The sequence below is a fragment of the Rouxiella sp. Mn2063 genome, from assembly GCF_049319665.1.
In the GTDB taxonomy this organism is placed as follows: domain Bacteria; phylum Pseudomonadota; class Gammaproteobacteria; order Enterobacterales; family Enterobacteriaceae; genus JBMOUD01.
The window spans coordinates 1-115,343 of the sequence record NZ_JBMOUD010000004.1 but is presented as its reverse complement, the minus strand read 5'-3'; the positions used below and the strand labels follow the sequence as shown (position 1 = coordinate 115,343).

The window sequence follows — 115,343 nt, the reverse complement described above, 5'->3', positions numbered from 1 at the left end:
CTAACACCTGAAGCTAGCGCGTCTACCAATTCCGCCACCATCGCATTGTGCTGTGCAATATAAATCTCGTGATTGTTTGGTGCGAAGAGAGGGACTTGAACCCTCACGTCCGTAAGGACACTAACACCTGAAGCTAGCGCGTCTACCAATTCCGCCACCTTCGCATTCCATGACTTATTCGTGAACATTTTATGTTACGACTAAGACAACCACGGAGCCGAATTCTAGAGGTTTTAACCCTAGCGTCAATACTTATTTAGGCTATTGCTGGCGTTTGGCGTAAAAAGCAGCAGATTTCTTTCATTTAGGGGCTTAGCGAGGAAAAAACGATATTGATGAGCTTGGATGCAGTTGACCTTGGATGTCGTTGACCTTGGATATTGTCGTGCGGTGACAACATTGTGCCAATCTTTGGCACAATGTTGTCATTAATTACAGGAGAACATCGCCGCGCTTGATGTCTCCCTGAGTGAAGCCGAAATCGCGGCGATAGAAGCGCTTTATCCTCCGGAGCCGCAGCTTTGGAACACTATCAGCCCGAGATGATAACGCTGTTAGATACCTAATTAGCGTTTCTTCTTAGGATCACGTGGTGGACGGCCACGAGTCGCCTGATAGACCTTAAAGCGTCCATTCTGTGCCAGCACTTCGTGGCTGCCGAAAGCGGCATCCAGCAACGTTGCGTAAGGCAGGAAAGCGTTAGCCACGATACGCAATTGCCCACCGATATTTAGATGGTTAACCGCACCGCGGATCAGCATTTCTGCGGCGTGCAAGCTGGTTTGCAGCCCTTCGTGGAACGGCGGGTTGGAGATAATCAGGTCAAAGCGGCCTTTAATGTCGGAATAGACGTTACTGGCAATCACTTCCCCTTGCAGGCCGTTGGCTTCCAGCGTTGCACGGCTGGCTTCCAGTGCCGCAGCACTGACATCACTCAGCGTGACCTTCATTTTCGGCGAATAGGTGGCCAGTACCGAAGCCAACACGCCGGAACCGCAGGCGATATCCAGCACTTTGCCTTTAATCGGCTCTTCAAAGGTATTGATCAACAGCAGACTGCCGCTATCCAATCCGTCTTGGCTGAATACGCCCGGCAGGGTTTTGATGGTCACCTCTTCCACCATGTAATCTTGCCACCAGCCTTCTGGGTCAAACTCTGGCTGTTTCTCTAAGCGCCCGTGATATAAACCACAGCGGCGGGCGCTATCGACTTTGCTCAGTTCGCACAGGCCTTCGAGGATAGTTTCCGCGCTGCGTACGCCGCTGCGGTTTTCTCCGATTACGAAAACATCGATGCCGACTGGCAACTGCGACAGCAGATTAAACAGCTGGAATTTGGCTTCCTGTTTGCTCTTCGGCCAGTAATAAATCAGCAGATCGCTTGGCGAGATAAACTCGGCATCAGCCAACAGGCTGAACTGCACGTTCTCTTGCAGAGATTTGTCCAGCATCTGCCAATGGTGATATTGGTTGGTGTGAACCCGTACTTCTTCAGCATCAAAGTCGGTTGGCAGGTCATCTTGCAGGTCGCCGGCAAACAGCACGCGACGGCCGGTAAATTCGTCAGTATGGCGCAGTAATACTTCGCTGGCCGGGGTTAATGCAGACATCAGTTTCTGGCTCCTCAGGAATATGACTCGGGATTATAGAGGTTTATTGGCGCGCGTTCGATGTGTTTGCTAGCATAGCGCCGCATAAGGGGTCGATAACAGGCAGGAAAAGAGATGGCAACAAGGCGTGACTGGCTGTTACAGCAATTGGGAATTACCCAGTGGACGCTGCGCAGACCGACGGTTTTACTGGGGGAAGTGGCGGTAAGTCTGCCGGAAGATACCCGGTTATTGATCGTTGCCGATGTGCCGCCGTTGGCTGACGATCCTTTGATTAATGATGTGATTCGCAGCCTCGACCTTGCCACGCAACAGGTCATGTACCTGACGCCGGAACAAGTCACTATGTTGCCAGCCGATCTGCGCTGCAACACCTGGCGATTGGGCATCAGCGAACCTTTGGCGCTCGCGGGTTCTCAGTTATCCAGCCCGGCTTTAGCCGAGCTTTATCAAGACGCCAGCGCCAAACGGGCGCTATGGCAGCAGATTTGTGAAAATGAACAACATTTCTACCCTGAATCCCGCCGATCTGGCTCGCGCGTTTGAAATAGAACAAGCCAGTCACGCTTTCCCGTGGACGGAAAAGACTCTCGCCAGCAATCAAGGCGACCGCTATTTAAATCTTAAGCTGGAACATCAAGGGAAGATGGCAGGATTTGCCATTGTGCAAATCGTCCTTGATGAAGCCACGTTATTTAATATCGCGGTTGATCCGGCGTTTCAGCGCAAAGGATTAGGCCGCGAGCTGCTGCAATCGATTATCGAACAGCTAGCACCGCGTAATGTCTTTACGCTGTGGCTGGAAGTTCGTGCTTCCAATCGCGGCGCTATTGCGTTGTACGACAGTTTTGGCTTTAACGAAGTCTCTATCCGCCGCAATTACTATCCCGCCGCGCAAGGCCGCGAAGATGCCATTATTATGGCGCTGCCGCTGGGTTGATAGGAATTCATTCGTGCAAAAGAAAAGGGCATAAAGCGAACTTTATGCCCTGTTACGTAATGCGTTAAACGCGGTCAATCAAACGTATTTAATGATGGCCGTGGCTGCGATGTCTGGTTACAAAGCCCAGCAGTAAAGTCATCACGAACACCACCAGATAAAGGCCATTCGCGGTGCTTAGAGCCGCGTGTGCGCCAGATTTTGCCACGATTGGTCCAGTGACCACGAAGGTCAACATAGTACCGACAGTGCCGCAAGTCAGAATAAAGTTGACCAGTTTTGGCGAAGAGACTTTAGTCTGCAGCGAGCCCAGTGTGATGATAGTGGTATAAATCGCGCTAGAGACGAAGCCCAAGCCCAGAATGAAGTAAGTCAGGTGCGCTGGATTGTCAGTAGAGACAAACAGGTACATAGCCACGGTCGCCAAACCTGCCAATACAGTCACGATGCGTTGCAGGTCGAAGAAGCGCAGCACGAAGCTGAATACCCACATACCGACCATATAAGAGGTCCAGAAATCGCTGACCAGCTTACCGGCCTGATTGATATCCATGTTAAAGGTCTTGGTAACGTATTCTGGAACCCACTGAATAAAGCCCAACTGACCAAGGATATAGCAGCCTGCAGCGATGGACAGGAACAGCACGCCAACGCCCCATTTTTCTTTTGCGACGGGTTCGCCTTTGGCAGCGTTTTTCTTACCCAGGGCAGGGAAGTCGCTGAACAACGTTAGGACAAAGATCGCCACATACAGCAGGCCGATACAGGCATAAACCCAGTACCAACCGATCTGACGGGCTAGCAATATCCCGGCGATAATTGGGAAAATCATCCCCGCCATGCTGAAGAAAGAGTCGGTAAACAGCAAACGTGAACCGCGCTGACGTCCTTCGTACAGGTGAGTAATCAGGAAGGTACCGATAGACATAGTAATACCGCTGACAATCCCCAGAATGAACATACACAGGGAGAATACGGTAATGCTGTGGCTAGTCATCAAGCCTGCTACGGCTAATACCATCAAAATAAAGCCGAAAATCAGCTGACGTTTTAACGGTACGATTTCCATCAGCCAAGCGTTTAAGAAAATCGCCAGCAAAATACCGGTATTCAGAAAGGTAAAGGTATTACTCATGCTGGAAATAGGCAGATCGAAATATTTTGCGATATCGCCCATTACCATCCCGGTGACGATCACCAGAGCGCCGGTTAAAGCGTAAGAGAAAAAGCTGATCCAAGTGAGCATCAAGCGATTGCTGTTATTCATTCAGGAGTTGCCTTGTTGAATAGTGTGGATTGTGGCCCGCGTAGTTGAAAAGTCGTGTAGCCATAAACAGGCGCGGAAATGTTTCTAGCGCGATGCTGTGTTACACAATAATAAAAGGCGGATACTATCATAGGCTCCAGCCAGTTTTGTGATTCGGCGCATATTTCTAATGCAAAATGTAAAGCTATGCAAAATTTTTGTGTGAGAAACTTCAAGGAAATGATGTAAAGCAAGCGTTTTCGTTGCAGCGATAAGTGATGAACCGCCAAATCTCTCTTTTCTCTGTGTGTCGAACGGTCGCTATCTTCAACTCATTGTCGACGTACTGGTACTAAAGAAGCGAAATGAAGAAAGCGTAAAAAAGAATAAAAAAAGTGCTTGCGAAAGTGAATAAACTCGGATAGCTTTAATCCCAAGCTGGGTAATTAATACCTAAGCCAAAAAAACCTCGGCATCCGCCGAGGTTTTTTCGTTTCTAAGGCCGCCAATTTGGTGGCCTTTTGTGTTTTTGGATCCTGCTCGCTATGCGGCCTGATCATCACGCCGTTATTTTCTAGCGGCTCATCGTATCAACATCTAACTGACCACTCCTATTTATTCGACAACGACGTTCATTCGAGCGCCGTTCCCTGAGTGCGTTCGTTCATCGTCATCTATTCAAACACTTCACCTTTAAACGGGAGGTAAAACTGTGGGTAACGATACCACTACAGCAGGCTGGCTGACGCCAACGAGCGTACCGCCGGACAATGATCAAACGCTCGAAAAAAAGCTCACACAATGGATTCAAGGCGTATCCGGGCTGGAAGAGGGAAAGGTGGTACCACGATGGTCTGCCACTGCGCCATCACCATTTCCTGCGAATACCAACGGGTGCGCATTCGAGGTGGTTTCTATTAACGATGAAGGCTATCCGGCCTTCGAAAACCAAACCGATGACTCTGCAGAAATGTGGCGTTATCAGCAAATTGAGTGCATGACGTCTTTCTTCGGACCAGACAGCCAAAGCATTGGCTCACAGTTTCGTGATGGGCTGAATATCTCTCAAAACAACGCTGAACTTAACCGACTCTCTCTGAGTTTAGGTGAATTTACAGCACTGATTTCGGCCGTTGAACTGGGTGACGACCCTGCAATACGCCGTTATGACATGACCATTTATTTGCGTCGCAAGCTGATCCGCACTTACGGGGTCAAATCCATTCTTTCTGCATCAGTTTCCTATTTTGGAGAGTAAAACTATGTCACAGGGCTTACCTGTTTCTAATGTCGTGAAGGTTGATGTCATCATGTCACCTAAAGCGGCCACTGGGCGCAATTTTGGCGCGTTACTTATTCTGGGTTCATCTGCGGTTATTCCATTGACTGAGCGCATTCGCCTCTATAGTTCAGCGGCAGATATTGGTACCGATTTTGGTATCGCCAGTGAAGAGTATAAAGCCGCAAGCGTCTTCTTCTCACAATCACCTGCGCCATCACAGGTCTACGTTGGCCGCTGGGCGAAAACCCTGGCCAGTGGCGAAGAAGGCAAAGTGGAAACGCTGCTTGAGGCGGTTAATGCGGTATTGCAATACAACAGCTGGTACGGATTGGGCATTGCCGATTCTGAAACGGTATCCGATGCCGATGTACTTATCGTTGCTGCTGCTATTGAGGCGGCAAGTTCTAGCCGTATTCTGGCCGTTACCACGCAAGAGCCAGAAACGCTGCTCGCATCTTCAAGCACCGATCTGGCTGCAAAACTGAAAGCGGGCAAATTTAGCCGTGCTTTTGTGCAATATTCATCGTCTAGCAAATACGCGGCGCTGTCGGCCTTTGGTCGTGCTTTCACCGTTAACTTCAACGGTAATAACACCACCATTACCCTGAAATTCAAACAAGAACCGACTATCACCTACGAAGCGCTGAATACCGCGCAGGCGCAGGCACTAGAAGGTAAAAATGCCAACGTATTCGTTTATTACGCCAACGATACCGCCATTCTTGAGCAAGGTGTGATGGCGAACGGTGACTTCTTCGACGAACGTCACGGCCTGGATTGGTTGCAAAACTATGTGCAGACCAACCTGTTCAATCTGCTTTATACCAGCACCAGCAAGATCCCTCAGACCGAAGCCGGTATTACTCGTTTGCTGACTAATGTTGAGCAATCGCTGGATCAAGCCGTCAGCAACGGTTTAGTCGCGCCGGGTATCTGGGGTGGCACAGCGCTTGGTCAAATCAATACAGGTGACACCTTGACCAAAGGTTATTACGTCTATGCTGCGCTTTTGGCCAGCCAGGCGCAGGCCGATCGTGAAGCTCGTAAAGCACCATTAATTCAGGTTGCCTGCAAACTTGCAGGCGCAGTTCATTACGCAGACGTTCAAATCAACGTTGTTCGCTAAGGTATAAATCATGGGAAATTCTTACTCGTTTTTAGATGTTACGGCTTCAATGATCGGCCCAACTGGCGTGATTGATTTGGGTGCGGGTTCAGCTAATGGCAGCGAAGGTATCACTGTCAGTTTTGCAGGCGCCAAAAACACCATGACTGTCGGCATTGATGGCGAAGGTATGCACAGCCTGAGCACCAATAAATCTGGCACGATCTCCATCAGTTTGCTGAAAACCTCCCCGGTGAACAAAAAGTTATCGCTGGCGTATAACGCGCAAAGCCATTCATCAACGCTATGGGGTAACAACGTGATTGTTATCCGCAACAGCACCTCTGGTGATGTGGTGACGGCTCGTGGTGTTGCATTCCAGAAAGTGCCTGACTTTGCGAATGCGGCCGCTGCTGGCGACGTTGTTTGGACTTTTGACTGCCTGAAACTTGACTCGACGTTGGGAGAGTTCTAATTCATGGAATTTGACATCAAGGGCAATACCTACCGTATTGCCAAATTGAATGTCTTCGACCAGTTCAAAGTTGCCCGTAAATTACTCCCGGTCTTGGCCGGGATGTTAACTGACTTTCAGTCGTTACGTAGTTTGGTCGGTCAGGCAGAGCCTTTTGCCATTATGGAAAAGGTTTTACCCAAGATTGCCCATTCACTGGCAGAACTGAGCGATGACGACGCCAATGCCGTGCTCTTCCCTTGCCTGGCAGTGGCTTCTCGCCAGCATGGGAAAGCCTGGGTGCCGGTATTTCAAAGCGGAGAGCTGGCTTTCGACGATGTGGATATGCTGGGCATGCTGCAAATCGTCGGCCGAGTAGTAGGCGATTCGCTTGGAAATTTTTTGCAAGAACTCCCCGGAGCCGAGACGCCAGCCCAGCCAGCTGCCTGACGCTCGATGTAATGCCGAACGGTGAGGACTATCTGATGTATCCGGTTGATGCCGGGTACATTCCCTATTCGGCGTTGAAGGACGGCTCAGTCGATTTGGCTGATATCGCCCTAATGAATGATTACCTCTATTTAAAAGCGGATAACCAAGCTCGCATAGAGAAGTGGAGAGCTGACAATGAAAGCTGAAATGATGCATGCAGCAATAAGCAAAGAATCTCCCGTTAGCTCTGGATTTCAGCTCAATGAGGATGATGTTCAAAAGATTGAAGGAGCGGTAACGGGAGGCTCTCAAGGCTTGATGAAAATCATGCCCCAGGTTGAGAACGCCGTAAAATTACTCAAGCTTTTTACCAACCAAATGTTCTCAGGTTTTCAGACGTTTTATCGTTTGCCGACACAGGCGAGCGATATTGAATCTGTTGATGATGGGGTTTTGTTACAGACGACAACCCGCCCGCAGGAATCCAGCGTCCAAACTCATGATTCCTCCGGCCATCGTCGTGGTATGGCGAGTCTCTTTACTAATGTTGGCCAGCAGATAGGCGCTCTTCTAGAGCAGCAACCGCAAGCATTGGCACAACAATTAGGAATGGATAGCAACACTGTGAACGAGCCGCCGAGATCAGAATCAAATCGGGCAGTTGATACTATTAATACATTTAGTCCGCCAATTCTCGACAGTACAACACTACCTGCTTCGCATGGTCAGCAGTCGGTTAAAAAAGGCGTGATGCCAAGTCTGGCTAGTGTAATGCAAAACGACAGCGTGAAAATGATCGCGGATTCCCTTGATTACGTGAAGGGTAAATATGGTGGGGGTTTTGTCGATACCATGCGCAAGCTGGTGAAGAATCCTTTCTTGAAACCCCAGCAGGTTATTGCAGGTTCAAACGCTAATGAAGATGGCGATCCAAGGCTGCCAACGGCCGATTTACTCGCCAGCTACAGCGCTGGAACGGCTGAGGTCTCACCGCTGAAGGACGTTATTGCACCCGCTAAACAAAGTATCGCTGCTATCCCTGTCGCAAAGAGTACTCAACGGCTTGATTCCCTCGCTCAAAAGCTGTTGGTGAATTTACAACCTGGCGTCAATAGCCTAAGTCAACTGGTTAATCAGTGGCCTATTGGTGATAGCACTCAGACAATGGAACATGTTGGTGCGATTTCTAAAAGTTTGCAGATAGAACCCAACGCCATTCTTAATTTGAGTAATCCAGGTGCAGTTGCGGGATTAATGGGGGAATTAACGCTGCCAGATACTCGCCGTTATTCTTATGTGCGGGACGCGTCGCTCACCTCAGCCCAACCGGCTGCTGCAACTCATAATCTGAATCAGACCACCACGATTAATGTTTACGGTGCCGCCGAACCGCAGGTTACAGCGAATGAAATTGAGGCCCGACAAACCAATATTCACTCGCGTTTGTCCCAACAATTAGCAGGAGGACCGCGTTAATGGACATACTTTCTGCTTTCATCACCCAGAAGCTAAGTACCAGAAGACAGATAGGGATGATGATTCCTGATGTGGTGACCTCTGAAATACACACAGACACGCTCACGATTACCGATCACCCGGTTGAAAATCTTTCTGTCGCGGGTGGTGTGTATTCGAATATTGCCGATCACGCGTATAAAAACCCGGCGCAAGTCGTCATGAAAATTGGTTTTGCCAGCGGTGGCTCATTGGTCGATTTTTTTGATACGTCATCTTTTATTGAGCCTCTTGGCTTAAGCCCAAAAGAAGCCTATCGGAAACTGATTGAGTTGCAAAATAGCCGCATTCCTTTTGATGTGACGACGGGCAAGCGCCAGTACAGCAATATGTTGATTAGCAGTATTACGGCCACCACGGATACAACGTCAGAAAATGTGCTGAATTGCGATGTGACCTTGCGCGAAGTGATTTTCTCCAAGACACGCAGAATTGATGTGGCTGAAAAATCAGAGATGCAGAGCGGTGTGAGCACCTCTGCTGTGAATGCCGCAGGAACGAAATCTCTCAAGCCACTTAGTCGCTGATATTAGGAATGACTATGAAAATACAGGAAATCCCATTAACACCGGATAATCAGCAGTTCAGTATTGCTCTTGGCAGCCAGAACCTGGGCATCCGTGTTATCTGGCGTGATGATGCTGGTTGGATTTTGGACCTTCTCGATAGCAGCGAGCGTGAGTTGATTAGCGGGATCCCGATGGTGTGTGGTGTCGACCTGCTGGCGCAATATTCATTTCTCGGTATTGAGGGGCAGCTCATTGTAAAAAATGATGATGACGATAATGAGTATCCGACGAAAGAGAACCTTGGTATTCGCAGCCATCTTTATTTTGTGCAGAGTTAACGTCGGAGGTAACGATGACGACTAATTGGATGCGTCGATTTGAGCTTTATTTGACTGATAATCAGGGGCGAGGCATTGCGCTCTCAGATTTCAAAGTTGTTTTTAATATTAACTGGTTTAACGATAAGCTTTCTCGTGTCGCGACCGTCACTATTTATAATCTATCAGTGGAAACCAATAATCGGATAATGGGCAAGGAGTTTGCCAATATCAAAATTCTTGCCGGGTATTCCGGGTTGGCACCACAGCCAGGCAGTAATAGTGGGGTTATCAGGGATGTTGAGTTATCACAGGATATTCCGGTCGATGAAGAAAATTTCGGTGTTATTTATAACGGCGAAATACGTTATACCGCAACGGGAAGGCCAAATGGTAACAACCCGCAAGAAAATATGACCACTCGTTATATTACTATCCAAGCGGTTGATGGGCATAAAGCATTATTATTTAGCACAGTACATAAGACCCTTGCAGCGGGTTATAAACCAGAAGACTTATATTCGCTTGCTTTAGATAATTATCAACCGTTCGGGATTACTCATGGCATAGCACCAAAGATGCCATTAATTAAATTTCCACGCGGCAGGGCAATATATTGCAAAACGGATAAGCTGATGGATAACATCGCTCAGCGTTTGGCGGCAAGCTGGCAAATTGTTGATAACAAAATAACGATGGTGCCTGATGATTGCTATGTCTATCAAGCTATTGAGCTAAACAGCCAGACAGGGCTTATTGGTTCACCACAGCAAACATTAGGCGCCGGTATTAATGTACGCTGTCTGATTAATCCTAATATTCGTGTTAATGGACTGATCGAAATAAACCAGGCTGCCATTACGCGTGCTCTATATGAGAAAGATCACAGTCAGGATGTTAAAAATCTAGAAGGCCCGATTGTCGATGAGTTTGAAGACGGCAATTGGGTACCGCAGGATAAAATCGGAGATAAAGCAGAGGAAGAGAGAAAGAAAAAAGAGAAAGATAAAAAGAAAAAAGATCAGCCGCCTCCGATCGTGTATCCCGCCAGTATTGCGGCTGATGGTGTCTATGTCGTGCAATCCATTACTTATAACGGTGATACGCGCGGAACCAACTGGTATATGGATTTGATGTGCATAGCGAGTGGTTCGGCAAAATTATTAGACTCAATGCAAACGAATCAAAAACTCGTCGATGCAATAGATAAGCGTGACGGCACGCTCTGACAGCTTGATCTGATGATCTTAATCACCCGCTAATGCGGGTTTTTTTATGGAGTTTTTATGCCAATTCCTCTTTCTTCTCAGATAGGTGATGTGTCGCAGTCGATAGAGGCTGCGGTGAATAATCTGTCTTCGGTCATGAGAGTGGCGATGCCGGGGATTATTGACTCTTTTAATCCCGTTGCGGTGACTTGCTCTGTGCGTCCAGCCATCAAAGGCGTGATGAGCGATAAAGATGGCCAGTCGCAATCGACCGAATTGCCATTATTAGTTGACGTGCCGGTGGTTTTTCCTCGCGGTGGCGGCTGTACGCTCACTTTTCCGGTACAACCTGGCGATGAGTGTTTGCTGGTCTTTGCCGACCGTTGCATTGATTTCTGGTGGCAAAGTAGCGGGGTGCAGGAGCCGGTTGACCCGCGTCAACATGATTTATCGGATGCCTTCGCTATTCTTGGCCCGCAGTCGCAGCCTAAGAAAGTCGGCAATATCAGCACCCACTCGACCCAGTTGCGCACTGATGATGGTGCCGCATTTATTGAACTCACGCCGGCTAGCCATGCAGTAAATGTAGTGACCTCTGGCGATTTGAGTGCACAGGCATCGGGCAGTGTCACCATTACTTCACCCACTATTACTCTAAATGGCAGCGTAACCATTAACGGTACCACGGCAATATCTGGCCCGGTAACGGTTACCCAAGACGTGACTGCCGGAGGTAAGAGCCTGATCAATCATGTTCACGGTGGCGTAATGGGTGGGCCGGGGACGACAGGAAAACCATTATGAGATATCGACGCGAAGATGACGGGGGCGATTACACCTTTGGGCAGGGTGATAATACCTTTCTGATTAACTCTCCAGAAGCGGTAGCCCAAGCGATAAAAACCCGCTTTGAACTGTGGCGAGGCCAGTGGTTTCTCGATATGACCACCGGGGTACCTTGGATTCAATCGGTACTGGGTAAACAGCATCCAGATACTTATAACTTATTTATTCGTCAGTACATCCTCAAAACCCAGGGGGTGAATTCTATCCTCTCTTTTGACAGCAACATTAACAGTGCCACCCGGCGCGTGACGTTCACGGCGACCATTGACACTGTCTACGGAACTACGACCTTCACAAGCGAGGCATAATGCTCAATCTTGATACGCTAGGGCTGTCCGCCGCCGTGACAGCCTCCGGGATCCGTGCGCCCGATTATCAGACAATACTGGCCGGACTCACGGAATATTTTCAGCAAATTTATGGTTCTGATGCTTATCTCGAACCAGACAGCAAAGACGGTCAAATGCTGGCGCTTTATGCGCTGGGGATCCACGATGCCAATAATATGGCCATCCAGGTATATAACTCATTTTCACCGGCCACCGGTATAGGTAATGGCCTGTCCAGCAATGTGAAAATTAACGGCATCTCTCGCACGGCGGCCAATAATTCGACGGTCGATTTACGCATTACTGGTGCTATTGGTACCACCATTACTAATGGCTCAGTACGCGATGCTAATAATATGGTTTGGCGTCTGCCTGACAGCGTCACTATTGGTACTGATGGTAACGTTATGGCAACCGCAACCTGCACAACATCGGGGGCTGTTGCGGCACTTCCTGATAGCATTACGCAAATTAATACGCCGACGATGGGGTGGGTCAAGGTTACCAATCCAAGTAACGCGACGGTTGGTGCGGCAGTCGAAAGTGATACCGAGCTACGTTTGCGTCAGGCGCAGAGCGTTGCTTTGGCCTCTGTCACGCCTTTCGATGCGCTTGATGGCGCTATTGCCAATATTGCTGGTGTTACTCGCCATAAACTCTATGAAAACGATACGGGTTCTGTCGACATTAATGGCCTGCCAGCGCATTCGATTACTGCCATTATCGACGGCGGTGACGTTAATGAAATTGTTGGTGTTATCGAACGTAAGAAAGGACAGGGCGTAGCGACCAACGGCAGCACGATGGTGGTGGTCGATGATAAATACGGTAATCCGCATCCTATCCGCTTCTCTCGACCTATTAGTGTGCCTATTTATATCAGTCTGGAGCTTAGGGCTTTCAACGGATACACCACGCAAATTGGCGCAGAAATACGCCAAGCAGTAGCTGATTACATTAATAACCTGGGTATTGGACAAGCGGTGCTACTCAGCCGTGTTTATTCCCCAGCGAATATCGGGGTTGTCAGCGGCGGGGACAGCAAATATTACGATATTCATTCGTTACAGATTGGTTTGTCGGCTGCGACCGTCACCACGGCCAATATTAATCTGACTTACGATCAACTTGCTACCTGTGACGTAAGCAATATCGCGATAACGGTGACGTGATGAGTAAATATACCGACTTAATCACCAACTACCACGTTAGCAAACCTAAATTCCTGGCTCATGTCGACCTTGTAACCCGTTCCTTGACTGATACTTCAGCCTCGCTTCTTGGCCTGATCGACAATTTTGATATCGATCGGGCGGAAGGCGTGCAGCTGGATATTCTCGGTAAATGGATTGGCCGCACCCGTGTAGTGAGTGAGCCCATTTCAGGCATCTATTTTTCTTACGATGCTGACGGGTTGGGATTTGATCAAGGTGTTTGGCAAGGCCCGTTTGACCCTGATGCGGGATTTACCAACCTAAGCGATGAAGTTTATCGCGTGGTGCTCAAAGCCAAAATTGCGATTAACCGCTGGAATGGGCAAAACGAAAGTCTTCCAGACATCTTAGAGCATGCATTAGCAGGCTCGGGGCTGACGATGCAGATTGTCGACAACCAAGATATGACGGTTTCTCTGTGGGTCTTTGCACCAAACGGCATGGAAAGCGTGTCTCTCGAACTTTTGGCAGCCATTCGCCAGGGATATTTAACGGTAAAAGCCGCTGGGGTGTACTCCGGTGAGATTTTAACGCCATCAGCAGGAAGCCATTTCTTTGGCTTTGATATTGAAAACGACTATATAGCCGGTTTTGACAACGGCGCATGGGGAGTAAATCTATAATGGCAGTGAATAATTTTAAACCCTTTGGCGTTGGCAAAGCGGCTAACGTCAGCACGCAAGCCGATTACGAAGCCTTGCCTGCGCTGGACTCTGGTTTCAGTGCGGGTAAAGCTTCGTCGGCACAAATCAACAAGGCACTGCGCCAAGGCACGGTAATGTCATCAGTGCTGGCACAATTTATCGCGAATTTAAGCGGTAAAGATGTGCTAGATGACGGCAATACTCAGGCTGTTCTAAACAACCTGATTGCTGCCTTAAAAGCCAACGGATCGAAGGATTTTTTGCAAGCGGCAAACAGCCTGGCAGAGATTAAAGCCGCTGGCCCCGATGCTGTTGCAAATGCTCTCGCAAACCTTAGTTTGGGGGAGGCAGCGAAACGAGGGGTAGGGACGGGAGTTGGACAGCTCCCAGACATGGGGATGTTTTCATTGAGTGCAGGGAATAATGGATTTCAGAAGTTACCCTCAGGTCTTATTGTCCAGTGGGCAACGGGAGGAAGTGATGCAAATGGAGTAATGACGCTCACATTACCTATGTCATTCCCTACAGCGGTTGTTGGTGGAATTGCTAACGAGGCATATCCGTCAGGATGGGGGCCCAATAATACGACAGTCTGGTCATTTGATCTTTCACGATCAAATCAATCGGTAGGTGTTGCTCTGGTTAGAAATGTAGATGGCTCACGTGGACCAATTGCAGCTTCAGGAGTTAGTGGGCGTATTTTAGTGTGGGGGTATTAATAATGAATAATATATACTTCAGCAAGTCAACATTCGGTTTTTATAAAAGTGATCTTTATACTAATAAATTGCCAATAGACTCCGTAGAGATTACAGATGAAATATGGCAGTCAATGTTGCAAGGTCAATCACTAGGAAAAATAATCAGTGCAGATGAAAGTGGTCATCCCGTGCTTAAAGACCCGCCATTGCCTACACAGGAATCTGTGATTTTTCAAACTACAATTAAAAAATCCAACCTAATATCTGAAGCTGCAATAGCTATGATGCCATTACAAGATGCAGTTGATCTTGATGTGGCTACTGATGATGAGTTGGCGAAATTAAAGCTTTGGAAAGAATATCGGGTAGCCCTTAATCGTTTGGATATAACCCAGGCCCCCGATATTACCTGGCCTGTATCACCAGATATTTAACTGTTTGGTAATTCAGGCCAATTGATATTATCTGGCGCGCTAACATCAACAACCTTAAGTGCTTTAATATAAGCCAGCCAAGCTATCAGGCTGGCTTTATCCTCATCGTTGATGATCCCCAGTTGTAACTCTGTTTGCCATAGACTAATTGTTGCCTGAGCATCTTGCAGAAGATGAGATCTTTGCTTTTCAGCAATGGTTACATTCGCTACGAGTTGCGCATTTACATCAGTAATCCATTGGTTTCCATCCCATTTATCATAGGGAGTTTTGGGGGCTATTGTCGTTGTGCCACTTGGGTATTCACCTAGCTCGTTTAAGACCATTTCAACACGAGTTGATGTACTATATACTTTCTCATCTCGGTGATCAGCAATATACTCCCATTTATCTCCGTTTCTAATAATAGCAAATCCATCTTTATTTTCCGGTGCAGGTTCAATATAACTATTATTGGGTATTCCTTGCCCTTCCGCACAAAATTCATCATAATTTCCAATATATTCAAAATCCTTAACAACATAACATTTCACATATCCACTTTCAGTAGCAAAGCCATGTTCATTCAATGTGATGTATTTTTCACTTGGCATTATGCAGCCCTCAAAATGTAATTAAATGAAATATTTCTCGGGCGATTCTCATTTGCCGTTGGAACCATGTTTGATGCCGAGAAATCTATATTTCTATACCATAATTTCCCGGAGGTACTGGTTGTCCATTTACAGTCATCAAGTCCACGGTTGCTAAATACACCGCTAGTTGCACCACTCATATTGTCCATTACAAATGCAACATTATATATTGAGCCATTAAGATTTCTAATTGCATCACCTTGTGCTGAGTACAACACCCTTCCTGAGTCCACTCCACGACCATTATCCCATCCACGAATAAACTCCCCTCTTAAATCAGGGAGAATGCCGGATGGATATACTAGCGCCAATTTAGGGTATTGGGCCTTATCGAATATCGCCCCATTACAGTTAAACCATCCGGATGGAGGTGTGGCTAGTGGGTATGGCACAGGAACACCAACCGGTAATACTGAGCCATCCCCCAAACCAAGGTTTAAAAGACTCATTAATTCCTTCCCCCTTCTCTTAAGTGGCACACTTGCGCTTTTTACTTAAGGGGAAAAAGTGTGTTAATTGGCTATGTTCGTGTGTCAACAAATGACCAAAATACCGATTTGCAGCGACAAGCACTGATCTGTGCAGGATGTGAGCAGATTTTTGACGATAAAATAAGCGGGAAGTCGACTGAGCGACCGGGTTTAAAGCGAGCTATTAAGCATCTTAAAAAAGGGGATTCTTTGGTGGTTTGGAAATTAGATCGCCTTGGCCGCAGCGTTCGCCATCTGATTACTTTGGTTGAAGAGCTTAAATCTAAAGGCGTTCATTTTCGTAGCCTCACGGACAGTATCGATACGGGGACGGCAATGGGGCGCTTTTTCTTTCATATCATGAGTGCGCTGGCAGAGATGGAACGTGAGTTGATTGTCGAACGTACTTTGGCTGGTCTTGCAGCGGCAAGAGCAGAAGGGCGCATCGGTGGCCGCAAGCGAATAATGACCGAGGAAATAGTGGCTCGAGCCCGGCGAATGTTTATCAATGGCGCCACATTGCAGCAGGTCTCTTTGGTGCTCGAGGTCTCGCCAAAAACGATATATAAGTACATTCCGGGCTCTGAGCAGCAAATACTCAAGCTTTCGCAACCACAGAGCCAACCCCTTTCCCAATAATTCCCGCCCTCAAGTGTACTAAATACAGCTTATCTTCTGAGAAGATGAGCTGAAATTGCCCTTTACGTATCATATCGACCAGCTCAATTCCTGCCAGAATAGCTGGTGCCAGCTGGAGCGATTTGAATCCCGTCACCCATTTTTTCCGGAGATTGATGCTCAGGCAACATCACAAAAAATTAGCGTGTTACCTGACACCATATTAATACGACAGAGTCTCCTCGCTCGTCGTTCCAGTGGAGCGAAATCAGATAATTCGGTTGTTTCAGGTGGGATCGGTATCGAGAAATACGTACAGTGCCGCTATCTTTCCATCGCGAACTATGATGACATCCCAACCGGTGTAATCAGGTGACTCACCGCGTGGACCAGAGCCCCAAGCCAGGCGACCGGCATTGTGGAGCGCCTGAGGCTTACTGTGTGGGGTGTACACGAAGTGCGGATGCATAGCGCGAAGATCTCCGGCAAATTTATCCAGTGCGTCGTACCCGACAAGTACGCCTGGGGGGACATAGATCATACAATCCTCGGTATAAAGCTCCTTTATTGCTTCACGGCGGCGTGAGGCATCGCCTTCACCAAAAACTTCCTGAAGATTGCGAAGCAGCAGTTCATTGATGCGATCACTCATTATTTTTTCCTTAGTGATTAACTATTTAGCTGATTCTGGGACCTGAGCATCTCTCGCATCCAGTGCCTGCAGGAGGCCGCTGGATGTGAGAGATGAAGTATTATTTTATTGAGTAATCGCCAGCGTCTTGTTGATGGCTGTAACGACTGCGGGCCGTGCCGAGACATCTTCGTACCAGCGAATGACAGATGGGTACTTGGCCAGAGAGATGCCGATTGCCTGATGACGCCATATCCACCCGAAATGGGCGATATCGGCGATACTATACGTCTCGCCCGCCGCATAAGGATGCTGCTCAAGGTTGTGCTCGAGCACGCCCAGTACTCGCTCCACTTCCGATAGAGCACGCGCTTGTGCTTCCGGTTGTGGTGGCGACTGCAGATTGACCAAGAAAGCCTGCAAAAATGCCGGACTCAGGCCCGATGCGTGGAAAAAGAGCTGTTCGAATACTTTAGCGCGGTGAAGTCCATCTTTTGCAAGCAGTTGTCCGGTTTTCTCTGCGAGGTAAACCAGGATGGCGGCGGACTCGCTGAGCACTATATCCTCGCCGCCTGTCTCGGTGGAACGGTCAGTAAGAACAGGCACTTTGGCGTTGGGATTCAAGGCACGGAAGGCTTCGCTCTTCTGTTCTCCCTGGCGCAAATTGACGGGAATAAGCTGATACTCCAGTCCCAACTCCTCCAGCACAATGGAGGCCTTTAGGCTATTGGGTGTGGTGAATGCAAATAATTCAAGCATGGTCTTATCCTCTTTTATTTAATTGACAAACCAGCTGCACAGCCCATTCGTCAGACGTGGGCCAGCCCATCCATCGATGAGGAACTCCGTACTGCGATGCAGGCTGTGTCGGAGCAAGTTCGGTTAGACAAATCTATTGCCGTACGTTATTTTTCGAAATAGAAATTAATGAAAACTATCGTTGCAGGAATGCTATGTCCAAGCTGCCAGATTTCGAAGGGCTCGCGATGTTCGGGAAGGTCGCGGAAGAAGGTTCATTTGCATCGGCGGCAACAGCCATGGGGGTCTCTGTGGCGACGGTCTCGCGGGCTGTTACCCGCCTTGAAGAGCGGTTGGGAGGCCGATTATTCAACCGGACCTCCCGACGACTTGCGCTCACGGACTATGGCCGTTCGCTCGCCGATAGAGCGGCAAAAATTTACGCGGAAGCCGAGGATGCAGAGAATTTCGCACGTGAGACATCGAGTCGACCACGTGGGCTCGTAAAACTCGCCGTGCCGCTCTCATTTGGTGCGCGCTGGGTCGCTCCGCTGCTGCCCGAGTTCTTTCTGGCTTATCCTGACATTTCCATCGATCTACATTCCGTGGACGCGCAGGCTGACTTGATTGGCGAAGGCTTTGATGCTGCTCTGCGCATCGCGGTCATGGAAGATTCGTCACTCGCCGCGCGTCTCATTGCACCCGTGCGTCGGTTCGTGGTGGCGTCCCCTGACTATCTGTCCCGCTTCGGACGCCCCCAGCACCCGAGCGAGCTGGGGGGGCACCAGTGCCTGAGTTACATCAACAGGAATAGACGTGACGTCTGGCGCTTTACTCACATAAACAGCGCAGAGGAATGCACTGTCGTGCCCGCTGGTGGGCTGCGGGCAACGAGCGTGGAGGCATTGTTACCCACTGTACTTGCCGGACAGGCCATCACGGAGATCCCCGAGTTCATTGCGGCACAGTATTTACGCGAGAAGCAGCTTGAGTCGCTATTTATCGATTGGCGCTTGCCCGAAGGGGGGCTTTATTTCGTCACCCCTACGACTCGTGCGCGACCTGCGAAGGTTAGCGCCTTGGCCGATTTCTTTACCTCAAGACTCGCTGCCGCGCAGTGGAGAGTCGAGGCGGGCCTGGATGATAATCCGCCAAATCAGCGAAAATGATGAAGTTTGCGGCGTAGAAAAGTGGACGCATTCGAACCGCACTTGTAGCCGTTATAAATTCTTTGCTGTTGGCCGGGGCAGAGAGGTGCCCGTTTCAAACGTAAATACAGCTTATCTTCTGAGAAGATGAGCTGACTTGCACTCTTTCTCCCTCGATCGATAGCACCTCATCGCGTAGCAATGTAGAATCCACACCCTAAAACCCAAATTTATTGTTGTATCCCCGTCATACTTCGAGTTGCAGGGGTGTTGGCTGCTTTCACTCCCCTAATCGCTTAGTCATCTAAGCTCTCAGGGACTCGTTCAATTGCCGCCTGCCTGTAACTCGAAGTATCTTGGGTATATACAGTGTTGTAATTGTACATAGCAGAGAAGAATCTAATGAGTAACCTTAGCTTTGCCGCAGAGGTCGCGTCTCGCCGCACTTTCGCAATCATCTCGCACCCCGATGCGGGTAAAACCACCATCACTGAAAAAGTGTTGTTATTCGGACAGGCGATTCAGACTGCCGGTACGGTAAAAGGCCGTGGCTCGAGCCATCATGCTAAATCCGACTGGATGGAGATGGAGAAACAACGTGGTATCTCCATTACTACCTCGGTGATGCAGTTCCCTTATAAAGAGTGCCTGGTTAACCTGCTCGACACGCCGGGACACGAAGACTTCTCCGAAGATACTTATCGTACTCTGACGGCGGTTGACTGCTGTCTGATGGTGATTGACGCCGCCAAAGGCGTTGAGGATCGTACCCGTAAGCTGATGGAAGTTACCCGTCTGCGTGATACGCCGATCCTAACCTTCATGAACAAACTTGACCGTGATATCCGTGATCCGATGGAAGTGATGGACGAAGTGGAGCGTGAGCTGCAAATCGCCTGTTCACCTATCACTTGGCCGATTGGTTGCGGCAAGCTGTTTAAAGGCGTTTATCACCTCTATAAAGATGAAACTTATCTTTATCAGAGTGGTAAAGGCAGCACCATTCAGGAAGTGCGTATCGTTAAAGGTCTGGATAACCCAGATTTAGACGCGGCCATTGGTGAAGACTTAGCCGAGCAGTTGCGCGGTGAGCTGGAGCTGGTTAAAGGCGCGGCCCATGAGTTTGAGCATGAAGCTTTCCTTAGCGGTGATATGACGCCGGTATTCTTTGGTACCGCGTTGGGTAACTTCGGCGTTGATCATATGCTGGACGGTTTGGTTGAGTGGGCTCCTGCTCCAATGCCGCGTGCTACCGATGTCCGGGAAGTTACGGCTCAAGATGACAAATTCACCGGTTTTGTGTTCAAGATCCAGGCCAATATGGACCCGAAACACCGTGACCGCGTTGCTTTTATGCGTGTAGTCTCTGGCAAGTATGAAAAAGGCATGAAATTGCGTCAGGTGCGAACCAATAAAGATGTGGTGATATCTGATGCTTTGACCTTTATGGCCGGTGACCGTTCGCACGTCGAAGAGGCCTACCCGGGCGATATTATTGGTCTGCATAACCACGGTACTATTCAGATCGGCGATACCTTTACTCAAGGCGAGATGATGAAGTTCACCGGCATTCCTAACTTTGCCCCTGAATTGTTCCGTCGTATTCGTCTGCGGGACCCATTAAAGCAGAAGCAATTGCTTAAAGGGTTGGTGCAGCTATCAGAAGAGGGCGCGGTACAGGTGTTCCGTCCGATTGCCAATAACGACCTGATTGTGGGTGCCGTGGGTGTACTGCAGTTTGAAGTGGTGGTTGCCCGTCTGAAAACTGAATACAACGTCGAAGCGATTTACGAGTCAGTTAACGTATCAACTGCGCGTTGGGTTGAGTGCAAAGACGTGAAGAAGTTTGAAGAATTCAAGCGCAAAGCCGAGATGAACCTAGCGCTGGACGGTGGTGACAATATGACTTACATCGCACCGACTATGGTTAACCTTAACCTGACCCAGGAACGTTATCCAGAAGTCCAGTTCCGTAAAACTCGCGAACATTAATCAGTACTTGCTGAGTCATTACAGAGTAAAAGGCGACGAGAATGTCGCCTTTTTTACGGCTTTACCCCACGCTTCAATAATTTCACACCTAAACTAACCCCGTCTTTTTTGATGATTTATCGTACAAAAGTGACGCGTTATGCTCAGACTAGTCTGCATTACTGGCGTAAATGGCCAATCCCCCTACCGTTTTATACATAGTTGGCTATAGTTAATTTGTGCGTGGTTAACTAGTTTAATCAACTACCACCATAATATAAGGCGGAGTATTGTGCTGTAATTGTTATTCGCTGTCGCCATGTTTGATTGCTGGTGTTTTTTATTATCACAGTAAACACTTTCGAAAAAAGTTAAGTCGCCACGATGATGTGGTGTAAAGAGCTCAAACATCTTTGAGCTGTAAACTGTTAAGGAAGAGATCGATGAAAAAGTCTAATTTTGCCTATTCAATGATGGCTATCGTCCTGGGTACCGCCGTAATGAGTACCAGTGCATTGGCTGCTGACACAACGAGTAGTGCTGGCGCAAAAATCGATAGCTCCATCAAAAAAGTCGACAACTATATGGGCGACAGCGCCATCACTGCCAAGGTGAAAAGTGCTTTGATCGATGATAAAGCGATCAAAAGCACCGATATCTCTGTCAAAACCGAGCATGGAAAGGTGACGTTGAGCGGTTTTGTGAGTTCACAGGCTGAAGCTGAGCGTGCTGTAGCCGCTGCTAATAAAGTTGAAGGCGTGAAATCTGTTAGCGACAAACTGCATACCAAAGATGCGAAAGAACAATCGGTGAAAAGTTACGCTGGTGATACCGCAACTACCGCATCGGTGAAGGCCAAATTACTGGCAGAAGATGGTGTGTCATCCGGTGGTGTGAAAGTCGAAACCAATGATGGTGTCGTCCAGCTGTCCGGCAGTGTGAAAAACCAAGCTGAGTCTGAGCGAGCTGAAAGCGTTGCTAAAGCCGTCGATGGTGTAAAAAGTGTCAAGAACGACCTGAAAATAGAGCCATAATTCTCACGTCGTTATCAGTGGCCCGCTTGCGGGCCATTAACAACCTTCTTAATGCTTGAGTTTCTGAAAATCCCATGACGTTCAAAGCATATCACTACTTATTTTGCTAAAAACTTGCCTATTTTCATGATCTCGTATTTTTCCAGCTATCTTTAAACTAGCGTAGATTTGCAATGGTCTACGCCGTATTTAAAACCTGTTCAGTTGCATTGGACAAGTGAGCCACTGAGTCGTTGAGCTCTTAATCTGAGTTCTTAATTTTTAAATAAGGTAAGGAGAAGCATATGTTTCGTTGGGGCATTATATTTCTAGTTATCGCGCTCATCGCCGCAGCACTTGGTTTTGGTGGTTTGGCAGGAACGGCAGCGGGCGCAGCAAAAATCGTCTTCGTTGTGGGTATTATCTTGTTCCTGGTCAGTTTGTTCACCGGGCGCAGAAATCGTTAGTGTAAAACAAATAACATCTGTTCTGCGGCTCCTAAAGGCAAATCGTAAACACTACTGCTAATTATCGTTGTATTGGTAATACCTCAAGATAAGTATTAAGCAGTTAGTGCGAATAGTTAACAGGGTGTAACGATTTAGGCTTTAGGAGTCTGCCAGATGCTCAAAAGAGGGAGTATGCTCGGGACTCAAGCCAACTCATTGAGGAATCCGTGTTGGGATCTCGCATACCTGTTACCCTCGGTAATATTGAACCTTTAGCTTACAAACCTTATCTACCGCAAAAAATTGCCTTGGTATGTGAAGGGGGCGGTCAGCGGGGCATTTTTACCGCGGGCGTTCTGGATGAATTTCAACGAGCCGGTTTTAACCCCTTCGATTTATTGATTGGCACCTCTGCGGGTGCGCAAAACCTTTCTGCTTATGTTTGTGGCCAGCCAGGCTATGCTCGTCGGGTTATCACGCGTTATACCACCAGTGCCGAGTTTTTTAACCCACTGCGTTTCGTGCGTGGAGGACACCTTATCGATCTTGATTGGCTAGTCGATGTCACTTCAAAAAACATGCCGTTAGCCATGGAACGCGCTGAAAAACTGTTAATCGATGGCCGTGAGTTTTTGATGTGTGCCTGTCGCAGTGATGACTATACGCCGAGCTATTTTTCTCCCACCAAAGAGAGCTGGTTACCGATTATTAAAGCATCCAGCGCCATTCCTGGTTTCTACCGTATGGGCGTTGATTTAGAAGGTGTTAGCTATCAAGACGGTGGGATTAGCGATGCGATACCGGTAGAGGAAGCTTATCGTCGCGGCGCAGATACAATTGTGGTGATCCGCACTGTACCATCGGCGATGGTATATACGCCGCAATGGATAAAACGTATGGAGCAATGGTTGAGTGAAAGCAGCCTGCAGCAGCTAGTACATATGGTGCAGCACCATGAAAGTAGCTATCACCGCATCCAGCAATTTATCGAAAATCCCCCGGATAATTTACGTATTTTTGAGATCTTCCCACCTAAACCCTTAGCGAGCAGCGCACTGGGTAGCCGTTTGCCCGCATTAAATCAGGATTATCATCTGGGCCGCCGCTGCGCGCGCTATTTCTTATCTGCTGCATCGCATTGGCTGCTGCCGCGAGAAAAAGATCGTGCGATGAAGCCATTGATACCGCGTAAAACCAAAATGCATATCGTCCCAGAGGTAAGCACGCCGGTGACAAGCGAGACTGAAACCGCTGCGTCTTCCACTATCATTGTGCCGTTAAAGCCGAACGCCAAGCCGCTACCTGAGGTTTTGACCGATAGCGCCTCATTAGCTAAGTTATTGGTAGAGGATAAGCTGTTGCCAATAGCGAGCGCGCTAGTCACGCAAGTCAAACGCCGCGTACATGCAAAATCTGCGGTAGTGCCAGGGGGTGAGCCAGCTTCTCGTGACAATGTTATTCTCGATAATTCAGCCTCTGCTTCTGACAATGCCAAGTATAATCTCGATAATTCGAAGCCCAATAAAGAAGCCCAATAAGGGAGAGCCATGTCGAGCCCGACGTTTATCGATACGCACTGTCATTTTGATTTTCCGCCTTTTAGTGGGGCAGAAGCAGCAAGTTTGGCTTTAGCAGAGCAAGCGGGGATTAGGCAGATTATTGTCCCTGCGGTAACTGCAGATCGCTTTGCCAGAATTGTACAACTTGCCCAAAACTATCCGCCGATTTTTGCCGCGCTGGGGCTACATCCTTTATATATTGCCCAGCACCAGGAAGCAGACCTTGCCGTGTTAGATAGTCATCTGCAACAGCGTGATAGCAAGCTTGTCGCCGTTGGTGAAATTGGCTTAGATCTTTATATGGATACGCCGATGTTCGAGCGGCAACAGTGGTTGCTAACAGAGCAGTTGCGCTTAGCCAAACAATATACGCTGCCGGTAATTTTGCACTCGCGGCGTAGCCACGATCAATTAGCGGCAATGTTACGTAAAGCGCAATTACCAGCAACGGGCGTTGTGCATGGATTTGCCGGCAGTTTGTCGCAAGCTGAGGCTTTTGTACGTTTAGGCTATGCGATTGGCGTTGGTGGCACCATCACCTATGAAAGAGCGCAGAAGACCCGGCGAGTGATGGCTGAGTTACCCCTTACTTCTTTATTATTAGAAACCGATGCGCCAGATATGCCCTTGCAAGGTTATCAAGGTCAACCTAACCGCCCAGAACGTGCTATTGAGGTATTTAGGGTCTTGTGTGAGTTGCGATCTGAATCGCCTGAGCAGATTGCCAAAGCGCTTTATGACAATACTCAAAGGGTATTTGGCCCGCAGCCTCTTATCAACTAAGCTTGCGGAGAAATGTTATTTAAATAACATTTTACGTTGAAGCAGACCTCTAAATTGCAAGTAATTCGCTTTAATAGGCATGATATCTACATGTAATGTTACTATAATAACATTATGCCATTTGGCATCGTCTCTGTGCCAAAGCCTCATCACTATTTTTGCTAGTTTTGGTATAGATTTTAATCTAGGTCAGATTCTGAGCATTGAGCTTTTAAGTGTGATCTATCGCACATTTAAATTGATATCGTTGCAATGGGCTCTTAAATTTTGTGAAATACTGCACGTATAAACCCATGCTAACGTGTTCAAATAGTCACGACAGGTTAGCGACAGCTAATCAGGTGCGGTGAGAAGGATCTCAGTGGCCAGTCGAAGATGTTGTATCTTCTCTGCGTTCTTCAAGGAACCAAGTCCGCTCGCCAACTTTGTCTGGATATGTGTTCGCCATTAGGCGCTACATCCATACATGACTTTATGCTCGGTTCTGGCCGGTCGTCAGAATTGATAATTGTTGGAGAGTTTTATGACCGATTTAACCGCCGCAGCGCAACGTGCGCTAAACCTGATGGATTTAACTACGCTTAATGATGATGACACCGATGCCAAAGTCATTGCGTTGTGTCATCAGGCAAAAAGCCCGGCTGGTAACACCGCAGCTATCTGTATTTATCCTCGTTTTATTCCTGTTGCACGTAAAGCACTGCGTGAGCAGGGAACGCCAGATATCCGTATCGCCACCGTCACTAACTTCCCACACGGCAATGACGATATCGACATTGCGTTGGCTGAAACCCAGGCTGCCATTGCTTATGGCGCAGATGAAGTCGACGTCGTTTTCCCTTATCGCGCGCTGATTGCTGGCAACGAAAATATCGGTTTTGAACTGGTTAAGCAGTGCAAGCAAGCTTGTGCTGCCGCTAACGTATTGTTGAAAGTGATCATCGAAACCGGTGAGCTCAAACAAGACGCGCTGATCCGCAAAGCCTCTGAAATTGCCATTAATGCTGGCGCTGACTTTATCAAAACCTCAACGGGTAAAGTGCCGGAGAATGCCACGTTGCATAGCGCAGAGCTGATGATGACGGTCATTAAAGAGATGGGCGTTGGTAAAACGGTTGGTTTCAAACCCGCCGGTGGTGTGAAAACCGCAGAAGATGCCGCTCAATATTTGGCGTTAGCCGACCGTCTGTTAGGCCGCGAGTGGGCCGATGCCCGCCACTTCCGCTTTGGCGCTTCCAGCCTGTTAGCCAGCTTGCTGACGACGCTGGGCCATGCAGGTCAGAAATCTGGCAGCAGCTACTAATCAGCTAATTGATATTTTGCCAGTGCGGTTGCGCGCTGGCTGAACCGGTATTGATTTTGTTCGCTGACGGCATTGGGAGGCAACATTGGCTTCGATACAAAAAGGTTTCTTGGCCCAGGAAATTATCCGTAAAAAACGCGATGGGCAGGTATTAAGCGAAGAAGAGATCCGCTTTTTCATCAATGGCATCCGTGATAGCCAGGTTTCAGAAGGCCAAATCGCGGCGCTAGCCATGACTATCTACTTTAATGATATGACCATGTCTGAACGGGTCGCGCTAACGATGGCGATGCGAGACTCTGGTACCGTGCTGAATTGGCAAAGTCTGAACCTTAATGGTCCGTTAGTCGATAAACATTCAACTGGCGGCGTTGGTGATGTCACTTCATTAATGCTCGGGCCGATGGTTGCAGCCTGTGGTGGCTATGTGCCGATGATTTCTGGCCGGGGGTTGGGGCATACCGGAGGGACGCTGGATAAACTTGAGGCTATTCCTGGGTTTGATATTTTCCCTGACGATAGCCGCTTCCGGCAGATTATTCAGGATGTGGGTGTCGCGATTATTGGTCAAACAACATCGCTGGCACCGGCAGACAAACGCTTTTACGCGACGCGGGATATCACCGCCACTGTGGATTCTATCCCGTTGATCACCGCCTCGATCCTGGCAAAAAAACTGGCCGAAGGGCTAGATGCGTTGGTTATGGACGTTAAAGTGGGTTCAGGTGCGTTTATGCCTACCTACGAACAGTCGGAAAATCTGGCGCAGGCCATTGTTGACGTGGCGAATGGTGCAGGATGCAAAACGACGGCGCTGCTCAGCGATATGAATCAGGTATTGGCATCGAGCGCGGGGAATGCGGTTGAAGTGCGCGAAGCGGTGCAGTTCCTCACCGGTGAATATCGTAACCCACGGCTGTTTGAAGTGACGATGGCGCTGTGTGTGGAGATGTTGTTGTCCGGTAGTTTGGCTACCGATGATGCTGATGCGCGGTGTAAACTACAGGCCGTGTTGGATAACGGCAAAGCAGCAGAGATCTTTGGACGCATGATCGCGGCGCAAAAAGGGCCGGCTGATTTCATCGAACGTTATGATAGTTATTTGCCGAAAGCGACCTTGTCTCAAGTAGTTTATGCTGAGAATGCTGGCATTGTTAGCGCGATGGATACTCGTGCACTGGGTATGAGCGTCGTTTCTCTTGGCGGCGGACGCCGGCGTGCAACCGATGCCATTGATTACAGCGTTGGGTTGACAAATGTTGTACAACTCGGCCAACGCCTTGATATACGCCAACCGTTGGCGATGATTCATGCTAATAGTGAAGAAGCCTGGCAGCAAGCCGCCGCAGCGGTTCGAGCGTCGATTATCGTTAGTGATAAAGCGCCAGAAACGACGCCAGTTATTTATCGCCGTATTAGTTAATGATACCAGTCATACTTCAAGTTGCCGTGCCGTTGGCTGCCCTTGAAGTTTATTGACTATATAAATTTGGTTAGGTGCGGCTGGAGCCGCATTGGACATTCACCAGAGACGGTAGGCAGCGCCACTGTTTCTAACATGTGACAACATGTAGGAGAGCATAATGAAACGTACATTTATCATGGTATTGGACTCATTTGGTATTGGTGCGAGTGAGGATGCTGAACGCTTTGGCGACGTTGGTTCAGACACGCTTGGTCATATCGCCGCTGCCTGCGCTCGTGGTGAAGCTAATGTTGGCCGTCAAGGCCCGCTGCATCTACCTAATCTGACCGCGCTGGGCTTGGCGAAAGCGGCGGAAGAATCTACCGGTAAACTTCCTGAGGGAATGGATGGTAATGCAGAAATCATCGGCGCTTATGCGTTTGCCAGTGAAATCTCGTCAGGTAAAGATACCCCGTCTGGCCACTGGGAAATCGCTGGTGTGCCGGTATTGTTCGATTGGGGCTACTTCTCTGATCTGACCAACAGCTTCCCGCAAGAGTTGCTGGATAAACTGGTGCAACGCGCCAATCTGCCGGGCTACCTTGGTAACTGCCATTCGTCTGGTACCGTTGTTCTCGACGAGTTGGGCGAAGAGCATATGAAAACCGGCAAGCCGATTTTCTATACCTCTGCTGACTCGGTATTCCAGATTGCCTGTCACGAAGAAACCTTTGGGCTTGAGCGTCTGTATGAGCTGTGTGAAATCGCACGTGAAGAGTTGACCGAAGGCGGTTATAACATTGGCCGCGTGATTGCTCGTCCATTCATTGGTGATAAAGCCGGGAATTTCGAACGAACCGGTAATCGTCACGACTTAGCAGTCGAACCACCGGCACCAACCATCTTGAAAAAGCTGGTTGATGAGAAGGGCGGTAACGTTGTTTCTGTTGGTAAAATTGCTGACATCTACGCACAGGTTGGCATCACTAAAAAAGTGAAAGCGACCGGCCTGGATGCGCTATTTGATGCCACCGTTAAAGAGATGAAAGCCGCGGGTGATAACACTATCGTCTTCACCAACTTTGTTGATTTCGATTCCTCTTACGGCCACCGCCGTGACGTTCCTGGTTATGGTGCGGCGCTGGAGCTGTTTGACCGCCGTCTGCCAGAGCTGATGGAACTGGTGAAAGGTGACGATATCCTGATCCTCACCGCTGACCACGGCTGTGATCCTTCCTGGCGTGGTACCGATCACACTCGTGAAAACGTGCCAGTGCTGATTTATGGCCCAAAAGTGCAGCCGGGTTCACGCGGACATCGTAAAACCTTCGCAGATATCGGCCAGACTGTAGCTAACTATTTTGATTTATCGCCGATGGATTATGGTAAATCGATCCTGTAGTCTGCGCGGCTTGCAGATTACTTAGCTTTATATTTATAAATCATCGTATTTATAAATCGTTGTATTTATAACCTATTTGTTTAGACCTAGGGTGTTTTAGAACGCAGGAAATGTCCCTGTATTTTGAGAGACTCTAGGCCTATAAAGACATTGTTCAATAAGGAATTTTATTATGGCTACTCCACATATTGGCGCGGAAATGGGCGCTTTTGCCGACGTCGTACTGATGCCAGGCGATCCACTGCGTGCTAAATATATTGCAGAAACCTTCCTTGAAGATGCCGTACTGGTGAACGAAGTTCGCGGAATGCTGGGTTATACCGGGACTTACAAAGGCCGCAGAATTTCTGTGATGGGCCACGGTATGGGTATCCCATCCTGTTCTATCTACACCAAAGAGTTGATCACTGAATTCGGCGTGAAGAAAATCATTCGCGTGGGTTCTTGCGGTGCAGTCAGTCCTGATGTGAAACTGCGTGAGGTCGTCATTGGTATGGGGGCTTGCACCGATTCCAAAGTTAACCGCCTGCGTTTTAAAGATCACGATTACGCGGCTATTGCGGATTTCAACATGGTGCGTAATGCGGTTGATGCAGCAGCGGCGCAGGGTATCCCAACTCGCGTAGGTAACATTTTCTCGGCAGACCTGTTCTACACCCCAGATCCAACCATGTTCGACGTAATGGAAAAGTACGGCATCCTGGGCGTGGAAATGGAAGCGGCTGGTATCTACGGTGTAGCAGCAGAATTCGGTGCTAAAGCGCTGGCAATCTGTACTGTATCGGACCATATCCGTACTCACGAACAAACCACAGCAGAAGAGCGTCAAACCTCTTTCAACGACATGATCATTATCGCGTTGGAATCTGTACTGCTGGGCGATAAAGAATAATTTCTCGCACGACGGCAAGATACACAAAAACGGGTGCCTGTTGGCACCCGTTTTCTATTCAGTCGTCGCCTGAGCGAATCATAAAAATCACTCGTCTTGCTTAGGTTTTTCGCTTTGCGTCAGGCTGCGGTGTGCGGCCTGTACCGCATCGATCTGCTCTTCTTCTTGCGTTGACGGTGCGGCAGGTTTAGGCTCGATTCGGTCTTCGGCGATAGCAATCACCAGCGGTTCGTTCGGGTCGTTGTGCGCGGGTAAATCATCATCCTCTTCTCTCTCTTTTAGACGCGTGCTGGCAGTAAGCAGAAACGGTGATTGTTCCCAGCGGCTGCGGCGGCCTTGCAGCAATATCCGCGATAAAATAATGCCAATTGCTAGCGCCAATAACATCATCAGGCGTAACAAGTTGGTGGTGTTATCTACCTGTTTTGCCTCTGTTGCGAGGACGTGAGTATCGAGCGTCATACGCAAAAAGCCGCTCGGACCATCTTTATCACCAATAGGTTGCACGATTTGATGGTTGAAATAACTGCCAGCACGTTTGCCATCGAGGGCCAGGCGATCGCGCACCGGCACTTTTTCACCGGCGTGAGCGATAAGCGAACCGTCCAACTGATAAACGCTGGCATCAAGAATACGGCTGTGATCGGTCAGTTGGTTGAGAATTATGGTGATCTGAGCGATATCCGCGCCGTCATTCTTGCTGTCCATCATCGGCGCTAACGTAAAAGCGACCTGACGTGCCAGCGTTTGAGTTAATTGTTCCACCTGCCGAGATCGCGCTAACTGATGTCCTAAGCTAAAATAGGACGCGCCTTGCATTAATAAAACTAATAATGCCAGACATATCAATACGATAGCTGTACGGTGCAGGCGAAATTTCAGTTTGGCCTCTGCCATTCTGTTTCCTTAAGATTTTCGACGACTTTAATGTTGCCAGAAGCGTTGGCGATAAGGTAGCTTGATGCGTCGTTTTATCTCGACGTCTTTGCTTTCCTTTAGCCCTAATTTATCCAGTGGAGTTATCATGCCAAACCGTCTGACCTATTGCGATCTTCCTGCGGAGATTCACCAATGGCCGGGACTTCCCCTTTCATTAAGCGGTGATGAAGTCATGCCGCTGGATTACCGAGCTGGCCATACCGGTTGGTTGCTTTACGGTAAGACGCTGGACAAAAAAAGCATCACCGTTTTTCAGGTTGAGCTCGGTCGTGCGCTGGTGATTGTTAATGCGTGGCAGGTTGAAGACTACCAGGTTGTTCACCTTGCAGGGCCATTAACAGAAGACATTATCGCCTTGGCTGACCGCTTTACGCTAGATGTCACCAAGCTCGATAGAGTGCCACAAATGCGTGCGCCAGGTCTGTTGGTTATGGATATGGATTCTACGGCAATCGAGATCGAGTGTATCGATGAAATTGCTAAACTGGCTGGCGTGGGTGAGCAAGTTGCCGAAGTCACTGAACGTGCGATGCGCGGTGAACTAGACTTTGCCGACAGCCTGCGTCAACGTGTCGGTACTTTAAAAGATGCGGATGCCAGTATTTTGCAGCAGGTGCGAGATACGCTGCCGCTGATGCCAGGATTAACCCGTATGGTTGAGCGCTTGCAAGAGCTGGGCTGGCATGTCGCTATCGCTTCGGGCGGCTTCACTTATTACGCTGATTATCTGCGTGACAAGCTGCAGTTGGTTGAGGTAGCGGCCAATGAGCTGGAAATTATCGACGGTAAGCTAACGGGCAACGTGCTTGGACCGATTGTTGATGCACAATATAAAGCCGATACACTGTTAAGATTGGCTGAAAGTTTGGGCATTACCAAAGAACAAACGATGGCGATTGGCGATGGTGCCAACGACTTGAAAATGATGGCAGTGGCCGGAATGGGTATTGCTTATCACGCTAAGCCGAAAGTTTATGCTCAGGCTCAGGTATGTATTCGCCATGCTGATTTGATTGGCGTGCTTTGTATCTTGAGCGGTAGTCAGGCTTAATCATATCCTTCAAATAATTAGGGTATACAGTGTTGAATATTAACTAAGAGGTTCGTTGTGGCAAAAGCAGCAAAACGCGCATTTGTATGTAATGAATGTGGGGCGGATTACCCGCGCTGGCAGGGGCAATGTAGCGCCTGTCAGGCTTGGAACACCATTACTGAAATCCGTTTAGCCGCCTCGCCAACCGTGGCGCGCAATGAACGTCTTAGCGGATACGCCGGTGATGCGGGCGTCAGCCGCGTGCAGAAACTCTCTGATATTAGCCTTGATGCATTACCGCGTTTTAGCACCGGGTTTCAGGAGTTTGACCGCGTATTGGGCGGTGGCGTCGTTCCTGGTAGTGCGATCTTGATCGGGGGCAACCCGGGAGCGGGTAAAAGTACGCTGTTGCTGCAAATTTTATGCAAGCTTGGCGAAAGTATGAAAACGCTGTACGTCACGGGTGAAGAATCTCTTCAGCAGGTGGCGATGCGCGCTCATCGTTTGGGATTACCGACCGCCAACATGAATATGTTGTCAGAAACCAGCATCGAGCAGATTTGTCAGATTGCCGATCAAGAGCAACCTAAGCTGATGGTGATCGACTCTATTCAAGTGATGCATATGGCCGATATCCAATCTTCACCGGGTACTGTGGCACAGGTGCGTGAAACCGCGGCTTATCTGACGCGGTTTGCTAAAACGCGTGGTGTTGCCATCGTGATGGTGGGCCATGTCACCAAAGATGGATCTCTGGCTGGGCCAAAAGTATTGGAACACTGTATCGACTGCTCGGTACTACTTGATGGCGATGCCGATTCCCGTTTTCGTACCATTCGCAGTCATAAAAATCGTTTTGGTGCGGTCAATGAGCTGGGCGTTTTTGCTATGACCGAGCAGGGATTGCGTGAAGTTAGTAACCCTTCGGCTATTTTCCTCAGCCGTGGTGATGAAATTACTTCAGGCAGTTCAGTGATGGTGCTGTGGGAAGGGACTCGTCCGCTGTTAGTCGAGATCCAGGCGTTGGTCGATCACTCAATGATGGGCAATCCGCGTCGCGTCGCTGTGGGTTTGGAACAAAACCGCTTAGCGATTTTACTCGCTGTGTTACACCGCCATGGCGGGTTGCAAATGGCTGACCAAGATGTTTTCGTTAATGTGGTCGGTGGTGTCAAAGTCACCGAAACCAGCGCAGACTTAGCGTTGCTATTAGCTTTAGTTTCTAGTCTGCGCGACCGACCGTTACCTCAGGATTTGGTGGTCTTCGGTGAGGTTGGCCTGGCGGGGGAAATTCGTCCGGTGCCGAGCGGGCAAGAGCGTATTGCTGAAGCGGGTAAACACGGCTTTAAACGCGCTATCGTGCCTCATGCCAATGTGCCTAAAAAGCTGCCGGCCGGGATGCAAGTTTTTGGGGTGAAGAAACTCTCTGATGCGTTGGCGATCCTCGACGATCTGTAAGATAGGATAGACATTTCCTGCGTGAACTTTTTACGCAAAATACGCGTTTTACGCTAAAAAGATTTTTAAAGCTGTGTTACTTTCGTTTAGTACACTAAACGAGAGGGTCAGGTATGCCACAGTTTGACTATTTAAAAACGGCGATAAAAAAGCAGGGATGTACCTTACAGCAGGTTGCTGATGCCAGTGGCATGACCAAGGGCTATCTTAGCCAGTTGCTAAATGCCAAGATTAAAAGCCCCAGCGCACAGAAGCTGGAAGCATTGCATCGTTTCCTCGATTTAGAATTTCCACGTCAAAAGAAAAACATTGGCGTGATATTCGGAAAGTTTTATCCACTGCACACCGGACATATTTATCTGATCCAGCGCGCCTGTAGCCAGGTGGATGAACTGCACATTATCCTTGGCTATGACGAGCCACGCGATCGTGAGCTGTTTGAAAACAGCTCCATGTCACAACAACCTACGCTCAGCGACCGTTTGCGCTGGCTGCTACAAACCTTCAAGTATCAAAAAAATATCCACATCCATGCTTTCAATGAAGAAGGGATGGAGCCTTATCCGCACGGCTGGGACGTGTGGAGTAAAGGCATTACTGATTTTATGAATCAAAAGGATATTTACCCTAATACCATTTATTCCGGCGAAGAGGCCGATGCGCCGCAATATCGTCGTCATTTAGGTATTGAAACCGTCTTGATTGACCCGCACCGCTCATTTATGAACATCAGTGGTAAGCTCATTCGTCAGGATCCGTTCCGTTATTGGGAATATATCCCGACCGAGGTGAAGCCATTCTTCGTGCGAACGGTGGCGATCCTCGGGGGGGAATCGAGTGGCAAGTCAACGCTGGTCAACAAGTTGGCGAACATCTTCAACACCACCAGTGCGTGGGAATACGGCCGTGATTACGTTTTCTCTCACCTCGGCGGCGATGAAATGGCGCTACAGTATTCCGATTACGATAAAATCGCGCTGGGTCAGGCTCAATATATTGATTTTGCAGTAAAATATGCCAATAAAGTGGCCTTCATCGATACCGATTTTTTAACCACCCAGGCATTTTGCAAAAAGTACGAAGGACGTGAGCATCCCTTTGTACAGGCGCTGGTGGATGAATACCGTTTCGATTTAGTGATCCTGTTAGAGAACAACACGCCTTGGGTCGCCGACGGTCTGCGTAGTCTGGGCAGTACCAGCGATCGCAGTTCGTTCCAGCATCTGTTGATCGAGATGCTCAACCAAAACAATGTTGATTTTGTACACGTGACATCTGCAGATTACGATCAGCGATTCCTCGACTGTGTCGAGTTAGTACAGAAGATGTTGGGCATGATCGTGCCCGAAGCGATTTCTTCTAGCCAGAATGGCTAAAGCGGGGGCCGCGCTTTAAGGCGGCTTTTTAAAGCCAGGATCGGGCTTTAAGGCGATTTTTAAAGCCAGGATCAGGCTTTAAGGTGATTTTTAAAGCCAGGATCAGGCTTTAAGGCGATTTTAAAAACCGCTAAAAATGAAATGGTGTAAATTTCGGTTCTTCAAATGTGGTGTTTAATTTTGCTCCATTGACCGAACCGACCGAAGGGGAAAAGTGGGCTTTCCCCTTCGGGATCCCCAGCCCTTTCAATACATTAACATCCGATCCAGTGGAGGCCATGTTTCAGCAGCCTCTGTGATAGCGCAAATTTCATCCCATCCGGGATGCCCAACTGCGGGATTCGAGCCAATGATAAAGCTATTGTCTCTCACCTCTTGCTGGTGAAATTTTGAGTGCGCTTAGCGGCTTTTAAAGCAACGGCTAAGGCAGTTTATCTTTTGAATTTAAAAAGGTTGGTGGCGCACTCAAAATTTCACTGACGAGTGATGGAGAGACAGCGAAGCAGGCTCGAATCCGAGGAAGGGATGGCGGAGCCATGAAATTTGCGCCTATCGCAGTGGCATCTGAAACATAGCTGCCACTAGATGCCGAGTTGAAGTAGCAAAAAGCGCGGGAAGCCAGAAGGGGCGGCGCTTACCGCTCCTTCGGTCGGTTTAGGCTGCGGAGTTATATTGAGAACCGCAGCTGATAAACCGAAATATTCACCGATTCTGGTCTTAAGAAATCTTGGTCAAGCTTGAATAAGTTTGAGGCGCTTTATAAAGCCGCCTAAAAGCTCGGCCTAGCTTTTATTCAACACACTAATAGTGACATTAACCACATCATCTTTGATGCGTTCACGATGGGCATTCATGTGCTCAATTTTCAGATGTGCTTCTAAGTGAGCGACACTTTCCCATTCTTCGAGCATAAAGATCGAGTCAGGGGCATCTTTACGCCAGGAAAGTTGGTCTTGCACGTCGGTGTAAGGTTCGTAGCGGTGGCAGCCGTCTTCTGCCAGTACGCTTGGCAGTAGTTGATGAATGCGTTCTAGAACGGCATCGCGGCGGCCGGGTTTAACGGTAATTTCAGCAATAACGGTGATCATAGAATCCTCTGCTTTAGATGGAAGTGCTACTTATAACGGATTAGCCCCAGCCTAGCGGATAATGAGATTGAGTTCACGAGTCGCGAAGGGGGCAATACCCGATTTAGCACTCTATGAACCCATCTTAATAAGTGATTAAACTTCTGCTTTACTGAAGACTTGATCCAAATGTGTGCGGTAGCGAGCGAAATCACTTTCTATATTTGGCTGTTTAATGACGTCGTTGCACATAAAGGTTGGCAGTGCGTCCATTCCTAAGAACTGGTTAGCTTTATGGAAAGGCAGATAAACGCCGTCAACGCCAACGCCGTGGAAGAATTGATCTTTATCTTCAAAGGCTTCAACCGGCGCATTCCAAGTGACGGACAGCATGTAATGTGTCCCTTGGATCAAACCACCAGAGCCGTATTTTTTGGAGGCGTCAGAGCGGCTGCGGCCATCGCTAGCATAAAGACGGCCATGACCTTCGGTGAAGATTTCATCGATGTATTTTTTCAGGATCCACGGCACATCCATCCACCAACCTGGCATTTGATAGATCACCGTATCAGCCCACAGATAACTTTGGATCTCGGTTTCGATGTCATAACCCTGATCGACATGGGTGACACGCACTTGGTGCCCGGCAGCGCGCAAATGCTCGTCGGCAAGCAAAGCCAGACTGGTATTTAACTCACCTTTTGAGTGCGCGAAGACTTTTCCCGCATTAACAATCAGTATGTTGCTCATATTTTTTTGCCTCGTTGATTAGCCATTGCCTGAGATTTTACCGATATGGCTGATGGACAAAAATGAGGCTGAGAGCACAAGACTATTGCTGCCAGAGCAATAAAGTCGTTGCTACAATAAAGTGCGGCTATTTGTTGGACTATGATGGGGGAAAGTACAGCATCTGTGACAGTTCTGCGTCAGATGATGTATTATCGCGGACATCAAAAGCTTCTCGGATAGCAAAACATTCGTGAGCATCAAGACATTCGCGTGCAGCAAGGCTATTTTCCGTATCAATGCCACCGCGGGTATCAAGTGTCGCGCTAGCGTTAACACCTGCGCGAACATCAAACTTTTGTTTGGCTGTGTCTTTCCGGCAAACAGAAGAAGCACATTATTTTCCAGAACGATAACGTACGGCTCTGAGGATAAAAATTAATGAGTGAAGTAACTCATGACGGTACAGAGCGTTTAGCACTGCACACGTTTACCGAGAACGCCTATCTGAACTATTCCATGTACGTCATCATGGACCGGGCGTTACCGTATATTGGTGATGGCCTAAAGCCGGTGCAGCGCCGCATTGTGTATGCGATGTCTGAACTGGGGCTGAACAATAGCGCCAAATTCAAGAAATCAGCACGTACCGTGGGTGACGTGTTGGGTAAATATCATCCTCATGGTGATAGCGCCTGTTATGAAGCGATGGTGCTCATGGCGCAGCCTTTCTCTTATCGCTATCCGTTGGTCGACGGGCAGGGTAACTGGGGGGCTCCGGATGATCCGAAATCCTTCGCGGCGATGCGTTATACCGAATCGCGGCTGTCAAAATATGCCGAAGTGCTGTTACGTGAGCTAGCACAAGGTACGGTAGATTGGGTACCAAACTTTGACGGCACCATGCAGGAGCCGAAAATGCTGCCTGCGCGCCTGCCGAACATTTTGCTTAATGGTACGACGGGGATCGCCGTGGGTATGGCGACGGATATTCCGCCGCACAACATTCGCGAAGTGGCCAACGCGGCCATCGCACTGTTGGAAAAGCCAGGCTCGACGCTAGAAGACTTGCTTGAGTATGTGCAAGGGCCAGATTTCCCAACTGAAGCGGAAATCATCACGCCAAATAACGAAATTCGTAAAATCTACGAATCGGGCAAAGGCTCGGTGCGTATGCGTGCGCTGTGGAAAAAAGAAGACGGTGAAGCGGTGATCACCGCGCTGCCGCACCAGGTGTCTGGTGCCAAGGTATTAGAGCAGATTGCCAGCCAGATGCGCGCTAAAAAGCTGCCGATGATCGAAGACTTGCGTGATGAGTCTGACCATGAAAACCCGACGCGTCTGGTGATCGTGCCGCGCTCTAACCGGATCGACTTAGATCAGGTGATGAATCACCTGTTTGCCACCACCGATCTGGAACGTAGTTACCGTATCAATATGAACATGATCGGTCTGGATAACCGCCCGCAGGTTAAAGGGCTGGTGGAGATCTTGACCGAATGGTTGGACTATCGTCGCGAGACTGTGCGCCGTCGTCTAAACTTCCGTTTGGACAAAGTGCTCAAGCGTCTACATATCCTTGAAGGTTTGTTAATTGCCTTCCTGAGTATCGACGAAGTGATCCACATTATCCGTAGCGAAGATGAGCCAAAACCAGTGCTGATGGCGCGCTTTGGGTTAACAGATACGCAGGCTGAAGCAATCCTCGAGTTGAAATTACGCCATTTGGCCAAACTCGAAGAGATGAAGATCCGCGGTGAGCAAGACGAGTTGGCGAAAGAGCGCGACCAATTACAGGCGCTGTTAGGTTCCGAGCGTAAACTCAGCACCTTGATTCGCAAAGAAATTCAGGCTGATGCAGAGGCTTATGGTGACGATCGTCGTTCTCCAATTGTAGAGCGCAGCGAAGCGAAGGCCATGAGTGAACATGACTTCATCCCTTCTGAGCCGGTCACTATCGTGCTCTCAGAAATGGGCTGGGTGCGTAGCGCCAAAGGTCATGATATTGACCCTGCCGGATTAAGCTATAAAGCCGGTGACAGCTTCCGTAGCGCCGCGCGCGGCAAGAGCAACCAGCCGGTAGTATTTATCGATTCTACCGGACGAAGCTACGCGCTAGACCCGACCTCGTTGCCTTCGGCGCGTGGTCAGGGCGAACCATTAACCGGTAAATTGACGCCGCCGCCTGGTGCCACTATTCAGCAAGTGTTGATGGCACCGGATGAGCAGAAACTATTGATGGCTTCCGATGCCGGTTACGGCTTCGTTTGTACCTTCAACGACTTGGTGGCACGAAATCGTGCGGGCAAGGCAATGATCACCTTGCCAGAAAATGCCAGCGCGTTAGCGCCAATCGCGCTATACGCCGAGGACGAGCTGCTGCTGTCTATCACTGCGGCAGGACGGATGCTGTTGTTCCCTGTGACCGATTTGCCACAGTTGTCGAAAGGCAAGGGCAACAAGATTATCTCTATTGCTGCGGCACAAATTGCATCGGGCGAAGATCGGTTGGCATGGCTGTTGGTGTTATCACCGCAATCATCAATCACATTGCACGTGGGCAAACGTAAGTTGACACTGCGACCGGAAGATCTGCAAAAATTCCGGGCTGAGCGTGGGCGTAAAGGCACTTCTTTGCCGCGTGGATTACAACGTATTGACCGGGTTGAAGTCGAGGGGCCGGCGCGCGGCCCAGCGGATGAAAGCGAGGTCTGATCCCGCGTATTATTTGAGAGCTAATCGGGTGGTGCGCCGTTCTGATTAGCTCGTCTGCCTTAAGTTTGTGGCTTAGTGCAAAGATTTTAAATTTGTATCAATAAATCCTGTTTTGACTAATAAAAACCATTGTGTAGCGCTGTCTGAGGCCCGAGAATAGCCCAGCAGTAAAGGAAAGAGACAGAACGAGGCGATAACGACCCGTCTGTATGCTTAAGAGGATGTTATGTTACTTATTTTGCGGTCTATTTACGTCATTTTGTTCTCGATTCTGGTCAGTGTTTTCGGTTGTATTTACTGCTTGTTCAGCCCAAGAAATCCTAAACATGTGGCAACGTTTGGCCACTTATTTGGTAGGTTAGCGCCTATTTTTGGCCTGAAAGTTGAGAAGCGTATTCCTGCGGAAGCGCAAAATTACGGTAATTGCATTTATATCGCTAACCACCAGAATAATTACGATATGGTGACGGTATCGAATGCTGTCATGCCAAGAACGGTGACCGTCGGTAAGAAAAGCTTGGTGTGGATCCCTTTCTTTGGCCAGCTTTATTGGCTGACCGGTAACTTGTTAATCGACCGTAATAACCGTGCAAAAGCGCATGGCACTATTGCTCAGGTCGTCGATCAGTTTAAGAAAAAAGATATTTCAATTTGGATGTTCCCAGAAGGTACGCGCAGCCGTGGCCGTGGTTTGATGCCGTTCAAAACCGGTGCGTTCCATGCTGCGATCGCCGCAGGCGTTCCGATTGTGCCAATTTGTGTATCGAATACCAACGGCAAGGTTGACCTGAACCGCCTGTCTAACGGATTGGTGATTGTTGAGATGTTGCCGCCGATAGATGCCTCAAAATATAGCAAAGATCGTCTGCGTGAATTGACCGAGCACTGCCACCAGTTGATGAAAGATAAAATCATTGAACTGGATGCTGAAGTTGCCAGTCGAGAAGCCGCGATGAAGTCTGCTAAATAACCAGACAGACTATGAATATTTCCGGTTGGGGTGGCCATGCTTTCTCTGACCGGAGAGCAATGATCTGTTTTCTGGTAACGATTACATTGTTCTTACTTTAGCCCAACGCCAATGATGGTAATGGGCGACTATCACCGCTTTGATCTTGTTTTCATGGAGATAATATGTCACTCAGTCGTCGCACATTTTTACAGGCATCCGGTCTGGCTATGGCCGCAGGCGCGTTGCCGCTGAGTGCACAGGCGCGCGGTGCGCAACCCACATTGCCCGTTCCTCCTTTGATTGAATCTCGGCGCGGTCAGCCACTTTTTCTGACCATGCAGCCCGCGCACTGGGCTTTTGCCGGTGGTGATTTTGTTGGTAATCGACCGGCCCCAGTTTGGGGCTTCAATGGGATGTATCTTGGCCCAACGGTGCGAGTTCATAGCGGTGATGACGTTAAACTGATTTATAGCAATCGGCTTTCTGAGTCGGTTTCTGTGACCGTCAGTGGACTACAGGTACCTGGTACGCTGGCAGGCGGTGCGCCACGTATGATCTCACCGGGCGTTGACTGGTCGCCGGTATTGCCGATTCGCCAGGCTGCTGCGACTTGTTGGTATCATGCCAATACTCCTAATCATATGGCTCCACATGTGTATAACGGATTGGCTGGCATGTGGCTGGTTGAAGACAGCGTCAGTAAGAGCTTGCCACTGCCTAACCATTACGGAGTGGATGATTTTCCAATCATTATCCAAGATAAGCGCTTGGATGGTTTTGGCGTGCCGCAATATGACACGCCATCCAGCGGCGGTTTCTTTGGCGATACTATGCTGGTTAATGGCGTACAGAGTCCGTTTGTACAGGTTTCTCGTGGCTGGGTACGTCTGCGTTTACTCAATGCTTCCAACGCACGCCGCTATGAACTGACGCTATCTGATAGTCGGGCATTCCACGTTGTCGCTTCAGATCTTGGCTTCTTGCCTTCACCTGTGACGGTACAGCGCTTGTCGCTGGCACCGGGCGAGAGACGGGAAGTTTTAATTGATATGTCTCAGGGCGACGAGGTTTCTATCTCTGCCGGTGAAGCGGCCAGTATCATGGATCGCTTACGTGGCTTATTTGAGCCTTCAAGCATCTTGGTTTCCACGTTGGTATTGACCTTGAAACCAACCGGATTGCTGCCATTGGTCACCGATAATCTGCCGATGCGCCTGTTAGCCGATCAAATTCTGACTGGCGATGTGGTGCGCACTCGCGATTTCCGTCTGGGTGATAGCCAGCCGGGAATTAATGGTGTGGTATGGAGCGCATCGCGTAACGACGTTCAGGCAATGCAAGGGACGTGGGAGCGTTGGACGATTCATGCCGACCTGCCACAGTCTTTCTATGTCCAGGGTGTCAGCTTCTTGGTGAAAAGCGTCAACGGCGCAGCGCCGTTGATTGAAGACGCTGGTTTCAAAGATACGGTGTGGGTAGATGGCGATGTCGAACTGCTGGTTTACTTCAATCAGCCTTCCTTCGAGCATTTCCCGTTTATTTATTGTAGCCAAACATTAGAGATGGCTGACCGTGGCTCAATGGGGCAAATGGTGGTTCAACCAGCCTCGGTTGCGCAATATTAACCATGAACTACATGCCGTTGATTACAGCGACGCTCCCTCGATAGTGAAGAAACTTTGCCCCCGCAGTCACGGGGGCATTGGCTTACAGATTCAATCCTTTTTCTGGATCTGGTCCTAAACGCTTACCTATATCCAACTTGGCAATGTCCGCCAGTTCTTCGCGTTGTAATTTAAAATCAAATACCTCGAAATTCTCTTTAATACGTTTTGGTGTCACGGATTTTGGGATCACGATCAAACCGCTATCTAAGTGCCAGCGAATCACAATTTGTGCCGCCGTTTTGCCATATTTTTCGGCGAGTTTAATGATAGTGGGTTGGTCGAATACACCTTCACCGCCTTGGGCTAATGGGCTCCACGATTCGGTAGCAATGTGATGTGTTGCATCCCAAGCGTGTAATTGTCGCTGTTGGAGCAGAGGGTGAAGTTCAACCTGATTCACCACCGGGAAGACTCCCGTCTCATCTTTAAGCTGTTGCAGGTGAGGAATATGGAAATTGCACACGCCAACGCTTTTCGCCAATCCTTGTTCTTTTAGCTTGAGCAACTGCTTCCAGGCTTCAACAAAGTTACCTTGTTGTGGCTCTGGCCAGTGGATGAGGTAGAGATCAACATAATCAAGTTGCAGCTTCTTAAGGCTGGTTTCTAGCGCTTTCTGTGCGTACAACTGATCGGTATTCCACAATTTTGTCGTGATAAACAGCTCTTCACGCGCAACGCTGGTTTCCGCTAACGCTTTACCAACACCATCTTCGTTTTTATAGATGGCGGCAGTATCGATATGACGATAGCCAAGATCTAGCGCAGTACCGACGGCACGTGTCGCTTCATCATCACTTACTTGCCAAACACCAAGGCCAAGCTGTGGCATGAGGTTACCATCGGACAGTTTAATAACGGATTGATTTGCCATTTTTTTCTCCAATGTTGGTAAGGGGGAGCATATTCAGGGCTCAGTGCTCCAAGTTTAGTTAAGAAAATAGTCTGTGACTAAGCTCGCTAATTATTTTTACGTTAACTATTTGTTTCGCGGGATATTGATGATGCACTGATAGTTGCAAAGAGGTGAAGCCTTAATAAAGCCTAGTCGTAAATGTTGATACTGTCGCTTTTTTTGCTAAAGAGTGGAATGTACTTTATCGGCTTATTAATGAAGAAATAATGCGAATTTTAGCTATAACCTTGCCTGTTTCTATAAGTTTGTATAGGAACAGGTATCATTATGACACAATGATTTTTACGTTTTTATGAGTATAGAAGAGACAGTATGGGAAAGGTGGAAGCACTCTGTGCACAGATGACGGCGCGAGTGGCGCAGCTAAGCGGTGATAAGTTGCATAGTAAAACGGCGCTACCTCAGGTACGGCTCGCTTATACTAATCATTATCATGAACGTCAGCCGGTGATCTATAACCCGAGCATCGTGATCTTATTTCAAGGTCGTAAAGTTGGCTATCTGGGTAGTAAGACCTTCTCTTATGATCCTGCCAATTATCTGATGCTCACCGTTCCCTTACCTTTTGAGTGTGAAACTTTCGCCAGTGAGCAAGAGCCCGTGGCGGGGATCTCAATTAGTATTGATACCATCATGCTACAAGATCTGTTGATGGACATGGGGGATGAAGGGTTTGTTCGTCAGCCCGATCACTCATCTGGCGTCACTTCTGGGTCTCTTGATGAGGATATTCTCTGTGCTGCCCAGAGGCTGCTTGATGTTATTGATAAGCCACTGCATGTCCGAATATTAGGGCCGAAGATCATTCGTGAGATCCTATTCTTAATTTTGGTTAGTGAAAACGGCGGGGCATTGCAAGCGTTGGTCAATCGCCATACGCATTTTGCTCAGATAGCCAAGTCTTTGCGGCGCATCGAAAATCACTATGCCGAAAGCCTCAGTGTTGAGCAATTAGCAAGCGATGCCAATATGAGCGTCTCAGCTTTTCACCATAATTTTAAAGCAGTAACCAGCATTTCACCGCTGCAATACTTGAAGAACTATCGTTTACACAAAGCGCGTATGCTGATGATTTATGAAGGCCACAATGCCAGCTCATCCGCACTGCAAGTTGGCTACGAAAGCGCCTCACAATTTAGCCGCGAATTTAAACGCTACTTCGGTGTCACACCAACAGATGATATCGCCAGGATGAGAGACGGAAATCTTTCTGGGATTCTTGAATCAAATCTTGAGTAAACTGGATCGAGTTTGGGGCGATTTCCTGACACCGGAAGGGGCAAGCCTGACCGGGCTTCAAAGGATTTCACCCTTCCGGTGCAAGGAAAGCGCACCAAGCTCGGTCAAGCTTGCCCTGTTTTTATGCTCGCCCGCACTTTTTTCGCAAAAACATAAAGATCGCGCCGGCAACCCCTGCGGTCAGCAGCAACACTGGCAAAATGATCAAACCGGCCATAACCTGATCTTCGTGGCGTTTTACGATCGGGATGTGGCTTAATGCAATGCCCAGCCCCATCATTAAGCCGATCCACAATATAGCGCTTAGCCAGTTAAAGAACTGAAAACGCATATTGCCCAGACCGGCTAACCCTGCGAATACGGGTAACACGGTACGCACAAACGCCAGAAAACGGCCGATAATTAACGCCATTAAACCGTGGCGGTTAAACAAGTGATCTGCACGCTGGTGGTATTGCTCGGGGAGATGTTCCAGCCAGCCTTTTACTAATTTGGTATGCCCAAGCCATCGACCTTGCAGGTAGCTCAGCCAGCAGCCTAAGCTGGCGGCGATGACCAAAATAATAAAGGTCGGAAGCAGGTTCATCACCCCTTTGGCAACCAATGCGCCAGTGAGCAGCAGTAAGCTGTCACCCGGTAGAAATGCGGCGGGTAATAAGCCATTTTCTAAAAATAGCGTGGCGAACAGTACCGCGTAAATTACCCATAATAAATTTGGATCGGCGAGAGCGTTAAAATCATGCTGCCAAAGCGCATGAAGAATTTGATTCAGTACTTCCATTGTCTATCCTGCGTTACGTACTTTGCCGTAAAATCATTATCTCGCCATAGTAAATCTCACGCTTGATCCTTACGTTGATCTCAATGCAGTCAACATTGAATAAAGCGTGTTAAAGCGACAGAGTGACAATATCAATGCCTATACCCGCCATATTTGAAGTGGCTTCTGTGTTAGCTGCGCTTACTTACCGCCTTGAGGCAACTTCAATTATTTGGGGTATAGATATTATGCGGATTAACCGCCTGAGATCCTATCTGTGACAATAGGATCTGCGTGGTATCTCGCAATCATTTACCGAGCGCACGTCGTTTATTTTACGCAATACGTGCAAAGGCTGCTTCTAAATCAGCGATCAAATCGTCACAGTCTTCGAGTCCAATGTGTAATCTAACCAAAGTTCCTGTGAAATCAATGGTTTCAGCCGGGCGAATAGCCTGAAGTTCTTCCGGTTGGTTAGCAAGCACCAACGACTCAAACCCACCCCATGAATACGCCATACTGAAATGTTCAAAATGGTCGAGGTATTGAGCCAACTGTTCACGGCTTAAGCGTTGTTTCAGGACAAAAGAAAAGAGCCCACAGCTACCGCTAAAATCGCGTTTAAAGAATTCATGGCCTTTGCTTCCAGGCAGCGCCGGATGGTTGACGACGGCCACTTCAGGTCGTTCTGCGAGCCATTTGGCCACGCGGATACCGTTAATTTCATGCTGTTTTAAGCGTACGGCTAAGGTACGCAGGCCGCGGCTGGCAACATAAGCAGTATCGGCATCGACCATTTGTCCCATCAGGTATGAATGCTCGCGTAATTGCTCCCAGCAGCGTTCATTCGCGACCGCAGTACCAATCATCGCATCAGAGTGACCGATAATATATTTAGTCGCGGCTTGAATAGAAATATCGATATCAAAATCCAGCGCCTTAAACAAAATACCCGCCGCCCAAGTGTTATCGATCATGATAACAACCTCAGGTGATATTGCGCGTACCGCTTTAACGATGGCCGGGATATCCGGGACTTCCATAGTGATTGAGCCTGGAGACTCGAGGAAGACAACTTTGGTTTCTGGGCGCATTAGCGAGGCAATATCTGCACCGATTGAAGCGGGGTAGTAGGTGGTACTTACGCCCAGTTTCACCAGCACTTTTTCACAGAAATCCTGTGTAGGTTCATAGCTAGAGCCGGCAACTAAAATATGATCGCCAGAAGAGACGAAAGAGAGGATAGCATTACTGACCGCTGCCGCTCCGCAGGGATAAAGTACGCATCCTGCACCGCCTTCAAGTTCAACCATCGCCTTTTGAAAGGAGAAGTGTGTCAGCGTGCCGCGGCGGCCATAAAATAATTCACCTTTCGCACGATTAATGGTGGCGTGTTTCTTGGCAGCAACGCTTTCAAATGTTAGTGATGAAGCACGTTGGATCACCGAGTTAACCGAACCCAATGTATATTTTTTATCTCTACCGGCGCTCACCAGTACAGTTTCAATCTTCTTGGATGACATAAACCCTTTTACCTTTATTTATCTGCGTAAAGCGCACCATTGTTTAACCTTACTATGCCAAGGCTAAACTTGCATGATGAAGGTCTGGCGGCATTATTTATTTTCACTCACGTTAACATGCGGTTGATATGAGCGGCAGGGGTTGCCTACGTACTTGAGAATTTTTCAGTATTACAGTGTTTTCGTTTAAGAAACTCCGCAGCCTTGGCAAATACTGCTGGTACATCAAGGCACTTAGCTTATCGTGGCGGATAATGTAAATAATAATGAGAACCACTATCAATTCGGATGCTATCTTTGCTATTATTTGCCGCTATTAATATTTTAATTTCCTGATTATGGCTGGAGGCGATGCGTGGAAACGGATCGCAAAAAGATGAAAAAAACAGTGTCATTGTTAGCCGACGTCACTCCGACGATGCGCAATCGTCAATCTGCTGCTGTTCGTCTCGGCGGTAAGTTGGCTTCATTTGTACTGGTCGCGGGATTAAGCACCAGCGTATGGGCTGCGCCTTCTTCTCCAGCAGCCAATGCTCTAACAACGCCAACTGCTGCTACTGCATCGGCCCCTGCATCTACTGAGAATGTAGCATCTGCCGCTAATCAATCTGAGCCAGTAAGCGCATTACCGCAATCAACCGAGGCAAGCAGCGCACTGCCTGTCATCCCTAAAGACCTGTCCGTGCTTGGCATGTACCACAATGCCGATGTTGTCGTAAAAACGGTAATGATTGGTCTGCTATTGGCATCGGTAGTGACGTGGGCGATGCTGTTTAGTAAAGGTTCCGAGGTCTTTGCCGCCAGACGCCGTCTGCGCCGTGAACTAAGCGCTTTAGCACCGGTACGAACGCTCAATGAAGCGGCCGAACAAATTGATAGTTTTAGCGCGGGTAGCATTAGTGCACAAATGGTACGTGATGCGCAAAACGAGCTTGAGCTCTCCGCTGGTTCAACGGACAACAATGGCATTAAAGAACGTACCAGTTTCCGTCTTGAGCGCCGTGTCAGTGCGGCGGGGCGCTATATGGGACGTGGCAACGGCATTCTGGCGACTATCGGGGCAATTTCTCCGTTCGTTGGTCTGTTCGGTACCGTGTGGGGCATCATGAATAGCTTTATCGGCATTGCGCAAACTCAAACCACTAACCTGGCCGTTGTGGCACCGGGTATCGCCGAAGCGCTGCTGGCTACTGCTGTTGGTTTGGTTGCAGCAATTCCAGCGGTTGTTATCTACAACATCTTTGCGCGTACCATTACTTCTTATCGTCACCAAGTGGGAGATGTGGCTGCACAAATCTTACTGTTACAGGGGCGCGATCTCGACCTGGCTTCCAGCGATGCTGACTCTGCGCCGCGTGCTCAGGCCGGTCATCAGCTGCGCGTAGGGTAATATCATGGCAATACGTTTGAATGATGATGTCGATGAAAGCGGCGAAATGCATGATATTAACGTCACGCCTTTTATCGACGTTATGCTGGTATTGCTGATTATCTTTATGGTGGCCGCGCCGTTGGCAACCGTTGATGTGCGCGTTAATCTTCCGGCCTCAACCGCCAAGTCGCAACCGCGCCCGGATAAACCTCTCTATATATCAGTGAAAGCCGATAAGCAGCTGTTCTTAGGCAATGATCCAGTGAACAGTGGCAATCTGTCCGCCATGCTTGATGAGCATACTCATGGTAATAAAGATACGGTGATATTCTTCCGCGCGGATAAAACCGTGGATTACGAAACGTTGATGAATGTGATGGATTCGCTGCGTAAAGCGGGTTATCTGAAAGTAGGATTAGTCGGTTCTGAGCAGACTGGCGCTGCGGCTCAATAGTCCTACTCCCATCGTGATGAAGAACAAACCCGGCAAATATCGCCGGGTTTTTTTATGTCCGAAACGAGGTATCGGTAAGACGGGAGTTAACGTAAACTATGGCTTATCACTGTTTTGCGTTAAAACAGGCTTTTTTGAATGAATATGGGCGGTAAAGATCGATGAACGGCGTAATCACAACTTGGTTTGAAGATAAAGGTTTTGGCTTTATCAAAGATGAGAACGGTGATAACCGTTATTTCCACGTGATTAAAGTCGCTAACCCGGAGCTTATTAAAAAAGATGCCGTGGTGACCTTTGAACCTACCACCAATAACAAAGGGCTGTCTGCCTTCGCGGTAAAAGTCGTACCAGAGAGCAAGCATATTCATATTGCAGGTGAGCGTATTAAAATCACCAGCATTAAGTCCTTCTTAGCTTTTAGTGAAGAAGTTCCTGCTGATAGCAAAATTGATAAAGAGAATGCGGTTTTATCCGTTGGTCTGTTGATGAATCGTATTCGTCCGAAGGAAGAAAGCGCTCAGGCTAAAACGCGCACTCTCAAAAAACTGCTGATCACCACCTTCCAAAACAGCACCTATACCTTCTCAGAAGATGAAATCGATATCGACGAGACGATAAAAATCCTCAAAGCGTTGTAATGTCTTTAGTACCGGTGTCCAAGCATGGACACCGGTATCACCATTTCCCCATCAATACGTCACTGTTACAACCACGGTATCCGAGTAAGTCCCTGATGGAACGTTAGGCTGATTAGGGTTTACCGTCGCGGTGTAGTTGATATTTTGTGACAAGCCAGTACCGATAGACGGGTAATTCGCTGTTGGTGTCCATACGGTGGTATCTGCTTTTAATATCTGATATTGCAGACTATTCGTCGTGCCATTGACGGTCGATAGCATTTGCCTATATTGACCGGTGATTGGGTTATTACTGGTGAGATTAATGCTGTAAGTTGCGCCTAATGTGCAGCGAACGCTGAGTGAGTTGCCCGTCACGGGGGCGAAACCGGAAGGGAAGGCTGCGGTACCGAATTGAACATCAGGCGCATTATCGATAAAGCAGTAATTGCTCACTATCATTGTCACATTGATAAAGGTCGAACTAGTGCCATCGTCATAGACGCATAATCCTAAAACACCCAACGCGCAAAGGTGCCAGGCCCAGTTGATATTAATGGTATCGGTATAGACTCCAGCTTTGACATTCGCACCAGGTATGGTTTGCAAATAGAGTGGCAGCGTGCCGTTACTGGTGAACAGGCCAAGCAGTCCAAGAAGCGTAGTACTACTCCAGACAGTGGATGAGCCGACATTTACTGATTCGCCGCAGGCGCTATCTTTGCAAATCAAGTAAGGAATCGTCTGGTTGTTAGCCGCATTGAATAGCTCTGCTGTCGTACCATTGGCATTGGTCGTTGAAGCAATTGTCGCGGTGACGGTATTCGTACTGAGTAGGGTTAAGAGTCCCCCGGTACAGGCAAATCCGCTGGTTGCGGTGACTTTTTGGGGCACGGTTGCCACGTTAAAAGAGGTAACTGTGCCCAAATTACCCGCACCAGATGTACTGGTACAGGCGGCTAACGCATTATTGATGCCAGCGAATAACAGCAACAAAGTTGTGCACCATCGCAGCAAGCTCCGGTAGCTGAGCAGTGACTTGTCGTCGATCATTTCTTCTCTCCTGATGTGCTGCCTGGTCGGCAAACCAGCGGGCCAACTTGTTCGATGCTGTGGTAATTAACATTTAGATCAAAGCTGATGCGGCACTGCGATTTATCCGCTTGGCTGATACTTAAGGTGTTATGTGACTGCAGATTAGTGAAGAACACTAAACCACCGTAGCCCACGACTGAGGTTTGTAGAGTGTTTTGCTCAGTGACGAGCGTGCCGACTGGCAGAGGCTGCCCCGTGCTGTCATGCAGCGTGATATTAGCCGAAAGCACTCTTTTGACTGGGAAATGTACAATTGCCCCAGTGCCCTGACGTACAGAGATACGTTGAGAGACTTGATCTGCCATCACATCGGCTGGCAGAGGCAGGGTGTCAATCTCAACTTTTGCCGGGTAATAGGAGCTGACGTTCGGGAGTAACAGATGGCCTTTTTTATCAGTTTTGCCGATCTTCTGATTCTCATACAGCACAGAAACACCCGCGTAATTGTCTGTATCCACGACCATAAAGGCGTCATTGATCTTATCGGCCAGGAAGAAATCATTGGCAATAAAGACCACAGAACCACTCAGCTCTGCCCAATTAGCGTATTCACCGGTTTTTCCATAAACACCACCCTGTAATGTGGCATAACGTGTTTTCCAGGTCGCGCTGGCTCGTTGGTATGGATCCTTACCGCCGGTGTAAGCGATATCCCATCCTAAACCACCATCGCTCGGCGTCGATTTATTGGCGCCGATCTGTTCTTGGTAATTGCCCGCATTATCACGCTGTACCCCGGCATTAATGCTGCTGCCAAAATCGAGCGGAATAATGAATTGCAATTGCGCGCTATAACCTCGGTCGCCGACAGTTTTATTGAGCGACAAGAACATACTGCTCTGACCCCACAGCCCACGGCTATAAGACAAATTGACCAGCCGAGTATGAGTTTCGTCTGAGGCCTCAATGTCATAGTAGCCAACACCCAAGGTTCCGCCGGACTTACCAAAAGGCGAGGTGCTGAAAGTCACCTGATCTGACTGGCGGCTCAGTGAGGTATTGCTCGTATAAGAGGTTAAATCTTGATAGCCGGGTGTGCGGCTTGACCGTAATGCTGACAAGCCGAACCATTGACCATAATAAGAATAACCCAGCGTATATTGCGTACCATTTTTTTTGTCAGAAGTATTACTCAGCGCAGATGCTGATGTGTTGGTAATGATCGTACCGTCAGGCAAAATATTTTGTACAAAAGGGATGTCATTAGCCACGGAGCTTTGTGGTGCACGATCGGCTCTACTTTGACTTCCTGACAAACTCAGCGTACCCCAGGTACCTACGGCAACATCGGCGCCCACACCGGCTAATTGCATGCCAGTAACGGCTTCTGCGTGCGTTGAAAGGGTAAGAGAGTTATTGACGCCATAGCGAAAAATACCGCTAAAGGCCGCATCCGAATAGTCGCTGCTGCTGCTGCCGTAGTTTTTACGCACGGCCCCCATCGACGCATCAAAATCACTTAATCCCTTGCGCAATAAGGTGTTGGAAACATAAAAGGGAATACTGGTAGAAACCTGGCGGCCTAATGCATCGGTAGTAACGACGGTCGCCTCACCCGCTCCGTTGATATAAGGCACGTTAGTCAGAGTAAAAGGCCCTGAATTCAGGTTATTACTGCTGGCTTTATTACCATTAAGGAAAAGATCTACCGTGCTAGGTACGGCCGCGGTGCCGCTGTATTCCAGCAGGGGATAAGTGATCAAATCCGGACGAACGGCGAAGTTTCGACTGATGCGTAATCCTCCCATGCGGGCAGAATTACTCCAGGTCAGAGAGTTACTAACAAAGTCACCTATTTGATAACTAATGAGATTCCTTTCATCGCTGTAGCGATAATAGGTATCGTATCGAACGTAACCTTTCTGTACGCCGCTATTATCATTATTGCCGGAGGTATAACGCCAGGTTCCTGTGTTAGACAAAATTCCCGCATCACTAAATAGACGCTGCTCCATCCATGTCGTCACCGATGTTGCACCATGATAAGGATCAGAATAGTAGGAGTCATAGTTAAACAGTAACCCGGTACTGCTTCGCGCCTGGGTATAATCCAGCGAATTATTATCATGTATATTTTGTTTAGGCAGCCAGTCGTCAGGGACTTGCAACAACAACTGTTGCGCGGCTGAGTCATACTTTACCGTCACATTTGGTAGCGCATTGACATTAACCAGCCCGTCTTGCTGTCCGTTCAGATGAACATGATTTTTAGCTAAGATCCCGGCTTCAACAAAATAAGCATTATTGCGAAACTGTACCTGTACGACCTGATTATTGTTCTGGCCGTTAACCACTAAAATTAGATAATAAGTGGCATCGCTAATTACCGGGGCCGCACGCGGCGCATCGGGTAATGAAGAATATTCCTGTGCCTGTGCTGAAAACGTATAAAGGCTGCTGGCACAGAGTAATGACAAACTTCCTGAACTGACAATTCGGTTCAGTGTAAAGCGGCTTATTGGCATAGTAGCGGCTCCGATTTTTATTATTCGCCGCGTGGGATGACAATCGGAGTAGTGTTATCTGCTATCTGCGCATTTAACTGGCCGCCGGGTATGACGCCAGCCGGGACTTGCCAACGCATAACCTGCCCTGGTAGCACATAGCCCATAAAGCCGGGGTTCATAATCTTCACCCCTTTTTTGGCATCATTGATGGCTGACCAAAACACGTTGCTTAGACGAGCGTGGACAATGCCGGTATTACGTATTTGCAGATACATTTTTCCATTAAGAGTTTGGCTACTCCATTGCAAAACGGGCTTGGTCGCTGTCGCGCTATCGCGTTTGACGTCCGCACGTTCATTGGTCCACAGACCTTCGCCATCAACAAACAGCGGCAGCAAATAACGCATCTGCAATTGCAACCCGCCAGAGGCAACCGTTGGGTTTTGAGTGGGAGGATTTATTGGCGAAGGGATCTCATCAATAATAATTCGGTAAGATTTCTCGGTTTTTGGTGCCACTTGGCCATTGCGAATTAAGCGGATTAACTGACGTTGGCCCGGCAGGACAGTGGCAAATGGAGGACTGGCAACCACATCCGTTTGGTCAGCGTAACCGTCGTTAAAATTCTCTTGTTTCCAGCTCAGGACTCGCACTTGCAAAGAAACAGGTGCAGCACCACGGTTTTCTAACCACAGCGCTGAGCTGTTCTGATCTGATTCAATAATTTGATAAACCGGCCATACCAATACTGAACTGGCGGCCTGAACGTGAGCTGTGCAAAATAGCAATCCGACAAAGATAAAACGGAAAAGAGAGCGATTCAGGGTTTTTAACATAATTTATATCCCTATTATTCAATAAGTTAACGTAACAGTGACGATGTCGGTGTAAGTTCCCGCTGTTGGTAAAGTCGTCGCTGAAAATAGACGTGCATAAACTGGATAGGTTTGTGTCGTTGTCGGAAAATTGCTGATTGTTTTGGCCTGTAGGCCAGTTCCCCAAACCTGTGTTCGCCCTGCATCTTGATAAAGCTGATAAGCCAAGGTCCCAGTATTGGTACTGTTGGCCATATAACGCTGCGTAGCATTTCCGCCGTGGGTGCCATAATCCATAGCAATAGCAACTGTGATCCCCGGCGTGCAGGTGATGACAACTGACCCCGCACCTGTGGTACTAGCAACATCGAGATTGCTAGGGATAGAAGACATTGACCCAAAATTAATGGTACCCAAGTCGCTGATGGGGCTATTTAAGGAGCTGCCAAAAGCGCATCCTTTGCTGATGGTTGCTGTCACTGCAAAGGATTTTGTTGCGGTATCGCCTTGTGCCGCGTTGATATAAAACAGTGTTGCCAGCAGTAGCCAGCAAGCGCATTTTTTTGCAGGGGGGGTATTTATGTTTGTGACTAGTTGGAATCTCTTCATACCGTCTCCATTACCAACTGACGGTAACATTGACCGTATCCGCGTAAGTCCCGGCGGCCGGTGTAGTTTGTACAGGCACAATGCCAAAGACGGTATGCCACTGATCGGCTCCGTTGCCAATATCGCTGATGCCGGTGATGTTATCCCACACTGTGGCGCCTGAAGCGGTGGTATAGAGGTTGTAGAGCACGGTCGAGGTATTATTGGCTGTGTTGACTAATGTCCGGTTAGCGACGTTACCGCTGCTGCCACCGTCCATCACAATTTTGTAGCCCACGCCATTAATACAATTGACGCGAATTGAACCTGCGGCTTGCGCACTGGTGACCTTGATAGCCGTACTGAGGCTGGCGTAATTGCCAAAATTCAATACGCCAAAGCTGGTTGTGCCATTTGAGGTCGTTCCCATTGAACAGGCGGGTAATAAGGTAGCAGAAACACCCAATGTGGCAGCATGGCTTACAGGAATCACACCCTGTAATACGAGCACCACGCATGCGGGTAACAACATTGATACCTTAATACTCATTGCTATCCCTTTAATGGAAATACCCACTGTTGTGCCAAGTTCAGATCAACGTCACTTATCGGCGTGACTTAGCGTAAAGCTCATGTAGATAAGTCTATTTGCCTGCACTCAGGCTTTGCTTAGGTATAAGTCGTTAATTCAGAGCCATTTATGGCTCTGAATTAATCATTTACTACCAGGAAAGAGTGGCGACTACGGTATCGACATAAGTACCGGAGGCAGGCGTTTTGTTAGCCTGTTCTGTTGGGTTGATATAACCGTAAATAGGAATATTTTGCGTCGTAGTGCCAGTCGTAATGGTCGGCAATGCCTGTGCGGTATTGATCAGATACTCTTTAGTATGTGCTGCATCAGAGTAGAGACGATAAGGAATAGGCGTTGCCCCTGCGGCTACTGAGGTCAGCGTACGTTGCGGAGTCGCTCCTGTTGATGGAGTCAGACCACCGTTCAGGGCGATAGATGGCGTTAATCCTGTTGAGCAGGTCACCGTCACATTACTACCGCCTGTGGTGCTTTGCACTGTACCGTTAATTGGGCTATTCAAATCCGAATAGCTACCAAAGTTCAACGTCCCCCACACTGGGTTGCCAGCAACAGCACCATTGGTCACGGTACAACCGCTACCAATAGTTAATGTCAAAGCGAGCGTACCGGTAAGGGCACCTGCTGCTTGTGAACTTACCGGAATGAGGGATGATGCAACCAACAAACCGAGTAGTGAATATTTTTTAATGTCCATGATGACTCCCCAAATGAGCTATGCGGCTGTGCACGCATGCAAAAAAAAGTTTTGCACGTGGAAATTCTCTGGTGGTGAATATCGCTATAAAATCAATCAATTTTACTGCTGCGCCATACTGGAAAGACTTCCCATTTTTATCTATGGGATCGCTCGTTGGCTCTTTAATTTTTAGCCTTATCACCATGAATTAACCATGGCGCGGCAATATGAATGAAGAATAGTTTAATTAATTTAACTTAATCGGTACGTTTAGGGTTTTTCCTAAAAAAGATATTAAATATTGTTTTTGGCTATAAAGTAGGTTTTTAATTTTAAATTTGTTTTTGTTTTTAGATTAAAAAATCTAGGCGAGGCGGTAAATTACTTATTTTGCTAATCAATTAAGACATATAAAGAGTAATGATATTAGTTTATTTGGTTAATATTTACCCATAAGTTAAGGCCGGACGATGTTATAAGTTCCGGCTATTTTTTGTGCGGTACGATAAATGCGGTCAAATTTTTTTTGCTGGCTAGTTTCGGCAGAATTACCCTGTTGTGATATGGCGCGAAAGATCGCTAATGTGGATATCAGGGGGATCATACGCCTGCTGATAAAGGGCCAAATCCATCGGCTAACGCACCGCTAATAAAATTTAGTGGCAGGAGTGCTCTGCCAGGAAAACTGCGGTAATGGTCGGCAGCTTGTTGGAAGGGACATAGCTATTTCTGTATTCATAATGATTCTCTAATCGGAAATATGATTTTTAGAATGATAAAATGTCTGTAATTTCACGAAAGTAAGCTTTAAGTCCGATGATTAAAGACAATATGTCCTCAATGGGGTCGCAATGGATAATCTGAACGGTATGTTGGCGTTTGTGCGTGCAGCTGAGAGCAAAAGTTTTGCCGCGGCAGGTGTTCGCCTCTGCGTTTCTGCTTCTGCGGTAGGGAAAAGTGTTGCCAGGTTAGAAGCACGCCTCAACGTCCGACTGTTTAACCGCAGCACCAGACGTATCAGCCTGACCGATGAAGGCCAGTTGTTTTTTGAGCGCTGCCAGCAGATTGTTAATCAGGTCGAAGAGGCGGAACTGGAGATGTCGCGTGCGGTCGGGCAGCCGCGTGGCAGGCTGCGGGTGAGTTTACCGGCGATAGGTTATCGTATGTTACTGCCGTATTTGCCGGAGTTTCGCCAACGTTATCCGCATATAGACCTGGACCTGGATTTCAGCGATCGCATGGTGGATTTGATTGACGAAGGGGTGGATGTGGCGATCCGCAGCGGAGAATTAACCAATTCACAGATGATGTCACGTCGCCTCGGGCCGTTCCGTTTCGTGATTGTTGGCAGCCCGGCCTATTTTGCCCAACGTTCCCTACCACTTAAGCCACAAGATTTATACCAGCATGATTGCTTGGGTTATCGCTTTCCCAACGGCGGGCAATTACAACGCTGGGAGATGTTGGGTGACACGCCTTTGGATTTGTCTTATTCCGTCAGCAGTAATAATTTGGAATCACTACTTCAAGCGGCACTACAGGGGTTAGGTTTAATTTATGCGCCTGAGTTTTTAGCTCGGGAGTATTTAGCATCGGGAGCATTGGTATCAGTTCTTGCCGAGCAGCTAGACTTCGTTGGTAAATTTTCTTTAGTCTGGCCTAGTAGTCGCCATCTATTGCCTAAAATCCGCGTGTTCATTGATTTTCTCAGCGAGAAACAGATTTTAGGCAGTGATTAGCCAGTAACAATTAATTCGATATTATTCTTGTTCAATTCATCCCTGGCCGCAGCCGGCAGGTGTGCATCGCTAATGACGCTATCAAAGACATTCAGCGGTAGCGCCATAAAGGTCGCAATTTTGCCATATTTAGAGCTATCGCTAAGTAAGACCCGCTTACTGCTCACTTCACAAATAGCCCGTTTGACTATGACTTTATCTTCATCCGGTGTAGATAAACCGCGTGGCCCCCAGCAGGATGCTGATACAAAGGCGATATCAATCGATAAGTTGCGCAGAGCTTGCGCGGCGGCTTCACCGACACATGAACGGTTTTCGCGACAAAGTGTGCCGCCGGTGTGGATCATGCGGCACTGGCTAGAATCAATGAGCATGTTGGCGATCACAAAATCGTTGGTCACAATCAGCAAATCATCCCGTGTACTTAGCTGCTGCGCCAGCGCCAGCGTAGTAGTACCCGCATCAAGATAAATACAGCTATTGCGCGGAATATGTAGTGCGGCGGTTTGACCGATCGCCGGCTTTTCCGCACGGTACATGGTGCTTTTATCAAAATGGGAGGGTTCAATGGATAACCGGTCGGGAGAACGTATGCCGCCCGATACTGCCAGCACGCTGCCTAACTCCTCCAGCTTTTGCACATCGCGGCGGATAGTCATATGCGACACCCCCAGCCTGTCAGTTAGCTCATTAATGCTAACCACGCCACGTTCAGCGACCAGCGCCAATATTTGTTGATGACGTTCTACCGGGATCAAGGTGTCTCCTTGGCAACAAAAATAGAATGATAATTAATGTGATTATAGGCCAGTTAGCCCGCTAAATTTCTCATATTTTAACGGCTTTTTTCGACAACCGTGTTCGATGTCATGACATCGGGATGATAAATAATAGGCAGTGAAGTTGTTTAATTCAATGAATATACAGTGGGTTAGAACAATGGGCTGCTGTTCTTCTGTGAAAAATTGTTATGTCGAATGCCGCTCTGTTTGTTAATAAATGTGATATTAATCACCATGGGAGGGATGGCTACGCGCTATTATTCACATGGGAAAACAAATAATCACTAAATTTAACAATCAATGTGACGTGGAGTGTCTATGTCTCAATCATCAACAATATCTGTATGTATTATTGGTTTGGGGTCGATGGGCATGGGCGCTGCGTTGTCCTGCATTAACGCTGGATTATCTACTTATGGCGTAGATTTGAACCCAGCGGCGCTTACCTCATTACGTCAAGCGGGTGCTATCGATGCCCAATCTGATGCATCGGCCTTTGCGGCTAAATTGGACGCTGTTTTACTGCTGGTGGTCAATGCCATGCAGGTGAAGCAGATTCTTTTTGGCGAGCGGGGATTGGCTGCGCAATTGCCCGCTGGAACGGCGGTGATGGTCTCCTCGACAATTTCGGCGCAGGACGCCCAGTCTATTGCTCAGCAGTTAGAACATTATCAACTCATTATGCTAGATGCCCCGGTGTCTGGTGGGGCAGTGAAGGCGGCGGCGGGTGAGATGACGGTGATGGCTTCCGGTAGTACCTTGGCGTTTGAGAAACTTAAACCAGTGTTAGATGCTATCGCCTCCCAGGTTTATTGCATTGGCGAGACGATTGGCCTGGGTTCGACGGTGAAAATTATCCACCAACTGCTGGCCGGTGTGCATATTGCTGCGGGAGCTGAAGCAATGGCAATGGCGGCCCGCGCGGGTATTCCTTTGGATACCATGTATGACGTGGTTACCCATGCGGCGGGAAACTCTTGGATGTTTGAGAACCGCATGCGCCATGTCATTGATGGCGATTACTCGCCAAAATCGACGGTCGATATCTTTGTCAAAGATCTGGGCCTGGTTAGCGATACCGCAAAATCCCTTAACTTCCCATTACCGCTGGCCTCTACGGCATTAACTATGTTTACTTCGGCCAGTAATGCCGGTTTGGGTGAGCAAGATGATAGCGCTGTGATCAAGATTTTTAGTGGTATTGCTTTACCCGAAAAACAGGAGAGTCACTGATGCAATTGGGCGTAATCGCAGATGATTTCACCGGAGCGACGGATATTGCCAGTTTCCTGGTCGAAAATGGCATGGCAACCGTGCAGCTAAACGGCGTGCCGACAGGGCAATTTATCTCCTCTGCGGATGCGGTGGTGATCAGCTTGAAATCCCGCTCCTGCCCGGCGGCTCAGGCGGTAGCCGATTCATTGGCGGCGCTAGAGTGGCTGCGTGGCCAAGGATGCCAGCAGTTTTATTTTAAATACTGCTCTACTTTTGATAGCAAGGCCAAAGGCAATATTGGTCCGGTGACTGACGCGTTGTTGGCCGCCTTAGGCGAATCACAAACTGTCATCTCTCCTGCGCTGCCAGTAAATGGCCGCACGGTCTATCAGGGCCACTTATTTGTGATGGAACAACTACTGAGTGAGTCGGGGATGCGTCATCATCCCGTGACGCCAATGCTGGAGAGTAATTTGCTGCGCCTGATGGATGCGCAGGCCAAAGGCCGCAGTGGGTTGGTGCCTTTCAGCGTGATAGAGCAGGGAAAAGAGGCGGTCAAACAGCGTTTAGCAGAGCTACAAGCGCAGGGCGTGAACTATGCGGTGCTTGATACTCTCAATGAACAGCATTTACTGACTCAAGGTGCGGCGCTGGCCGATATGAAGCTGCTTACCGGTGGCTCTGGCTTGGCGATTGGCGTGGCGCGTCAGTGGGCTAAGCGTAGCAATAAAGATATCACGCAACAAAAGCAACGAGCCCAGGCCGCAGGCTATCCACAAGGTGCAGGCTGCGTCGTGTTGTCCGGCTCTTGCTCGGTGATGACTAATCGACAGGTTACACGCTATCGCCAGCAGACAGCGGCGATAGCTATTGATGTCGAACGCTGTCTGAGTGAACCCGATGCGTATGCTCAGTCTTTGTCTCTGTGGGTTGAACAGCAACAGCATCGGCGATTAGCACCTATGATCTATGCCACCTCGGAGCCGGAACAACTAGAGGTTATTCAGCGCCAATGGGGGGCTGAGCGCAGTAGTTCGGCGGTTGAGCAGGTGTTTGCCGCTTTGGTGCGCCTTCTTTATGCACAAGGCTATCGCCGCTTTATTGTTGCCGGTGGCGAAACCTCTGGCGTAGTAGCTCAAACGCTGGGAGTTGGGGCGTTTTATATTGGCCCGGTTATTTCTCCTGGTGTGCCTTGGGTTAAATCGACTGATGGCGCATTTTCGCTGGCGCTAAAATCAGGAAACTTTGGTGATGAAAACTTCTTTTCCCGTGCGCAGGAGGAATTTCCCGTATGAGTGAGCAACCAACAATATTCTCTGCTGCCGATGAAATGCCGGCCCGTGAAGAGATGGTTAAATTGGGGGCTTCTTTTTTCCAGCGCGGTTATGCCACGGGTTCAGCCGGTAATCTGTCGCTATTACTTGCTGACGGTACGCTGTTGGCCACACCGACCGGTTCTTGCTTGGGCACGTTAGATCCGTTGCGCTTATCAAAAGTGAGTCTCGATGGTGAATGGTTATCAGGCGATCAACCTTCAAAAGAGGTGAGTTTTCATCGGGCTATTTATCTCAATAATCCTCAGTGTAAAGCGGTTGTGCATCTGCACTGCCTCTATCTGACGGCGCTCTCTTGTCTGCAAGGGCTGGATACCAGTAATGCTATCAAGCCCTTTACACCTTATGTTGTTATGCGTGTTGGTGATGTGCCGGTGGTACCTTATTATCGCCCAGGAGATGCCCGCTTAGGTGAGGATTTGGCTAAATTAGCGCCGCATTATCGGGCATTTTTATTAGCGAATCATGGGCCGGTAGTCACTGGAAAAACGCTGCGCGAAGCGGCGGAGAATACGGAAGAGCTAGAAGAAACGGCTAAATTGATTTTCACGCTGGGTAACCGGCCGATACGTTATCTCACCGCCGATGAAATTGCTGAATTAAGAACTTAATAGGAACTGATCATGCCTAGATTTGCTGCCAACTTATCAATGATGTTCACTGAGTTGCCTTTTTTAGAGCGTTTTGACGCGGCGGCCAAAGCCGGGTTTGAGGCGGTAGAATATCTGTTTCCTTATGACTATCCGGCCAAGTTATTAGCCGACAAGCTGCGAGAAAATGGCTTACAACAAGTGTTATTCAATACACCGCCAGGGGATGCTGCGGCTGGCGAATGGGGGCTGTGCGCGTTGCCGGGGCGAGAAGTGGATGCGCGTCGCGATATTGATTTGGCGTTGGAATATGCGCTAGCGCTGAAATGTCCTTCAGTGCATATCATGGCGGGGAATGTACCAACAGGCGGTGATAAACGCTTATATCAACAAACGTTTATTAATAATCTCCGTTACGCTTCCGAACGTTTTGCACCACATAACATTAAGATATTAATTGAAGCATTGAACTCGACCTTGAAGCCCAATTATTTATTCTCCAGCCAGTATCAGACGCTAGAGATTGTGAAGGAAATTAATCGAGATAATGTCTTTACCCAATTCGATTTTTATCATGCGCAACTCATGGATGGCAATCTGAGTTACTTAATTCGCCACTATGCGGGGTGTTATGCCCATATCCAGATTGCCTCCGTTCCCGATCGCCACGAGCCAGATGAAGGAGAGCTTAACTACCCTTATCTGTTTGAGCTATTAGATAGCGTGGGCTATCACGGCTGGATAGGATGCGAATACAACCCACGAGGCGACACCCTTGCCGGGTTAGGTTGGTTTGACGCTTATAAGAAGTGATACCCGACTGCTGGCAATACCAGTTATTAGGGCGTTAACTTGTTGACCAGAAAGTAGTTGACCCAGTTCTTGCTAGTTGTTGACCTTGCTCTTGACCTTCAACAGCGCATCTTATCGGCCAAGCGAACGAATGAGGCTAGGGTAAATCGTCCAGGGACGGACGATTTAGGTTGAGCCGGGCAGGGACGCCCGTCTCAGCCGACCCGTGAGGCCGAAGCAGTAAGCGCGGGCAGTCGCGCAGCGACCCGATAAGCTAAGCGCAGGCGTTGGGTGCAGGGGCTTTCGCCGAAAAGCCCTTGCCGGTCGCGTTCGGCGACGCTGATATATTCCACCTAAGTAATAAGCGGCCGAACTTACGCGAATATCATATAAATGGGTGTTAAAAAGCCCCAGCGTCGCTTCTGACGCCAACTAACGATGATACGCCTGCCCAAAGTGCCGCTCTAACCGGCTTTGAATCATTTCTAAAATGATCGACATAATCCAGTAGATAGCCGCGGCCGAGGCCAGCATCTCCATATAGCGGTAGGTGCTGCGACCATAAGATTGTGCCAGGAAGTTTAGTTCCCATAATCCCATCAGCGAGACTAAGGAAGAGTCTTTCAGCATTGAGATAAACATCGAACCTGCCGGTGGAATGATAATGCGCATTGCCTGCGGAGCCGTGATGTTGATAGCAATATCCCAGGAGGATAATCCCAGCGCTAAAGCGGCTTCTTTCTGACCGCGTGGCACGGATAAGACGCCGCTGCGGATAGTTTCAGCCAGATAGGCACCGTAATTGAGTGATAGTGCAATAATTCCTGAACTGAGCGCGCCGAGCACAATACCAACCTGCGGGAGCGCCAGATAGATAATCAGCACTTGCACTAATAGCGGCGTACCGCGGAACAAAGAGGCATAAAAGGTCGCGCAACCAAAGGCCAGCGCATTGCTCGACATCCGGCCCAGTGCTGTAATCAGTCCCAGTAGCATACAGAAGAACATCGAACAGGCGGTGATCAATAGTGTTAGCGCCGCGCCTTGTACAAAGCCGTCAGGAGACAGATGCAGGCCGAGTAAATACGGCAGTTTTTTCTCAATCAGCGACCAGTCTAATCCCATATTGGCAAACATCGCCAATAATAGACTGAGTAAAACGAGCCAAGTGATTACTGTTTTGATTTTAAACGCACGTGCTGAGGATTGGCCCCCAGCTTTGCTGGGTGCGCTGTGCTGCATGTCAGGTGGTACCGCCATTACTGATCCTCGCGGGTAATATCTTCCCCGAGCCAGTGCTGGGATATTTTGGCCAGTGTGCCATCGTCACGCAGTGCTTTAATCGTATCGGCGATTTTTTTATCCCATTCTGCATCGCCCTTATCTGTTGCGACCCAGTTAGGTTCTGAGAATAACTCGGTTGCAATTTTAAGATTCGGCATACGTTTGATACGCGCCTGCGCCGTGGCTAAATCCGAAATCACCGCATCCAGACGAACGCCGGGACCAAGGGCTAAATTCTGGAAAGCGATTTCTTCATCGCTTGGGATCGCTTGTACATGATCAAAGGGGAATTGCAGGGGCTTGTGACCTGGAATGCTTAGCGTTTTCTGCAGATAAAGTTCATAGCTCGAACCGATACCGATGCCGACTTTCTTATCGCTTAAGTCTGCGGCAGATTTTATATGCGTTTCTTTATTATTGACGACCAGTACCGCTGGGGAACTGTAATAAGGGACTGGGAAGTCCAGCACTTTCGCGCGCTCAGCATTTGGGGTCATTGAACAGATACAGGTATCCCAACGTCCGCGCCAGTTACCGCCAACAATGGTTTCCCAACTTGGTGCGGCTAACTCGAGTTTTACCCCTAAGCGTTGTGCGACGGCTTTTGCGACATCAACGTCAAAACCGGCCAATTGATTGTTGTCATCCAGAAAACCAAAGGGTGGATAGCTATCCATGATGATATTACGCATTACACCGGTTTTGGTCACACGATCCAGCGTCGCGCCAGCCTGAGTAAACCCGGAGAAAAATGTAGCGCTCAGGAGCGTTAAACTCAGCAATAAAGTACGCATCAGTCGGGCTTTCCTTGGTTAGTCTTATCGGTCGGAAATAGGGGATTGTCGAAACAGATGACAAGAATAATATAGTGGATGTATAGAAGTCTAATTATCTATAACCGCCAGTTAACGATGTTGACTGCTAATCAGTCGCCAAAAGATTATTGAATGTGTGGAGATAAAATTTCGCATTTGTTGATGATAAGAATAGAAAAACACCGTAAATGCCTGCTTATATGGGACTTCCATCAAATATCTGTGATTGACGACATACTGGGATTTTTCTAGATTGTACGCTGGCCCAAACTGGAACAGCGCAGCCGCGCGTTTTTGTCCGCCAAAACCAAATAATGACAGGGTAGCTAAAACACCTTCCTAGCGCGGGAGTCGTATGTCTGCGTCCGGTGTTTTACAAATACTTATAACAAGCATTGCTTGCTGACAGCACCATCAAGAGAGTAGACATGTTAGAAAGATTGTTTCAACTAAAAGCTCACCGGACCAACGTCCGAACGGAGATCATCGCCGGGATAACCACCTTCCTGGCGATGGCTTATATTTTGTTCGTTAACCCTTCTATCCTCGGCGCAACCGGTATGGATAAAGGTGCAGTATTTGTTGCTACCTGCCTGGCCGCCGCTATTGGCTCGGTACTGATGGGATTGATTGCTAATTATCCTATCGCCTTGGCTCCTGGAATGGGCCTGAACGCTTTCTTCACTTATACCGTTGTCCTGCATATGGGGTATTCATGGCAGGTGGCATTAGGTGCCGTCTTTATCTCTGCAATTTTGTTCTTTGCGTTGTCGATTTTTAAAATTCGCGAATGGATTATTCGTAGTATTCCATTGCCGCTGCGTTCGGCAATTGCTGCGGGTATCGGGTTATTCTTGGCGCTGATTGCGCTAGAGAGCTCAGGCATCGTTGTCGCTAACCAAGCAACATTGGTTGGTCTGGGCGACCTGACCAAACCAGGACCGCTGTTTGCTATGCTGGGCTTCATCCTGATTGTGGTGTTGGAAGCACGTCGAGTACCGGGCGCCGTATTGATTGGTATTCTTGCTGTGACCGTTTTAGCAATCGTTTTCGGATACACCCCATTTGGCGGCGTAGTTTCTATGCCACCTTCTTTGGCACCGACCTTCCTGCAACTTGATATTAAAGGCGCATTGAACGTTGGCATGATAAGCGTGGTCTTTGCCTTCTTGTTCGTTGATGTGTTTGATAACTCTGGCACCTTGATTGGCGTGACCAAGCGTGCGGGCCTGAGTGATGAAGAGGGCAATATCCCAAAAATGGGCCGTGCTTTGTTGGCAGACAGCGCCGCGGCTCTGTTTGGTTCACTGCTTGGTACCTCAACAACCACCAGCTATGTTGAATCAGCCGCTGGCGTGAGTGCCGGTGGACGTACCGGTTTAACTGCGATTGTGGTTGGTGCGTTGTTCTTGCTGAGCCTGTTCTTTGCACCATTAGCGGGTAGCGTACCGGCTTTTGCTACCGCACCTGCGTTGCTGTTTGTTGCAGTATTAATGGCATCTGGCTTGGCTGAAATTGACTGGAAAGACATTACTGTAGCTGCGCCGGTTACCGTGACGGCGTTGGCAATGCCATTGACCTATTCCATTGCTAACGGCATCGCTTTTGGCTTTATTACCTGGACGCTGGTTAAGTTGTTGAGCGGCCGTGGTCGTGAGTTAAACGCGGCGTTGATCGTGCTATCAACTCTGTTTGTTATCAAACTGGGTTGGTTAAGCGCTTAAGTTGTTTAGCATCCTCCGCTGTTGCTGGCGGGGGATGCTTCCCCCCTCTTATTTCTCACAACGCTGTTGCCGCTGTTGCATAATGCGATGCAAATTATCTTCCAGCCAGTCTGCCAATCCCTCAACCTGTTGCTGAACCTCAACGCCTAACGGCGTCAGATTATATTCAACGTGCGGCGGTACCACCGGATAAGAGATGCGGTCAATAAAACCATCTTCTTCCAACGCTTGTAAGGTTTGGGCCAGCATTTTTTCGCTGACACCACCAATCTTCCTTCTCAACTCGCTAAAGCGCAGCGTCTGATTACTCAATGCTATGAGCACGAGCACTCCCCAGCGGCTGGTGACGTGGCGCAAGATTTCGCGTGACGGACAGTCTTTGCTCATCAACTCACCGCGTCTGACCTGCTCGGAGAAAGGTAAGTCAGAAGGGGAGATATTATTGTCGATTATTTTCATACTTACCTTTTTGTACGTACTTACTTTTAGTTAGTTTAATGCATATCATCATTTCACGACAGCATTTGGCTGTACTTTTTAACTCACCATTAACTGATTCTGACCTTTGGAGAACGATGATGATTGCGATTACCGGTGCGACCGGCCAACTGGGCCGTCTTGTGATTGAACAACTGCTGAAAAGTGTTCCAGCCAGCCAGATTATCGCCGTGGTGCGTAGCCCTGAAAAAGCCAAAAACCTGGCTGAACTGGGCGTTGAAATCCGCCGTGGTGATTATTCGCAACCAGATACCTTACCCGCGGCTTTTGCCGGTGTGGAAAAGCTGTTGTTGATCTCTTCTAGCGAGATTGGTCAACGTATCGCACAGCATAGCGCAGCGATTGCTGCTGCTAAGGCTGCTAACGTTAAGTTGCTGGCTTATACCAGCCTGTTACATGCGGATAGCTCACCGCTGGGGCTGGCGGTTGAACATGTTGCTACTGAAAATGCGCTGCGTGATTCTGGTTTGCCAGTGGTTGTTTTACGTAACGGTTGGTATACCGAAAATTATGCGGCGAGCATTGCTCCCGCTTTAGCGCATAACGCCTTTATTGGCTCAGTTGGTGAAGGACGTATCTCTTCTGCCGCTCGTGTTGATTACGCCGCTGCCGCCGCCGCTGTACTGCAATTGGATAACCAGGCGGGCAAGGTATACGAACTGGCAGGCGATGACTCCTACTCGTTAGCCGAGTTTTCCGCAGAAATCGCCCGTCAATCTGGCAAGAAAGTAGATTATGTCAACTTGCCACAGGCGGAGTTTGCTAAAGCGCTGGTTGGCGCTGGTTTGCCGGAAGGTTTCGCACAGCTGTTGGCGGATTCTGATGCTGGCGCAGAGAAGGGCGGGTTGTTCGACGATAGCCACCAGCTACGTCAGCTTATTGGCCATGCGACCACACCATACGCCGAGGTGATTAAGGCGAGCTTAAACTTACTCTAACTTTGGTAGTAAAGGGGCGCAGAAATCAGCGCCCCTTTTAAGCACCTGACCTTAAATATTCTCCAGATTAAGCCCTTTGGTCTTAGGTCCGTAAATGCCGATCACTAACATCACAATCAACATGCTGGCGACGATAAAGGCGATCACACCTTGGGTACCGGCATATTGCAAAATCAGGCCGATCAAAATGCTGCTAAACACCGTCGATAGCCGACTGAATGAATAACAGAACCCGACAGCTCGCGCGCGGATACGCGTTGGGAACACTTCGGTCTGGTATGCGTGATAGCTATAAGTCAGCCAAGCGTTGGAGTAAGTGATAAGAAAACCGCAGGCTACTAACATCACCGGGCTGGTCTGGAAGGCAAACAGAGTGCCGAATACCACCGTCATTAAAGACGATAAGACAATCTGCCATTTGTTTTCTATTTTATCGGCGTAGCGGCTGCAAATCAGCGAACCTAACGGATAGGCCAGCGTGATGAAGAACGCATATAACAGGCTGTGCGTCACCGTGGTGCCTTTCCCGGAAAGCAGCGCCGGTAGCCAGTTGCCGAAACCAAAAAAGCCAATCGATTGGAAGAAGTTCATCACCACCAACATCAGTGTCCGTTTACGGTACTGCGCTGACCAAATTTCTTTAAAGGTCCCTTTTTGTGGCAACGATGCCGTACCGCTATCGGCCATATCAGCCACATAGGCAACCTGAGTGGTGATGCCGCAACGTCTCTCCATCTCGCTGACCACCTGATGTGCCTGTTCATGGCGCCCTTGCTGCGCCAGCCAACGCGCTGACTCTGGCAAATTCTTACGAATAAACCAGATTATCAACGAGCTCACGGCACCAATAATCACCACATAGCGCCAGCCGGTCAGCCCCAAAATAGTTTTTGGCACCAGCCACCACGACATCAACGCCACGGCGGGCACCGATAAAAACTGGATGAAGAAAGCGAAGGCAAAGGCTTTACTGCGCAGATGGCTTGGCACCCATTCGGTGAGATAGGTATCAATCGTGACCAGTTCGATACCAAGCCCAACGCCGACCAGGAAGCGGCAGAAAATAATCCATTCAGCCTGATTCTGAAACGCCATTAACATGGAAAAACAGCCGTACCAAGCCAGCGCGAACATAAACGTCATGCGGCGGCCAAAGCGGTCGGCATTGGGAGCCAGCAAGCTGGCACCGAAGAATAGACCTAAAAAGGTGGCAGAGGCGAAAGCGGCCTGATCGGAAACGCCAAATACTCCGGCACTACCGATGTGGAAGATGTTCTCAGCAATAAGCCCTGAGCTGATATAACCCGTTTGGAAAAGGTCATAGAGCTCAAAAAATCCGCCTAAAGACAAGAGCGTAATGAAACGCCATAGCCCGGCTGACGCAGGTAGTGCATCAATTCTTGCTGACAGCTGATTGTTATTGGAGGTGTTTTTATTGTTGTTGTCGCTTTGTAGTGTACTGGCGTAGCTCATGTTCTAACCCGTATCAGGATGATTTAGCATTCACTTCTATCCTAATGGCTAAACACCGGATTTAAATTTTGAATTTGGCTACGTAAATCGAAAGTTAAGAATAAAAAACTAGCAATGCGCGTTAAGATTCGATTTGTTTGTATTCTTTACGTGAAGGGATGGAAAACCCGGCGAAGGGGAAGTGGGAAAACACAGGGGCAAGCTGTATAGGCTTGCCCCTGTGAGACGAACACTCTTATTTATCTAATGCCAATGAGCTAGTTAATATCAGGATGCTGGTCGATAAGCGTTCTTCTTTTCTTCTCGAGCTCAGCAATCTCTCCATCGATATCTTCAATTTTCTGGCCGATATTATCGTGATGTTCCTGCAAGATCTCTTTGGCCTCGGCACGGTCAGAGGCGGCGGGTGTTGCCCCTTTCAATGGCTTATTGGCGGTTTCTTTCATAAAGATCCCGGTGGCAAAACCAATGACCGAGATCACCATCAGGTAATAGGCCGGCATATACAGGTTATTGGTAGCTTCAACCAACCAAGCTGCGACTGTTGGCGTCAAACCAGCAATCATCACCGAGATATTGAAGGCAATAGCCAGGGCGCTGTAACGGATATTGGTGGGGAACATTGCCGGTAGCGTTGATGCCATCACGCCGATAAAGCAGTTGAGCAAGACGGCAAGCAGCAGCAACCCACAGAATATCAGGCCAACTACGTCGCTATTAATCAAGATAAATGCCGGGATAGCAAAGATGAACAGGCCGATACTCCCTGCGACAATAAAGGGCTTACGACCGATTTTGTCACTCATCAGGCCGATAAACGGCTGGACGAACAGCATCCCCAACATAATGGCGATAATAATCAACACGCCGTGGTCTTCAGAATAATGCAGGCTATGCGACAGATAGCTCGGCATGTAGGTCAGCAGCATGTAATAGGTGACGTTGGTCGAAACCACGATACCGACACAAACGATCAGATTCTTCCACTGCTTGGTTAGGATCTCGCGGAAAGAAACCTTTGGCGGTTCTGCGATGCTGTGGCGCGAATCGTTGTCAATCTTATCAACATGCTGTTGGAAAGTCGGCGTCTCTTCCAGCGCGTGGCGCAGATAGATACCAATCAGGCCCAGCGGTGCAGCGATGAAGAACGGAATACGCCATCCCCACTCGAGGAAGTTATGCTCACCGACAATGCTGGAGATCAGAATAACTACGCCGGCACCAAGAACAAAACCGGCGATTGAGCCAAAATCAAGCCAGCTGCCCAGGAAGCCACGCCTTCTATCTGGCGAGTATTCCGCAACGAATACCGCAGCACCGGTATATTCACCACCGACGGAGAAGCCTTGCGCCAGTTTGGCTATCAGCAGCAGTATCGGTGCCCAAATGCCGATAGTGGCATAGGAGGGGATCAACCCGATACAGAAGGTACTCACCGACATAATAATAATGGTGATAGACAGCACTTTCTGCCGTCCGAATTTGTCACCCAGTGCGCCGAAGAACAGGCCGCCAATTGGGCGAATTAGAAAGGGAACGGAGAAGGTTGCCAAGGCGGCAATCATTTGAATACCAGGATCGGCACCCGGGAAGAATACTTGACCTAAGGCAAAGGCGACAAATCCATATACCCCGAAATCGAACCATTCCATGGCATTACCCAGCGCAGCTGCAGTAATGGCTTTTTTCAGTTTAGTATCATCAATGATAGTAATGTCATTGATTTGCATGGGTTTAACACGTTTTTTTCTTAATCTCATCTTTTACTTCCTTTGTTCGACATATATCCACTTTAAAAGTGTGAAACAGGTGGTTACTGTCGTTCACCCTGTAAAAATCTCATTCAGTATAGGATGTTTTTGACCAATGTCGCAAAAGGTGGCTGTTATCTAATCAATGTCGGTTTAATTGAAAGATCATGCTAAGTGGATAAATGATGGTTAGTTAAATGCTTTGTTTATTGTTATTTGATTGGTGTTTTTTGCTAGCGAATTTGACGTAATTTAGCGGTGGAATAGTCCGTTAATAGCGCTATGAAGGCGCGTGCTGCGGCGCTGCGATAAGCGTCTTTACGTTGCAGCAACACCGCCTGACGTTCGATTTTTGGCGTTTGCAGGCTGACTGGTGATAGCCATTGGTCGATATTGGCGATGTCCTGCGGCAATATCGTTGCCAATTGCCCAAGCCGGACCATCTGTACAATCGCACTAATTGTATCGCTTTCGATCGCCACGCGCGGACGTATTGAGAGTGACTGGAAAAATCGGTTGATAAATCGCCGGGTGGAAAAATCACCATTGAGTAACACCAGCGGTAAGCGAGAAAACTCGTCTGGACTTAATTTCTCTTGCCTGTTCGCCAGCGGATGCTGTCCGCCAACCATTAGATTCAATGTCTCAGTGAACAGCGGGGTCGCGCTAACATCAGGAGAATGAATTGGATCGAAAGCAATGCCGAGATCCAGTTGATCCCCGACCAGTAAGGTTTCTATTTCATCTTGCGTCATTTCACGTAAATCCAGGCGAATACCGGGATAGCGACGATAAAAATCTCCGACGACTGATCCTGTCAGATAGGAGGTGAAGGTGGGTGTCATTGCCAGCCGTAATGAGCCTCGCTGCAAATCTTCAACGTCATGGATGGCGCGCGTACCAGCCTCTAAATCCTGTATAGCGCGCCGGGCATAGCTCATCCAAGCGATTCCCGCATCGGTCAGCTGTACAGTGCGCCCAGAGCGGTCAAAAAGTTGTATGTGCAGTAAGTCTTCCAATTGTTTGATTTGTTGCGATAAAGTGGGCTGCGATATATGCAACGTTTCGGCGGCACGAGTAAAATTTCCTTGCTCAGCCACGGCAAGAAAGTAACGTATATAACGTAGTAACATAGCGCCCCATTGAGTTAACTATTAGTAAAACCTATAGCGACTATTATAAATGGGTCTTAGACCCTATAGCTATTTCGGTTCATCATCCGCCCATCCACGAGATCCTGATATGGAGAGAACATGAAGGATATTATCGACGGTTTCTTGAAGTTCCAGCGCGAAGCATTTGTTGAACGTAGCGAATTGTTTAAACAGTTAGCGAATCATCAAAACCCACGCGCGCTGTTTATATCCTGCTCGGACAGCCGTCTGGTACCGGAACTTGTCACTCAGCGCGAGCCGGGTGATCTGTTCGTTATTCGCAATGCAGGCAATATCGTGCCTTCTTTTGGTCCAGAACCTGGTGGCGTTTCTGCCACGGTAGAATATGCGATTGCGGTATTAGGCGTGGAAGATATCGTGATTTGTGGTCACTCCGACTGTGGAGCAATGACCGCAGTGGCTACCTGCCAGTGTCTTGATCATTTACCTGCGGTTGCCCACTGGCTGCGTTACGCCGATGCTGCCCGCCATATTACCGAAGCGGGTGAATATGCCACCGAACGTGACCGTATCAACGCCATGGTACGCGAAAACGTTATCGCTCAGCTCACCAATATCAAAACCCATCCGTCTGTTGCGCTGGCCCTCTCTCAAGGGAAAGTCAAATTACACGGTTGGGTGTACGACATCGCCAGCGGCAGTATTGATGCGCTCGATGGTAATACCCGTCAGTTTGTTTCACTGGCGGATAACCCACAAGTGACGGCAACGCCTGCGTCACCCAGCTTCTAGCTAGAGTTATCTCACAATATTAAGGAACGTTTATGGCCCAATCACTGCACAACCAAACGGCACGCCAGAATCTGACCGACGTCATTATGGATGCCAAAGTTCGCAAAAATCTGACCTTTGCCTCGCTCAATGAAGGGACTGGCTTGAGCGTTGAGTTTGTCACTGCTGCTTTATTGGGCCAGCATCCTTTGCCAGAACAGGCCGCCCGCGTTGTAGCGGAAAAACTGGATCTGGATGAAGATGCCATTCGTCTGTTGCAGGCTATTCCTGTACGTGGCAGCGTTCCTGGTGGGATACCGACTGACCCGACGATTTATCGTTTCTATGAAATCGTCCAAGTCTACGGCTCAACGCTGAAAGCGTTGGTGCATGAGCAATTTGGTGACGGGATCATCAGTGCGATCAATTTTAAACTGAACATTGATAAAGTCCCCGATCCGGAAGGTGGGCATCGCGCGGTGATTACGCTCGATGGGAAGTATTTACCAACTAAGCCATTCTAATACCCGTCATACTTGACGTTGCCTCTGCGTTGGCTGCGGTTGCTTACCCGAATCACTTACTTAAGTAAGCTCATCGGGATGTGCTCCCTTGCCGCCTTGATGCAACGCCAATTATTTTGGGTATTACGAAGATCGTTGTCGTCATACTAAAGTCGCGCAGAATATCTGTGCGACTTCATTCTTCTGAATATAATTGTCCTTATTTCCTGAATGGAATATTTGTATTATTCCCTTTTCGATATATTTACAAACCTCTCAGTTTTATAAACAGAAACATTTAACTTCGACTTTTTAGATTGACAATGCCCATGCTCGTGAGTAAATTGCACGAGCCGGAAGTTGAGGCCTTTCTAAAACTAACTTAAGAGAATAATGGACACTGTAACTAGTCGCTTGTCGGACTGTGCTCATGTAGCCGTTCGATATACTAAATATGAAATAAACCGTACTGACTCCGTCGGTTGGGTGTGCCTCGTTAGAGCTTGATTCTCTCGCCTTGCTTCACCTCAACCTGATGTTTACGGTCCCGAGGTGTGTTATGACTTTCAAATCAACTGTGTTCCCGGGTGTAAATTCATTTACATCTAAAATGCGTGTCCGCCAGTCTAGCGATCGCAGCTTGACCGTGCGCAAACAGCATTCATCCTCTATCTTTTCTCCATATATCAATGGATTAAAGCAGCGTGTTACTAACTGGCGTGTCAGTCCTGTCACCGGCCAGCTGGAACAACGTAGCTCGTTTGCCGATAGCGACGACCCACATAGTAGACTCTTCACCCTGTAATTTTCGGTGGATGATACAGCTATTGGGCTTGGTTAAATCAGTCAGAGTTATGACACAACCAGCGTAATACTGAACTCTCTGGGAATTATCATTTTATTCATTCTTCCTATCCTATTTTTTATAAAAATCGGGCTGGCGAAGCTATGAGAAAAATAAAAATATAATAAGTCATTTCCTATTCAATTAAATGAATAGCGAAGTGCGCTGCCTTAAAATTAATTTAAATACCGATCGCATAAGCAGGAAGCGAGATAATGACGGCTGCCCGAAATTCGGTTTGCAGAATAATGTTATCTCCTCTTGTTTTGCGGCAGGAGCGTAGTAATGACAGTTATCAATAAAAACAAAGTACAAAAAAATCAGAAAGCGAGTCCATCATCAATGCGCGCTGCTCTGGAAGCGCGCAATGGTGTCGCCGCCACATTAATCAATGTGGGCTCTTCAAGGGAAGGGCTGCTAACTTCTCATGCGCAGGGCCGTTTGGAAAAAGAAGGCTTTAACGAAGTTGCCCATGACAAACCGCCTCATGCCATGATCCAACTGCTTAAGGCGTTCAATAACCCGTTTATCTATATCCTGTTGGCGCTGGCTTGTATCAGTTTCGTCACTGACTATTGGCTGCCTGTCCATAGTGGTGATGAAGGGGACCTGACCACTGTCACCATCATTGGCACGATGGTGATGTTAAGTGGCCTGCTGCGTTTCTGGCAGGAACATCGTTCGGCAAAATCTGCCGAAGCGCTGAAAGCGATGGTGCGTACTACCGCTACCGTACTGCGCCGTGAGAAGGCGGGCGCGGTGGGTAAACTGCAAGAGATCCCGATGCGCGAATTAGTGGTTGGCGATATCGTGCAGTTGTACGCTGGCGATATGATCCCGGCAGATATTCGCCTGTTGGAATCACGGGATTTGTTTATTAGCCAAGCCGTATTAACCGGAGAAGCCTTGCCGGTTGAGAAGTACGATACGCTGGGAGATGTGGCAGAAAAGTCGGCCAATTCCATGGCTGAAGATAGCGATAACGTGCTCGATATGCCCAACATCTGCTTTATGGGCACTAACGTCGTTAGCGGCACCGCACAAGCCGTTGTCGTAGCAACAGGTTCGCGCACGTACTTTGGTTCTCTGGCAAAAGCGATTGTTGGTACGCGGGCACAGACGGCGTTTGACCGCGGAGTGAACAGCGTCAGTTGGTTGCTGATTCGCTTTATGCTGGTGATGGTGCCGGTGGTGTTCTTACTTAATGGTGTACTAAAAGGCGAGTGGTGGGATGCATTACTGTTTGCGCTGGCGGTGGCCGTTGGCCTAACGCCGGAAATGCTGCCGATGATCGTAAGCGCCAATCTGGCCAAAGGCGCGGTGGCGATGGCTAAGCGCAAAGTGGTGGTAAAACGCCTTAACTCGATCCAGAACCTTGGGGCGATGGATATCCTGTGTACTGATAAAACCGGCACACTGACGCAGGATAAGATCATTCTTGAGCACCATCTTGATACTGCCGGGCACAGAAACGAGTCGGTATTGGCGCTGGCGTGGCTAAACAGTCACCATCAAAGCGGTATTAGAAACCTGATGGATCAGGCGGTGATCTACTTCTCTGAAAATGATCCGGTATTTTCTAAACCACAGGGTTTTAGCAAAGTCGATGAAATGCCGTTTGATTTTATCCGCCGCCGCCTGTCGATTGTGGTCAAAGATGAAAAAGACAATCACCTGCTAATTTGCAAAGGCGCAGTGGAAGAAATGCTCAGCATCTCCTCGCATGTTTATGAAGAGGGCAGAGTGATTGAGCTGGACACAGCACGGCGTAATAGCCTGCTGAAACTGGCCAACGATTACAACAAAGAAGGTTTTCGCGTTCTGGTTGTTGCGACAAAAGAGTACCGTAAAAATGAGGCCAAGAAGCAATACGGCACGGTAGATGAGTCTGATTTGATCATCCGCGGTTTCCTGACTTTCCTTGACCCGCCGAAAGAAACCGCGGGCCCGGCGATTGCCGCATTGCGCAGTATCGGCGTCGGCGTCAAGGTGCTTACAGGAGACAACGCGGTAGTGACCAGCCGCATCTGCCGCCAGGTGGGATTAGAGCCAGGCGAGCCGGTATTAGGACCGCAGTTGGAAAATATCGACGACCAAAGCCTGAAATTGCTGGTTGAAGAGCGCACGGTGTTTGCCAAATTGACGCCGCTGCAAAAATCCCGCGTATTAAAGGCATTGCAGTCTAATGGTCACACGGTAGGGTTCTTAGGTGATGGCATCAACGATGCACCGGCGCTACGTGATGCGGATGTGGGTATCTCGGTTGACAGCGGCACAGATATTGCCAAAGAGTCAGCTGATATTATCCTGCTAGAAAAAAGCCTGATGGTGTTGGAAGAGGGGGTATTAAAAGGACGGGAAACCTTTGGCAATATTATGAAGTACCTGAATATGACCGCCAGTTCTAATTTTGGCAACGTATTCTCGGTATTAGTGGCCAGTGCTTTTATTCCGTTCTTACCAATGTTAGCGATTCAATTATTATTGCAAAACCTGATGTACGATATTTCTCAGTTAGCATTACCTTGGGATAAAGTTGATAAAGAGTTTTTACAAAAACCGCGTAAATGGGATGCCAAGAATATTGGGCGCTTTATGGTATGGATTGGGCCAACGTCTTCTATTTTCGATATGACCACCTTTGCGGTGATGTGGTATGTATTTGCCGCAAACAGTGAACATATGCAGGCATTATTCCAGTCCGGTTGGTTTATTGAAGGCTTATTATCACAAACCCTGGTAGTACATATGTTGAGAACACAAAAAATACCTTTCTTCCAGAGCACCGCCGCTTTGCCGGTATTGCTGATGACCGGCCTGATTATGGCGGTAGGTATTTACGTACCCTTCTCACCATTAGGTCCATTGGTTGGGCTGCAAGCACTGCCGTGGCAGTACTTCCCATGGTTAGTCGGTACGCTGCTGGCCTACTGCTGTGTCGCGCAAGGGATGAAAAAGTTCTACATCCGTCGCTTCAAACAGTGGCATTAATCTCACGGGATTAATCAGGGAACGGGCATGGCTAGTAGTGCCTGCTATTAGAGAGAACACGGCTAGGGGGCCTGGCCGTGTTATGCCGGATATATGCAATCGTAAATATCGGTGCCGGATGAGTATCGGCACCTTCTATATCGTGATAAGGATTTGCCTTTGGTAAAAATATGAATGTTATCTTCTTTGTTGTCTTATTTATTAAAAATAAAACCATCATCATTATGGTGTTATTTTTAATGAAAATAGCCAAGGTGCTGCGCTTAGGTGGTATGCGATTGTATGTCGATGGGAAAATAGGAAATAAGAAAATAAAACTTATTCTCGACTGGGCCCATATCATTAATCGGTTCTCATTAAAGTTACTGCGTATTGTAAAAGTATCAACCCTGAAATAAGGGGAGTCATCATGTCTTTAAATGCCGTTTCTATAAATACTGTATCTGGAACCACTTTACTCATTAATTTGGCTGGCGCTATTGCGCTGCTGCTGTGGGGCAGCCATATGATTTCGACCGCTTTGCAGCGCGGTTTTGGCACGCAATTGCGTAACTTTATGGGACGTCATTTGAAGAATCGCTGGATGGCATTGCTCTCCGGGATTGGTATTACTGGCATCTTGCAAAGCAGCACCGCGGTGAGCCTGATGGCGACCTCCTTTACTGCCGCAGGAACCCTGAGCCTGGCCCCAGCACTGGCCGTCATGCTTGGCGCAAACATCGGCTCGACGTTGGTGGTGCAACTGATGAGTTTCAACACAGCCATCGCCATTCCGCTGCTGGTATTAGGTGGTTTTGTGGTGTTTAAACTGCGCGATCACTCCGGCTTTGAAAGCGCGGGTTGTGCCATGATTGGTTTGGGATTGATGCTGCTGGCACTTAGCTTACTTAGCGGCACATTGTGCCATATTGAGAGCACCCCGGTATTCAATGCGGTGATGCAAGGATTGCAGGGCGATACGTTAATTGCCTTGATGGTTGCACTGGTGCTGACGCTGATTTGTCACTCTAGCGTCGCGGTGATCCTATTGATCGCCTCGTTAGCGACCACCGGTGTGATGAATGCGCAAACCGCGCTGGCGCTGGTATTAGGCGCCAACATTGGCGGTGCGCTGCCATCGGTGATCAACGCTGGCTCTCAGGTTGCCAGAAGATTACCGGTTGGCAATTTATTGGTCCGTACTTTAGGGGCGCTGGCGTTTTTGCCGTTCCTGACGTTGATCGTCACGCATGTGGGCAACAAGGTTTCTATGGCTCAGTTGGTGGTCTATTTCCACACCGCCTTTAGCCTGGTATTGGCGCTGATCTTTATCGGTTTTACCGGTCCATTCGCCCGCTTTTTAGAGCAGCGTTTTCCAGAAGAAGAGCGCGGCACCGAATTAGGTATGCCACTGTATTTGGACGAAGCGGGCTTGGATATTGCCTATATCGGCCTGTCTAACGCGGTGCGGGAATCTCTGCGCTCGGCAGATATGCTCAGCATCATGCTCGATAGAGTCTTTGTGCTGTTTCAGAAGTTGGATCAGTCAATTGCGACGGAAATTCATCAAGTCGATCAATCTTTAGATCTGCTCAGTGCGGCGATCCGCGCCTATCTGGCGGATCTCGGGCAGGACGGCTTAAGTGATTCGGATGCTGACAGGGCACAAGAGATCTTGATGTTTGTGATCAACGTTGAACATGCCGGAGACATCCTGGCGAGCAGCCTGACGCAATTGGCAACGCGCCGCTCGCGCCGCAGCGAAGTGTTTAATGAGTTTGAATTAAACAATATCCGCCTATTGCATTGGGAGATCCTCACTAGCCTGCGCATGGCGGTCACGGCGTTTCTCGGTGAAGACCTACATGCGGCGCAGCAACTGGTGGCACGCAAAGAAGTGATTCGCCAATTAGAGGCTTCTGCCAGCCGCGAACACTTTAAAACCTTGCGTGAAGATAAAAATGCCTGGGCCGAATCTGGAGATATTTTCCAGCGCGTGCTGCGTGATTACCGCCGTGTACATCATCACATTGCGGCCGTGGCGTACCCGGTCATTGACCGTTTGGGTGGGGTAGTCAAGGACAACGCCACCTATGGCGAGAGCGCGTAAAAGAGCATCAACTAAGCAGGTGAGAGTGATTAACAATGAGAATACTAATAACCGCCGGACGATTTTACGCCGATATTAATATCGTCAAGAGAATGCTGGATTTGTACCATGAGGCCAATAGAATCAGCGTCGTCATTCATGGTGGACATCAGTCTTTAGGACCGACGATCGAAAACTGGGCACGCGATGCGGATGCTAATATTGTTCGCTATCCGCCTAATTGGTCGCTACACGGCAAATATGCTGAGGCTAAACGTAACTTGTTTATGCTCGAAGATAGCCAACCTGACGCAATGTTAGTGTTTCCGGGCGGCGAAGATACGGCTGATTTTGTCGATATGGCGAGAAAACGCGGGATAAAAGTCATCGAAACCGACATGTGACAGGCATAGCCAGGGCGGGAAAGCAGTCATACTCTGCTTCCCGCCCTGGTTATTCATATGGGTAAACGTTATTCAGGTGCGTAAATAGCGCTGTGGCGTTTCACCCAAGGATTTTTTAAACATCGAAATAAACGCGCTCGGGCTGTGATAACCCAGCTTGTTGGCAACGGACATCACCGTATCGCCCTGTGCCAATTGCGCGATAGCTTCGGAGAGCCTTAATTGCTGCCGCCAACGGGCAAAGGTCATACCGGTCTGCTCGCGAAATAAACGGGTTAAGGTGCGCGAGCTGGCACCGACTTTATTACCCCAAAAATCCAGCGTGGCATTGTTATCCGGTGTGGCAAGCATCAATTCACAAATGCTGAGTAAACGGCGGTCGGTTGGCAAGGGCAGTTTACACACAGGACTATCAGGGGTATTTTTCAGTTCATCAAATAATAGTGGTACGATTAGCGCCGCGCGAGAGGGATTGGCTGATGTGGCGGTTTGCGCCAATAATAGGTTTTGCAGCAATTCATTCATCAACGGACTGACGTGAAGACTATGGCACTCGGGCCAAAATGCATCGCCGCTGTGTCTGTCCATATACAAATTGAGTACCTGAATATCGCCCAGCGCGTGCAACTCGTGCGGACAGTCCGAAGGCAGCCAGATAGCGCGTAAAGGCCCGAGTGTCCAGGAAGACTGCGGCGTTAGCACACGCACGACACCACGAGTGCAAAACAGCAGTTGTGCCGCCTCATGAGCGTGCCAATTTTCTCGCGATTGGTTGCGATAGAATTTGCTGCTCATCACTAATGTCGGGGCTTGCGCCGGAATTTCCAGACCGTAACCTTTACGCCAAGTTTTGTCCATTTCCAACAATCGCTCATCAGTTGTGATAAATCCGCCGAGTTATGTCTGTTTTGCGTTATTTGATAGCAAAACATCGAGAACATTCTATCCTGCACTCTGTTCAATTAAAAGTTAATGATTATCATTTGTATCCTCATTTTTGCGCTTTCTTTTTTATCGGGGATACACACATGCAGGGGAAATTCGGGTTCAAACCGCGGCCAGTCAGTGCGGCATTGCTTATGGTGCTCGCTGCCTGGCAAACGCAGGCCGCAGAAACGGCGACGGCCAGCGGTGCACCGACGGCTACGACCACCAGCTCTACAGCGCCAGCCAATGCGACGGTGTTGCCGTCGGTCACTGTATCGTCAAATACCAACAATAATGATGCCGATACCTTTGTGGCGAAACAGGCTAGCGGCGCGACGAAAAGCAACCGTCCGCTGTTGGAAACCTCACAGAGCGTATCTGTTGTTACCCAGGCGCAAATTGCTTCCCAGGGGGCACAAAACGTCTCGCAGGCGCTGCGTTATCTTGGCGGCGTACAATCTGAAGCTGGCGGGGCAGATTACCGTTTTGATACCGTGATCGTGCGCGGCTTTAACGCTGATGAATACCTCGATGGTCTGCGTTTGCCGACGGTGACCTATTGGTCACGTCCGAATTACGATGCCTATCTGCTTAACCGTATTGAAGTGATCAAAGGCCCAAACTCGGTGCTTTACGGTCAGGCTAGCCCTGGCGGCGTGGTGAACATGGTCAGCAAGCGCGCTACTGCCGATCCTATCCATGAAATTTATGTCACGACCGGCAACCATAATCTGACAGAAGGCGGTCTTGACCTCTCTGGCGCATTGGATAACGACCAGCATTGGCTGGGACGCGTAACCGCAACGGCCTCGAAAAGCGATACGCAGGTCGATTACACCCAGTACAAACATTACGATATTGCGCCAACCCTGACCTGGCAGCCGGATGACAAAACCAGCCTGACCTTCCTCAGCCAGTTCCGTAAAGATCCCGATGCGGGTTTCTTTAACCAACTGCCGGTGCAAGGCACGTTGGTCAATAACCCGAACGGTAAGATCCCGAGTAATTTCTACGGCGGACAGCCGGGCTTTGATAACTACAGTCGCTCACAAGAGAGCGTTGGTTATGAGTTTATCCATCATTTTGATGATGTCTGGACGCTGGAACAGAACCTGCGTTATATGCAGACTCGCAGCGATTACGCGATGGTTTATCCATTTGGTGTCGTGGCGAATGCACCCGAAGTGCATCGTTACAGCATGCATATCAATGAGAAGCTGAAAGATTTCGATGTTGATACTCGTCTGGGCGCTAAATTTGACACCGGCGCGGTCAAGCACGACATGTTGTTCGGCGTGGATTATGTGCACGATGACCTGACACAAACCTCAGGTTACGGCGATGCTTCAGATCTTAATTACCTCAATCCTGATTACAGCACGCCGGTAGATATGCCCGCGCTGACTGACCATTCGCGCCTGTATATGGTGCAAACCGGTCTGTATGCGCAAGATCAGATGCAGTGGGATCAGTGGTTGTTGAATCTTGGCGGACGTTACGATAAAGCACAAAGCCGTAATAACGACTTGGATGACGATACACAAACGGTGAAAACCGATTACGCCACTACCGGTCGCGCGGGGCTGATGTATCTGTTCAATACCGGTATTGCGCCTTACATCAACTACGCCACGTCGTTCCAGCCGCAGGCTGGCACCACCTTTGCTGGTGAGGCATTCCGCCCAACTAAGGGGAAACAAACGGAAGTCGGGATTAAATATCAGCCTAAAGGCACTGATGCGCTGTTTACCGCCGCGGTCTATGACCTGAAACAGCAAAATGTCCTGACCGCTGACCCAGATCATCCTAACTTCTCGGTACAGACCGGCGCGATTCGTTCACGCGGCGTTGAGCTGGAAGGTAAAGTTAATATCACGCCACGTTGGTTAGTCAGCTCTTCTTATGCTTATACCGACCCAGAAGTCACCTCAGCTAACGATGGCACCGAAGGGAAATCGCCGGTGAGTATTGCTCGCCATACCGCGTCACTGTGGAGTGAATATGCCTTGCCTGGCGTGCTGGAAGGGGTAAGCGTTGGCGGCGGGGCTCGTTATGTTGGCACCAGCTATGCCAATAGCGAAAACACCATGAAAGTCCCCGCAGTAACGGTATTGGATGCGATGGCGCGCTACCGCTGGCAGCAGTGGCAACTGTCAGTCAACGTGCAAAACCTGACCGATAAAGTCTATCTGAACGCCTGTCAGGATAACGGCTGCCACTATGGTTTACGTCGCCAATATTTAGCAACGCTGAGCTATCAGTGGTAAGCATGAAACGTCGTCAGTTAATCCAACTGGCTTTCTCCCTGAGTCTGGCAGCGTTGTCAGGCTCGGGGCGAGCTTTTGCTGCCAGTGTTCAATCTCCCCGCTGGGTGATCCTCAATTGGGGATTGACGGAAATGGCCTTGTCGCTCGGTATTGTGCCAGTAGGGATTGCCGCGCCGCTGTGGTATCGCCGCCTGTTCAGCGCGCCTTCGTTACCGGCTGATGTGGCGGATGTTGGCCTGTTGTACCAACCAAACTATGAAACGTTACGCGACCTGAAGCCCACATTATTGGTGATAACACCCGGTCATTTGATGGCTAAAGCGCAATTACAACAGATTGCCCCGCTGCTGGTGCTGGAAACCGACAGCGAGCAGCCGTTGGCATTGGCGAAATCAAATCTACAAAAAATGGCGGCAGCGCTGAGCCAGCCGCAACGGGCTGAGCAGGTGATTGCTTCGGTTAATCAGCGTCTGGCGCGTGCGCGTCAGGCGGCGCAACCTTTCATTAAAACACCATTGTATCTGGCTCGCCCGGTTGATTCGCTACATCTATATCTGTTTGGAGCAGGTAGCCTGTTTCACGATGTATTAAACGAACTGGGACTCACTAATGCCAATCAATTGCCGGTAGGAGCGATGGGCGCGACCCTGATCACCGTCGACTCGCTGGCTACCAGCGCGCCGGGGCGCGTTGTACTGCTACCTGCTTACCCGCAAACGGACGTCACGACAGAGATTACCTCGAGATTGTGGCAAAGCCTGCCGATGCTTCAGGCGAAAAATCTGCTGACGCTACCCGATGGACTGTCAGAAAACGGCGGCCTGATCACCGCCGCGCGCTTTGCGGAATATCTGGTACAGGCGTTGCAACAAGGCAACCAACAGCAAGGAGGAAATCTATGAATCGCTTCTCGCTGCTCTCTTCTCCTGCCAGGCTTTGTGGGCTGTTATATCTGGCGGCATTGGCGCTGAGTCTGCAACAATTTAACCAACTGCTGCCGCTAAGTCAGTGGCACGCGCTTTTTCTGACGGATATTCCCGGCACCAGCGCCCGGCATATTATCGTTCACGATATGTGGCTGCCGCGCCAGTTGATGGCATTACTGTGCGGTATGGGATTGGCGTTTGCCGGAGTGGTGATGCAGCAAGCGCTGCGCAATCCGTTGGCGGAGCCGATGACACTGGGCGTGGCATCTGGCGCGACGCTTGCGTTATCCCTGACCACATTACTGGCCCCTGCTTGGTTAATGATGGGGCGTGAATGGATTGCCCTCGGCGGTGCGCTGATTGCCATGCTGCTGGTGTTTATTCTGGCTTCAAGGCAGGCATTCTCACCGCTGGCGCTAATCCTTGCCGGGATGTTAGTTAATTTGTATTGCGGCTCGATAACCCTATTACTGTCAATTGTTTACGATCAATCTCTGGTGGCTATTTTCATCTGGGGCGGCGGCTCGCTGGTGCAACAGGACAGCACAACGCTGTTATGGTTGTTGCCACGCCTGCTGGTTTGTTTAATCCCGGTGCTGTTTTTACTGCGTCCGTTAAGCCTGATGAGTTTAAACGAGCAGGTGACGCGGTCAGTCGGTATGTCGCCAACCACCGTGCGTACTATCACTTTGCTCTGTGCGTTGGCGATCAGCAGTTTGATTATCAGCGCCGTAGGCGTCATCGGCTTTATCGGGCTGGCAGCGCCGCATTTGGCTGCCTTGGCTGGTGCGCGCAAACTCCATCAGCGGTTGATCTGGTCGCCGCTGGTTGGCGGCGGGTTATTGTGGCTCACCGACCAATGCGTCAGCCGCCTGACCGGGATTAACGGCATGCTGCTGCCGACCGGCATGATGACGGCATTGATTGGCGGCCCGCTGCTGCTGTGGTATTTACCGCGTATCCGCAATATTGCGGTACCGCCGATGAAAACCGCTGGCCAGCAAAGTCCATCGCCAATTGGCAATTCCCGTATTGCACTGATCCTGCTGGTGGTTTTGCTGGCATTACTGACGGGCATTGCGCTGTCATTAGGTTTCGGCCGCAATTTACAAGGCTGGCATTGGGATTCGCTGCAAGATATTCGGGCGCTATTGCCATTCCGTTTGCCACGCTTGGCTGCTGCATTGGCGGCGGGCGTCCTGCTGGCGGGGGCTGGGGTGATTATTCAACGCATCACCACTAACTCAATGGCCAGTCCTGAGCTGTTGGGTATCGGTGCCGGAGCGTCATTAGGTATCACGCTAATGCTGTTGTTATTGCCGGGGGCGGGATTAGCGGGCTTGATACTGAGCAGCGCCATCGGGGCATTCTGTGTCTTGCTGCTCACCATTTGGACGGCGCGCCAAGGGCGTTTTAACCCGCAGCGTTTGTTGCTCACCGGGTTGGCTATCACCGCCATATTTCAATCGGTGGCTGGCGTCGTGATGACCAATAACGGCATGGCGGCCAATATGCTGCGCCAACTGATGACTGGCTCAACTTATTACGTCGGGACGTTTGCTGCCGTGGCGGCCTTAGTTCTTGCCGTATTTTTACTCGCACTTACGCCCTTAACCCGCCGTTTACTGCTGCTATTGCCTATGGAATCCGTGCCTTTATCGCTGGGGATGCGCGTACCCCGTGCGCGTCTGACGGTTATGGCACTGGCAGCACTAATGACCGGCGTTGCCACGCTGATTGTTGGTCCATTGTCATTTATCGGATTACTTGGGCCGCACATTGCCCGCCAGCTCGGCGCGCGTAAACCGTTAACCCAAATGCTGATGGCGGTAATGATCGCGGGCCTGCTGATGGTGTTCGCCGACTGGTTAGGCCGAAATCTGCTTTATCCACGCCAGCTTCCAGCGGGATTAATGGCCACCTTATTTGGCGGCCCTTGGTTAGCGGTGCTGCTTTATCGGCGGCAGCATGAACATTCATAACGCTGATGTGAATAATAAGAAAGACAGGGAAAACCCGATGCAGTTGATGACTTTTTTAATCCGCAGCGCTGGCTGGCTGCTGTTTACCGCGTTGGTTTGTAGCCTGATTAGCGGGCTGAGCAACGCGTGGCTACTGGCGCTGATTAACCAAGCGCTCACCGCCAGTGATGCGGCACGTATTGTCCTTGCCTTACAGTTTGTCGCCGGGGTAATCGTGATGTTGATCACTCGTACATTAGCGCAATACCTGTTTATGTCGATGGGACAGCAGGCCAAAGCAACGTTACGGTTACGTACGGTTCGCCAAATTGCTGACGCCGCGTTCAGCGTACTGGAACAACAAGGCCGGGAGAAATCATTAGCCGTGCTGACCCAGGACTTGGATCAGATCGTTATCTTCTTTGTCACTTTACCCAGCTTGTTGACCTATTCTGCGGTGATCGTCGGCTGTTTAGCCTATCTTGGCTGGTTATCGATGCCTGTCATGCTGATTGCTATTGTCACTATCGTGATCGGTTCACTCGGATTTGTTTGGGTTAATCGTCGGGCAATGACATTGCTCAAAAACTCTCGTCGGCGGGAAGACGGTTTGCTCAAACACTTCAATGCCTTGTTCGCGGGCGCCAAAGAACTGCGACTGCACCGTGAACGTAAACAGGCTTTTCTGAGTGGCGCTTTAGAAACCACCATCGAACAAGTGCGGGTTGAACGCACTCGTGGCTATGTGTTGTATGCATTAGCCAATATCTGGGGCAGCGTGTTTTTCTTTGCATTTATCGGCGTGGTGTTGTTCTTACTGACCAGCGTGATGCGGCTTGAGGGCGCGGTGCTTTCAGGCTTTGCGATGATATTTCTGTACATGATTGTGCCGATTGAAGGGCTTCTGTCTGCGCTTCCCAGCCTCGGCACCGCCCGAGTGGCGCTGGAGCGAATCGATAAAGTCAGTCAGTCGCTGCCCGCTGAAGTAGGGCATCCACAGAGGCAGCAACAGACGATGGTGTCGATTGAACTACGCAATGTTGGCCACCAATATTTCAATGAGCAGCATCAAAGCATGTTCCGTCTCGGGCCGCTGAGCCTGAGTTTCAAGCCAGGTGAGCTAGTGTATTTGATTGGTGGTAACGGCAGTGGAAAAACCACGTTAGCTAAATTGATCGTTGGGTTATACCCGCCGGAGAACGGTCAAATTCTGCTTAATGGTGAAGTGGTTGATGACAAGGCTCGTGATAATTACCGCCAGCTATTTTCTGCGGTATTTAGCGATTTCCACTTGTTTGATGATTTATCAGGGCTGAACTCTGCGGATTTGGATCAACGTGCAACCCAATTGATCCAAGCGCTGCAATTAAGCCATAAAGTGGCGGTAAAAGAGGGGCAGTTTTCTACGCTTGCGCTTTCCACCGGCCAGCGTAAGCGTCTGGCGTTAGTCGTGGCCTATCTGGAAGATCGACCCTTTTATCTGTTCGATGAGTGGGCAGCGGATCAGGATCCTACTTTTAAAAACGTCTTTTATCAGCAATTGCTTCCCGCTTTGAGAGCTCGCGGCAAAACAGTATTAGTGATAACCCACGATGATCGCTATTTCCATCTGGCCGACCGTTGTATCAAGTTGGAGTTTGGTCAGCTGTTGGCGGGCGAAGCCTTTGAGGAAGCGCCATGCTAACAACTTTTGTCTCGGCCTTGAGAAAAGATCTGAAACTTTTATGCATCATCGTCGTGGTGGCGTTGTTACACGGATTGTTATTACTCGGCTTACATTTTTCACCGCCCGATACACCGCCAGCCGCTCCCCCGGTGATGGCGGTGCAAATGCTGCAAATGGCACCCGAGCCGCAGCCGGTAAAGCAAATCGCGCATATCGATCCGCCGAAGCAGGTCGAGATTAAGCAGCCAGAGAAAGTGCCGGAACCGGTGGTACAGAAAGCGGATATCGCGATACCTAAAATTGAGAAACCTAAACCTGTGCATGCCGTTAAAGCCAAGCCAGTTGTTAAACCTGTGGCGCACCACGCTAGCAAGCCGCCAGCTATCAGTAAGGTGCCTAGTGTGAAAACACCGGTTGTGCAGGCCGTCGTGACACAACCGATATTTAATGCCGCTTATCTTAATAACCCGCCGCCGGAATATCCGAGCCTGTCGAAGAGGCTACGTGAAACCGGCACGGTGATGCTGAAAGTACAGGTCAGCCCCAGCGGGTTGGCTGAAAACGTGGCAATTAGCCATTCCAGTGGCTATGACCGTTTGGATCAGGTGGCCATCAACGCGGTAAAACGCTGGCGTTTTATCCCGGCCAAACAAGATAATCAGCCCATCGCGGCTTGGGTCATAGTGCCGTTGGTGTTTACGCTAGATACGTAGTGACTTTGCGGCCTCTTGCAGAACCTGTTCAATAAACTGCGCGGAGTTTTCCATTGCTTGCATGGCTTCTGGCAATATCGTGGCGTAGAAATGCCAAGCGTGGAACATGCCCGGCCATACTTCAAGCGTCACTCGCACGCGGTTCTCGCCAAGATGGGTGGCAAGTCGCATAGCGTCGCTCAACATCACTTCGTTTTCGCCAATTTGAATCATGATCGGCGGCAGGTCAGTGACATCAGCAAATACCGGTGAGGCTAACGGGTGATTTGGCAGGGTATCGTCAAGGAAGGTTTTAGCTAACAAGTTTAGAGCATCGCGGGTGCACAGTGGATCGTAACCGACACGGTTATACATCGATACGCCACTATGCTCAAGATTGGCCCAAGGTGAAATAGCGACACCACCGGCGGGTAAACCCCAGCCCTTATTTCGCGCCGCGACCATCACGTTGATGACCATTGCGCCACCGGCAGACTCTCCAATAAGGACGATTTTTTTCGCATCAATGCCTTGTTCTAACAGCCATTCATAAGCGCGGATCACATCATTGACTGGCGTTGGGAAGGGATATTCCGGCGCCAGGCGATAGTCAGGCAGATAGACACGTGCACCGACCATTTTCGCGTAGTTGCCACCAATGCCCAGATAACCGGCCGATGCCCCCATGATATAAGCGCCGCCGTGGATATACATCAATACGGCATCCGTTTTTAATTGCGCCGGTGTAATAAGCGTTCCCGGTACGCCCCCCATATTAACGTCGTTAATCGTGACATCGCTTGGATGTGGCTGTTTAGCCTGTAGGTTGTTATAAGCCGCCCGCACCTCGCTGATATCTGCGGCTGTTGGATCGCCGCTCAGAATAGGGCCGAGTTTGGACAGAATATGATTGGTTTCTTGCAGTGCGGCGAGCGTATTTTGATTGAGCATAGTGTTCCCCTAATGTTGGTGTGTTGATTGGCTTATTTGTCTTTATAGAAAACAGAAGGGCATGTTATAGAAAGCATTGGGGAATGTGTTTCCCCACTCAGGGAAGCGATAGTCCACAAACCAAAGCGGCGGGAGAACCCCATGGAGCTCAATAGTATCAATGACATCGCGGCTTTTGTGGCGGCGGTAAAAGCCGGAAGCTATACCCGTGCGGCAGGAAATCTGGGGCTGACTCGTTCGGCTATTGGTAAGAGCATCGTACGTTTAGAAGAGCGACTCGGCGTGCGTTTACTGAATCGCACCACGCGCAGCTTAGGGTTAACCGACGAAGGTCGGGTTATGTATGAACGTTGTCGACAGATCCTCGAAGATCTGGAAGAGGTCGACAGCACCATGGCAATGCGCCGTCACGTACCAACTGGCAGGCTAAAGCTTACTGCGTCGCTCTCCTTCGGACAGCGGCATATTCTGCCGCTGGTGGGGGAATATCTAAAGCTGTGGCCAGAACTCCAGGCGGATGTATCGTTCTCCGATCGCTTCGTCGATATCATCGAAGAGGGGTATGACATTGCCATTCGCATTGGTGACGGCAAAGAGGATTCCCGGCTCTTGTCGCGAACGATTGGCTGGCAGCAGGCGATGACTTGCGCGTCACCAGATTACCTGCAAAGGAGAGGGACGCCGCAGCATCCTCGGGATCTTGTCGACCACGATACGCTGTTCTTATCTGGTTTTTTGCGTCGCCGCGACTGGAAGTTTAAAACCTCAGAAGGCATTTACAGTTTTGATTGCCCAGGCCGACTGAATATCGACAGCTCCGAAGCCATGAGAGCTTCGGCTTTGGCCGGGTTTGGCATCATCCACCTGCCGACTTATCTACTCTTTGACGATCTGCAAAGCGGCAGGCTGGTGCCACTGCTGGAAACATTCAATATAGAGCCGGAGCCTATTAGGTTGCTTTATCCCAGCAAACGTCATCTCTCGCCGCGTATCCGCGGTTTTATCGATTTATTGGTGGCGCAGTGGCAGCAGGGCGTGCCTTGGGAGCAAACAAAAGAGTAGATCGCCAGCCGCACGGCAATCTAATGGCGAGCGATGTCGCCCAACAATTCAATATTCTCGAGTTAGCATCCAATATTCGACGCTGATGCATGTGTAGCGCTCTGTTATGAGGGAGAATCAGTCAGCACTAAAAAATGGCAGATGCTTAAAATATACACAGATGATACCCTGGCATATACTTAGCATATGTGACCGCAATTCGCGGCGCCATTATTTAGTGAGGATAAAACCATGAGGATCGTATCTGTGTTTAAAAATGGCAATAATCGCGCTATTCGCCTGCCGCGGGATATGGATTTTGAGGGCGTATCGCAACTGGAGATCTCGCGAGAAGGCGATACCCTAATTTTGCGTCCGGTGAAACCTAGCTGGGACTCTTTTTTACTGGAAGAAAAAGCGGATGCGGATTTCATGGTTGATCGTCAGGACGTAGTCGAAGAGGGACGTTTTGAGCTATGAGTCTTTTCATGCTGGATACGAATATTTGCTCATTTATTATGCGCGAACAGCCGCTGGCGGTTATTGAGAAACTACAGCGGTGTGTATTACGTCGCGACCGCATCGTGGTGTCTGCCATCACTTATGCTGAAATGCGCTTTGGCGCGATAGGTAAGAAAGCCTCGCCGCGCCACACACGATTGGTTGATGCCTTTTGTACTCGCCTCGATGCAGTATTACCTTGGGATCGTGCCGCGGTTGATGCGACCGCTGAGATAAAAATGGCGTTGGCTGCTGCCGGTACGCCAATTGGTGCCAACGATACCGCGATTGCCGGGCATGCGATTGCTGCTGGCGCGATACTGATAACCAATAATATGCGCGAGTTTGAAAGAGTGCCTGGCCTGACGGCCGTCGACTGGGTTAAGTGATCTTTGGCGCATATTTCACGCGGCGGCTAAACACTGCGATAAATATTCTCAACATTTTTGCCACAGGCTTTATGAGCAGATATACACTTTACTGACCATTTCCTCATCTCGATGTATGCCATGTCTACTTCTTCTTCTCGTTCTACACCGGTGTTCGATGGCCATAACGATCTGTTGCTGAATCTGTGGCTCAGCCAGGCTGAAAATCCAGTGGGGCTATTCCTTGATGACAAGCTCGATGGGCATCTTGATATGGCGCGCATTCGCCAAGGCAACATGGTGGGAGGGTTGTTTGCTGTATTTGTTCTGCCGCAAGATTATTTAGCGAAGTTCGCCCCGCATAAAACGGCGCTAGCGCATGACCCACTGGCCGTGACCCAGGCTCAGATAGCCCTGCTACAACACATCGAAACACAGTCGGCTGGACGGGCGAAAATTTGCCGCACGGTTGCCGAGATTGAATCTTGTATCAGCAGTGGCGTATTGGCGATGGTGTTGCATATTGAAGGTGCCGAAGCGCTGGATCCAGAGCTCAGGTTACTCGATAGCTGGTATGAAGCCGGGTTACGCAGCATCGGGCCAATGTGGAATCTGCCCAATCAATTCGGCTTTGGTGTGAAAGGTGATTTCCCAGGTTCTCCTGATACCGGCGAAGGTTTTACCCCGGCGGGGATCTCTTTGCTCCACGCCTGTAACCGTAAGCGTCTGCTGATTGACTTGTCGCATATGAATGAGAAATCATTCTGGCAGACTGCGCAATACAGCGATGCGCCGCTGGTGGCAACCCATTCAAATGCCCACGCACTATGCCCACATCCACGTAATTTGACTGATAAACAGCTTGCGGCTATTGCCGAAAGCGATGGCTTTGTTGGCGTTAATTTTGGCACCACGTTTTTACGCGCCGATGGCAAACGGGATAACAACACGCCTCTTAGCGATATTGTTCGCCACCTCGATTATTTGCTCGAAAAACTGGGTGAAAACCGCGTAGGTTTTGGCTCAGATTTTGATGGCACCAATGTGCCAGACCCGTTGGCAGATGTGGCCGGATTACCACGTTTAATTCAGGAATTGAGTGATGCGGGCTACGATAGCGCATTAATTGAGAAACTTGCATGGCGCAACTGGTTGCGCGTACTCCGGCAGACTTGGGGCCACTGATCCTCCCATAAAGTGGTGCTACGAATAGCACCACTGCACACACACCTTATTCTTGTACTACTCTTTTAAGGTTACAGAGCTTGCTATCGATTTGATCGCTTAGCAAAGGTCTTATTCGCCAAAATATCGATGTTTGGCAATTAACCCATCACTTCTGTAACGACTGTCTCGGTGATTAGCCAATCTCTTTCTATCTAGAGGAAATCATTATGTGGAAGAAACCAGAATTTGTAGATTTGCGCTTGGGCTTGGAAGTGACGCTATATATTTCTAATCGTTAAGTGTTTGCGCCCACAGAATTTCTGTGGGCACTTTTCATTTTCTCACGGATTTTCCATGCTGATAAAAGTTCTTGGTTCTGCGGCAGGGGGCGGTTTCCCACAGTGGAACTGTAACTGCAGCAATTGTCAGGGGGTGCGAAATGGCACGATGCCAACCTCTGCTCGCACTCAGTCATCTATTGCGGTAAGTGATGATGGTCATGAGTGGGTGCTATGCAATGTGTCCCCCGATATCTGCCATCAAATTGCTGCAACGCCTGAGCTCATCAAACACGATGTGCTTCGCGGTACGGCAATAGGCTCAATTATTCTCACTGACAGCCAGATTGATCACTGTGCTGGTTTACTCAACTTGCGAGAAGGCTGCCCACATCAGGTGTGGTGCACGTCAGAAGTGCATGATGACCTCACCAGCGGATTCCCGATTTTTACTATGCTAAAACATTGGAATGGCGGATTGGTGCATCACGCTATCCGGCCCAATGATGCTTTCAGCGTGGCGGTATGTTCTGCGCTGAAGTTTACCGCCATCCCGTTACTGAGCAATGCGCCGCCTTATTCACAATATCGTGGCAGGCCATTGCCGGGTCATAACGTCGCGCTATTTATTGAAGATACTCGCAGTGGCAAGCGGCTGCTGTATGCACCGGGTTTAGGGGAGCCAGACGCCACGCTGCTGGAATATATGTATCAGGCAGATTGCCTACTCATTGATGGCACGCTGTGGCATGACAACGAGCTCGCTGCGACTGGCGTGGGAAGTCATACCGGTAAGGACATGGGACATTTGGCGTTGGCGGAAGAGCAGGGCTTAATAACGCTGCTCAGTACATTGCCTGCACAGCGCAAGATCTTAATCCACATAAATAACACCAACCCGATCCTCGATGAATCTTCTGCCCAACGGCAGGCACTCACTGAAAAAGGTATTGAAGTCAGTTGGGATGGGATGCGTATCGACTTGTAGGTAAACATTATGGATCAACAACACAAACTACTGACCGCAGAAGCCTTTGAACACGCGCTGCGGGCGAAAGGCGCTTATTACCACATTCATCATCCTTACCATATTGCTATGCATAATGGTCAGGCAACCCGTGAGCAGATCCAAGGATGGGTCGCTAATCGTTTTTACTATCAAACCAGCATCCCGCTAAAAGATGCGGCGATCATGGCCAATTGCCCCGATCCACAAACCCGACGTAAATGGGTGCAGCGTATTCTCGACCATGATGGTTATGGCGACAATGAGGGCGGGATTGAAGCTTGGTTACGCTTAGGTGAAGCGGTGGGATTGGAGCGTGATGCGCTGTTATCTGAGGAGAAAGTGTTACCGGGCGTGCGTTTTGCCGTTGATGCGTATGTCAATTTTGCGCGGCGTGCCGGTTGGCAGGAGGCGGCGTGTAGTTCTCTGACTGAACTGTTCGCCCCACAAATCCATCAGGCAAGGCTAGATACTTGGCCGCAGCACTATCAATGGATCGAAGCCGAAGGTTATGGCTATTTCCGCAGCCGTTTAAGCCAAGCGAACCGCGATGTTGAACATGGTTTACAGCTTGCTTTGGAATACTGCAATACCGTTGAAAAGCAACAACGGATGCTGGAAATCCTGCAATTCAAACTCGATATTCTATGGAGCATGCTGGATGCCATGAGCATGGCGTATGAACTTCATCGCCCGCCGTATCACACGGTAACGCAACAGCCAGTGTGGCATCGAGGCAAACTTCTATGATCACTATTCATGAACAGCAGATCCCAGCTTTTCGCCGCGGGTTTCGCCTGCAATGGGAGCAGGCACAGAATAGCCATGTTGTGTTGTACCCCGAAGGGATGGCAAAACTTAATGAAACGGCCGCGGCGATCCTCGAACTTGTGGATGGCAAGCGCCCATTGCAGGCGATTATTACTGTGCTTAATGAGCGCTTTCCCGATGCCGGTGGCGTAGACGATGACGTTAAAGAGTTCTTTGGTCAGGCCTATGAACAAAAATGGATCATCTTCCGTGAAGCTGTCTGAAAATAAGGTGAATCCGCCACTGTGGTTATTGGCCGAATTGACCTACCGTTGCCCATTGCAGTGTCCGTACTGCTCTAATCCGCTGGATTTCGCCCAGCAAGAAAAGGAGCTAACGACCGAACAGTGGATCGAGGTGTTTAAGCAGGCGCGTGCGATGGGCAGCGTGCAGCTTGGTTTTTCCGGTGGCGAGCCGCTGGTGCGTAAAGATTTGCCTGAACTTATCCGCGCGGCGCGGGAGTTAGGCTTTTACACGAATCTCATCACCTCAGGAATCGGCTTGACTGAGAAGAAGATCGACGCCTTTGCCGATGCCGGTCTGGATCATATCCAGATCAGTTTCCAGGCCAGTGATGAAACGCTTAATGCCGCGTTGGCCGGCTCACAAAAAGCTTTCCAGCAAAAGCTGGCGATGGCTAAAGCAGTAAAAGCTCACGGTTATCCGATGGTGCTAAATTTTGTGCTGCATCGGCATAATATCGACCAAATCGACCGCATTATTGAGCTGTGTATTGAGCTGGAAGCCGATGATGTAGAACTGGCGACTTGTCAGTTCTATGGTTGGGCGCAGCTTAATCGCGAGGGCTTATTACCCACCAGAGAGCAGATTGCACGGGCGGAAGACGTGGTGCATCACTATCGTCAGCGCATGGCGGAGAGTGGCAATCTAGCCAACTTGCTGTTCGTGACCCCCGACTATTATGAAGAGCGTCCTAAAGGCTGTATGGGCGGCTGGGGCGCAATTTTCTTAAGCGTTACGCCAGAGGGTACCGCGCTGCCTTGCCACAGTGCCCGCCAACTGCCGGTGCAATTCCCATCGGTACTCGAACATAGTTTGCAAGATATCTGGTACCACTCCTTTGGTTTTAATCGTTATCGTGGTTTTGATTGGATGCCGGAGCCTTGCCGATCTTGTTCTGAAAAGGAGAAGGATTTCGGCGGCTGCCGCTGCCAGGCCTTTATGTTAACTGGCAATGCGGACAATGCCGATCCGGTTTGTTCTAAATCACCGCATCACGGGCAAATCTTGCAGGCGCGTGAGCAGGCTAATTGCACCAACATGCAGATTAGCCAGTTGCAGTTCCGCAATCGCGCCAACTCACAGCTCATTTTTAAGGCTAAACCTGCCTGATGAGCCAGAAAATAAGCCAGCAAATGCGCTTGGCTAACGGGCTACAAGTTCAGTTGATTCACGACCCGTTAGCCACCAGCGCGGCGGCGTTGATTCAGGTTGATACCGGGAGTCATGACGAGCCTGAAGAGTGGCCTGGGTTGGCGCATTTGCTTGAGCATGTGCTGTTTACAGGCAGCAGTGCTTATCAAGATGATGAACGGTTGATGGCTTGGGTGCAGGCCGAAGGCGGTAAACTTAATGCGACGACATTGGCCACATCCACCGCGTATTTTTTTGAGATTGCCAGCCATAAACTTGAACCTGGATTCGCCCGGCTGGTGGATATGCTCGCCGAGCCATTGCTGGCAGTTCAAGCCGTACAACAAGAAGTTGCGGTGATTGACGCCGAATATCATATGCTTTGCTCTTACGCTGACACACTGTGCGATGCTGCGCTCAGTCAGGCTGTTATTGGCCCTCATCCGTTGCAGCGTTTTTGTGTCGGTCATCGCCAAAGCTTTGGTGATGATATCCCGCGCTTGCAGCAGGCTTTACGTCGCTACTATCAACAATTTTATCACGCTGCTAACCTCAGACTCTGGCTGCAAGGGCCACAACCTTTGGCGCAATTATCGGCGCTAGCCCAGCGTTATGGCGCGCAGTTTTCCTGTACCGAGCAGGCGATAGATTCTGCGGCGACTGTCCCTTTAATTTTGCAAAGCGAGCGAACACTGGCGCTATGTTGCGCGGGATCACCGCGTTTACGGCTGTCCTTTATATTGCCTTCGCCACCTAAGAGGCTGAAGCCTGCGCTGGTGCTATTGCGACAATTGTTGATTGACTCAGCAGAACAGAGTTTGTTGGCGATATTACGCGCCAGAGGGTTGGCTGATGATATTTGTCTGTTGCTGCCTTACTGCGACGACCGCCAGGCTATTCTCACCATTGAGATTTCTGTGTGTGCTGATGACCCGGCGCTGTGCGCTGATATTGAGATCCTTTTCTGGCAGTGGCGGCAGCAGTTATTGTCCTTGAGCCGATTATCTCGGCACCATTATGCGAGCCTGGCCGTGCGTGCTTTTGATTATCTCGCGCCGCTGGATCAGTTGCGTGCCCGGGCATTTGGTTTGGCCCCGATTGAGCGCGAGGAAGAGAGCGATTGGCAGGCTTTGTTGCAACTATTGCACCGCGATAATGCCACGCGTTTATGGTCATCGCCTGCGGTAAAGGCTGACGCAATCGACGCGCAAGGTTTTAGGCTACAACTCGGCCCGCTAACATTCCCACCGCGACATGAAGCCTCGGCTGTGCCGTTGTTTCGCTTTTATCCTCAGCCACAACAGGTCGATTTTGCTGTGTTACCGACATCAAAAATCCGCTTGCCACATATTGTGCCTGATGCAGGGGAAGGGATGCTGTTGTTAAGCCCAGCCCCAGGAAATCTATTATCGGAACGCAGCCGGCACCTTATTCAAGCTTGTTTGCGTACGCTGTCTGGCCACTGCGCTCATCTTGGCGGTGAGCTGGTTTTCGATGTTCATCAAGGGCTTTGGTTGTTACAACTACGAGCTGAGAATTCGGTGATGCTCAGCAGTGTGGCGCAGCTAATGAGTCGATTGAGCAGGGTATCTGACGAGGATAGGGCGCAAGGTGAACGGGCTTTTGCTAAAGCAGAGTTAGCGGCACGGGCAGATATTGCGGTGCGGCGTTTGCTCCAAAAACTGCCGATGTTCTTAATGCAGCAAGGCGTCATGCAGCCAGACGCGAGCGCGGATTCTACAGCGCTGCTGCCACCGGCGTGGCAAGCCATACTTTATGGCGGCAATGCAGAACTTCATCATCAACTCTCGCATCTGCTGACGCGTTTCCCTGCAACGATCAATACAGGAAGCACAGAGTATAGCGAGGCGATATTTGTGCCGCGTCGTTATGCTATGGCGACCGACGGGCCTGATTCGGCAGTGCTGTTGTTTTGCCCTTTGGGGGAGCAGAGCGCACTGTGTCTGGCGGCGTGGCGCTGTCTGGCGCTGATCTTCGAGCCGCATTTCTTTCAGCGTATGCGGGTTGAGAAGAGTATTGGCTATGTCGCCAGCTGCCGTTTTCATCAGAGCGCGGGCTTTGCCGGTCTGCTGTTTGCACTACAATCTCCGAGCTGTTCGAGCGCTGAGTTGTTTGCGTATATCGAGGAATTTATCGTAGAAATGGCCGGGGTGATTGCCGCTATTTCACCCAAGCTCATGGCCGAAAAATTAGCGATATTGCGAGATGCTTTGCAGATTTCTCGCCGAGATAAGCCTGAGCAAGCGCGCGAATATTGGTGGCAACAGCAGGCTTATTTCCCTGCAATGACCGAACAAGACATTACGCAGCTTGACCTGCCTCTGCTACAACACTATTACCGCCTGTTTTGTTGTGATGCTCTTCAAACATCATCAATTCACCTCAGTTAACGCCATAAATACGTCATCCGATTGACATCAATTTACGCTACTTAATTAGGCCAGTTTACCTGCCGGGTGGCAGGCTCATACCGCTAATGAAAGAGTCGAATTATGTTAATCGTCAGCTACAACATTCAGTATTCTCTGGGTCGCGATGGGAAATATGATATCGCACGCATCGCCGAGGAGATTGGTGGTGCCGATATTATTTGTCTGCAAGAGGTGGAGCGCTTTTGGCAGCGTTCCGGTAATCTCGATCAGGTGCAGGAACTGGCCGATAGGTTAGGTGGCTATCACTGGATCTACGGTGCGAATATGGATATGGATGCCAGCAGCGTGGATGAAAGCGGTAAGGTCAATAATCGTCGCCGCCAGTTTGGCAATCTGACGCTGTCGCGTTGGCCGATCCTTTCTAGTCGCAACTTCCCTTTGCCGAAATATGGCACCCTGCATCAACACTCTCTGCAACGCGGTTTGCTGGAAACGGTGATTGATACAGGCAGCGATGTCTTGCGTGTTTACAATGTGCATTATTGCCATCTTGATGCGCAAACGCGTCTGCCACAGGTGGAAGCGACGATGGATATTATTGCACGCGCGCCGCTTGAGGGTGGGGCTTGGTGCGGTGGACATCCTGATCCCGCGGCAGGTTGGCTGGAAGGTACCATACCACCAATGCCGGAACCGATGATGTTGATGGGGGACTTAAACTTCCTGCCAGACAGCGCCGAATACAATCTATTGCTCGGTGCCAAATCCGCAGATTATGGTCGGTTATCGCGTCGTAAAGGATTCGTTGATGCCTGGGTTGCCGCTGGGCATGAAGAGCAGTCTGGTGTGACCCACCCAGAGCTGCCGGGGCGTATTGATCACTGCCTGTTATCGCCAGAACTTGCCAGCCGGGTTCGCCGCTGCTGGATTGATATGGATAACATGGGATCGGATCACTATCCGCTGTGGGTTGAAATTTAAGTTGCCCGGTAAGGGTTTTAGATAAAACCCTTACCGCCTATTGCTATCCTACTATCGCGATTAGCTCGCTCGCATCAGAAGTTATAGGTCATACCCACGCTGTAACGACGTCCATCCAAGGTGGTGTTGTAGTGATCGTAATCGACTTGCTTATCCAGAATGTTATAAACCCCGGCGGTCAGTTGCAGCTTTTTGCTGGCCTGATAGCTCAGACCGGTATCAATAAAGCTATAAGACGGCGTGCTTTGCGCCATTGAGGTTCGGCTCAAGTATTCCGAGGTTTTGCTGCGGAAATTGAGGCGTGACCACAGGCTGACATCCTGTGTCGCTTTCCAATCGAGCGTGGTGTTGAACATGTGTTTTGGCATTTTATTCAACGCCTTGCCTTGATATTCCCCACTTTTCTGTTCGGACTGGGTAAAGGTGTAGTTTGTGGCTAACGTCCAGTCTTCGGTAATATCCCATCCGGTGGTCACTTCTACGCCGCGCATATTGGCTTTGTCGACGTTGACCTTATCGCTAACAAAGTCATAAACCTCGCTGCCAATGGTGCAAGAGGGATCGTTTCTGCTGCTGCAACGACGTAACTCGGTAATCTTGTTTTTGAAATCGGTGTTAAACACAGTAACGCCAGCATTCAGGCCTTTCTGGTTATCCCAGAGTACGCCGATCTCTTCGCTGACGCTTTTTTCTGGTTTCAAGTCTGGATTACCGACGATGATGCCATTGCTGACGCCGCCACCGGTAACTTGTCCCCAGTTGGCTGAAGATTCACGTAAATCAGGTGAGCGGTAGCCGGCGGAAACCCCGCCTTTTACTGTCCAGGTATCGGTCAGATGCCACACGCCGTACATCCGTGGCGTCCAGTGGCTGCCGTAGTTTTCGTCTTGATCCATTCGCAACCCAGTGGTCAGGCTGAAATCGCGAGTCAATGCCCACTCATCCTCGGCAAACAGCGCCCAGCTCCAGCGTGTTAATTTGCTCTGATAATCAGAAGCGGCCAGCTGATTGCCTTTATCGCGCAGCTCTTCATAGCGATATTGTCCGCCCAGATTCAGCATATGGTCGCCAAGCTCAAACTGATTCTGAGTATTGAAGATAGTGTTATACATCTTCATATTCCGGCCTGGATTATTGGTTTCTTCACGCTGAACGTAGCTGGTTGTGTGGCCAAGGTCGTAATAGCCATTGTGGGTGATTGAGTAGTTGTTACGTACGTAGAGATTTTTACTGGCAGTATTATCTCTGCACTTTCCACGGCTACAATTTTGTTCAGCGATGGATTTACCCGGCGTGCTATTGCGGTTTTGCAATGAGCGGCCAAATTCAAAATCAAAATCGTTTTGCTCATTGGGGGTCAGGCTGAATACCGCCGTACCGCTGCGCATACGCTGTTCGTTGTAGCCATTCACGATGCGGTCTTCAGCACGACGCGACCATAAGCCATTCACCCGCAGCCCGAGCAAACCGTCAATCAAGGCGCCGGATGCATAACCGTTGGTTTGGAATAAATCACCGGAATGACTACGTTCCTGCAAGGTTGCATCACCGTGAATGGAGCCTTGCCATGCCTGAGTATTCGAGGTTTTGCGGGTAATAATATTCACCACACCACCCATTGCATCAGAACCATATAGTGAGGACATGGGGCCGCGTACCACTTCGATGCGCTCAATAGCTTCCATTGGCGGTAGCCAGCCTTGTTCAATACCCGCGTTATCGCTGTTAGGGCGAGTACCGCGCGTATCGACCCGCTTGCCATCAACCAGAATCAGCGTGTATTTAGATGCCATGCCGCGAATGCTGATATCGCTGCTGCTGCCACCGCCAGTAATCACTACCCCCGGCACATCTTTTAGTGCATCCGTCACGTCGCGATAGGCTTTGTTTTCAATCTGTTTACGTGGGATCACCGAAATTGAGGCCGCTGAATCCTGGATTTTTTGCTGAAATCCAGAGGCGGTAACTACCATGGTATCGGTGGCGTCTGACGGTGCGGCAAGTAGGTTTGCGCTAGCGAGTGAAGTGATAATCAAGGCAGCAACTTGGCTGTAGACAAGCTTTTCCATGTAATAAATATTCCTGGCTCAGAGCGAACAGGCATTACGGCTGTTCTGGTATTGAATGAAGGACTCAATCTGCTGCACGGCATTTGATGACGTGAGGCGTAAGCGCATTGTAAGGAAATAAAACAGAATGTAAATAATAATGAAAATGATAACTACTATCATTACTAAAATTGTGACGAGATAGGAAAAACAGAAGTGAACTGCGCTGAGATGACCTCAGCCAGCTTAGTCAGGTGATAAGGCGTTTTCGGCCTGCTGCCGCATCCAGTCTATAAAACTACGATGTTTGGCGCTGATATGCATATCTTGTCGCCACATCAAATGAATAGGGCGCGGAGCTGGCAGAGCGTGCTCGAGTAAACTCAGGAGCGTGCCACGGGCGATATCTTCGGCGAGCAGCAGGCGGGGTTGTAGGATAAGTCCCGCCCCGGCAAGTGCCGCACGACGTAAGGCCTGACCGTCATTACAACTAAAGGTGGCTCCGCTTTCTGGCCAGATTAATGCATCGCCGGAACGCCAGGCATTGCGTTTATTCCAAGTGGTGTTATGCAGGCAACGGTGTGAGGTAAGCTCGTCTCGATGGCGTGGTGTGCCATGTTGTGCCAGATAGTCTGGTGAGCCTGCAATAATCATTTGGTAGTCGCCGAGTCTCTGGGCAACCAACGGACTGTCACTTGGCAATGCCCCAATACGAATAGCAAAATCAAAACCTTCAGCAATAATATCGACAAAGCGATCGCTTAATTCCAGCTCAATATTCACCTCGGGATAGTGCAGTTGAAACTCACTGCATAAGGTTGCAATGGCGCAGCTGCCTAATGTCACCGGGGCGCTGATGCGCAGGCTACCTGCGGGAAAACGCCGCAGACTGTCGATACGGTTTTCTGCATCGCGCAGTGCGGCCATGACCTGTTGACTCTCTTCATACCAGGCTTTACCTGCTTCAGTGAGCTTTTGGCGGCGAGTATTGCGCTGTAATAATCGTGTTTGCAGATGTTCTTCCGTTTGCGCCACGATTTTGCCAACCATCACCGCAGAGATATCGAGTTGTTTGGCGGCTTCACTGAAGTTTCCGCTTTCAACAACCGCGATGAAAATTTCCATTGCGCGTAATTTATTCATGATTCCTAACTTTTAGTTGGTAATGAACGAATCTTTTGCTCATTTTTCTTCTTATTCCAATGTCTCAGTATGGAGTCTAGTTTATGCAGACAGGGGATAAAAATGAAAGTGATGGTTATTGGTGCCAGCGGCACCATCGGACGCGGTATTGTCGATAATCTACAGCGCGATCACGATGTTATTCGCGTAGGGAAAACTCAGGGCGATTTTCAGGTGGATTTAACGGATGAATCTTCAGTTAGCGCGCTATTTGCCAGTACGGGTAAGGTTGATGGCATCATCGCCGCGACCGGCGGCGTGCATTTTGGTCCGTTGGCTGAGATGAGCAGCGAGCAGTTTGTGTCTGGTTTGCAAGATAAGTTGATGGGACAAGTTCGACTGGTATTAATCGGCAAGGATTACCTGAATCCCGGCGGATCTTTTACGCTAACTACCGGTATTTTGACCCAGCATCCGATCCGCACTGGTGTAAACGCCACGACAGTGAATGCTGCGCTAGAAGGCTTTGTGATGGCTGCCGCCAATGAGCTTTCAGGCCAGCGTATCAACGCAGTAAGCCCAACTGTCCTGACCGAAGCATTGGATAAATATGGCGCATTCTTCCCCGGTTTTGAAAGCGCAGCGGCAAGTCGTGTAGCGCTGGCGTATCGGCGTAGTCTGGAGGGGATTGAAACAGGGAAGGTTTACCGCGTCTGGTAAGGCTCAGTCATATCTGGCGTTGCGTTTGTCGTGACGTAACGCCCAATGATTTTGGGTATATAGCGACAGAAGTACGATTATTCTCAATCAGAAATTGTTATGTGATATAGCCCAAGGTTAGAGGAAAAAATTTTTTAAGCGCTCAGGTATTGGTGTTTACTTTTATTGATTTGCTCTGAAAGTAAACCCTTCAATACTTGAGAATAATCATATGACAATAAAAGCAAAGATTAATAAGTTAGGGATTATGGTGGCCACGGCCATTTTATTTGCAACGACAGGGAGTTATGCCGAAAGTCCTACTCCAAATGATACCGAAAATCATAGTGGAAATACGTCACCTGCATGGGTTAAAAGCGCGGTCTTTTATCAAATTCATCCGCAATCCTATAAAGATTCTAACGGCGACGGTATTGGTGATATTCAGGGTGTTATTGAGAAACTCGATTACATTAAATCAATTGGGGTCAATACCCTGTGGTTTAACCCGTTATTTACATCGCCTTTTAAAGATGCCGGTTATGACATCACCGATTTTTATCAGGTTGATCCGCGTTATGGCAGTAATTCAGATTTAGTGATGCTGATTAATGAAGCGCACAAACGGGGTTTACGCGTCTGTCTGGACCTGGTTGCGGGACATACCTCGGATCAAAGCGCGTGGTTCCAGCAAGCAAAAGAAGGGAAAGATCAGCGCTATTCTGATTACTATATTTGGCCAGACCGTATTCCCGACGATGTGAAAGGCAAAGAAAAAGATCAGGTTGGTGGCACCATCGGTGAAGACAGTTTTGTGAAGATCCAACATGCACATTCGCCGTATTTCATCAAAAACTATTATGCTTCCCAGCCGGCGCTTAATTATGGTTATGCACATCCGAATCCGGCTCACGCATGGGAACAACCGGTCGATGCACCGGGACCTATGGCGGTGCGCCGCGAGTTGAAGAATATTATCGCCTTCTGGATGGATAAAGGTGTTGATGGTTTCCGCGTTGATATGGCCTCCAGTATTGTGAAAAACGATCCGGAGAAAGTGGAAACCATTAAGGTCTGGCAGGATATTTCCTCTTGGTATCACCACCAATATCCGCAAGCGGTATTAATTTCGGAATGGAGTAATCCGAAGGAGTCTTCAGCCGGTGGCTTTAATATCGATTTCATGATGCACATTGGTAAATATAACTATACGTCGTTGTTCTTTAATCGCGTAGGCGGTGAGTTTGAGCCAACGGTGAGCTATTTTGCCAAAGATGGCAAAGGCCAACTGGCAGAGTGGTACAAACTTTATAGCGAGCAATATAATGCCACGAAAGGCAAAAGCTATATTTCGATGCCGACCAGTAATCACGATATCCAACGTCTGAACGCGGGTGACCGCGATAGTGTCGATCAGCTTAAAGTAGCGATGACCTTCTTCCTTACGATGCCGGGCACGCCGTTTATCTATTACGGTGATGAAATTGGTATGCGTTTCCAGACCGGTTTGTGGAATAAAGAGGGCAGTCAAGGCCGGGCCACCAAGAACCGCGCCGGTTCTCGTACCCCGATGCAGTGGGATAGCAGCGGCAATGCAGGTTTTTCGAGTGCCGATGCCTGGAATCTTTACCTGCCGATTGATAAAGACCCAAATCGTCCGACGGTTGCCAAAGAAGATAAAGATCCAAACTCCTTGCTCAACTACACCCGAGAATTATTGAAATTACGTGGTGCTTCAAACGCGCTATCAGCCGATGGTGATTGGAAGCTTATCAGCGATGTGAATAAGCCTTACCCGATGGTTTATCTACGTTCTGCGGGCAATGAGCGCTATCTGGTGGTGCTTAACCCAAGCGAAAATAGCGTGAGTACAACGGTAGAAGGGATTGATATTAGCCACGCCGCGCGCGTAGTTGGTAAAGAGGAACAAGGGCAGCTTAGCCAGAAACAGCAAAGTACCTTAATCGACGTTAAGCCGATTTCGGCGCTGGTTTATAAGCTTTAAAAAAGCCATTATCGCCAGACAGAGGAGAAATACTTTGTCTGGCTTTTTTATTTTCGATATTTACCATCATTCTGCGACTTTCAACGCACAGATTCCTGTTTTTTCTGGTCAGGCAATGCTTTACCATGACAACCACTCTTTTCTTGCATAGTGATAGATATCCGATGCGTTATTTGGCTGCCACACTTCCTTTGCTGGTTTTACTGACTGCCTGTAGTTCTAAGCCAAAACCTGTGGCTACGGCACCTCAAAATACGCTGTTTCAGGGCGGTTTTCTGCTCGATCCAGCTCATAGGGGCGAAGATCTTAGCGGTGATTTCGCTAATAATCCTGAGACGGCGCAGTTTGTTGATAAAATGGTGCGCGAACACGGATTCGACCGCCAGCAATTACATGATGTGTTGTCGCAAGCCAAGCGCTTAGATTGGGTATTACGTTTGATGGATAGGCAGGCACCGAGCGGCCCGCCAGCAACGGTGCCAAATGGTGCCTGGTTGCGTTATCGCAAGCAGTTTATCACTCCAGATAACGTACAAAATGGCGTTGTCTTCTGGAACACCTATCAAGATGCCCTGCAACGTGCGTGGCAGGTTTATGGTGTACCACCAGAGATCATTGTCGGTATTATCGGCGTTGAAACCCGTTGGGGCCGCGTAATGGGTAAAACCCGTATTATTGATGCGTTGGCAACGCTCTCATTTGCCTACCCACGACGCGCGGCTTATTTCAGCAGCGAACTGGAAACCTTCTTGCTGATGTCCCGTTCTGAAGGCGACGATCCGCTGAATTTACGCGGCTCATTTGCGGGTGCAATGGGATATGGGCAATTTATGCCGTCGGCCTTTAAAAATTACGCGGTCGATTTTGACGGTGATGGGCATATCAACCTGTGGGATCCGATTGATGCTATCGGTAGCGTAGCTAATTACTTCAAAGCGCACGGCTGGGTAAACGGTGGCGCGGTTGCGGTGCCTGCCATTGGACAAGCGCCAGGATTGAAGAATGGTTTTAGCACCAAATATTCAATCTCTACCTTGGCAGCGGCAGGCTTGAGCCCACAAAGCCCGCTGGGTAACTATCAAGAGGCTAGTCTGTTGCGCCTTGACCTCGGCAATCGCTACCAATACTGGTACGGCTTACCAAATTTCTACGCGATTACTCGCTATAACCATAGTGTGCATTACGCCATGGCCGTTTGGCAGCTTGGTGAAGCGGTGAAACAGGCAAGACAAGGGAATTGAGAAATTGGTGTTTTGACGTGTTAGTTGACCCATTAAGTCCTTGACCTTAAAGCGCATCTTGTCGGCCAAGAGAACGGATGCAGGCCAGGGGAAATCCGCCAGGGAAGGCGGATTTAGGTTGAACAATCATGGATGATTGTTGAAACCGACCCGTCCGGCCAAAGCAGTGAACGCGGGAAGTCGCGTAGCGACCCGACAAGCTAAGCGCAGGGCGCGGGATGCAAGGGTTTTCGCCTTAAAACCCTTGCCGGGCGCGTTCGGCTACGCTGATATATTGCTCTATATTGATAAGCGACCGAACCTACGCAATGCTGATATAAATCTCCTCTAAATAATCAATTCGTGGCGATTCTGGTCATCAAGTTTATTGATTTACAAATCAAACAATCTCCTAATATCTAGTTGCTCATAAGCCTGTTCCAGCGCCGCGAGCGCCCTCTCATCACTACTCGCATGCAGGTGACTCAACTGTTCCAGCGGTAGTAAAACCGCTTCACAATGGGCATAGTCCCTGACACGTAATGTTGGTGGGATAGTGCTGAAAATCGCGCGGGTGGGGATATCAAAACCAGCGGCGGCGTGAACGGCCGCGCTATCTATGGTGAGCAGGAAGCTGGCCTGTTTGATCCACGCAAGGAAATCGAGCGTATCGGTTGAGAACGTCGAGATATCAACATAATGCGCATGTTCAACCGGGCCAAAACCTAATACTGGCAATCGATACTGTTGCCATAATGCCTCGACCAAACGTGGGCGCTGCGTGGTAGGAACGCTACGAATCGGCGTGCTGGCGGTATGGCAAAACAAAACGTAGGGCTGTTGCTGCCAATAGGCGGGCAGCGCCGGTAAAGCGAGGTGTTGTAGCCAGTGATTACTTTTTAATGCGGCGGGAATGCTGTCTGGGTTAACGCCCAAGGCATGGAAAAAGAAATCAATCATTGGCATGTGCGCAAAGTCGGGCCAGAACACCTGATTGCCAAGATCAATACAGGCGGCACGAGGCGCGCACCAGCGCGAGGCAAAATAGCTAAGTGGTTGCGGCAGCGCTTGCGTGTTGGCAATCAACATCTGGGCATGCTGATACAAGGTGTCGACATAAACCGGTGCGAGCGCTGGGCGATAAAGCGTGATCTCTAGCTGCGGATAACGTGTTTTTAATGCGTATAACGCGGTGAGGCCAATAATAGAATCGCCCAGCGCGACGCCCATACCATTAATAATATCGAGCGTAGAAATCGTGTCATAATCCAGCTCAAATGACCGGATAGCACGGTTTTTTATTGGCGCAATATCAGAGAGCGGGCGGTAATGTTCCAGGCGGGCTTGCTGCTCAAGATCGTATGACGCGACGACATGTTCATCTGCTGATAGCAGGCTACCAGTGTGACGTAATATGGCGTGTTGAGGCCAGAATTCTTGCAGCAGGGGGGATTCAGGTGTGGTTTGCATATCCGCTTTGGGCATTCAAGGTTTCTCTCAGATTCGCCTGTTCTCACGGAAAACGAGCAGAAGAAATCAATCGCGAGAGTCGGATTTCTTCTGCCGTTGGGTCATTTCATATTGGTTGGCCGGATCCATGGCCTCGACGGCTTTTTTTAGCTCAGACAGGGCAAACTTCAGCGAGGCAATCTCTTCGCGTAAGTTTTGAACTTCCTGTTCTTGTGTTACGCCACGGTTTGTTTTCGGAAATGCGCTGAAAACATCCCGCTCTTCAAAGACTCTGACCTGTCTATTATCCACTTCAACGAGCTGATATTTTAGACGGCCGCTATTGATAGCGTTATAGACAGTCTTACGGCTGACCATGGCTAATTCAATGACGTCGCTGATTCGTAACATCCTCTTCCCCGGCTTATTCGTCACTACGCGCTGCTTTTAACTGAAGATTCTAGCGCGTAACGACGGCGTCGGTGAACTCTTTTACTTGCCCGGCGACTGACATTTTGCATAGGGCTTGCACGCGTTCCTTGTCTGCCAACAGTCCAAACAGCGATTGGATGATTGCCACCTTTTCACAATCAGGCGCGATAGCCATCATCACGATAATATCCGGCGTCACCAGCTCCCCCGGTTCATCAGTACGATGAAACTGCACGCCAGCCTGATTAATGCCAACGGCAAAACCGGTGTGATTAACATGCTCAAATTCGGTATGCGGAATGGCAATGCTATGCGTTTCCATATCAATGCCAGTCGGGTACTGTGCTTCGCGTTGCAGCACACCGGCTTTAAAAGAGTCTTTCACTAAGCCGGCTGTATATAAACTTGTCGCGAGCTGGCCGAGCAAATCATCTCTGCTGATTGTCTGTGTAAAGGTAAAAATGCGGTCTGCGCTAAACATGTTAGCTGCCCTCCATCATATTGGACTCTTGGGCGGCGAGTTGCTGGTTCTCTTGCGCCAGCTTTTTGCGGTTCCACACGACCAATCCCAGTGTACAGATACTCAGTAAGCCAACGCCTAACGCCTTAAAGTAGAAGCTTTGGATAATGACCCAAGGCAGCATGGCGCCTGCGTAATCTACGCTGCTGATGCTGGTTGTTCCCTGTGGCAATGAGAATCCGGTGCTGACGGCGGTACTGGTGACAATTGGAGCCAGGCTGGTACCGATTAAGAGCGCCAGACTTAAGGTGAGTAAGCCAGTAAGTAGGGTACGGAACATATCGCCACGGCACACGGCAGTGACTAATACGAAGGCAAAAGGCAACCCGGTTAATGAAGCAAATGGCAGGAATTGGTTATGTGGGATCACCGCAGCCAGCACCAGCATCAGTGGGATCATCAACATGGAGACTGAAAGCGTGACGGGATGGCCAACGCTAACGGCGGAATCCAATCCGATAGCAATTCGGCCAAAGGAACCTGCTCTTGATTGAGCGATTTCTTGAATACGTTCGCTGATAGGATACACGCCTTCCATCAACATCTTCGCCATACGCGGAATAATCGTCATGACCGCGGCCATGGTAATAGCAGTCTGTAAAATAGCTTTAAATTCAATACCGGCAATGACGCCTAAAAGCGCGCCGATGATCGCACCAAGTGAAGCCGGATCGCCAAGGATAGACAGGCGTTTCTGGATCACTTCGGTATCGATTTTGATATCGCGGATCACCGGGATGCGATCAACGATGGCGTTAACTAACCAGGCCGCAGGCACGAAAGATACTGAAAAACCGTGGGGGATCGAAATTGACGGCAGGTTGAGGTATTTCTCGACATCACCGCTGGTACGGTCAGCAATCACCATGGTAATGATGCAGTTGATCGCGGCGGCAAAGATACCCAGCCACAAGCTGCTGGTAATAATAGCGACCAGAGAACCGGTAAAGGCGTGGTGCCACAAGTTCCAGATATCGACGTTAAGAATACGGGTGGTTTTGGTGTATAGCATCAGGATATTGATGGCGACACAAACTGGGATAACCAGCGCGCCAACTCGGGTGCCCATTGCTACTGCCGCTGCTGCGGGCCAGCCAACGTCTAGTACGGTTAAATTTAACCCAAAGCGATGGACTAACGCATGGCTGACAGGCGTTAGAGAATCAATCATTAAATTGACGGTAATGCTTAAACCGATAAAGCCGATCCCAACCATTAACCCGGCTTTGATGGCTTTAGAAAATGACAGGCGCAGCAGTAAACCCAAGATAATGAAGATCAGCGGCATCATCACCGATGCCCCGAGATTAACAATGTAATCGATGATGAACATGGATTAGCCCTCGGCCAAAATTAAGGTTTTTACACTGTTAAATACTTTATCTATTCCCATTCCCGTCAGTAATGGCAGCGCATTGACCACCGGAATTGAGGTAGTGATGGCTGAGGTTGAAACAATAAAGTCGATGTCGCTGCGTGTTAATGCTTCGGCTACGGTGCCTTGGGATATACGCACGCGATCGCTGAGCTTTTCTTTATCCAGGAATGCTTCAATTTTTTTTAACGCCACTGTGCTGGTTGCTACGCCGGCACCACAGCAGATCATTAGGTGTTTCAAGGTCATTCTCCTCTGGTCAATGTGGGATGGATTAAAGCATGGCCTTGAAAATTGAAATGTGATCAATGTGTAATTTTACACATCATATACACGCGATTATTTTTAGGGTATAGGCCTATTGATTTGGGAAGGATCGCGCAAAATAATCTGTCCGGCAGATCAAGATGCGGAAGAGATGCTACCATCACCAACTCAATATGATTTGCAGGAGCCGCGATGAGCGAACAACGATTGGCTGAGAAACCATTGTCTGAGAAAGAACTGCATCAACTCAGTATTGATGTCGGACAGCAACTTAAGACACAAGGATTGTGGATCACTTGTGCTGAGTCTTGTACCGGTGGCTGGGTGGCAAAAGCGATTACTGATATAGCCGGTAGCTCTGCTTGGTTTGATCGCGGTTTTGTCACTTATAGCAATGCGGCAAAGCACGACTTGCTCGGCGTATCTGAATCGACCTTAAATACCTTTGGTGCTGTGAGCGAAGAAGTGGTGCGCGAAATGGCGCAAGGGGCGCTGCACGCTGCCAAAGCCAATCTGGCATTATCCATCAGTGGGATTGCTGGCCCAGATGGCGGCAGCATAGAGAAACCGGTCGGCACTGTCTGGTTTGGTTTTGCTGATTCCACAGGGCGAGTACTGGCTATTAAGCAGGTATTTTCCGGTGACCGTGAATCGGTGCGTTTGCAAGCTGCTGTTTTTTCATTACAAACAGCGTATAACGAGTTTTTGAAAAAATAGGCTTGATACTGTATGAGCATACAGTATAATTACGTCCAGTTATCTGAGTCTGTATATCTAAATACAAACAACCACATTCAGTGGCACCGCAGCCAAGTATGTCACGGTGCCGCACGAAGGAGCGAAAATGGCTATTGATGAGAACAAGCAAAAGGCGTTAGCTGCGGCACTAGGCCAGATTGAGAAACAATTCGGTAAAGGTTCCATCATGCGTCTTGGTGAAGATCGCTCTATGGATGTAGAAACGATCTCAACTGGCTCGTTGTCTCTGGATATTGCTCTGGGCGCTGGTGGCCTGCCAATGGGCCGTATCGTTGAAATTTATGGCCCGGAATCTTCTGGTAAAACCACCCTGACGTTGCAAGTTATTGCTGCTGCACAACGCGAAGGTAAAACCTGTGCGTTTATCGATGCAGAGCACGCGCTTGACCCGATCTATGCTAAAAAACTGGGCGTAGATATCGATAACCTGCTGTGTTCTCAGCCGGATACCGGTGAGCAGGCGTTGGAAATTTGTGATGCTTTGACCCGCTCTGGCGCGGTTGATGTCATCATCGTTGACTCCGTTGCTGCGTTGACGCCAAAAGCGGAAATCGAAGGCGAAATAGGTGACTCACATATGGGCCTGGCGGCACGTATGATGAGCCAAGCGATGCGTAAGCTGGCCGGTAACCTGAAAAACGCCAACACACTGCTGATCTTTATCAACCAGATCCGTATGAAAATTGGTGTGATGTTCGGTAACCCAGAAACCACTACTGGTGGTAACGCGCTGAAGTTCTACGCCTCTGTTCGTCTTGATATTCGCCGTATTGGCGCAATTAAAGAAGGCGATGTGGTAGTGGGTAGCGAAACCCGCGTTAAAGTGGTGAAAAACAAAATCGCTGCGCCATTCAAGCAAGCTGAGTTCCAAATCATGTACGGCGAAGGGATCAACATCAACGGTGAGTTGGTTGACTTGGGCGTTAAACATAAACTGATTGAAAAAGCCGGTGCATGGTATAGCTACAACGGCGAGAAAATTGGTCAGGGTAAAGCTAACGCAGGCAACTTCCTGAAAGAAAACCCAGCTATTGCTTCAGAGATTGATAAAAAACTGCGCGAATTGCTGCTGAGTGGCAATGGTGAACTGAGCGCCGTCACTACAGCTGAAGATTTAGACGAAGACGCTGAAACCAGCGAAGAGTTCTAATCATTTGACTCGCGGCCTCAATAGCGGGCGCTTGTAAGGTTTCACATGAAATGCCAGCCTGTTATAGGCTGGCATTTTTTTTATCTCATTAATGCCCGTTATACTGCAAACTGCACCGGTGTGGCTGTGCTGTCTGTCGCCTTGGTGTAACGCCAGTTATTTTGAGTATATGAAACGAAGGAAACGCATAATGGCGGATGATTTAACCCCGTTCGGTGCGAATCAGACCCGGTTGCAGGATGAACAATCAGCTACATCGGTATTTCCTGAGCCAAAAGATGAGAACCGTAGCAAAATTAATACGCTGACCGCGCGCGCCATGCGTTTGTTAGGCCAACGCGATCACGGTGAAGAAGAGTTGCGCCGTAAATTAATGACGCCTCCTCAACCTTTTGTTCGTCCATCGTCGGCTAAAAACTGGCGTAAACCACCGCAAATGCCGGCAGAAAAATCAGCACCAGAGGAAATTAATGCCGAACATGTGCAGCAGGTTATTGAGTACTGCTACCAGCACGGTTGGCTTGATGACAACAAATTTGCCAGTCGTTATATTTCAGGGCGCAGCAATAAAGGTTATGGCGCACAGCGCATTCGCTCTGAGCTGCAACAGAAGGGCGTCGATAAAGAAATCGTGAATATTGCATTGGAAAATAGTGAAGTTGATTGGAGCCTATTAGCCTACGACGTAGCGACCCGAAAATTTGGCCAGCCATTGCCAACGGATTGGAAAGAGAAATCCAAAGTTTTTCGCTATTTACTGTATCGCGGCTTTTTTCAGGAAGAAATCCACGCTATTTATCGCGATTTTGCAGATTGAATGCATACGGGATTTTACTTCCCTGCGTAGAAATTTTATCTTATCCGCACTTTTTCGTTCGTGAGCTTTAAAGAAAGCTGATCTTAAATCGTGCCTATCTTGCTCACGGGCTGTTCTTCTAGCCTTATTCCGGGACATTTATGAGCAAGAGCACCGCTGAGATCCGTCAAGCGTTTCTCGATTTCTTCCAAAGTAAGGGACATAACGTAGTTGCGAGCAGCTCGCTTGTCCCGACTAATGATCCGACATTGATGTTTACCAATGCCGGTATGAACCAATTTAAAGACGTTTTCCTTGGATTAGATAATCGGGATTACACCCGCGCTACCACGTCCCAGCGCTGTGTTCGCGCGGGTGGTAAGCACAATGACCTGGAAAACGTGGGTTATACCGCTCGTCACCATACGTTCTTTGAAATGTTGGGTAACTTCAGCTTTGGCGATTATTTCAAGCGTGATGCGATTAACTATGCGTGGGAACTGCTGACTGGCGCAAACTGGTTCAATCTGCCAAAAGAGAAGTTGTGGGTGACCGTCTATGAAACTGATGACGAAGCTTACAGCATTTGGGAGAACGAAGTAGGCGTGCCGAAAGAGCGTATTATCCGCATCGGCGATAATAAGGGCGCAGCCTTTGCTTCAGATAACTTCTGGCAGATGGGTGATACCGGTCCTTGTGGTCCTTGTACCGAGATCTTCTTCGATCACGGCGATCATATCTGGGGTGGTCCTCCTGGAAGCCCTGAAGAAGACGGCGATCGCTACATTGAGATCTGGAACATCGTCTTTATGCAATTTAACCGTCAGTCCGACGGTACCATGCTGCCGCTGCCAAAACCTTCCGTCGATACCGGTATGGGCTTAGAGCGTATTACAGCGGTATTGCAGCACGTTAACTCTAACTACGATATTGACCTGTTCAAGAAGCTGATTGCTGCGGTTGCCGAAGCAACTGGCGCAACTGATTTGAGCAACAAGTCTCTGCGCGTTATTGCTGACCATATTCGTTCTTGTGCATTCCTGATCTCTGATGGCGTAGTGCCGTCTAACGAAGGTCGCGGTTACGTATTGCGTCGTATTATTCGTCGTGCGATTCGTCACGGGAATATGCTGGGCGCGAAAGAAACCTTCTTCTATAAGCTGGTTGCTCCGCTTATCGACGTCATGGACTCTGCTGCTGATGAACTGCGTAAGCAGCAGTCATTGGTTGAACAGTTGCTGAAAACTGAAGAAGAGCAGTTTGCTCGCACTCTGGAACGCGGTTTAGCGCTGCTGGATGAAGAACTGGCTGCGCTGAAAGGTGATGTCCTGCCTGGCGAAGTGGTGTTCCGTCTATATGATACCTTTGGTTTCCCGGTTGATTTAACCGCTGACGTTTGTCGCGAACGTAATCTGACGGTCGATGAAGCAGGTTTTGAGAAGGCGATGGAAGCACAGCGTCGTCGCGCTCGTGAGTCTAGCGGTTTCAGCGCAGATTATAACAATTTGGTACGTATCGAAGGCGTGACTCAGTTCTCTGGCTACGAGCACGTACAGCGCCAATCCAAAGTGGTTGGACTGTTTGTGAACGGCCAGCCGGTTGAAAAAATTCAGGCCGGTGATGAAGCGATTGTCGTGCTGGATGACACGCCGTTTTATGGTGAGTCCGGTGGGCAGGTTGGCGATAAAGGCGTACTGAAAACCCAATCTGGTGAGTTTACTGTTAACGATACCCAGAAATATGGCAAAGCATTCGGTCATCAAGGTGTGCTGAGCGCAGGTTCTCTGTCTATCAACGATAGCGTCACCGCTGAAGTTGACGAACAGCGTCGTAACCGTATTCGCCTGAACCACTCGGCGACTCACTTACTGCACGCCGCATTGCGTCAGGTTCTTGGTAAGCACGTTGGCCAGAAAGGTTCTCTGGTGAATGACAACTACCTGCGTTTCGATTTCTCGCATTTTGAGGCGATGAAGCCGGAAGAGATCCGTCAAGTTGAGGATTTGGTCAACGCACAAGTACGCCGCAACTTGCCTGTCCAGACCAAAGTCATGGCGTTGGATGAAGCGAAAGAGCAGGGCGCAATGGCGCTGTTCGGCGAGAAGTACGAAGATAGCGTACGCGTGCTGTCGATGGGGGACTTCTCTACTGAACTATGTGGTGGTATCCACGCCGATCGTACTGGTGATATCGGCCTGTTCCGTATTCAGAGTGAATCGGGCACGGCAGCTGGCGTTCGCCGTATTGAAGCGATAACCGGTGATAAAGCAATTGCGTCATTGCATCAGCAAAGTGATTTGCTGCAAGACGTTGCGCACTTGGTTAAAGGTGACGTTAATAGCGTGACTGATAAGATTCGCGCATTGATCGAGCGTTCACGTACGCTGGAAAAAGAGCTGCAGCAGGTTAAAGATCAGCAGGCGGCACAAGAGAGCGCATCGCTTTCTAGCCAGACTGTTGAGGTGAAAGGTGCGAAGCTATTGGTGCGTCAACTCGATAATGTTGAACCTAAGATGCTGCGTACCATGGTCGATGACCTGAAAAATCAGTTAGGTTCAGCCATTATTGTGTTGGCAACGGTAGCTGATGATAAAGTCAGTCTGGTTGTAGGCGTGACCAAGGATTTGACCGATCGTATTAAGGCCGGTGATTTGATTGGCACAATTGCAGCTCAGGTTGGTGGGAAAGGCGGCGGTCGTCCAGATATGGCGATGGCTGGTGGTACAGACGTTAATGCGTTACCAGGTGCATTACAGAGCGTCGAAGCTTGGGTTACATCAAAGCTGTAAACTAAAAAAAAGCGACAATGAACACGTCATGATATGTTGTGCTATGACGTGTTCAGTCTTAATGTGCAAGGAAATGATAAGTGTTACATCACGACCTTGCTAATTTAGGCTAAACTTAACGTCACACACGGCTAATGTATGATATGGATTACATTTAATGTGGCAGTCGTGGCTTACGTTTCGCCAGTTTATGATAGATAATGACCGGGAACTGAGACCCGACTCTTCTAATTATTCAAGGAGCAAAGAATGCTTATTCTGACTCGCCGAGTTGGTGAAACCCTCATGATTGGCGATGAGGTAACCGTTACCGTTTTAGGTGTTAAAGGTAACCAGGTGCGTATTGGTGTGAACGCCCCTAAAGAGGTCTCTGTGCATCGTGAAGAGATCTATCAGCGTATTCAGGCTGAAAAATCTCAACAGACGAGTTTTTGATTTAACTAGCGTCTCGCATCATGCGAGGCGCTAATGCTTTTTGGTTGTTTTTTCCCCTTCTGGTACGTCTTTCTCTTTTTCCCCCATTTAATTATTAAGTTTCAGCTTGCTGAGGCTCTGGTACTTTTTCCATAAAAAATAGTCTTATTAGTATCATTAGCCGGTAATATTGCCTTTAAACTAGGCAGGTTGGGTGGGAATTGTGCAAATGAACGATTGTTGGGAAAAAAGGGTTTGACTTATAAGTCCGGGAAAGTAATATGTGCGCCACGCAGTGCCGATGAGCTTAAACAAAGTTAGTCAGCACAATTCGAAAGAAGCGTATGGTGAGGTGGCCGAGAGGCTGAAGGCGCTCCCCTGCTAAGGGAGTATGCGGTCAAAAGCTGCATCCGGGGTTCGAATCCCCGCCTCACCGCCATTTAAGATGCACCCATAGCTCAGCTGGATAGAGTACTCGGCTACGAACCGAGCGGTCGGAAGTTCGAATCTTCCTGGGTGCAC

The 115,343-nt window shown here is 49.2% G+C and carries 108 protein-coding genes, 4 tRNA genes and 2 pseudogenes (1 of these 114 running past the window's edge); 77 read left to right on the top strand and 37 right to left on the bottom strand.

What is annotated here, in order from left to right; all coding sequences use genetic code 11:
- From ACL9RG_RS08045 to rsmC, 3 genes are all read right to left on the bottom strand, one after another.
- Positions 1 to 44: transfer RNA gene (locus tag ACL9RG_RS08045), tRNA-Leu, on the bottom strand (it extends 43 nt beyond the left edge of the window).
- A gap of 33 nt (positions 45 to 77) precedes the next feature.
- Positions 78 to 164: transfer RNA gene (locus ACL9RG_RS08040), tRNA-Leu, on the bottom strand.
- Between the two features lie 402 nt (positions 165 to 566).
- Positions 567 to 1,610, bottom strand: a complete 1,044-nt coding sequence (gene rsmC / locus ACL9RG_RS08035) for a 16S rRNA (guanine(1207)-N(2))-methyltransferase RsmC (RefSeq protein WP_422792079.1) — start codon at positions 1,608 to 1,610, stop codon at positions 567 to 569.
- Between the two features lie 114 nt (positions 1,611 to 1,724).
- On the opposite strand from rsmC, the gene ACL9RG_RS08030 reads away from it, so the two are divergent.
- Both ACL9RG_RS08030 and rimI read left to right on the top strand, forming a co-directional pair.
- On the top strand, positions 1,725 to 2,156 hold the full coding sequence (locus tag ACL9RG_RS08030; protein ID WP_422792078.1) for a DNA polymerase III subunit psi: 432 nt from the start codon (positions 1,725 to 1,727) through the stop codon (positions 2,154 to 2,156).
- The gene (rimI, locus tag ACL9RG_RS08025; protein ID WP_422792077.1) at positions 2,107 to 2,550 is read left to right on the top strand and encodes a ribosomal protein S18-alanine N-acetyltransferase; all 444 of its coding nucleotides are present in this window, start codon (positions 2,107 to 2,109) and stop codon (positions 2,548 to 2,550) included. The genes ACL9RG_RS08030 and rimI overlap by 50 nt, the downstream gene beginning before the upstream one ends.
- Positions 2,551 to 2,638: 88 nt before the next feature.
- Here the strand turns inward: rimI and tsgA are convergent, their stop codons facing one another.
- The gene (tsgA, locus tag ACL9RG_RS08020; protein WP_422792076.1) at positions 2,639 to 3,817 is read right to left on the bottom strand and encodes an MFS transporter TsgA; all 1,179 of its coding nucleotides are present in this window, start codon (positions 3,815 to 3,817) and stop codon (positions 2,639 to 2,641) included.
- Between the two features lie 691 nt (positions 3,818 to 4,508).
- On the opposite strand from tsgA, the gene ACL9RG_RS08015 reads away from it, so the two are divergent.
- Genes ACL9RG_RS08015 through ACL9RG_RS07945 form a run of 15 tightly spaced genes read left to right on the top strand, consistent with a single transcriptional unit; the run spans position 4,509 to position 14,786 of the window.
- Positions 4,509 to 5,054 carry a phage neck terminator protein gene (locus ACL9RG_RS08015; protein ID WP_422792075.1) on the top strand — a complete coding sequence of 182 codons (546 nt, stop codon included), beginning with the start codon at positions 4,509 to 4,511 and terminating at the stop codon, positions 5,052 to 5,054.
- Between the two features lie 4 nt (positions 5,055 to 5,058).
- A complete protein-coding gene (locus ACL9RG_RS08010) occupies positions 5,059 to 6,204 on the top strand; it encodes a DUF3383 family protein (RefSeq protein WP_422792074.1) in 1,146 nt (381 codons plus the stop codon).
- A gap of 10 nt (positions 6,205 to 6,214) precedes the next feature.
- Positions 6,215 to 6,658, top strand: coding sequence for a phage structural protein (locus ACL9RG_RS08005; protein WP_422792073.1), 444 nt, complete (start codon positions 6,215 to 6,217; stop codon positions 6,656 to 6,658).
- Positions 6,659 to 6,661: 3 nt separating this feature from the next.
- Positions 6,662 to 7,087 (top strand): phage tail assembly chaperone, encoded by a 426-nt coding sequence (locus ACL9RG_RS08000; RefSeq protein WP_422792072.1) that lies wholly within the window; start codon positions 6,662 to 6,664, stop codon positions 7,085 to 7,087.
- 35 nt (positions 7,088 to 7,122) lie between these two features.
- Positions 7,123 to 7,275, top strand: coding sequence for a DUF6889 family protein (locus tag ACL9RG_RS07995; protein ID WP_422792346.1), 153 nt, complete (start codon positions 7,123 to 7,125; stop codon positions 7,273 to 7,275).
- Entirely contained in the window at positions 7,265 to 8,545 is a 1,281-nt protein-coding gene (locus ACL9RG_RS07990; RefSeq protein WP_422792071.1) for a hypothetical protein, read from the top strand. Before ACL9RG_RS07995 ends, ACL9RG_RS07990 begins: the two co-directional genes overlap by 11 nt.
- Positions 8,545 to 9,111 carry a phage baseplate protein gene (locus ACL9RG_RS07985; protein ID WP_422792070.1) on the top strand — a complete coding sequence of 189 codons (567 nt, stop codon included), beginning with the start codon at positions 8,545 to 8,547 and terminating at the stop codon, positions 9,109 to 9,111. The genes ACL9RG_RS07990 and ACL9RG_RS07985 overlap by 1 nt, the downstream gene beginning before the upstream one ends.
- Before the next feature lie 14 nt (positions 9,112 to 9,125).
- Entirely contained in the window at positions 9,126 to 9,431 is a 306-nt protein-coding gene (locus ACL9RG_RS07980) for a phage baseplate plug family protein (RefSeq protein ID WP_422792069.1), read from the top strand.
- Positions 9,432 to 9,481: 50 nt separating this feature from the next.
- Complete coding sequence (locus ACL9RG_RS07975) at positions 9,482 to 10,639, top strand: hypothetical protein (RefSeq protein WP_422792068.1); 1,158 nt, start codon at positions 9,482 to 9,484, stop codon at positions 10,637 to 10,639.
- Between the two features lie 57 nt (positions 10,640 to 10,696).
- Complete coding sequence (locus tag ACL9RG_RS07970) at positions 10,697 to 11,422, top strand: Gp138 family membrane-puncturing spike protein (RefSeq protein WP_422792067.1); 726 nt, start codon at positions 10,697 to 10,699, stop codon at positions 11,420 to 11,422.
- Complete coding sequence (locus ACL9RG_RS07965; RefSeq protein WP_422792066.1) at positions 11,419 to 11,772, top strand: hypothetical protein; 354 nt, start codon at positions 11,419 to 11,421, stop codon at positions 11,770 to 11,772. The genes ACL9RG_RS07970 and ACL9RG_RS07965 overlap by 4 nt, the downstream gene beginning before the upstream one ends.
- The gene (locus tag ACL9RG_RS07960) at positions 11,769 to 12,965 is read left to right on the top strand and encodes a baseplate J/gp47 family protein (protein ID WP_422792345.1); all 1,197 of its coding nucleotides are present in this window, start codon (positions 11,769 to 11,771) and stop codon (positions 12,963 to 12,965) included. Before ACL9RG_RS07965 ends, ACL9RG_RS07960 begins: the two co-directional genes overlap by 4 nt.
- Positions 12,965 to 13,630, top strand: coding sequence for a DUF2612 domain-containing protein (locus tag ACL9RG_RS07955; RefSeq protein WP_422792065.1), 666 nt, complete (start codon positions 12,965 to 12,967; stop codon positions 13,628 to 13,630). Before ACL9RG_RS07960 ends, ACL9RG_RS07955 begins: the two co-directional genes overlap by 1 nt.
- Positions 13,630 to 14,370: a gp53-like domain-containing protein gene (locus tag ACL9RG_RS07950; protein WP_422792064.1), complete on the top strand. Its 741-nt coding sequence runs from the start codon at positions 13,630 to 13,632 to the stop codon at positions 14,368 to 14,370. Before ACL9RG_RS07955 ends, ACL9RG_RS07950 begins: the two co-directional genes overlap by 1 nt.
- Before the next feature lie 2 nt (positions 14,371 to 14,372).
- Positions 14,373 to 14,786 carry a tail fiber assembly protein gene (locus ACL9RG_RS07945; RefSeq protein ID WP_422792063.1) on the top strand — a complete coding sequence of 138 codons (414 nt, stop codon included), beginning with the start codon at positions 14,373 to 14,375 and terminating at the stop codon, positions 14,784 to 14,786.
- Here the strand turns inward: ACL9RG_RS07945 and ACL9RG_RS07940 are convergent.
- The 3 genes and pseudogenes from ACL9RG_RS07940 to ACL9RG_RS07930 form a co-directional block, all read right to left on the bottom strand.
- Positions 14,783 to 15,379, bottom strand: coding sequence for a tail fiber assembly protein (locus ACL9RG_RS07940; RefSeq protein ID WP_422792062.1), 597 nt, complete (start codon positions 15,377 to 15,379; stop codon positions 14,783 to 14,785). The two genes, ACL9RG_RS07945 and ACL9RG_RS07940, sit on opposite strands and share 4 nt — an antisense overlap.
- Positions 15,379 to 15,462, bottom strand: a pseudogene (locus ACL9RG_RS07935) (integrase); the annotation flags it as partial. The pseudogene ACL9RG_RS07935 and the gene ACL9RG_RS07940, both read right to left, overlap by 1 nt.
- 276 nt (positions 15,463 to 15,738) lie before the next feature.
- A pseudogene (locus tag ACL9RG_RS07930) lies at positions 15,739 to 15,870 on the bottom strand (phage tail protein); the annotation flags it as partial.
- Positions 15,871 to 15,930: 60 nt separating this feature from the next.
- Between ACL9RG_RS07930 and ACL9RG_RS07925 the strand changes: the two are divergent.
- Positions 15,931 to 16,530, top strand: coding sequence for a recombinase family protein (locus ACL9RG_RS07925; RefSeq protein WP_422792061.1), 600 nt, complete (start codon positions 15,931 to 15,933; stop codon positions 16,528 to 16,530).
- 265 nt (positions 16,531 to 16,795) lie between these two features.
- Here the strand turns inward: ACL9RG_RS07925 and ACL9RG_RS07920 are convergent, their stop codons facing one another.
- Positions 16,796 to 17,161, bottom strand: a complete 366-nt coding sequence (locus ACL9RG_RS07920) for a nuclear transport factor 2 family protein (RefSeq protein WP_422792060.1) — start codon at positions 17,159 to 17,161, stop codon at positions 16,796 to 16,798.
- A gap of 105 nt (positions 17,162 to 17,266) precedes the next feature.
- Entirely contained in the window at positions 17,267 to 17,899 is a 633-nt protein-coding gene (locus ACL9RG_RS07915; RefSeq protein WP_422792059.1) for a glutathione S-transferase family protein, read from the bottom strand.
- A 194-nt stretch (positions 17,900 to 18,093) separates the two neighbouring features.
- On the opposite strand from ACL9RG_RS07915, the gene ACL9RG_RS07910 reads away from it, so the two are divergent.
- From ACL9RG_RS07910 to deoD, 10 genes are all read left to right on the top strand, one after another.
- Positions 18,094 to 19,047, top strand: coding sequence for a LysR family transcriptional regulator (locus ACL9RG_RS07910; protein WP_422792058.1), 954 nt, complete (start codon positions 18,094 to 18,096; stop codon positions 19,045 to 19,047).
- Between the two features lie 381 nt (positions 19,048 to 19,428).
- Positions 19,429 to 21,018 carry a peptide chain release factor 3 gene (gene prfC / locus ACL9RG_RS07905; protein WP_422792057.1) on the top strand — a complete coding sequence of 530 codons (1,590 nt, stop codon included), beginning with the start codon at positions 19,429 to 19,431 and terminating at the stop codon, positions 21,016 to 21,018.
- A 422-nt stretch (positions 21,019 to 21,440) separates the two neighbouring features.
- Positions 21,441 to 22,031 carry a molecular chaperone OsmY gene (osmY, locus tag ACL9RG_RS07900; RefSeq protein WP_422792056.1) on the top strand — a complete coding sequence of 197 codons (591 nt, stop codon included), beginning with the start codon at positions 21,441 to 21,443 and terminating at the stop codon, positions 22,029 to 22,031.
- A 284-nt stretch (positions 22,032 to 22,315) separates the two neighbouring features.
- Positions 22,316 to 22,477 (top strand): DUF1328 domain-containing protein, encoded by a 162-nt coding sequence (locus ACL9RG_RS07895; protein WP_422792055.1) that lies wholly within the window; start codon positions 22,316 to 22,318, stop codon positions 22,475 to 22,477.
- Positions 22,478 to 22,686: 209 nt separating this feature from the next.
- Positions 22,687 to 23,997 (top strand): patatin-like phospholipase family protein, encoded by a 1,311-nt coding sequence (locus ACL9RG_RS07890; protein ID WP_422792054.1) that lies wholly within the window; start codon positions 22,687 to 22,689, stop codon positions 23,995 to 23,997.
- Positions 23,998 to 24,006: 9 nt separating this feature from the next.
- Positions 24,007 to 24,801 (top strand): TatD family hydrolase, encoded by a 795-nt coding sequence (locus tag ACL9RG_RS07885; protein WP_422792053.1) that lies wholly within the window; start codon positions 24,007 to 24,009, stop codon positions 24,799 to 24,801.
- Between the two features lie 523 nt (positions 24,802 to 25,324).
- Positions 25,325 to 26,104, top strand: a complete 780-nt coding sequence (gene deoC, locus ACL9RG_RS07880; RefSeq protein WP_422792052.1) for a deoxyribose-phosphate aldolase — start codon at positions 25,325 to 25,327, stop codon at positions 26,102 to 26,104.
- Positions 26,105 to 26,189: 85 nt separating this feature from the next.
- On the top strand, positions 26,190 to 27,527 hold the full coding sequence (deoA, locus tag ACL9RG_RS07875) for a thymidine phosphorylase (protein WP_422792051.1): 1,338 nt from the start codon (positions 26,190 to 26,192) through the stop codon (positions 27,525 to 27,527).
- Between the two features lie 160 nt (positions 27,528 to 27,687).
- On the top strand, positions 27,688 to 28,911 hold the full coding sequence (deoB, locus tag ACL9RG_RS07870) for a phosphopentomutase (protein ID WP_422792050.1): 1,224 nt from the start codon (positions 27,688 to 27,690) through the stop codon (positions 28,909 to 28,911).
- Positions 28,912 to 29,083: 172 nt separating this feature from the next.
- Positions 29,084 to 29,803, top strand: coding sequence for a purine-nucleoside phosphorylase (deoD, locus tag ACL9RG_RS07865; protein ID WP_422792049.1), 720 nt, complete (start codon positions 29,084 to 29,086; stop codon positions 29,801 to 29,803).
- An 87-nt stretch (positions 29,804 to 29,890) separates the two neighbouring features.
- Here the strand turns inward: deoD and ACL9RG_RS07860 are convergent, their stop codons facing one another.
- Positions 29,891 to 30,700, bottom strand: coding sequence for a YtjB family periplasmic protein (locus ACL9RG_RS07860; protein WP_422792048.1), 810 nt, complete (start codon positions 30,698 to 30,700; stop codon positions 29,891 to 29,893).
- A gap of 127 nt (positions 30,701 to 30,827) precedes the next feature.
- Here ACL9RG_RS07860 and serB point away from each other — a divergent pair, with 127 nt between their 5' ends.
- From serB to nadR, 3 genes are all read left to right on the top strand, one after another.
- Positions 30,828 to 31,793, top strand: a complete 966-nt coding sequence (serB, locus tag ACL9RG_RS07855; protein ID WP_422792047.1) for a phosphoserine phosphatase — start codon at positions 30,828 to 30,830, stop codon at positions 31,791 to 31,793.
- A 57-nt stretch (positions 31,794 to 31,850) separates the two neighbouring features.
- Positions 31,851 to 33,233 carry a DNA repair protein RadA gene (radA, locus tag ACL9RG_RS07850; RefSeq protein WP_422792046.1) on the top strand — a complete coding sequence of 461 codons (1,383 nt, stop codon included), beginning with the start codon at positions 31,851 to 31,853 and terminating at the stop codon, positions 33,231 to 33,233.
- Between the two features lie 113 nt (positions 33,234 to 33,346).
- On the top strand, positions 33,347 to 34,609 hold the full coding sequence (gene nadR, locus ACL9RG_RS07845) for a multifunctional transcriptional regulator/nicotinamide-nucleotide adenylyltransferase/ribosylnicotinamide kinase NadR (RefSeq protein ID WP_422792045.1): 1,263 nt from the start codon (positions 33,347 to 33,349) through the stop codon (positions 34,607 to 34,609).
- Between the two features lie 782 nt (positions 34,610 to 35,391).
- On the opposite strand, the gene ACL9RG_RS07840 is transcribed toward nadR, so the two are convergent.
- Positions 35,392 to 35,697 (bottom strand): putative quinol monooxygenase, encoded by a 306-nt coding sequence (locus ACL9RG_RS07840; protein ID WP_422792044.1) that lies wholly within the window; start codon positions 35,695 to 35,697, stop codon positions 35,392 to 35,394.
- A gap of 135 nt (positions 35,698 to 35,832) precedes the next feature.
- Positions 35,833 to 36,426 carry an NAD(P)H-dependent oxidoreductase gene (locus ACL9RG_RS07835; protein WP_422792043.1) on the bottom strand — a complete coding sequence of 198 codons (594 nt, stop codon included), beginning with the start codon at positions 36,424 to 36,426 and terminating at the stop codon, positions 35,833 to 35,835.
- A 420-nt stretch (positions 36,427 to 36,846) separates the two neighbouring features.
- Here ACL9RG_RS07835 and parC point away from each other — a divergent pair, with 420 nt between their 5' ends.
- The 3 genes from parC (at position 36,847) to ftsP (ending at position 41,697) form a co-directional block, all read left to right on the top strand.
- Positions 36,847 to 39,120 carry a DNA topoisomerase IV subunit A gene (parC, locus tag ACL9RG_RS07830; RefSeq protein WP_422792042.1) on the top strand — a complete coding sequence of 758 codons (2,274 nt, stop codon included), beginning with the start codon at positions 36,847 to 36,849 and terminating at the stop codon, positions 39,118 to 39,120.
- 226 nt (positions 39,121 to 39,346) lie between these two features.
- Positions 39,347 to 40,090 (top strand): 1-acylglycerol-3-phosphate O-acyltransferase, encoded by a 744-nt coding sequence (locus ACL9RG_RS07825; protein ID WP_422792041.1) that lies wholly within the window; start codon positions 39,347 to 39,349, stop codon positions 40,088 to 40,090.
- A gap of 164 nt (positions 40,091 to 40,254) precedes the next feature.
- Positions 40,255 to 41,697: a cell division protein FtsP gene (gene ftsP / locus ACL9RG_RS07820; protein WP_422792040.1), complete on the top strand. Its 1,443-nt coding sequence runs from the start codon at positions 40,255 to 40,257 to the stop codon at positions 41,695 to 41,697.
- Between the two features lie 82 nt (positions 41,698 to 41,779).
- On the opposite strand, the gene dkgA is transcribed toward ftsP, so the two are convergent.
- Positions 41,780 to 42,610, bottom strand: a complete 831-nt coding sequence (gene dkgA, locus ACL9RG_RS07815; RefSeq protein ID WP_422792039.1) for a 2,5-didehydrogluconate reductase DkgA — start codon at positions 42,608 to 42,610, stop codon at positions 41,780 to 41,782.
- A gap of 354 nt (positions 42,611 to 42,964) precedes the next feature.
- Here dkgA and ACL9RG_RS07810 point away from each other — a divergent pair, with 354 nt between their 5' ends.
- Entirely contained in the window at positions 42,965 to 43,891 is a 927-nt protein-coding gene (locus tag ACL9RG_RS07810; RefSeq protein WP_422792038.1) for an AraC family transcriptional regulator, read from the top strand.
- A gap of 121 nt (positions 43,892 to 44,012) precedes the next feature.
- Here the strand turns inward: ACL9RG_RS07810 and ACL9RG_RS07805 are convergent, their stop codons facing one another.
- Positions 44,013 to 44,672, bottom strand: coding sequence for a DedA family protein (locus tag ACL9RG_RS07805; RefSeq protein ID WP_422792037.1), 660 nt, complete (start codon positions 44,670 to 44,672; stop codon positions 44,013 to 44,015).
- 314 nt (positions 44,673 to 44,986) lie between these two features.
- Positions 44,987 to 46,174 (bottom strand): cystathionine beta-lyase, encoded by a 1,188-nt coding sequence (gene metC / locus ACL9RG_RS07800; RefSeq protein WP_422792036.1) that lies wholly within the window; start codon positions 46,172 to 46,174, stop codon positions 44,987 to 44,989.
- A 376-nt stretch (positions 46,175 to 46,550) separates the two neighbouring features.
- Between metC and exbB the strand changes: the two genes are divergently transcribed.
- From exbB to ACL9RG_RS07785, 3 genes are all read left to right on the top strand, one after another.
- Positions 46,551 to 47,564: a tonB-system energizer ExbB gene (gene exbB, locus ACL9RG_RS07795; protein WP_422792035.1), complete on the top strand. Its 1,014-nt coding sequence runs from the start codon at positions 46,551 to 46,553 to the stop codon at positions 47,562 to 47,564.
- A 4-nt stretch (positions 47,565 to 47,568) separates the two neighbouring features.
- Positions 47,569 to 48,000, top strand: a complete 432-nt coding sequence (exbD, locus tag ACL9RG_RS07790) for a TonB system transport protein ExbD (protein WP_422792034.1) — start codon at positions 47,569 to 47,571, stop codon at positions 47,998 to 48,000.
- 161 nt (positions 48,001 to 48,161) lie between these two features.
- A complete protein-coding gene (locus ACL9RG_RS07785) occupies positions 48,162 to 48,641 on the top strand; it encodes a cold-shock protein (RefSeq protein ID WP_422792033.1) in 480 nt (159 codons plus the stop codon).
- 51 nt (positions 48,642 to 48,692) lie between these two features.
- Here the strand turns inward: ACL9RG_RS07785 and ACL9RG_RS07780 are convergent, their stop codons facing one another.
- From ACL9RG_RS07780 to ACL9RG_RS07755, 6 genes are all read right to left on the bottom strand, one after another.
- Positions 48,693 to 49,673, bottom strand: coding sequence for a Csu type fimbrial protein (locus ACL9RG_RS07780; RefSeq protein ID WP_422792032.1), 981 nt, complete (start codon positions 49,671 to 49,673; stop codon positions 48,693 to 48,695).
- Positions 49,670 to 52,180: a fimbria/pilus outer membrane usher protein gene (locus ACL9RG_RS07775; RefSeq protein WP_422792031.1), complete on the bottom strand. Its 2,511-nt coding sequence runs from the start codon at positions 52,178 to 52,180 to the stop codon at positions 49,670 to 49,672. Before ACL9RG_RS07775 ends, ACL9RG_RS07780 begins: the two co-directional genes overlap by 4 nt.
- Before the next feature lie 20 nt (positions 52,181 to 52,200).
- A complete protein-coding gene (locus ACL9RG_RS07770; RefSeq protein WP_422792030.1) occupies positions 52,201 to 52,998 on the bottom strand; it encodes a fimbrial biogenesis chaperone in 798 nt (265 codons plus the stop codon).
- 18 nt (positions 52,999 to 53,016) lie between these two features.
- On the bottom strand, positions 53,017 to 53,586 hold the full coding sequence (locus ACL9RG_RS07765) for a Csu type fimbrial protein (protein WP_422792029.1): 570 nt from the start codon (positions 53,584 to 53,586) through the stop codon (positions 53,017 to 53,019).
- A 10-nt stretch (positions 53,587 to 53,596) separates the two neighbouring features.
- Positions 53,597 to 54,115, bottom strand: coding sequence for a Csu type fimbrial protein (locus tag ACL9RG_RS07760; RefSeq protein WP_422792028.1), 519 nt, complete (start codon positions 54,113 to 54,115; stop codon positions 53,597 to 53,599).
- Positions 54,116 to 54,287: 172 nt separating this feature from the next.
- On the bottom strand, positions 54,288 to 54,854 hold the full coding sequence (locus tag ACL9RG_RS07755; RefSeq protein WP_422792027.1) for a Csu type fimbrial protein: 567 nt from the start codon (positions 54,852 to 54,854) through the stop codon (positions 54,288 to 54,290).
- Positions 54,855 to 55,687: 833 nt separating this feature from the next.
- Between ACL9RG_RS07755 and ACL9RG_RS07750 the strand changes: the two genes are divergently transcribed.
- Positions 55,688 to 56,575 (top strand): LysR family transcriptional regulator, encoded by an 888-nt coding sequence (locus ACL9RG_RS07750; protein WP_422792026.1) that lies wholly within the window; start codon positions 55,688 to 55,690, stop codon positions 56,573 to 56,575.
- On the opposite strand, the gene ygbI is transcribed toward ACL9RG_RS07750, so the two are convergent.
- Entirely contained in the window at positions 56,572 to 57,333 is a 762-nt protein-coding gene (gene ygbI / locus ACL9RG_RS07745; protein ID WP_422792025.1) for a DNA-binding transcriptional repressor YgbI, read from the bottom strand. The two genes, ACL9RG_RS07750 and ygbI, sit on opposite strands and share 4 nt — an antisense overlap.
- Before the next feature lie 342 nt (positions 57,334 to 57,675).
- On the opposite strand from ygbI, the gene ltnD reads away from it, so the two are divergent.
- The 4 genes from ltnD to ACL9RG_RS07725 are packed head-to-tail and all read left to right on the top strand — an operon-like array spanning position 57,676 to position 61,309.
- Entirely contained in the window at positions 57,676 to 58,590 is a 915-nt protein-coding gene (ltnD, locus tag ACL9RG_RS07740; protein ID WP_422792024.1) for an L-threonate dehydrogenase, read from the top strand.
- On the top strand, positions 58,590 to 59,867 hold the full coding sequence (otnK, locus tag ACL9RG_RS07735) for a 3-oxo-tetronate kinase (protein ID WP_422792023.1): 1,278 nt from the start codon (positions 58,590 to 58,592) through the stop codon (positions 59,865 to 59,867). The genes ltnD and otnK overlap by 1 nt, the downstream gene beginning before the upstream one ends.
- Entirely contained in the window at positions 59,864 to 60,517 is a 654-nt protein-coding gene (locus tag ACL9RG_RS07730) for an aldolase (RefSeq protein ID WP_422792022.1), read from the top strand. Before otnK ends, ACL9RG_RS07730 begins: the two co-directional genes overlap by 4 nt.
- A 12-nt stretch (positions 60,518 to 60,529) precedes the next feature.
- A complete protein-coding gene (locus ACL9RG_RS07725) occupies positions 60,530 to 61,309 on the top strand; it encodes an HPr family phosphocarrier protein (protein ID WP_422792021.1) in 780 nt (259 codons plus the stop codon).
- 411 nt (positions 61,310 to 61,720) lie between these two features.
- Here ACL9RG_RS07725 and ACL9RG_RS07720 read toward each other — a convergent pair whose 3' ends face one another.
- On the bottom strand, positions 61,721 to 62,548 hold the full coding sequence (locus ACL9RG_RS07720) for an amino acid ABC transporter permease (RefSeq protein ID WP_422792020.1): 828 nt from the start codon (positions 62,546 to 62,548) through the stop codon (positions 61,721 to 61,723).
- On the bottom strand, positions 62,548 to 63,366 hold the full coding sequence (locus tag ACL9RG_RS07715; protein ID WP_422792019.1) for a transporter substrate-binding domain-containing protein: 819 nt from the start codon (positions 63,364 to 63,366) through the stop codon (positions 62,548 to 62,550). The genes ACL9RG_RS07720 and ACL9RG_RS07715 overlap by 1 nt, the downstream gene beginning before the upstream one ends.
- A gap of 449 nt (positions 63,367 to 63,815) precedes the next feature.
- Here ACL9RG_RS07715 and ACL9RG_RS07710 point away from each other — a divergent pair, with 449 nt between their 5' ends.
- A complete protein-coding gene (locus tag ACL9RG_RS07710) occupies positions 63,816 to 65,111 on the top strand; it encodes an NCS2 family permease (RefSeq protein ID WP_422792018.1) in 1,296 nt (431 codons plus the stop codon).
- 48 nt (positions 65,112 to 65,159) lie between these two features.
- On the opposite strand, the gene ACL9RG_RS07705 is transcribed toward ACL9RG_RS07710, so the two are convergent.
- Positions 65,160 to 65,570 carry a winged helix-turn-helix transcriptional regulator gene (locus ACL9RG_RS07705; protein WP_422792017.1) on the bottom strand — a complete coding sequence of 137 codons (411 nt, stop codon included), beginning with the start codon at positions 65,568 to 65,570 and terminating at the stop codon, positions 65,160 to 65,162.
- Positions 65,571 to 65,689: 119 nt separating this feature from the next.
- Between ACL9RG_RS07705 and ACL9RG_RS07700 the strand changes: the two genes are divergently transcribed.
- Positions 65,690 to 66,547 carry an SDR family oxidoreductase gene (locus ACL9RG_RS07700; protein WP_422792344.1) on the top strand — a complete coding sequence of 286 codons (858 nt, stop codon included), beginning with the start codon at positions 65,690 to 65,692 and terminating at the stop codon, positions 66,545 to 66,547.
- Between the two features lie 51 nt (positions 66,548 to 66,598).
- Here the strand turns inward: ACL9RG_RS07700 and ACL9RG_RS07695 are convergent, their stop codons facing one another.
- From ACL9RG_RS07695 to cynR, 3 genes are all read right to left on the bottom strand, one after another.
- Entirely contained in the window at positions 66,599 to 68,020 is a 1,422-nt protein-coding gene (locus tag ACL9RG_RS07695) for an MFS transporter (protein WP_422792016.1), read from the bottom strand.
- Positions 68,021 to 68,277: 257 nt separating this feature from the next.
- Entirely contained in the window at positions 68,278 to 69,780 is a 1,503-nt protein-coding gene (gene proP / locus ACL9RG_RS07690) for a glycine betaine/L-proline transporter ProP (RefSeq protein ID WP_422792015.1), read from the bottom strand.
- Positions 69,781 to 70,004: 224 nt separating this feature from the next.
- Positions 70,005 to 70,904 (bottom strand): transcriptional regulator CynR, encoded by a 900-nt coding sequence (gene cynR, locus ACL9RG_RS07685; RefSeq protein WP_422792014.1) that lies wholly within the window; start codon positions 70,902 to 70,904, stop codon positions 70,005 to 70,007.
- Between the two features lie 120 nt (positions 70,905 to 71,024).
- Here cynR and ACL9RG_RS07680 point away from each other — a divergent pair, with 120 nt between their 5' ends.
- From ACL9RG_RS07680 to ACL9RG_RS07655, 6 genes are all read left to right on the top strand, one after another.
- Positions 71,025 to 71,678: a carbonic anhydrase gene (locus tag ACL9RG_RS07680; RefSeq protein ID WP_422792013.1), complete on the top strand. Its 654-nt coding sequence runs from the start codon at positions 71,025 to 71,027 to the stop codon at positions 71,676 to 71,678.
- Between the two features lie 32 nt (positions 71,679 to 71,710).
- Positions 71,711 to 72,181, top strand: a complete 471-nt coding sequence (cynS, locus tag ACL9RG_RS07675) for a cyanase (RefSeq protein ID WP_422792012.1) — start codon at positions 71,711 to 71,713, stop codon at positions 72,179 to 72,181.
- A gap of 538 nt (positions 72,182 to 72,719) precedes the next feature.
- A complete protein-coding gene (locus ACL9RG_RS07670; RefSeq protein WP_422792011.1) occupies positions 72,720 to 72,965 on the top strand; it encodes a hypothetical protein in 246 nt (81 codons plus the stop codon).
- Between the two features lie 324 nt (positions 72,966 to 73,289).
- Positions 73,290 to 75,995 (top strand): magnesium-translocating P-type ATPase, encoded by a 2,706-nt coding sequence (mgtA, locus tag ACL9RG_RS07665; protein ID WP_422792010.1) that lies wholly within the window; start codon positions 73,290 to 73,292, stop codon positions 75,993 to 75,995.
- Positions 75,996 to 76,404: 409 nt separating this feature from the next.
- The gene (locus tag ACL9RG_RS07660; RefSeq protein ID WP_422792009.1) at positions 76,405 to 78,084 is read left to right on the top strand and encodes a Na/Pi cotransporter family protein; all 1,680 of its coding nucleotides are present in this window, start codon (positions 76,405 to 76,407) and stop codon (positions 78,082 to 78,084) included.
- 35 nt (positions 78,085 to 78,119) lie between these two features.
- Positions 78,120 to 78,467 (top strand): SLOG family protein, encoded by a 348-nt coding sequence (locus tag ACL9RG_RS07655; protein ID WP_422792008.1) that lies wholly within the window; start codon positions 78,120 to 78,122, stop codon positions 78,465 to 78,467.
- 72 nt (positions 78,468 to 78,539) lie between these two features.
- On the opposite strand, the gene ACL9RG_RS07650 is transcribed toward ACL9RG_RS07655, so the two are convergent.
- The gene (locus ACL9RG_RS07650; protein WP_422792007.1) at positions 78,540 to 79,325 is read right to left on the bottom strand and encodes a helix-turn-helix domain-containing protein; all 786 of its coding nucleotides are present in this window, start codon (positions 79,323 to 79,325) and stop codon (positions 78,540 to 78,542) included.
- Between the two features lie 170 nt (positions 79,326 to 79,495).
- Here ACL9RG_RS07650 and ACL9RG_RS07645 point away from each other — a divergent pair, with 170 nt between their 5' ends.
- The 5 genes from ACL9RG_RS07645 to ACL9RG_RS07625 are packed head-to-tail and all read left to right on the top strand — an operon-like array spanning position 79,496 to position 86,927.
- The gene (locus tag ACL9RG_RS07645) at positions 79,496 to 81,661 is read left to right on the top strand and encodes a TonB-dependent siderophore receptor (RefSeq protein ID WP_422792006.1); all 2,166 of its coding nucleotides are present in this window, start codon (positions 79,496 to 79,498) and stop codon (positions 81,659 to 81,661) included.
- 2 nt (positions 81,662 to 81,663) lie between these two features.
- Positions 81,664 to 82,563 (top strand): ABC transporter substrate-binding protein, encoded by a 900-nt coding sequence (locus ACL9RG_RS07640; protein WP_422792005.1) that lies wholly within the window; start codon positions 81,664 to 81,666, stop codon positions 82,561 to 82,563.
- The gene (gene fhuB / locus ACL9RG_RS07635) at positions 82,560 to 84,569 is read left to right on the top strand and encodes a Fe(3+)-hydroxamate ABC transporter permease FhuB (protein WP_422792004.1); all 2,010 of its coding nucleotides are present in this window, start codon (positions 82,560 to 82,562) and stop codon (positions 84,567 to 84,569) included. Before ACL9RG_RS07640 ends, fhuB begins: the two co-directional genes overlap by 4 nt.
- The gene (locus ACL9RG_RS07630; RefSeq protein ID WP_422792003.1) at positions 84,556 to 86,232 is read left to right on the top strand and encodes a cyclic peptide export ABC transporter; all 1,677 of its coding nucleotides are present in this window, start codon (positions 84,556 to 84,558) and stop codon (positions 86,230 to 86,232) included. Before fhuB ends, ACL9RG_RS07630 begins: the two co-directional genes overlap by 14 nt.
- A complete protein-coding gene (locus ACL9RG_RS07625; protein ID WP_422792002.1) occupies positions 86,226 to 86,927 on the top strand; it encodes a TonB family protein in 702 nt (233 codons plus the stop codon). The genes ACL9RG_RS07630 and ACL9RG_RS07625 overlap by 7 nt, the downstream gene beginning before the upstream one ends.
- Here the strand turns inward: ACL9RG_RS07625 and ACL9RG_RS07620 are convergent.
- Positions 86,916 to 87,857 (bottom strand): alpha/beta hydrolase, encoded by a 942-nt coding sequence (locus ACL9RG_RS07620; RefSeq protein WP_422792001.1) that lies wholly within the window; start codon positions 87,855 to 87,857, stop codon positions 86,916 to 86,918. The genes ACL9RG_RS07625 and ACL9RG_RS07620 overlap by 12 nt on opposite strands.
- Positions 87,858 to 87,998: 141 nt before the next feature.
- Between ACL9RG_RS07620 and ACL9RG_RS07615 the strand changes: the two genes are divergently transcribed.
- The 11 genes from ACL9RG_RS07615 (at position 87,999) to ACL9RG_RS07565 (ending at position 97,776) form a co-directional block, all read left to right on the top strand.
- Complete coding sequence (locus ACL9RG_RS07615) at positions 87,999 to 88,919, top strand: LysR family transcriptional regulator (RefSeq protein WP_422792000.1); 921 nt, start codon at positions 87,999 to 88,001, stop codon at positions 88,917 to 88,919.
- Positions 88,920 to 89,150: 231 nt separating this feature from the next.
- Complete coding sequence (gene vapB, locus ACL9RG_RS07610; RefSeq protein WP_422791999.1) at positions 89,151 to 89,378, top strand: type II toxin-antitoxin system VapB family antitoxin; 228 nt, start codon at positions 89,151 to 89,153, stop codon at positions 89,376 to 89,378.
- Positions 89,375 to 89,788 (top strand): PIN domain-containing protein, encoded by a 414-nt coding sequence (locus tag ACL9RG_RS07605; protein ID WP_422791998.1) that lies wholly within the window; start codon positions 89,375 to 89,377, stop codon positions 89,786 to 89,788. The genes vapB and ACL9RG_RS07605 overlap by 4 nt, the downstream gene beginning before the upstream one ends.
- A 120-nt stretch (positions 89,789 to 89,908) precedes the next feature.
- Complete coding sequence (locus tag ACL9RG_RS07600; protein WP_422791997.1) at positions 89,909 to 90,952, top strand: dipeptidase; 1,044 nt, start codon at positions 89,909 to 89,911, stop codon at positions 90,950 to 90,952.
- A gap of 209 nt (positions 90,953 to 91,161) precedes the next feature.
- Entirely contained in the window at positions 91,162 to 91,233 is a 72-nt protein-coding gene (pqqA, locus tag ACL9RG_RS07595; protein WP_010617686.1) for a pyrroloquinoline quinone precursor peptide PqqA, read from the top strand.
- A 55-nt stretch (positions 91,234 to 91,288) separates the two neighbouring features.
- Positions 91,289 to 92,200, top strand: coding sequence for a pyrroloquinoline quinone biosynthesis protein PqqB (gene pqqB, locus ACL9RG_RS07590; protein ID WP_422791996.1), 912 nt, complete (start codon positions 91,289 to 91,291; stop codon positions 92,198 to 92,200).
- A 9-nt stretch (positions 92,201 to 92,209) separates the two neighbouring features.
- On the top strand, positions 92,210 to 92,968 hold the full coding sequence (pqqC, locus tag ACL9RG_RS07585) for a pyrroloquinoline-quinone synthase PqqC (RefSeq protein ID WP_422791995.1): 759 nt from the start codon (positions 92,210 to 92,212) through the stop codon (positions 92,966 to 92,968).
- Positions 92,965 to 93,252, top strand: a complete 288-nt coding sequence (pqqD, locus tag ACL9RG_RS07580) for a pyrroloquinoline quinone biosynthesis peptide chaperone PqqD (protein WP_422791994.1) — start codon at positions 92,965 to 92,967, stop codon at positions 93,250 to 93,252. The genes pqqC and pqqD overlap by 4 nt, the downstream gene beginning before the upstream one ends.
- Entirely contained in the window at positions 93,215 to 94,381 is a 1,167-nt protein-coding gene (pqqE, locus tag ACL9RG_RS07575; RefSeq protein WP_422791993.1) for a pyrroloquinoline quinone biosynthesis protein PqqE, read from the top strand. The genes pqqD and pqqE overlap by 38 nt, the downstream gene beginning before the upstream one ends.
- The gene (gene pqqF, locus ACL9RG_RS07570) at positions 94,381 to 96,813 is read left to right on the top strand and encodes a pyrroloquinoline quinone biosynthesis protein PqqF (RefSeq protein ID WP_422791992.1); all 2,433 of its coding nucleotides are present in this window, start codon (positions 94,381 to 94,383) and stop codon (positions 96,811 to 96,813) included. Before pqqE ends, pqqF begins: the two co-directional genes overlap by 1 nt.
- Before the next feature lie 102 nt (positions 96,814 to 96,915).
- Positions 96,916 to 97,776: an endonuclease/exonuclease/phosphatase family protein gene (locus tag ACL9RG_RS07565; protein WP_422791991.1), complete on the top strand. Its 861-nt coding sequence runs from the start codon at positions 96,916 to 96,918 to the stop codon at positions 97,774 to 97,776.
- 74 nt (positions 97,777 to 97,850) lie between these two features.
- Here the strand turns inward: ACL9RG_RS07565 and ACL9RG_RS07560 are convergent, their stop codons facing one another.
- Together ACL9RG_RS07560 and ACL9RG_RS07555 are read right to left on the bottom strand one after the other, a co-directional pair.
- Complete coding sequence (locus ACL9RG_RS07560) at positions 97,851 to 99,845, bottom strand: ligand-gated channel protein (RefSeq protein ID WP_422791990.1); 1,995 nt, start codon at positions 99,843 to 99,845, stop codon at positions 97,851 to 97,853.
- A gap of 225 nt (positions 99,846 to 100,070) precedes the next feature.
- Positions 100,071 to 100,967 carry a LysR substrate-binding domain-containing protein gene (locus ACL9RG_RS07555; protein ID WP_422791989.1) on the bottom strand — a complete coding sequence of 299 codons (897 nt, stop codon included), beginning with the start codon at positions 100,965 to 100,967 and terminating at the stop codon, positions 100,071 to 100,073.
- A gap of 102 nt (positions 100,968 to 101,069) precedes the next feature.
- On the opposite strand from ACL9RG_RS07555, the gene ACL9RG_RS07550 reads away from it, so the two are divergent.
- The 3 genes from ACL9RG_RS07550 to mltB all read left to right on the top strand — a co-directional run bounded on the left by ACL9RG_RS07550 (position 101,070) and on the right by mltB (position 104,891).
- Positions 101,070 to 101,666 carry a short chain dehydrogenase gene (locus ACL9RG_RS07550; RefSeq protein WP_422791988.1) on the top strand — a complete coding sequence of 199 codons (597 nt, stop codon included), beginning with the start codon at positions 101,070 to 101,072 and terminating at the stop codon, positions 101,664 to 101,666.
- Between the two features lie 211 nt (positions 101,667 to 101,877).
- Positions 101,878 to 103,650: an alpha-amylase family glycosyl hydrolase gene (locus tag ACL9RG_RS07545; protein ID WP_422791987.1), complete on the top strand. Its 1,773-nt coding sequence runs from the start codon at positions 101,878 to 101,880 to the stop codon at positions 103,648 to 103,650.
- Between the two features lie 164 nt (positions 103,651 to 103,814).
- Positions 103,815 to 104,891 (top strand): lytic murein transglycosylase B, encoded by a 1,077-nt coding sequence (mltB, locus tag ACL9RG_RS07540; RefSeq protein WP_422792343.1) that lies wholly within the window; start codon positions 103,815 to 103,817, stop codon positions 104,889 to 104,891.
- Between the two features lie 372 nt (positions 104,892 to 105,263).
- Here the strand turns inward: mltB and ACL9RG_RS07535 are convergent, their stop codons facing one another.
- Genes ACL9RG_RS07535 through ACL9RG_RS07515 form a run of 5 tightly spaced genes read right to left on the bottom strand, consistent with a single transcriptional unit; the run spans position 105,264 to position 108,895 of the window.
- A complete protein-coding gene (locus ACL9RG_RS07535) occupies positions 105,264 to 106,355 on the bottom strand; it encodes a glycosyltransferase family 9 protein (protein ID WP_422791986.1) in 1,092 nt (363 codons plus the stop codon).
- A 51-nt stretch (positions 106,356 to 106,406) separates the two neighbouring features.
- Positions 106,407 to 106,730, bottom strand: a complete 324-nt coding sequence (locus ACL9RG_RS07530) for a DNA-binding protein (RefSeq protein ID WP_422791985.1) — start codon at positions 106,728 to 106,730, stop codon at positions 106,407 to 106,409.
- A gap of 49 nt (positions 106,731 to 106,779) precedes the next feature.
- Positions 106,780 to 107,232 carry a PTS sugar transporter subunit IIA gene (locus ACL9RG_RS07525; protein ID WP_422791984.1) on the bottom strand — a complete coding sequence of 151 codons (453 nt, stop codon included), beginning with the start codon at positions 107,230 to 107,232 and terminating at the stop codon, positions 106,780 to 106,782.
- A 1-nt stretch (position 107,233) separates the two neighbouring features.
- Complete coding sequence (locus tag ACL9RG_RS07520; protein ID WP_422791983.1) at positions 107,234 to 108,604, bottom strand: PTS galactitol transporter subunit IIC; 1,371 nt, start codon at positions 108,602 to 108,604, stop codon at positions 107,234 to 107,236.
- A gap of 3 nt (positions 108,605 to 108,607) precedes the next feature.
- Positions 108,608 to 108,895, bottom strand: a complete 288-nt coding sequence (locus tag ACL9RG_RS07515; RefSeq protein WP_422791982.1) for a PTS sugar transporter subunit IIB — start codon at positions 108,893 to 108,895, stop codon at positions 108,608 to 108,610.
- A gap of 240 nt (positions 108,896 to 109,135) precedes the next feature.
- Between ACL9RG_RS07515 and pncC the strand changes: the two genes are divergently transcribed.
- From pncC to ACL9RG_RS07480, 7 genes are all read left to right on the top strand, one after another.
- Positions 109,136 to 109,630: a nicotinamide-nucleotide amidase gene (pncC, locus tag ACL9RG_RS07510; RefSeq protein WP_422792342.1), complete on the top strand. Its 495-nt coding sequence runs from the start codon at positions 109,136 to 109,138 to the stop codon at positions 109,628 to 109,630.
- Positions 109,631 to 109,757: 127 nt separating this feature from the next.
- Complete coding sequence (recA, locus tag ACL9RG_RS07505; RefSeq protein ID WP_422791981.1) at positions 109,758 to 110,822, top strand: recombinase RecA; 1,065 nt, start codon at positions 109,758 to 109,760, stop codon at positions 110,820 to 110,822.
- Between the two features lie 295 nt (positions 110,823 to 111,117).
- Positions 111,118 to 111,639, top strand: coding sequence for a recombination regulator RecX (gene recX / locus ACL9RG_RS07500; protein ID WP_422792341.1), 522 nt, complete (start codon positions 111,118 to 111,120; stop codon positions 111,637 to 111,639).
- Positions 111,640 to 111,779: 140 nt separating this feature from the next.
- Positions 111,780 to 114,407: an alanine--tRNA ligase gene (gene alaS, locus ACL9RG_RS07495; RefSeq protein ID WP_422791980.1), complete on the top strand. Its 2,628-nt coding sequence runs from the start codon at positions 111,780 to 111,782 to the stop codon at positions 114,405 to 114,407.
- A 249-nt stretch (positions 114,408 to 114,656) separates the two neighbouring features.
- Entirely contained in the window at positions 114,657 to 114,842 is a 186-nt protein-coding gene (gene csrA, locus ACL9RG_RS07490) for a carbon storage regulator CsrA (protein ID WP_009639031.1), read from the top strand.
- A 325-nt stretch (positions 114,843 to 115,167) separates the two neighbouring features.
- Positions 115,168 to 115,260 (top strand) — tRNA-Ser (locus ACL9RG_RS07485).
- 8 nt (positions 115,261 to 115,268) lie between these two features.
- Positions 115,269 to 115,342 (top strand) — tRNA-Arg (locus tag ACL9RG_RS07480).
- Position 115,343 lies beyond the last annotated feature (1 nt).

Coding starts and splice junctions, on each gene's coding strand:
- rsmC (WP_422792079.1), bottom strand. CDS start 1,610: ATGTCTGCATTAACCCCGGCCAGCGAAGTATTACTGCGCCATACTGAC.
- ACL9RG_RS08030 (WP_422792078.1), top strand. CDS start 1,725: ATGGCAACAAGGCGTGACTGGCTGTTACAGCAATTGGGAATTACCCAG.
- rimI (WP_422792077.1), top strand. CDS start 2,107: ATGAACAACATTTCTACCCTGAATCCCGCCGATCTGGCTCGCGCGTTT.
- tsgA (WP_422792076.1), bottom strand. CDS start 3,817: ATGAATAACAGCAATCGCTTGATGCTCACTTGGATCAGCTTTTTCTCT.
- ACL9RG_RS08010 (WP_422792074.1), top strand. CDS start 5,059: ATGTCACAGGGCTTACCTGTTTCTAATGTCGTGAAGGTTGATGTCATC.
- ACL9RG_RS08005 (WP_422792073.1), top strand. CDS start 6,215: ATGGGAAATTCTTACTCGTTTTTAGATGTTACGGCTTCAATGATCGGC.
- ACL9RG_RS08000 (WP_422792072.1), top strand. CDS start 6,662: ATGGAATTTGACATCAAGGGCAATACCTACCGTATTGCCAAATTGAAT.
- ACL9RG_RS07995 (WP_422792346.1), top strand. CDS start 7,123: ATGTATCCGGTTGATGCCGGGTACATTCCCTATTCGGCGTTGAAGGAC.
- ACL9RG_RS07990 (WP_422792071.1), top strand. CDS start 7,265: ATGAAAGCTGAAATGATGCATGCAGCAATAAGCAAAGAATCTCCCGTT.
- ACL9RG_RS07985 (WP_422792070.1), top strand. CDS start 8,545: ATGGACATACTTTCTGCTTTCATCACCCAGAAGCTAAGTACCAGAAGA.
- ACL9RG_RS07980 (WP_422792069.1), top strand. CDS start 9,126: ATGAAAATACAGGAAATCCCATTAACACCGGATAATCAGCAGTTCAGT.
- ACL9RG_RS07970 (WP_422792067.1), top strand. CDS start 10,697: ATGCCAATTCCTCTTTCTTCTCAGATAGGTGATGTGTCGCAGTCGATA.
- ACL9RG_RS07965 (WP_422792066.1), top strand. CDS start 11,419: ATGAGATATCGACGCGAAGATGACGGGGGCGATTACACCTTTGGGCAG.
- ACL9RG_RS07955 (WP_422792065.1), top strand. CDS start 12,965: ATGAGTAAATATACCGACTTAATCACCAACTACCACGTTAGCAAACCT.
- ACL9RG_RS07950 (WP_422792064.1), top strand. CDS start 13,630: ATGGCAGTGAATAATTTTAAACCCTTTGGCGTTGGCAAAGCGGCTAAC.
- ACL9RG_RS07945 (WP_422792063.1), top strand. CDS start 14,373: ATGAATAATATATACTTCAGCAAGTCAACATTCGGTTTTTATAAAAGT.
- ACL9RG_RS07940 (WP_422792062.1), bottom strand. CDS start 15,379: ATGCCAAGTGAAAAATACATCACATTGAATGAACATGGCTTTGCTACT.
- ACL9RG_RS07920 (WP_422792060.1), bottom strand. CDS start 17,161: ATGAGTGATCGCATCAATGAACTGCTGCTTCGCAATCTTCAGGAAGTT.
- ACL9RG_RS07915 (WP_422792059.1), bottom strand. CDS start 17,899: ATGCTTGAATTATTTGCATTCACCACACCCAATAGCCTAAAGGCCTCC.
- ACL9RG_RS07910 (WP_422792058.1), top strand. CDS start 18,094: ATGTCCAAGCTGCCAGATTTCGAAGGGCTCGCGATGTTCGGGAAGGTC.
- prfC (WP_422792057.1), top strand. CDS start 19,429: ATGAGTAACCTTAGCTTTGCCGCAGAGGTCGCGTCTCGCCGCACTTTC.
- osmY (WP_422792056.1), top strand. CDS start 21,441: ATGAAAAAGTCTAATTTTGCCTATTCAATGATGGCTATCGTCCTGGGT.
- ACL9RG_RS07895 (WP_422792055.1), top strand. CDS start 22,316: ATGTTTCGTTGGGGCATTATATTTCTAGTTATCGCGCTCATCGCCGCA.
- ACL9RG_RS07885 (WP_422792053.1), top strand. CDS start 24,007: ATGTCGAGCCCGACGTTTATCGATACGCACTGTCATTTTGATTTTCCG.
- deoC (WP_422792052.1), top strand. CDS start 25,325: ATGACCGATTTAACCGCCGCAGCGCAACGTGCGCTAAACCTGATGGAT.
- deoB (WP_422792050.1), top strand. CDS start 27,688: ATGAAACGTACATTTATCATGGTATTGGACTCATTTGGTATTGGTGCG.
- deoD (WP_422792049.1), top strand. CDS start 29,084: ATGGCTACTCCACATATTGGCGCGGAAATGGGCGCTTTTGCCGACGTC.
- ACL9RG_RS07860 (WP_422792048.1), bottom strand. CDS start 30,700: ATGGCAGAGGCCAAACTGAAATTTCGCCTGCACCGTACAGCTATCGTA.
- serB (WP_422792047.1), top strand. CDS start 30,828: ATGCCAAACCGTCTGACCTATTGCGATCTTCCTGCGGAGATTCACCAA.
- nadR (WP_422792045.1), top strand. CDS start 33,347: ATGCCACAGTTTGACTATTTAAAAACGGCGATAAAAAAGCAGGGATGT.
- ACL9RG_RS07840 (WP_422792044.1), bottom strand. CDS start 35,697: ATGATCACCGTTATTGCTGAAATTACCGTTAAACCCGGCCGCCGCGAT.
- ACL9RG_RS07835 (WP_422792043.1), bottom strand. CDS start 36,426: ATGAGCAACATACTGATTGTTAATGCGGGAAAAGTCTTCGCGCACTCA.
- parC (WP_422792042.1), top strand. CDS start 36,847: ATGAGTGAAGTAACTCATGACGGTACAGAGCGTTTAGCACTGCACACG.
- ACL9RG_RS07825 (WP_422792041.1), top strand. CDS start 39,347: ATGTTACTTATTTTGCGGTCTATTTACGTCATTTTGTTCTCGATTCTG.
- ftsP (WP_422792040.1), top strand. CDS start 40,255: ATGTCACTCAGTCGTCGCACATTTTTACAGGCATCCGGTCTGGCTATG.
- dkgA (WP_422792039.1), bottom strand. CDS start 42,610: ATGGCAAATCAATCCGTTATTAAACTGTCCGATGGTAACCTCATGCCA.
- ACL9RG_RS07810 (WP_422792038.1), top strand. CDS start 42,965: ATGGGAAAGGTGGAAGCACTCTGTGCACAGATGACGGCGCGAGTGGCG.
- ACL9RG_RS07805 (WP_422792037.1), bottom strand. CDS start 44,672: ATGGAAGTACTGAATCAAATTCTTCATGCGCTTTGGCAGCATGATTTT.
- metC (WP_422792036.1), bottom strand. CDS start 46,174: ATGTCATCCAAGAAGATTGAAACTGTACTGGTGAGCGCCGGTAGAGAT.
- exbB (WP_422792035.1), top strand. CDS start 46,551: ATGAAAAAAACAGTGTCATTGTTAGCCGACGTCACTCCGACGATGCGC.
- exbD (WP_422792034.1), top strand. CDS start 47,569: ATGGCAATACGTTTGAATGATGATGTCGATGAAAGCGGCGAAATGCAT.
- ACL9RG_RS07785 (WP_422792033.1), top strand. CDS start 48,162: ATGAACGGCGTAATCACAACTTGGTTTGAAGATAAAGGTTTTGGCTTT.
- ACL9RG_RS07780 (WP_422792032.1), bottom strand. CDS start 49,673: ATGATCGACGACAAGTCACTGCTCAGCTACCGGAGCTTGCTGCGATGG.
- ACL9RG_RS07775 (WP_422792031.1), bottom strand. CDS start 52,180: ATGCCAATAAGCCGCTTTACACTGAACCGAATTGTCAGTTCAGGAAGT.
- ACL9RG_RS07770 (WP_422792030.1), bottom strand. CDS start 52,998: ATGTTAAAAACCCTGAATCGCTCTCTTTTCCGTTTTATCTTTGTCGGA.
- ACL9RG_RS07765 (WP_422792029.1), bottom strand. CDS start 53,586: ATGAAGAGATTCCAACTAGTCACAAACATAAATACCCCCCCTGCAAAA.
- ACL9RG_RS07760 (WP_422792028.1), bottom strand. CDS start 54,115: ATGAGTATTAAGGTATCAATGTTGTTACCCGCATGCGTGGTGCTCGTA.
- ACL9RG_RS07755 (WP_422792027.1), bottom strand. CDS start 54,854: ATGGACATTAAAAAATATTCACTACTCGGTTTGTTGGTTGCATCATCC.
- ACL9RG_RS07750 (WP_422792026.1), top strand. CDS start 55,688: ATGGATAATCTGAACGGTATGTTGGCGTTTGTGCGTGCAGCTGAGAGC.
- ltnD (WP_422792024.1), top strand. CDS start 57,676: ATGTCTCAATCATCAACAATATCTGTATGTATTATTGGTTTGGGGTCG.
- otnK (WP_422792023.1), top strand. CDS start 58,590: ATGCAATTGGGCGTAATCGCAGATGATTTCACCGGAGCGACGGATATT.
- ACL9RG_RS07730 (WP_422792022.1), top strand. CDS start 59,864: ATGAGTGAGCAACCAACAATATTCTCTGCTGCCGATGAAATGCCGGCC.
- ACL9RG_RS07725 (WP_422792021.1), top strand. CDS start 60,530: ATGCCTAGATTTGCTGCCAACTTATCAATGATGTTCACTGAGTTGCCT.
- ACL9RG_RS07720 (WP_422792020.1), bottom strand. CDS start 62,548: ATGGCGGTACCACCTGACATGCAGCACAGCGCACCCAGCAAAGCTGGG.
- ACL9RG_RS07715 (WP_422792019.1), bottom strand. CDS start 63,366: ATGCGTACTTTATTGCTGAGTTTAACGCTCCTGAGCGCTACATTTTTC.
- ACL9RG_RS07710 (WP_422792018.1), top strand. CDS start 63,816: ATGTTAGAAAGATTGTTTCAACTAAAAGCTCACCGGACCAACGTCCGA.
- ACL9RG_RS07705 (WP_422792017.1), bottom strand. CDS start 65,570: ATGAAAATAATCGACAATAATATCTCCCCTTCTGACTTACCTTTCTCC.
- ACL9RG_RS07700 (WP_422792344.1), top strand. CDS start 65,690: ATGATTGCGATTACCGGTGCGACCGGCCAACTGGGCCGTCTTGTGATT.
- ACL9RG_RS07695 (WP_422792016.1), bottom strand. CDS start 68,020: ATGAGCTACGCCAGTACACTACAAAGCGACAACAACAATAAAAACACC.
- proP (WP_422792015.1), bottom strand. CDS start 69,780: ATGAGATTAAGAAAAAAACGTGTTAAACCCATGCAAATCAATGACATT.
- cynR (WP_422792014.1), bottom strand. CDS start 70,904: ATGTTACTACGTTATATACGTTACTTTCTTGCCGTGGCTGAGCAAGGA.
- ACL9RG_RS07680 (WP_422792013.1), top strand. CDS start 71,025: ATGAAGGATATTATCGACGGTTTCTTGAAGTTCCAGCGCGAAGCATTT.
- cynS (WP_422792012.1), top strand. CDS start 71,711: ATGGCCCAATCACTGCACAACCAAACGGCACGCCAGAATCTGACCGAC.
- ACL9RG_RS07670 (WP_422792011.1), top strand. CDS start 72,720: ATGACTTTCAAATCAACTGTGTTCCCGGGTGTAAATTCATTTACATCT.
- mgtA (WP_422792010.1), top strand. CDS start 73,290: ATGACAGTTATCAATAAAAACAAAGTACAAAAAAATCAGAAAGCGAGT.
- ACL9RG_RS07660 (WP_422792009.1), top strand. CDS start 76,405: ATGTCTTTAAATGCCGTTTCTATAAATACTGTATCTGGAACCACTTTA.
- ACL9RG_RS07655 (WP_422792008.1), top strand. CDS start 78,120: ATGAGAATACTAATAACCGCCGGACGATTTTACGCCGATATTAATATC.
- ACL9RG_RS07650 (WP_422792007.1), bottom strand. CDS start 79,325: ATGGACAAAACTTGGCGTAAAGGTTACGGTCTGGAAATTCCGGCGCAA.
- ACL9RG_RS07645 (WP_422792006.1), top strand. CDS start 79,496: ATGCAGGGGAAATTCGGGTTCAAACCGCGGCCAGTCAGTGCGGCATTG.
- ACL9RG_RS07640 (WP_422792005.1), top strand. CDS start 81,664: ATGAAACGTCGTCAGTTAATCCAACTGGCTTTCTCCCTGAGTCTGGCA.
- fhuB (WP_422792004.1), top strand. CDS start 82,560: ATGAATCGCTTCTCGCTGCTCTCTTCTCCTGCCAGGCTTTGTGGGCTG.
- ACL9RG_RS07630 (WP_422792003.1), top strand. CDS start 84,556: ATGAACATTCATAACGCTGATGTGAATAATAAGAAAGACAGGGAAAAC.
- ACL9RG_RS07625 (WP_422792002.1), top strand. CDS start 86,226: ATGCTAACAACTTTTGTCTCGGCCTTGAGAAAAGATCTGAAACTTTTA.
- ACL9RG_RS07620 (WP_422792001.1), bottom strand. CDS start 87,857: ATGCTCAATCAAAATACGCTCGCCGCACTGCAAGAAACCAATCATATT.
- ACL9RG_RS07615 (WP_422792000.1), top strand. CDS start 87,999: ATGGAGCTCAATAGTATCAATGACATCGCGGCTTTTGTGGCGGCGGTA.
- vapB (WP_422791999.1), top strand. CDS start 89,151: ATGAGGATCGTATCTGTGTTTAAAAATGGCAATAATCGCGCTATTCGC.
- ACL9RG_RS07605 (WP_422791998.1), top strand. CDS start 89,375: ATGAGTCTTTTCATGCTGGATACGAATATTTGCTCATTTATTATGCGC.
- ACL9RG_RS07600 (WP_422791997.1), top strand. CDS start 89,909: ATGTCTACTTCTTCTTCTCGTTCTACACCGGTGTTCGATGGCCATAAC.
- pqqB (WP_422791996.1), top strand. CDS start 91,289: ATGCTGATAAAAGTTCTTGGTTCTGCGGCAGGGGGCGGTTTCCCACAG.
- pqqC (WP_422791995.1), top strand. CDS start 92,210: ATGGATCAACAACACAAACTACTGACCGCAGAAGCCTTTGAACACGCG.
- pqqD (WP_422791994.1), top strand. CDS start 92,965: ATGATCACTATTCATGAACAGCAGATCCCAGCTTTTCGCCGCGGGTTT.
- pqqE (WP_422791993.1), top strand. CDS start 93,215: ATGAACAAAAATGGATCATCTTCCGTGAAGCTGTCTGAAAATAAGGTG.
- pqqF (WP_422791992.1), top strand. CDS start 94,381: ATGAGCCAGAAAATAAGCCAGCAAATGCGCTTGGCTAACGGGCTACAA.
- ACL9RG_RS07565 (WP_422791991.1), top strand. CDS start 96,916: ATGTTAATCGTCAGCTACAACATTCAGTATTCTCTGGGTCGCGATGGG.
- ACL9RG_RS07560 (WP_422791990.1), bottom strand. CDS start 99,845: ATGGAAAAGCTTGTCTACAGCCAAGTTGCTGCCTTGATTATCACTTCA.
- ACL9RG_RS07555 (WP_422791989.1), bottom strand. CDS start 100,967: ATGAATAAATTACGCGCAATGGAAATTTTCATCGCGGTTGTTGAAAGC.
- ACL9RG_RS07550 (WP_422791988.1), top strand. CDS start 101,070: ATGAAAGTGATGGTTATTGGTGCCAGCGGCACCATCGGACGCGGTATT.
- ACL9RG_RS07545 (WP_422791987.1), top strand. CDS start 101,878: ATGACAATAAAAGCAAAGATTAATAAGTTAGGGATTATGGTGGCCACG.
- mltB (WP_422792343.1), top strand. CDS start 103,815: ATGCGTTATTTGGCTGCCACACTTCCTTTGCTGGTTTTACTGACTGCC.
- ACL9RG_RS07535 (WP_422791986.1), bottom strand. CDS start 106,355: ATGCCCAAAGCGGATATGCAAACCACACCTGAATCCCCCCTGCTGCAA.
- ACL9RG_RS07530 (WP_422791985.1), bottom strand. CDS start 106,730: ATGTTACGAATCAGCGACGTCATTGAATTAGCCATGGTCAGCCGTAAG.
- ACL9RG_RS07525 (WP_422791984.1), bottom strand. CDS start 107,232: ATGTTTAGCGCAGACCGCATTTTTACCTTTACACAGACAATCAGCAGA.
- ACL9RG_RS07520 (WP_422791983.1), bottom strand. CDS start 108,604: ATGTTCATCATCGATTACATTGTTAATCTCGGGGCATCGGTGATGATG.
- ACL9RG_RS07515 (WP_422791982.1), bottom strand. CDS start 108,895: ATGACCTTGAAACACCTAATGATCTGCTGTGGTGCCGGCGTAGCAACC.
- recA (WP_422791981.1), top strand. CDS start 109,758: ATGGCTATTGATGAGAACAAGCAAAAGGCGTTAGCTGCGGCACTAGGC.
- alaS (WP_422791980.1), top strand. CDS start 111,780: ATGAGCAAGAGCACCGCTGAGATCCGTCAAGCGTTTCTCGATTTCTTC.
- csrA (WP_009639031.1), top strand. CDS start 114,657: ATGCTTATTCTGACTCGCCGAGTTGGTGAAACCCTCATGATTGGCGAT.